Annotated in this window: 97 protein-coding genes, 4 tRNA genes and 4 pseudogenes (2 of these 105 only partly in view); 60 read left to right on the forward strand and 45 right to left on the reverse strand. The window is 71.3% G+C overall.

The features are described 5' to 3' along the window. From SY2F82_RS04115 to SY2F82_RS04125, 3 genes are all read right to left on the reverse strand, one after another. On the reverse strand, positions 1 to 743 hold the 5' portion of the coding sequence (locus SY2F82_RS04115) for a vanadium-dependent haloperoxidase (RefSeq protein WP_200417518.1). 535 nt of this gene lie to the left of the window's left edge; the window shows 743 of its 1,278 coding nt (coding positions 1-743); the start codon lies at positions 741 to 743; the stop codon falls past the left edge of the window. Between the two features lie 534 nt (positions 744 to 1,277). After that, complete coding sequence (locus tag SY2F82_RS04120) at positions 1,278 to 1,859, reverse strand: alpha/beta hydrolase (protein WP_200417519.1); 582 nt, start codon at positions 1,857 to 1,859, stop codon at positions 1,278 to 1,280. Positions 1,860 to 1,885: 26 nt separating this feature from the next. After that, entirely contained in the window at positions 1,886 to 2,254 is a 369-nt protein-coding gene (locus SY2F82_RS04125) for an ATP-binding protein (protein WP_200417520.1), read from the reverse strand. Positions 2,255 to 2,422: 168 nt separating this feature from the next. Here SY2F82_RS04125 and SY2F82_RS38655 point away from each other — a divergent pair, with 168 nt between their 5' ends. From SY2F82_RS38655 to SY2F82_RS04135, 3 genes are all read left to right on the forward strand, one after another. Next, on the forward strand, positions 2,423 to 2,560 hold the full coding sequence (locus tag SY2F82_RS38655) for a hypothetical protein (RefSeq protein WP_236041106.1): 138 nt from the start codon (positions 2,423 to 2,425) through the stop codon (positions 2,558 to 2,560). Between the two features lie 121 nt (positions 2,561 to 2,681). Further along, positions 2,682 to 2,972: a Scr1 family TA system antitoxin-like transcriptional regulator gene (locus SY2F82_RS38660; protein WP_236041108.1), complete on the forward strand. Its 291-nt coding sequence runs from the start codon at positions 2,682 to 2,684 to the stop codon at positions 2,970 to 2,972. After that, the gene (locus SY2F82_RS04135; RefSeq protein ID WP_200417521.1) at positions 2,969 to 3,181 is read left to right on the forward strand and encodes a DUF397 domain-containing protein; all 213 of its coding nucleotides are present in this window, start codon (positions 2,969 to 2,971) and stop codon (positions 3,179 to 3,181) included. The genes SY2F82_RS38660 and SY2F82_RS04135 overlap by 4 nt, the downstream gene beginning before the upstream one ends. Here SY2F82_RS04135 and SY2F82_RS04140 read toward each other — a convergent pair. Next, positions 3,085 to 3,729, reverse strand: coding sequence for a GNAT family N-acetyltransferase (locus SY2F82_RS04140; protein ID WP_200417522.1), 645 nt, complete (start codon positions 3,727 to 3,729; stop codon positions 3,085 to 3,087). The genes SY2F82_RS04135 and SY2F82_RS04140 overlap by 97 nt on opposite strands. Positions 3,730 to 3,880: 151 nt before the next feature. Here SY2F82_RS04140 and SY2F82_RS04145 point away from each other — a divergent pair, with 151 nt between their 5' ends. The 3 genes and pseudogenes from SY2F82_RS04145 to SY2F82_RS04150 form a co-directional block, all read left to right on the forward strand. After that, on the forward strand, positions 3,881 to 4,345 hold the full coding sequence (locus tag SY2F82_RS04145) for a hypothetical protein (RefSeq protein ID WP_236041110.1): 465 nt from the start codon (positions 3,881 to 3,883) through the stop codon (positions 4,343 to 4,345). 8 nt (positions 4,346 to 4,353) lie between these two features. Continuing rightward, positions 4,354 to 5,061, forward strand: a pseudogene (locus SY2F82_RS38665) (caspase domain-containing protein); the annotation flags it as partial. A gap of 135 nt (positions 5,062 to 5,196) precedes the next feature. Then, positions 5,197 to 6,048, forward strand: a pseudogene (locus SY2F82_RS04150) (DnaJ C-terminal domain-containing protein); the annotation flags it as partial. A gap of 37 nt (positions 6,049 to 6,085) precedes the next feature. Here SY2F82_RS04150 and aroA read toward each other — a convergent pair. Continuing rightward, a complete protein-coding gene (gene aroA / locus SY2F82_RS04155; protein WP_200417523.1) occupies positions 6,086 to 7,330 on the reverse strand; it encodes a 3-phosphoshikimate 1-carboxyvinyltransferase in 1,245 nt (414 codons plus the stop codon). A gap of 4 nt (positions 7,331 to 7,334) precedes the next feature. Beyond that, positions 7,335 to 8,288, reverse strand: coding sequence for an EamA family transporter (locus tag SY2F82_RS04160; protein WP_200417524.1), 954 nt, complete (start codon positions 8,286 to 8,288; stop codon positions 7,335 to 7,337). Positions 8,289 to 8,376: 88 nt separating this feature from the next. Here SY2F82_RS04160 and SY2F82_RS04165 point away from each other — a divergent pair, with 88 nt between their 5' ends. The 3 genes from SY2F82_RS04165 to SY2F82_RS04175 all read left to right on the forward strand — a co-directional run bounded on the left by SY2F82_RS04165 (position 8,377) and on the right by SY2F82_RS04175 (position 12,148). Then, positions 8,377 to 9,294 (forward strand): LysR family transcriptional regulator, encoded by a 918-nt coding sequence (locus SY2F82_RS04165; RefSeq protein WP_200417525.1) that lies wholly within the window; start codon positions 8,377 to 8,379, stop codon positions 9,292 to 9,294. A 316-nt stretch (positions 9,295 to 9,610) separates the two neighbouring features. Beyond that, complete coding sequence (locus SY2F82_RS04170; RefSeq protein WP_200417526.1) at positions 9,611 to 11,437, forward strand: glycoside hydrolase family 3 protein; 1,827 nt, start codon at positions 9,611 to 9,613, stop codon at positions 11,435 to 11,437. 114 nt (positions 11,438 to 11,551) lie between these two features. After that, positions 11,552 to 12,148 carry a hypothetical protein gene (locus SY2F82_RS04175; RefSeq protein WP_200417527.1) on the forward strand — a complete coding sequence of 199 codons (597 nt, stop codon included), beginning with the start codon at positions 11,552 to 11,554 and terminating at the stop codon, positions 12,146 to 12,148. Between the two features lie 13 nt (positions 12,149 to 12,161). Here SY2F82_RS04175 and SY2F82_RS04180 read toward each other — a convergent pair whose 3' ends face one another. The 3 genes from SY2F82_RS04180 to SY2F82_RS04190 form a co-directional block, all read right to left on the reverse strand. Continuing rightward, a complete protein-coding gene (locus tag SY2F82_RS04180; RefSeq protein ID WP_200417528.1) occupies positions 12,162 to 12,548 on the reverse strand; it encodes a hypothetical protein in 387 nt (128 codons plus the stop codon). A gap of 147 nt (positions 12,549 to 12,695) precedes the next feature. Next, entirely contained in the window at positions 12,696 to 16,472 is a 3,777-nt protein-coding gene (locus SY2F82_RS04185) for an ABC transporter ATP-binding protein (RefSeq protein WP_374707118.1), read from the reverse strand. 111 nt (positions 16,473 to 16,583) lie between these two features. Further along, positions 16,584 to 17,447 (reverse strand): serine hydrolase, encoded by an 864-nt coding sequence (locus SY2F82_RS04190; protein WP_236041118.1) that lies wholly within the window; start codon positions 17,445 to 17,447, stop codon positions 16,584 to 16,586. A 328-nt stretch (positions 17,448 to 17,775) separates the two neighbouring features. Here SY2F82_RS04190 and SY2F82_RS04195 point away from each other — a divergent pair, with 328 nt between their 5' ends. Then, a complete protein-coding gene (locus SY2F82_RS04195) occupies positions 17,776 to 20,022 on the forward strand; it encodes a glycosyltransferase family 39 protein (RefSeq protein ID WP_236041120.1) in 2,247 nt (748 codons plus the stop codon). Here the strand turns inward: SY2F82_RS04195 and SY2F82_RS04200 are convergent. The 3 genes from SY2F82_RS04200 to SY2F82_RS04210 all read right to left on the reverse strand — a co-directional run bounded on the left by SY2F82_RS04200 (position 20,015) and on the right by SY2F82_RS04210 (position 24,271). Then, complete coding sequence (locus tag SY2F82_RS04200) at positions 20,015 to 21,700, reverse strand: thiamine pyrophosphate-binding protein (protein ID WP_200417532.1); 1,686 nt, start codon at positions 21,698 to 21,700, stop codon at positions 20,015 to 20,017. The genes SY2F82_RS04195 and SY2F82_RS04200 overlap by 8 nt on opposite strands. Next, a complete protein-coding gene (gene speB, locus SY2F82_RS04205; protein ID WP_200417533.1) occupies positions 21,697 to 22,704 on the reverse strand; it encodes an agmatinase in 1,008 nt (335 codons plus the stop codon). The genes SY2F82_RS04200 and speB overlap by 4 nt, the downstream gene beginning before the upstream one ends. Positions 22,705 to 22,810: 106 nt before the next feature. Beyond that, entirely contained in the window at positions 22,811 to 24,271 is a 1,461-nt protein-coding gene (locus tag SY2F82_RS04210; protein WP_200417534.1) for a sodium:solute symporter, read from the reverse strand. Between the two features lie 199 nt (positions 24,272 to 24,470). Between SY2F82_RS04210 and SY2F82_RS04215 the strand changes: the two genes are divergently transcribed. Then, entirely contained in the window at positions 24,471 to 26,057 is a 1,587-nt protein-coding gene (locus SY2F82_RS04215; protein ID WP_374707119.1) for a helix-turn-helix domain-containing protein, read from the forward strand. Between the two features lie 447 nt (positions 26,058 to 26,504). Then, a complete protein-coding gene (locus SY2F82_RS04220; RefSeq protein WP_200417536.1) occupies positions 26,505 to 27,299 on the forward strand; it encodes a phosphatase in 795 nt (264 codons plus the stop codon). Between the two features lie 5 nt (positions 27,300 to 27,304). On the opposite strand, the gene tesB is transcribed toward SY2F82_RS04220, so the two are convergent. The 3 genes from tesB to SY2F82_RS04235 all read right to left on the reverse strand — a co-directional run bounded on the left by tesB (position 27,305) and on the right by SY2F82_RS04235 (position 30,108). Next, positions 27,305 to 28,171, reverse strand: coding sequence for an acyl-CoA thioesterase II (tesB, locus tag SY2F82_RS04225; RefSeq protein ID WP_200417537.1), 867 nt, complete (start codon positions 28,169 to 28,171; stop codon positions 27,305 to 27,307). A 35-nt stretch (positions 28,172 to 28,206) separates the two neighbouring features. Continuing rightward, positions 28,207 to 29,364 (reverse strand): acyl-CoA dehydrogenase family protein, encoded by a 1,158-nt coding sequence (locus tag SY2F82_RS04230; protein ID WP_200417801.1) that lies wholly within the window; start codon positions 29,362 to 29,364, stop codon positions 28,207 to 28,209. Between the two features lie 135 nt (positions 29,365 to 29,499). Next, positions 29,500 to 30,108 (reverse strand): TetR/AcrR family transcriptional regulator, encoded by a 609-nt coding sequence (locus SY2F82_RS04235; protein WP_200417538.1) that lies wholly within the window; start codon positions 30,106 to 30,108, stop codon positions 29,500 to 29,502. 86 nt (positions 30,109 to 30,194) lie between these two features. Between SY2F82_RS04235 and SY2F82_RS04240 the strand changes: the two genes are divergently transcribed. The 4 genes from SY2F82_RS04240 to SY2F82_RS04255 are packed head-to-tail and all read left to right on the forward strand — an operon-like array spanning position 30,195 to position 35,881. Next, the gene (locus SY2F82_RS04240) at positions 30,195 to 31,811 is read left to right on the forward strand and encodes a carboxyl transferase domain-containing protein (protein ID WP_200417539.1); all 1,617 of its coding nucleotides are present in this window, start codon (positions 30,195 to 30,197) and stop codon (positions 31,809 to 31,811) included. A gap of 16 nt (positions 31,812 to 31,827) precedes the next feature. Further along, entirely contained in the window at positions 31,828 to 33,780 is a 1,953-nt protein-coding gene (locus SY2F82_RS04245) for an acetyl-CoA carboxylase biotin carboxylase subunit (protein WP_200417540.1), read from the forward strand. Then, complete coding sequence (locus SY2F82_RS04250; RefSeq protein ID WP_200417541.1) at positions 33,777 to 34,715, forward strand: hydroxymethylglutaryl-CoA lyase; 939 nt, start codon at positions 33,777 to 33,779, stop codon at positions 34,713 to 34,715. The genes SY2F82_RS04245 and SY2F82_RS04250 overlap by 4 nt, the downstream gene beginning before the upstream one ends. Before the next feature lie 5 nt (positions 34,716 to 34,720). Beyond that, positions 34,721 to 35,881 carry an acyl-CoA dehydrogenase family protein gene (locus SY2F82_RS04255; RefSeq protein ID WP_200417542.1) on the forward strand — a complete coding sequence of 387 codons (1,161 nt, stop codon included), beginning with the start codon at positions 34,721 to 34,723 and terminating at the stop codon, positions 35,879 to 35,881. 68 nt (positions 35,882 to 35,949) lie between these two features. On the opposite strand, the gene SY2F82_RS04260 is transcribed toward SY2F82_RS04255, so the two are convergent. Then, the gene (locus tag SY2F82_RS04260; protein ID WP_200417543.1) at positions 35,950 to 38,019 is read right to left on the reverse strand and encodes a glycerophosphodiester phosphodiesterase family protein; all 2,070 of its coding nucleotides are present in this window, start codon (positions 38,017 to 38,019) and stop codon (positions 35,950 to 35,952) included. Positions 38,020 to 38,506: 487 nt separating this feature from the next. Between SY2F82_RS04260 and SY2F82_RS04265 the strand changes: the two genes are divergently transcribed. The 7 genes from SY2F82_RS04265 to SY2F82_RS04295 all read left to right on the forward strand — a co-directional run bounded on the left by SY2F82_RS04265 (position 38,507) and on the right by SY2F82_RS04295 (position 46,615). Beyond that, positions 38,507 to 39,556, forward strand: a complete 1,050-nt coding sequence (locus SY2F82_RS04265) for an ABC transporter substrate-binding protein (RefSeq protein WP_200417544.1) — start codon at positions 38,507 to 38,509, stop codon at positions 39,554 to 39,556. 43 nt (positions 39,557 to 39,599) lie between these two features. Further along, complete coding sequence (locus SY2F82_RS04270; RefSeq protein ID WP_200417545.1) at positions 39,600 to 40,445, forward strand: siderophore-interacting protein; 846 nt, start codon at positions 39,600 to 39,602, stop codon at positions 40,443 to 40,445. 120 nt (positions 40,446 to 40,565) lie between these two features. Next, entirely contained in the window at positions 40,566 to 42,032 is a 1,467-nt protein-coding gene (gene desA, locus SY2F82_RS04275) for a lysine decarboxylase DesA (protein ID WP_200417546.1), read from the forward strand. Further along, positions 42,016 to 43,299 (forward strand): lysine N(6)-hydroxylase/L-ornithine N(5)-oxygenase family protein, encoded by a 1,284-nt coding sequence (locus tag SY2F82_RS04280; RefSeq protein ID WP_200417547.1) that lies wholly within the window; start codon positions 42,016 to 42,018, stop codon positions 43,297 to 43,299. Before desA ends, SY2F82_RS04280 begins: the two co-directional genes overlap by 17 nt. Beyond that, on the forward strand, positions 43,296 to 43,838 hold the full coding sequence (locus SY2F82_RS04285; RefSeq protein WP_200417548.1) for a GNAT family N-acetyltransferase: 543 nt from the start codon (positions 43,296 to 43,298) through the stop codon (positions 43,836 to 43,838). The genes SY2F82_RS04280 and SY2F82_RS04285 overlap by 4 nt, the downstream gene beginning before the upstream one ends. Then, positions 43,835 to 45,607, forward strand: a complete 1,773-nt coding sequence (locus SY2F82_RS04290) for an IucA/IucC family siderophore biosynthesis protein (protein WP_200417549.1) — start codon at positions 43,835 to 43,837, stop codon at positions 45,605 to 45,607. The genes SY2F82_RS04285 and SY2F82_RS04290 overlap by 4 nt, the downstream gene beginning before the upstream one ends. A 129-nt stretch (positions 45,608 to 45,736) precedes the next feature. Next, positions 45,737 to 46,615 (forward strand): DUF4429 domain-containing protein, encoded by an 879-nt coding sequence (locus SY2F82_RS04295; protein ID WP_200417550.1) that lies wholly within the window; start codon positions 45,737 to 45,739, stop codon positions 46,613 to 46,615. Positions 46,616 to 46,638: 23 nt separating this feature from the next. Here SY2F82_RS04295 and SY2F82_RS04300 read toward each other — a convergent pair whose 3' ends face one another. Next, on the reverse strand, positions 46,639 to 48,204 hold the full coding sequence (locus SY2F82_RS04300; RefSeq protein ID WP_200417802.1) for a metallophosphoesterase family protein: 1,566 nt from the start codon (positions 48,202 to 48,204) through the stop codon (positions 46,639 to 46,641). A gap of 165 nt (positions 48,205 to 48,369) precedes the next feature. Between SY2F82_RS04300 and SY2F82_RS04305 the strand changes: the two genes are divergently transcribed. Further along, positions 48,370 to 48,627: a hypothetical protein gene (locus tag SY2F82_RS04305; protein WP_200417551.1), complete on the forward strand. Its 258-nt coding sequence runs from the start codon at positions 48,370 to 48,372 to the stop codon at positions 48,625 to 48,627. Positions 48,628 to 48,702: 75 nt separating this feature from the next. Further along, positions 48,703 to 50,520, forward strand: coding sequence for a glutamine--fructose-6-phosphate transaminase (isomerizing) (gene glmS, locus SY2F82_RS04310; RefSeq protein ID WP_200417552.1), 1,818 nt, complete (start codon positions 48,703 to 48,705; stop codon positions 50,518 to 50,520). A gap of 235 nt (positions 50,521 to 50,755) precedes the next feature. Here glmS and SY2F82_RS04315 read toward each other — a convergent pair whose 3' ends face one another. Together SY2F82_RS04315 and SY2F82_RS04320 are read right to left on the reverse strand one after the other, a co-directional pair. Then, a complete protein-coding gene (locus SY2F82_RS04315; protein WP_200417553.1) occupies positions 50,756 to 51,322 on the reverse strand; it encodes a GPR1/FUN34/YaaH family transporter in 567 nt (188 codons plus the stop codon). A gap of 328 nt (positions 51,323 to 51,650) precedes the next feature. Beyond that, on the reverse strand, positions 51,651 to 52,178 hold the full coding sequence (locus SY2F82_RS04320; RefSeq protein ID WP_200417554.1) for a universal stress protein: 528 nt from the start codon (positions 52,176 to 52,178) through the stop codon (positions 51,651 to 51,653). Between the two features lie 315 nt (positions 52,179 to 52,493). On the opposite strand from SY2F82_RS04320, the gene SY2F82_RS04325 reads away from it, so the two are divergent. From SY2F82_RS04325 to SY2F82_RS04340, 4 genes are all read left to right on the forward strand, one after another. After that, a complete protein-coding gene (locus tag SY2F82_RS04325) occupies positions 52,494 to 52,850 on the forward strand; it encodes a hypothetical protein (protein WP_374707120.1) in 357 nt (118 codons plus the stop codon). Between the two features lie 377 nt (positions 52,851 to 53,227). After that, the gene (locus tag SY2F82_RS04330; RefSeq protein WP_200417555.1) at positions 53,228 to 54,463 is read left to right on the forward strand and encodes a helix-turn-helix domain-containing protein; all 1,236 of its coding nucleotides are present in this window, start codon (positions 53,228 to 53,230) and stop codon (positions 54,461 to 54,463) included. Positions 54,464 to 54,627: 164 nt separating this feature from the next. Beyond that, on the forward strand, positions 54,628 to 55,230 hold the full coding sequence (gene orn / locus SY2F82_RS04335; RefSeq protein ID WP_103838668.1) for an oligoribonuclease: 603 nt from the start codon (positions 54,628 to 54,630) through the stop codon (positions 55,228 to 55,230). A 127-nt stretch (positions 55,231 to 55,357) separates the two neighbouring features. Continuing rightward, positions 55,358 to 55,430: transfer RNA gene (locus tag SY2F82_RS04340), tRNA-His, on the forward strand. A 66-nt stretch (positions 55,431 to 55,496) separates the two neighbouring features. Here the strand turns inward: SY2F82_RS04340 and SY2F82_RS04345 are convergent. From SY2F82_RS04345 to SY2F82_RS04355, 3 genes and pseudogenes are all read right to left on the reverse strand, one after another. Next, the gene (locus tag SY2F82_RS04345; RefSeq protein ID WP_200417556.1) at positions 55,497 to 56,612 is read right to left on the reverse strand and encodes a DUF4037 domain-containing protein; all 1,116 of its coding nucleotides are present in this window, start codon (positions 56,610 to 56,612) and stop codon (positions 55,497 to 55,499) included. Positions 56,613 to 56,708: 96 nt separating this feature from the next. After that, positions 56,709 to 56,888: pseudogene (locus SY2F82_RS04350) on the reverse strand (hypothetical protein); the annotation flags it as partial. Positions 56,889 to 56,977: 89 nt separating this feature from the next. Continuing rightward, positions 56,978 to 57,619 (reverse strand): NADPH-dependent F420 reductase, encoded by a 642-nt coding sequence (locus SY2F82_RS04355; RefSeq protein ID WP_200417557.1) that lies wholly within the window; start codon positions 57,617 to 57,619, stop codon positions 56,978 to 56,980. Positions 57,620 to 57,698: 79 nt separating this feature from the next. On the opposite strand from SY2F82_RS04355, the gene SY2F82_RS04360 reads away from it, so the two are divergent. Next, positions 57,699 to 58,139: a helix-turn-helix domain-containing protein gene (locus SY2F82_RS04360; RefSeq protein ID WP_200417558.1), complete on the forward strand. Its 441-nt coding sequence runs from the start codon at positions 57,699 to 57,701 to the stop codon at positions 58,137 to 58,139. Positions 58,140 to 58,164: 25 nt separating this feature from the next. Then, positions 58,165 to 58,665 (forward strand): GNAT family N-acetyltransferase, encoded by a 501-nt coding sequence (locus SY2F82_RS04365; protein ID WP_236041122.1) that lies wholly within the window; start codon positions 58,165 to 58,167, stop codon positions 58,663 to 58,665. 48 nt (positions 58,666 to 58,713) lie between these two features. Here the strand turns inward: SY2F82_RS04365 and SY2F82_RS04370 are convergent, their stop codons facing one another. After that, on the reverse strand, positions 58,714 to 59,769 hold the full coding sequence (locus tag SY2F82_RS04370; RefSeq protein WP_200417559.1) for a LacI family DNA-binding transcriptional regulator: 1,056 nt from the start codon (positions 59,767 to 59,769) through the stop codon (positions 58,714 to 58,716). Between the two features lie 346 nt (positions 59,770 to 60,115). Here SY2F82_RS04370 and SY2F82_RS04375 point away from each other — a divergent pair, with 346 nt between their 5' ends. The 5 genes from SY2F82_RS04375 to SY2F82_RS04395 all read left to right on the forward strand — a co-directional run bounded on the left by SY2F82_RS04375 (position 60,116) and on the right by SY2F82_RS04395 (position 65,649). Continuing rightward, positions 60,116 to 61,477 (forward strand): ABC transporter substrate-binding protein, encoded by a 1,362-nt coding sequence (locus SY2F82_RS04375; RefSeq protein WP_200417560.1) that lies wholly within the window; start codon positions 60,116 to 60,118, stop codon positions 61,475 to 61,477. A 5-nt stretch (positions 61,478 to 61,482) separates the two neighbouring features. Beyond that, positions 61,483 to 62,493 (forward strand): carbohydrate ABC transporter permease, encoded by a 1,011-nt coding sequence (locus tag SY2F82_RS04380; RefSeq protein ID WP_200417561.1) that lies wholly within the window; start codon positions 61,483 to 61,485, stop codon positions 62,491 to 62,493. Positions 62,494 to 62,504: 11 nt separating this feature from the next. Continuing rightward, a complete protein-coding gene (locus SY2F82_RS04385; protein ID WP_200417562.1) occupies positions 62,505 to 63,407 on the forward strand; it encodes a carbohydrate ABC transporter permease in 903 nt (300 codons plus the stop codon). A gap of 151 nt (positions 63,408 to 63,558) precedes the next feature. Further along, a complete protein-coding gene (locus SY2F82_RS04390; protein WP_200417563.1) occupies positions 63,559 to 64,992 on the forward strand; it encodes a GH1 family beta-glucosidase in 1,434 nt (477 codons plus the stop codon). A gap of 129 nt (positions 64,993 to 65,121) precedes the next feature. Next, complete coding sequence (locus SY2F82_RS04395; RefSeq protein ID WP_236041124.1) at positions 65,122 to 65,649, forward strand: STM3941 family protein; 528 nt, start codon at positions 65,122 to 65,124, stop codon at positions 65,647 to 65,649. An 18-nt stretch (positions 65,650 to 65,667) separates the two neighbouring features. Here SY2F82_RS04395 and SY2F82_RS04400 read toward each other — a convergent pair whose 3' ends face one another. The 3 genes from SY2F82_RS04400 to SY2F82_RS04410 form a co-directional block, all read right to left on the reverse strand. Continuing rightward, positions 65,668 to 67,131, reverse strand: a complete 1,464-nt coding sequence (locus SY2F82_RS04400) for a cellulose binding domain-containing protein (protein WP_200417564.1) — start codon at positions 67,129 to 67,131, stop codon at positions 65,668 to 65,670. Positions 67,132 to 67,242: 111 nt separating this feature from the next. Continuing rightward, positions 67,243 to 68,640, reverse strand: a complete 1,398-nt coding sequence (locus SY2F82_RS04405; protein ID WP_200417565.1) for a HAMP domain-containing sensor histidine kinase — start codon at positions 68,638 to 68,640, stop codon at positions 67,243 to 67,245. Beyond that, a complete protein-coding gene (locus SY2F82_RS04410; RefSeq protein ID WP_200417566.1) occupies positions 68,637 to 69,341 on the reverse strand; it encodes a response regulator transcription factor in 705 nt (234 codons plus the stop codon). Before SY2F82_RS04410 ends, SY2F82_RS04405 begins: the two co-directional genes overlap by 4 nt. A 131-nt stretch (positions 69,342 to 69,472) precedes the next feature. Here SY2F82_RS04410 and SY2F82_RS04415 point away from each other — a divergent pair, with 131 nt between their 5' ends. From SY2F82_RS04415 to SY2F82_RS04425, 3 genes and pseudogenes are all read left to right on the forward strand, one after another. Beyond that, positions 69,473 to 69,985 (forward strand): hypothetical protein, encoded by a 513-nt coding sequence (locus SY2F82_RS04415; protein WP_200417567.1) that lies wholly within the window; start codon positions 69,473 to 69,475, stop codon positions 69,983 to 69,985. A 75-nt stretch (positions 69,986 to 70,060) separates the two neighbouring features. Then, positions 70,061 to 70,573: a DinB family protein gene (locus SY2F82_RS04420; protein WP_200417568.1), complete on the forward strand. Its 513-nt coding sequence runs from the start codon at positions 70,061 to 70,063 to the stop codon at positions 70,571 to 70,573. 85 nt (positions 70,574 to 70,658) lie between these two features. Continuing rightward, positions 70,659 to 71,090: pseudogene (locus SY2F82_RS04425) on the forward strand (transposase); the annotation flags it as partial. A 28-nt stretch (positions 71,091 to 71,118) separates the two neighbouring features. Here the strand turns inward: SY2F82_RS04425 and SY2F82_RS04430 are convergent. Further along, entirely contained in the window at positions 71,119 to 71,985 is an 867-nt protein-coding gene (locus tag SY2F82_RS04430; RefSeq protein WP_200417569.1) for a spermidine synthase, read from the reverse strand. Between the two features lie 163 nt (positions 71,986 to 72,148). After that, positions 72,149 to 72,529, reverse strand: a complete 381-nt coding sequence (locus SY2F82_RS04435) for a hypothetical protein (protein ID WP_200417807.1) — start codon at positions 72,527 to 72,529, stop codon at positions 72,149 to 72,151. 353 nt (positions 72,530 to 72,882) lie between these two features. Here SY2F82_RS04435 and SY2F82_RS04440 point away from each other — a divergent pair, with 353 nt between their 5' ends. Beyond that, positions 72,883 to 74,346: a hypothetical protein gene (locus SY2F82_RS04440; RefSeq protein WP_200417570.1), complete on the forward strand. Its 1,464-nt coding sequence runs from the start codon at positions 72,883 to 72,885 to the stop codon at positions 74,344 to 74,346. A gap of 66 nt (positions 74,347 to 74,412) precedes the next feature. Here SY2F82_RS04440 and SY2F82_RS04445 read toward each other — a convergent pair whose 3' ends face one another. Then, complete coding sequence (locus SY2F82_RS04445) at positions 74,413 to 75,006, reverse strand: histidine phosphatase family protein (RefSeq protein ID WP_200417571.1); 594 nt, start codon at positions 75,004 to 75,006, stop codon at positions 74,413 to 74,415. Between the two features lie 194 nt (positions 75,007 to 75,200). Between SY2F82_RS04445 and SY2F82_RS04450 the strand changes: the two genes are divergently transcribed. From SY2F82_RS04450 to SY2F82_RS04480, 7 genes are all read left to right on the forward strand, one after another. After that, a complete protein-coding gene (locus SY2F82_RS04450; RefSeq protein WP_200417572.1) occupies positions 75,201 to 76,154 on the forward strand; it encodes a phosphatase PAP2 family protein in 954 nt (317 codons plus the stop codon). Beyond that, positions 76,105 to 77,235 (forward strand): hypothetical protein, encoded by a 1,131-nt coding sequence (locus tag SY2F82_RS04455; RefSeq protein WP_200417808.1) that lies wholly within the window; start codon positions 76,105 to 76,107, stop codon positions 77,233 to 77,235. Before SY2F82_RS04450 ends, SY2F82_RS04455 begins: the two co-directional genes overlap by 50 nt. Further along, a complete protein-coding gene (locus SY2F82_RS04460) occupies positions 77,226 to 78,818 on the forward strand; it encodes a hypothetical protein (RefSeq protein ID WP_200417573.1) in 1,593 nt (530 codons plus the stop codon). Before SY2F82_RS04455 ends, SY2F82_RS04460 begins: the two co-directional genes overlap by 10 nt. Further along, on the forward strand, positions 78,815 to 80,167 hold the full coding sequence (locus SY2F82_RS04465) for an AAA domain-containing protein (protein ID WP_236041128.1): 1,353 nt from the start codon (positions 78,815 to 78,817) through the stop codon (positions 80,165 to 80,167). Before SY2F82_RS04460 ends, SY2F82_RS04465 begins: the two co-directional genes overlap by 4 nt. 119 nt (positions 80,168 to 80,286) lie before the next feature. Beyond that, positions 80,287 to 80,652 carry a hypothetical protein gene (locus tag SY2F82_RS04470; protein WP_200417574.1) on the forward strand — a complete coding sequence of 122 codons (366 nt, stop codon included), beginning with the start codon at positions 80,287 to 80,289 and terminating at the stop codon, positions 80,650 to 80,652. 145 nt (positions 80,653 to 80,797) lie between these two features. Continuing rightward, positions 80,798 to 81,406, forward strand: a complete 609-nt coding sequence (locus tag SY2F82_RS04475) for a bifunctional DNA primase/polymerase (protein ID WP_200417575.1) — start codon at positions 80,798 to 80,800, stop codon at positions 81,404 to 81,406. Continuing rightward, positions 81,397 to 81,470, forward strand: a tRNA-Lys gene (locus SY2F82_RS04480). Before SY2F82_RS04475 ends, SY2F82_RS04480 begins: the two co-directional genes overlap by 10 nt. Positions 81,471 to 82,136: 666 nt before the next feature. On the opposite strand, the gene SY2F82_RS04485 is transcribed toward SY2F82_RS04480, so the two are convergent. Then, complete coding sequence (locus SY2F82_RS04485) at positions 82,137 to 83,474, reverse strand: M6 family metalloprotease domain-containing protein (protein WP_200417810.1); 1,338 nt, start codon at positions 83,472 to 83,474, stop codon at positions 82,137 to 82,139. A gap of 464 nt (positions 83,475 to 83,938) precedes the next feature. On the opposite strand from SY2F82_RS04485, the gene SY2F82_RS04490 reads away from it, so the two are divergent. Continuing rightward, positions 83,939 to 85,906: a bifunctional diguanylate cyclase/phosphodiesterase gene (locus SY2F82_RS04490; protein ID WP_200417576.1), complete on the forward strand. Its 1,968-nt coding sequence runs from the start codon at positions 83,939 to 83,941 to the stop codon at positions 85,904 to 85,906. Positions 85,907 to 86,006: 100 nt separating this feature from the next. Here SY2F82_RS04490 and SY2F82_RS04495 read toward each other — a convergent pair whose 3' ends face one another. Beyond that, entirely contained in the window at positions 86,007 to 87,092 is a 1,086-nt protein-coding gene (locus SY2F82_RS04495) for an LLM class flavin-dependent oxidoreductase (RefSeq protein ID WP_200417577.1), read from the reverse strand. Positions 87,093 to 87,296: 204 nt separating this feature from the next. Further along, positions 87,297 to 88,028, reverse strand: a complete 732-nt coding sequence (locus SY2F82_RS04500) for a decarboxylase (protein ID WP_200417578.1) — start codon at positions 88,026 to 88,028, stop codon at positions 87,297 to 87,299. Positions 88,029 to 88,260: 232 nt separating this feature from the next. On the opposite strand from SY2F82_RS04500, the gene SY2F82_RS04505 reads away from it, so the two are divergent. The 7 genes from SY2F82_RS04505 (at position 88,261) to SY2F82_RS04535 (ending at position 93,548) form a co-directional block, all read left to right on the forward strand. Continuing rightward, entirely contained in the window at positions 88,261 to 89,220 is a 960-nt protein-coding gene (locus SY2F82_RS04505) for a D-2-hydroxyacid dehydrogenase (RefSeq protein WP_200417579.1), read from the forward strand. Between the two features lie 136 nt (positions 89,221 to 89,356). Next, positions 89,357 to 90,274: an ectoine/hydroxyectoine ABC transporter substrate-binding protein EhuB gene (ehuB, locus tag SY2F82_RS04510; protein ID WP_200417580.1), complete on the forward strand. Its 918-nt coding sequence runs from the start codon at positions 89,357 to 89,359 to the stop codon at positions 90,272 to 90,274. Beyond that, entirely contained in the window at positions 90,271 to 90,975 is a 705-nt protein-coding gene (gene ehuC, locus SY2F82_RS04515) for an ectoine/hydroxyectoine ABC transporter permease subunit EhuC (protein ID WP_200417581.1), read from the forward strand. The genes ehuB and ehuC overlap by 4 nt, the downstream gene beginning before the upstream one ends. Further along, positions 90,972 to 91,622: an ectoine/hydroxyectoine ABC transporter permease subunit EhuD gene (gene ehuD, locus SY2F82_RS04520; RefSeq protein ID WP_200417582.1), complete on the forward strand. Its 651-nt coding sequence runs from the start codon at positions 90,972 to 90,974 to the stop codon at positions 91,620 to 91,622. The genes ehuC and ehuD overlap by 4 nt, the downstream gene beginning before the upstream one ends. 10 nt (positions 91,623 to 91,632) lie before the next feature. Further along, positions 91,633 to 92,409: an amino acid ABC transporter ATP-binding protein gene (locus SY2F82_RS04525; RefSeq protein WP_200417583.1), complete on the forward strand. Its 777-nt coding sequence runs from the start codon at positions 91,633 to 91,635 to the stop codon at positions 92,407 to 92,409. A gap of 204 nt (positions 92,410 to 92,613) precedes the next feature. Next, complete coding sequence (locus tag SY2F82_RS04530) at positions 92,614 to 93,372, forward strand: IclR family transcriptional regulator (RefSeq protein WP_200417584.1); 759 nt, start codon at positions 92,614 to 92,616, stop codon at positions 93,370 to 93,372. 99 nt (positions 93,373 to 93,471) lie between these two features. Next, a tRNA-Lys gene (locus SY2F82_RS04535) sits at positions 93,472 to 93,548 on the forward strand. A 109-nt stretch (positions 93,549 to 93,657) separates the two neighbouring features. Here SY2F82_RS04535 and SY2F82_RS04540 read toward each other — a convergent pair. The 4 genes from SY2F82_RS04540 to SY2F82_RS04555 all read right to left on the reverse strand — a co-directional run bounded on the left by SY2F82_RS04540 (position 93,658) and on the right by SY2F82_RS04555 (position 97,516). Further along, positions 93,658 to 94,107 carry a DUF3592 domain-containing protein gene (locus SY2F82_RS04540; RefSeq protein WP_200417585.1) on the reverse strand — a complete coding sequence of 150 codons (450 nt, stop codon included), beginning with the start codon at positions 94,105 to 94,107 and terminating at the stop codon, positions 93,658 to 93,660. 129 nt (positions 94,108 to 94,236) lie between these two features. Continuing rightward, positions 94,237 to 94,848, reverse strand: coding sequence for a lytic polysaccharide monooxygenase (locus tag SY2F82_RS04545; protein ID WP_200417586.1), 612 nt, complete (start codon positions 94,846 to 94,848; stop codon positions 94,237 to 94,239). Between the two features lie 269 nt (positions 94,849 to 95,117). Then, positions 95,118 to 96,263, reverse strand: a complete 1,146-nt coding sequence (locus tag SY2F82_RS04550; RefSeq protein ID WP_200417587.1) for an SPFH domain-containing protein — start codon at positions 96,261 to 96,263, stop codon at positions 95,118 to 95,120. A gap of 17 nt (positions 96,264 to 96,280) precedes the next feature. After that, on the reverse strand, positions 96,281 to 97,516 hold the full coding sequence (locus tag SY2F82_RS04555; protein WP_200417588.1) for a peptidoglycan-binding protein: 1,236 nt from the start codon (positions 97,514 to 97,516) through the stop codon (positions 96,281 to 96,283). A gap of 247 nt (positions 97,517 to 97,763) precedes the next feature. Here SY2F82_RS04555 and SY2F82_RS04560 point away from each other — a divergent pair. From SY2F82_RS04560 to SY2F82_RS04570, 3 genes are all read left to right on the forward strand, one after another. Next, positions 97,764 to 97,837, forward strand: a tRNA-Lys gene (locus tag SY2F82_RS04560). A 689-nt stretch (positions 97,838 to 98,526) separates the two neighbouring features. Next, on the forward strand, positions 98,527 to 100,479 hold the full coding sequence (locus tag SY2F82_RS04565; protein WP_200417589.1) for a glycosyltransferase family 2 protein: 1,953 nt from the start codon (positions 98,527 to 98,529) through the stop codon (positions 100,477 to 100,479). After that, positions 100,476 to 102,413: a galactose oxidase-like domain-containing protein gene (locus SY2F82_RS04570; RefSeq protein ID WP_200417590.1), complete on the forward strand. Its 1,938-nt coding sequence runs from the start codon at positions 100,476 to 100,478 to the stop codon at positions 102,411 to 102,413. Before SY2F82_RS04565 ends, SY2F82_RS04570 begins: the two co-directional genes overlap by 4 nt. A 99-nt stretch (positions 102,414 to 102,512) precedes the next feature. Here SY2F82_RS04570 and SY2F82_RS04575 read toward each other — a convergent pair whose 3' ends face one another. The 3 genes from SY2F82_RS04575 to SY2F82_RS04585 are packed head-to-tail and all read right to left on the reverse strand — an operon-like array spanning position 102,513 to position 104,982. Then, entirely contained in the window at positions 102,513 to 103,535 is a 1,023-nt protein-coding gene (locus SY2F82_RS04575) for a glycoside hydrolase family 6 protein (RefSeq protein WP_200417591.1), read from the reverse strand. Between the two features lie 55 nt (positions 103,536 to 103,590). Further along, positions 103,591 to 104,256, reverse strand: coding sequence for a class F sortase (locus SY2F82_RS04580; RefSeq protein WP_200417592.1), 666 nt, complete (start codon positions 104,254 to 104,256; stop codon positions 103,591 to 103,593). A 3-nt stretch (positions 104,257 to 104,259) separates the two neighbouring features. Further along, complete coding sequence (locus SY2F82_RS04585) at positions 104,260 to 104,982, reverse strand: hypothetical protein (RefSeq protein ID WP_200417593.1); 723 nt, start codon at positions 104,980 to 104,982, stop codon at positions 104,260 to 104,262. A gap of 227 nt (positions 104,983 to 105,209) precedes the next feature. Here SY2F82_RS04585 and SY2F82_RS04590 point away from each other — a divergent pair, with 227 nt between their 5' ends. Then, entirely contained in the window at positions 105,210 to 106,946 is a 1,737-nt protein-coding gene (locus tag SY2F82_RS04590) for an APC family permease (protein WP_200417594.1), read from the forward strand. Here SY2F82_RS04590 and SY2F82_RS04595 read toward each other — a convergent pair. The 6 genes from SY2F82_RS04595 to SY2F82_RS04620 form a co-directional block, all read right to left on the reverse strand. Beyond that, complete coding sequence (locus SY2F82_RS04595; protein ID WP_200417595.1) at positions 106,935 to 108,647, reverse strand: hypothetical protein; 1,713 nt, start codon at positions 108,645 to 108,647, stop codon at positions 106,935 to 106,937. The genes SY2F82_RS04590 and SY2F82_RS04595 overlap by 12 nt on opposite strands. Next, a complete protein-coding gene (locus SY2F82_RS04600) occupies positions 108,644 to 109,684 on the reverse strand; it encodes a caspase family protein (RefSeq protein ID WP_200417596.1) in 1,041 nt (346 codons plus the stop codon). Before SY2F82_RS04600 ends, SY2F82_RS04595 begins: the two co-directional genes overlap by 4 nt. Position 109,685: 1 nt before the next feature. Continuing rightward, a complete protein-coding gene (locus SY2F82_RS04605; RefSeq protein ID WP_200417597.1) occupies positions 109,686 to 110,048 on the reverse strand; it encodes a hypothetical protein in 363 nt (120 codons plus the stop codon). A 218-nt stretch (positions 110,049 to 110,266) separates the two neighbouring features. After that, positions 110,267 to 111,046, reverse strand: a complete 780-nt coding sequence (locus SY2F82_RS04610; protein ID WP_200417598.1) for an HAD-IIA family hydrolase — start codon at positions 111,044 to 111,046, stop codon at positions 110,267 to 110,269. An 81-nt stretch (positions 111,047 to 111,127) separates the two neighbouring features. Continuing rightward, complete coding sequence (locus tag SY2F82_RS04615) at positions 111,128 to 112,036, reverse strand: hypothetical protein (RefSeq protein ID WP_200417599.1); 909 nt, start codon at positions 112,034 to 112,036, stop codon at positions 111,128 to 111,130. Positions 112,037 to 112,437: 401 nt separating this feature from the next. Beyond that, positions 112,438 to 113,577: an ROK family transcriptional regulator gene (locus SY2F82_RS04620; protein WP_200417600.1), complete on the reverse strand. Its 1,140-nt coding sequence runs from the start codon at positions 113,575 to 113,577 to the stop codon at positions 112,438 to 112,440. Between the two features lie 56 nt (positions 113,578 to 113,633). Between SY2F82_RS04620 and SY2F82_RS04625 the strand changes: the two genes are divergently transcribed. Next, positions 113,634 to 113,872, forward strand: partial view of a Gfo/Idh/MocA family oxidoreductase gene (locus SY2F82_RS04625; RefSeq protein ID WP_200417601.1) — the start only. Its footprint extends 847 nt past the window's final position; 239 of the gene's 1,086 nt are visible here — the first part of the coding sequence; the start codon lies at positions 113,634 to 113,636; its stop codon lies beyond the right edge, outside the window.

The following is a 113,872-nucleotide window of genomic DNA, read 5'->3' on the forward strand; positions in this document are numbered from 1 at the left end:
TCGGGGGTGCGGGTGCGACTCGTCTTGCTCCCCAGAGCCTTGACCTCGTTCAAGGCGGTGGCGTACGCGGCGCTGCTCACGGCCGGGGGTGCCGGCGGGCGGAACTGGCTTCCGGTGGCCAGCATGAACGGCTTGACCGAGCCCCAGTTGGTGAACACCGGTGCGGGGAAATCGGGAGGTGTGGACCGGTAGTCACCGGCTTTGCTGCCGGGCCTGAACAGCGGCGGTTTGACCGAGGACCCGTCATGGGACCGCAGGCTGATCAGCCGGCGGGCGACCTCGGCTCCCACGCGCGTGCCTGCCTGCTTGCCGGCGCCGTCGGGGATCGCGGACAGCCGGCTTTTCAGCCGCTGGTCCAGGCCTGTGCGCTTGGCCGGATAGAGGGCGACCAGCACATCGTGGGCCGCCTGGTCCGCTGCCGCATCCGCACGGGCGCCTCGCGGAGCCGACACCGAGGACACGTAGGCGGGGCCGGTCCGGGTGATCGAGACCACCGCGTCGTACTCGGCGGCCTGGAGGATCGCGAAGCTGCGCGTGGGGTGGACGGTGGACGGTTGAGCCTTCGGATCGCTCAGGATGGTGATCAGTTCGCGGTTCCACTCGACGACCGGCGTCCCGGAGGCTGAGGCAGCTGTGCGCAGGGGCTGCGCGTGAGTGGCCGTGGATCCGAAGGCAGGACTGGTGAGTCCGGCTGCCAGCGCAGTCCCGGTCAGCACGGCGAGTGTCTTCCGTATTCCACCCATGTGGTGTGACTCCTTGTCGCTGGAGGGGGCTGCGGCAACCGGGGGGTCATACACGTCGCCCACGTGGTCCACCGCGGACCACAGGGGCAGCGGACACGACGGATCGGTCGGGCAGCCCGCAGCGCATGCTGCGAAGAAGGACGGGCGGGTTCACTGGAGGACCGCGACCGGACAACCGGCGTATCGGCCCATGACGGGCAGGGGCGTCACCCGGACGACTTTTCCGGCGGGCGGACCGGGCGCGCCTGGTCCAACCTGATCTCCTCTTCGGTCAGCGGGTCGCTGGCCAGCTACAGCCTGCTGACACCCGATCGGCGCCGCAATCCGTACGCGGCCACTCGGGTGGTCGATACGCCCTTGGCGAGCCGTCCCCGGGAACCGGTCCCTGCCGGCTCCGGAAACACCGTGCTCCCGTCCGGCCCGTTCTCGTGGTCCCGTTCCCCTGGCCCGGTGCGGAGCCCTCTTGTCCGTGGCCGGTTCTGCCTGCTCACGGTGGTGTGGGTGGCGCGGGCACCCCGGAGCTGCGCGACCGGACTACGCCGGACGCGCCGTGAACCGTACGGCCCCGTCCAGGCACCACTCCAGTACGGCGGGCCAGGAGCCGTAGCCGGCGTCCAGGTCGAGGTGGGCGGCGCCGGGGACGATCTCGACCGGGACGCCGAGGGGATCCCCGAAGACCGTCTTCGCGCCCTCCGGGCAGTACGGGTCGTCGTCGCCCGCGACGAGAAGGGTGGGCGCGGGCGGCGCCAGACCGTCGAGCTGCGGCGGTACGAAGGCGGCGACCTCCGGGTACCGGGCGAGGACGGAGGCGGACGGCGGGGCCACGAGCAGCACCCGGTCCACCTCCAGGCCCTTCACCCCGCGCGCGACCGCGTGCAGCCACAGCACGCTGGACAGGCTGTGGGCGACGACGACGCGTTCGGCCCCGTCGGGCAGGTCGCCGAGGTGGCGGGCCAGCTCCGCGAGCCACACCTCCAGATCCGGGTCGTCGGGGTCGGGCAACTGCGGATAGGTGACGTGGTGGCCGAGTTCGGCGAGCCGGTCGGCGAGCCAGTGCTGCCAGTGGTCCTTCGGGCGATGGTTCTGCCAGCCGTGGAGGATGAGGTAGGCGCTCATGGGCCGATGCTATGAACACGCTGCGGTCAGACGACGACGCGGGCCCACACCGTCTTCCCCACGCACCGTTCCCTGACCTCCCACGTCTCCGCCAGCGCGGCCACCAGCAGCAGGCCCCGGCCCGAGGTCGCCTCCGGATCCGGGGCCGACAGGACCGGCCTGCGCGGGGAGGCGTCGGACACCTCCACGTCCACGGTCTTCTCGCCGTCGTACGTCATCGCCACCGCGAAGTGGCGCCCGGGGACGCGGCCGTGGCGGATCGCGTTCGTCGCCGGCTCGGAGACGACGAGTTCGACCACGTCCCGCGCGTCGGCCGACACCGCCCAGGAGCGCAGCAGGCAGCGGGCGCCGCGGCGGGCCTCGACAACGTTGCGCGGGGTCGGCGCGAACCTCATCCTCCAGGTGCGGAGTTGTGGAGATACGCCATCACTTTCTGTACTCATGGAGATACTGTCGGCCATGGAAGTCGCCGCCACCAGGGACGGAGCGTCGACGGTCGCGCACGGCAACCGGTGCGGTGCGCGCGTTGAGTCGTGTGGAGCCATGTAGAGGGGGTGGCTGCGATGGGGCAGCTCAGGAAGAACTCGGCGTCGCCCGCCGCGCAGTACTTCGCGGAGGTGCTGCGGACGCTGCGGGTGCAGGCCGGGTTGTCGCAGAACGACCTGGGCAACCTGATGGCGTACTCGGGGGGGCGGCGGTGAGCGCGGTGGAGACCGGCGCGAAACCGGCGACGGACGAGTTCATCGCGGCGGCGGAGAAGGCGTTGGATGCCGGGGGGCTGGTTGCTCCGCGCTACGGCTGGAGATCGGCGGCCCGGACGTCATGCGTGCGCAATACCAGTACCTGCTCGCCTGCGCGAAGCGCCCCAACGTGGTGGTGCAGGTCATGCCGTTGAAGCAGGGTGGGCATGCGGGCCTGCAAGGACCCATGAAACTGAGCGAGACCCCTGAGCAGACCACGCTCGGGTACATGGAAGGCAACGGGCACAGCACTCTGGTCTCCAAGCCGGAAGACGTCGGGGTGCTGGCCCGCCGCTATGCGATGATCAGGAGTCAGGCGCTCCGACCGGAGGAAACCGCCGTCCTGATCGAGCAGTTGGCAGGTGAGCTATGACCGACCTGGCGTGGTTCAAGAGCAGCTACAGCGACTCCAGCGGCGGTGATTGTCTGGAGGTCGCCTCTACCGACTCCATACACATCCGCGACTCCAAGACCCCGCAACTCCCTTACCTCACCGTCTCCCCGGCCGCCTGGACCCGCTTCCTCACCTTCGCCTCCAGCAGCGACCGGCACTCGGGCCACTCCTCCGCCGTGATCGAGTAGATCGCGGAGTCCCGGAGCCGGTCCTCCTCGCCCGGTGCCCAGGAGCGGGACCAGTTGCGCAGGACGCCCTCGAAGCGGGCGCCGACGCTCTGGATCGCCGCGCGGGAGCGGTTGTTGCGGGCGTCGGTCTTCAGGTCGACGCGGGACACGCCCCACTCCTCGAACGCGTGGCGGAACAGCAGGAGTTTGGACTCCGCGTTGACCCCCGTGCCCTGCGCGGAGCGGGCCAGCCAGGTGAAACCGACCTCGATGGCGTCGAGGCGGTCGTCCGCGCGCCAGGAACGCGGGTCCCAGAACGCCGTGGCACCGACCGCCCGCCCCGTCGCGAGGGAGATCTGCGCGTACGGGGCGAGCCGACCCGCCGCCGCGCGGCCGAGTTGGGCGTCGATGTAGGCCCCGACCTCGTCCGCCCCCGGAACCCACGTGAACGCGTACGTGTCCCGGTCCTCTTCCGCCGCCACGGCCAGGTCGGCCGCGTGCCGGTGCTCCAGCGGTTCCAGGCGCACGAGCGCACCCTCCAGGACGGGCCCGTTCAAGATGAATGTCACGGACGGAGTCTCGCCCACCCGCTGGATGCAGTCGAGCGGATTCGCTGCTTGTGGCTCCCCGACCCGACCCGTAGGCGCGTGGCCCCAACCGGCCCGTTCGGCCGGGGCGTTCGCCCATACACTGGAGGCCGCTGTTGAACAGGGGGACGACATGGCGGCAGCCAGTACTGTGCATCTGGTGGTGTCCGGTGAGGTCGACGTGGACCAGGAGGAACTCGACGAGCTCACCACGCAGTTGAGACGACGGCTGCTCGAACTGGACGTGGATGACGTACGGCTGGGACGCTCCGGTGAAGTCGCGCCCGAGGGCGCCAAGCCCGGCGAGGTCATCGCGGTCGGCGCTCTCGCCGTCAGTCTCGCACCCGCCGTCCTCCGGCCCGTGTTGCGGCTGGTGGAGACCTGGATGCAGAACCGGCCCGTGCGCACGGTCAAGGTCGACATCGACGGCCGCACGATCGAGCTCGGCCACGCCTCGGCGGAGCAGCAAGAACGGCTCGTCGACGCGTTTCTCGAGGACTTCCGCACGCGGACTCCGGCCGAGGGTGGCCCGCCCGTACCGGACGCAGCGGCGGGAGTCGCGGGTGGTACCGGAGAGCCGCCCGCCGTTCAGGAGTAGGCCGCACCATGACCGACTTCCCCCTCGGCACGGGCCGCAGGGACGCTCTCCTCATCGCGACCGGAAGATACGACGACCGAACGCTCAGCACACTGCGCTCCCCCGGCCAGGACTGCGCGGGCCTCGCAGACGTACTCGCCGACCCCGGCATCGGCGGCTTCCGCACGGAGCAGGTGAGGGATGCCCGGGCCCACGAAGTGATGCGTGCGGTGGAGCGCTTCTTCCGCGACCGCAGCCGCGACGACCTGCTCCTGCTCCACCTCTCCTGCCACGGCATCAAGGACGACGACGGAAACCTGTACTTCGCCGCGCGCGACACGGACCGCGACCTGCCGGCTTCCACGGCGATTTCGGCCGGCTTCCTGCGCGACCGCATGGAACGCTGTCGGGCCCGCACCATCGTCGTCCTGCTCGACTGCTGCTACAGCGGGGCCTTCCTGCCCGGCGCGAAGGGTGACGACCAGGTCCACGTCCGCGAGGAGCTCAGCGGCCACGGCAGAGCCATCCTGACGGCGACCAGCCGGACCGAGTACGCCTGGGAGGGGGAGCGTGTCGAGTCCAAGGTGCCGCAGCCCTCACGGTTCACGGGCGCGCTGATCGAGGGGCTGGCCACGGGAGCGGCAGACCAGAACCGAGACGGCCGGATCACGGTCACCGAGCTGTACGACTACGTGTACGAGTCCCTGCACCGCGCCGGGGTGAAACAGCGGCCTCGGATGTGGGCGGACCTGGAATACCAGGTGACCATCGCGCGGGCGGTCGGCGAGCGGGGACGTGTGCGGGACGCCGAGGTCCCGCCCGTACGGGAGTCCCACGTCCCCCCTCGGCCCGAGACGCCGCCCTGGGAGGCGGCCGGGTCGGAAGGCCAGACCTTCGGGGACATCATGGACGCGTTCTTCGGAGCGCCGAAGAAAGGCACCCGCACAGGGAGTGCGGATACCGGCGAAGGGGAACGGCATACGGTTCCCGAGCCGGAAACGGCGCCCGAGGCCGGAGCTGGTACCGGTCGGCAGCCGGAGGAGCACTACCCCCGGTCGCGTACCCGCCACGGCCAGGACGCGTTGATCCGCATCGAAATCGACCTGGAGGAGGCCGCGTTCGGCACGACGAAGGACATACTGGTCGACACCGCGATCGTGTGCCCGACCTGTACGGGTTCCGGTACGGCGGAGGGTACCCGGCCCCAGTTGTGCGACGCCTGTGATGGACGCGGCCAGACGACGAAGACCCGACGGACCTTTCTCGGCCAGACCGTCACGTCGGAGCCTTGCCGCAAGTGCCAGGGCTACGGCACGCTCCTGCCCCATCCCTGCCCCGAATGCGCCGGCGACGGCCGTGTCCGCTCCCGCCGTACGCTCACCGTCAAGATTCCGGCGGGCGTCGACAACGGCACCCGGATCCAACTCGCCGGGGAAGGGGAGGTGGGCCCCGGCGGCGGTCAGGCAGGCGACCTGTACATCGAAATCGTGGAACGACCCCACCCGGTCTTCCAACGGAAGGGCGACGACCTGCACCGCACGCTGACGGTTCCGCGCGCCTTGGCCACGACGGGCGGCACTCTCCCGGTGGAGACACTGGACGGTCCCCAGACCATCCGTGTCCCTCGGGGTATCCGTAACGGCCAGTTCCTGCGCCTGGCCGACTTCGGCGTGGTCCATCTCAGAGGCGGCGGCCGGGGCGACCTTCTCGCACGCGTCGACATACGCGACTGAACCGGAATCCGGATCCGGGCGGTACACGCTACCTGCGCCGAGGTGGCAACCCCGCCCGCAGCTCCGCGAACACCTCGTGGAAGTCCGGGAAAGTCTTCCGCACGCACCCGGGGTCGTCGAACGAAATACCCGGTACCCGAAGGCCCGTCACCGCGAAGGACATCGCGATGCGGTGGTCCCCGTACGTCTTGATGTCCGTGCCCACCGGCGCCCCCGGCGCGATCTCGATCCAGTCCGGGCCCGTGGCCACCCCCACTCCCAGCCGCCGCAGGTTCTCCGCGCAGGCCTCCAGGCGGTCGCACTCCTTCACCCGGGTGTTCGCGACGTCCTCGATACGGACCGGACCGGAGGCGAACGGGGCGATCGCCGCGAGGGTCGGCATCGTGTCGGAGATGTCCCGCATGGTGACCGTCAGGCCCCTGGACTCGCCCGTCCCGCGCACCGTCGTACGGTCCGCGGCCACCTCCACCTCCGCCCCCATCCGCCGCAGCACGTCCACGAACCCCAGGTCTCCCTGGAGCGCGCCCGACCCCAGACCCGGCACCGTCACCTCGCCGCCCGTCACGGCCGCAGCCGCGAAGAAGTAGCTGGCGGTGGAGGCGTCCGGCTCGATCGCGTACGTCGTGGCGCGGTAGCCCCCGGGCGGGACGACGAACACGTCCCCCTCGCGCCGCACCTCCGCCCCGAACGCCCGCATCATCGCGACCGTGATGTCGACGTACGGCGCCGACACCAGGTCCGTCACCGTGATGCGCAGGCCCTGACGTGTGAGCGGGCCGAGGAGGAGCAGGGCCGTGAGGTACTGGGAGGACTGGCCGGCGTCCAGCACCACGTCGCCGCCCGCCACCCCGGCCGCCTCGACCGTCAGCGGGTGGTGGCCCTCCGCCTCCTCGTGCCGCAGCCGTACGCCCAGGTCGCGCAGGGCCCGGGTCAGGGGGCCGAGGGGGCGGCGCCGCATCTGCGGCGAGGCGTCGAAACGGTAGGTGCCGTGGCCCGTGGCGGCCAGGACCGGCAGGAAGCGGGCCGTGGTCGCGCCGTCCCGGCAGTACACGTCCGCCTCCGTGGCGGCGGGACCCTGCGGGCGGCCGTCCACGTGCCAGGCCTCGGGGGTCTGTCCGACGCGGTAGCCGAGGGCGCGCAGGCCCTCGGCGAAGCCCTCGGTGTCGTCCGACCGCAGCGGCCGTACGAGCGTGGTGACTCCGTCGGCCGCGGCGGCCAGGAAGAGCGCGCGGGCGGTGATGGACTTGGAACCGGGGAGCTCGACTACGGGCATGGGCTCATGCTGGCCCGGTGATCGGCTCGCGTGCCGGAACGTCCGCCGACTGGACCTCCTCCGAACGGCCACCCACCGAACGGCCACCCTCCGAACGGACCCTCTTCGCCGGGGCCAGGGACGTCAGCGCCACCCCGCCCACCAGCAGTGCCGCCGCGCCCCAGCGCAGCGGGCTGATCGGTTCGCCCAGGAACAGGGCCGCGGACGACATGCCGAAGACCGGGACCAGGAGGGAGAACGGGGCGACCGTGGACGCCGGGTGACGGCGCAGCAGCCAGCCCCAGGCGCCGAAGCCGAAGACGGTGGTGATCCAGGCGACATAGAGGACGATGCCGGCGCCCTGCCAGTCGAGGGCGCGCAGCGCGGCGAGGTCACGGGACCGGCCCTCCGTGAGGAGGGACAGGCAGAGCAGGGGCAGCACCGGCACCGTGCTCACCCACACCATGAAGTTCAGGGGGTCCGGCGGGGACGCCTTGCGGGTGAGGACGTTGGACAGGCCCCAGCAGGCCGCCGCCACTATGACCAGGGCGAAAGCGCCGAGCGGTCCGGCCGTTCCCTCGTCGACGGCGGCGAGGGCGACGCCGCCGAGGGCCACCGCCATGCCCAGCGCCCTCAGGCGCGTGGGGCGTTCGCCGAGGAGCGCGAAGGCCATGAGCGCCGTGAACACGGCCTGGATCTGGAGGACCAGGGAGGACAGGCCGGCGGGCATCCCGGCGGCCATGCCGAGGAACAGCAGTCCGAACTTCGCCACGCCCAGCACCAGGCCCACCGCCACGATCCACTTCCACGCCACCTTGGGGCGGCCCACGAGGAAGACGGCGGGGACGGCCGCGACCAGGAAGCGCAGGGCCGAGAACAGCAGCGGGGGGAAGTGGCCGAGGCCGAGTTCGATGACGGTGAAGTTGACGCCCCAGACGGCGGCGACGAGGACGGCGAGAGACAGGTGTGCGGGTCGCATGCGTCGAGCATCACGTCCAGCAACCGTGAAGCACCAGCGCTGATTGCTGCATGGTTGGATGAAGCATCTCTAACCCCAGGGGGCCGTCTTGCTCGATCTTCAGCGCCTGCGCGCCCTGCACGCCGTCTCCGTCCACGGCACGGTCGGCGCCGCGGCCACCGCGCTCGGCTACACCCCGTCCGCCGTCTCCCAGCAGATCGCCAAGCTGGAGCGGGAGACCAGGACCGTCCTCCTCGAACGGGAGGGGCGCGGCGTGAGGCTCACCGACGAGGCGCTGCAACTGGCCGCCACCGCCCAGGAGTTGATGGCGATCGTGGAGCGCGCCGAGACCGAGCTGGAGGAGCGGCGGGGGCTGCCCGCCGGGCGGCTGACGGTGGCGGCGTTCGCGTCGGCCGCGCGGGGGCTGATGCCGGGGGTGCTCGCGGATCTGGCGCGCCGGCATCCCGCCCTGGACACCCGGCTGACCGAGGTGGACCCGCATCTGTCCGTCGACCTGGTGGCCAAGGGCGTGGTGGACGTCGCCGTGGCGCACGACTGGGACATCGCGCCGCTGCCCGCCCCGGAGGGGGTCGAACAGGCGGTCATCGGGGACGACCTGTGCGATCTGCTCGTACCCGCCGGCCACCGTTTCGCCGGGCGGACGGCGGTGCGCCGCGAGGAGCTGGGTGGTGAACGGTGGATCTGCCAGCCACCGGGCCGGGTCTGCCACGAGTGGCTGGTGCGGACGCTGCGCGCGGCCGGGCACGAGCCCGAGGTGGTCCACCAGGCCGACGAGAACCCGACCCTGGTCGCCCTGGTCGCCGCCGGACTCGGTATCGCCCTGATCCCGCGGCTGGGCCGGGGCCCGCTGCCCGAGGGGGTCGTCGAGGTGCCCCTGGACCCCATGCCCGTACGGCATCTGTACGCGCTGTGGCGCAGGGGTGCGGCCCGGCGGCCGGCGATCGCCGAGACCGTGCGCACCCTCCAGCACCACTGGCCCACCGTGTCGGCGCACAGGCCCCGTTGACCACCCCCGTACCGACTTCCGGCGTCCGGCCGTTTCCGGGGAACCCGACCCGGTGCGCCTTCGTCCCATGGGCAGGTTGCCGGATGAGTCTCCGCGCTGCGGTGTCGGCCCTCGCTGCTGGCTGCGATCGCTGACCACCCTCTCCGCCGCACGCGGCCGGCAGCACGCCGCCGTCGGCGCGCCCCCCTCCAACAGCGCCGATGGCGGCCCCTCATGTGCGGTACTTCATGTGCGGCGCCTTGACCGGCAGAAACTTCCCGGATATTGGTGACTCCTCGGAAGTTTCCTTCAGCGTCCTCCTCCGGAAGGAGCGCACGTGCACGACTCCGGCACGGGAAGCACCGCACAGCCCTCCAGACGCACGGTCCTCGCCGCCACCGCAGGCCTGGCGGCGGCCCTCTCCCTCACCCCGGGCGCCGCTCATGCCGCCGGGTACGACGACGAACGGCTCAAGGGCCTGATCTCCCGCATGTCGCTTGAGGAGAAGGTCGGCCAGCTCTTCGTGATGCGGGTCTACGGCCACTCGGCGACCGCCCCAGACCAGGCCGACATCGACGCCAACCTCAAGGAGATCGGCGTCCGTACGGCCGCCGAGCTGATCGCCAGGTACCGCGTCGGCGGCATCATCTACTTCACCTGGGCGCACAACACCCGCGGTCCCCGGCAGATCGCCGAACTTTCCAACGGCATCCAGAAGGCGTCGCTCGACCAGCCCCGCGGACTGCCCGTGCTCATCGCCACCGACCAGGAGCACGGGATCGTCGCCCGCGTGGGCAGGCCCGCGACCCTGTTCCCGGGCGCGATGGCGATCGGAGCCGGTGGCTCCCGGGCCGACGCGCAGACCCTGGGCCGGATCGCCGGGGCCGAGCTGCGCGCCCTCGGCATCCGCCAGGACTACTCCCCCGACGCGGACGTGAACGTCAACCCGGCCAACCCGGTCATCGGCGTACGGTCCTTCGGTGCCGACCCGGAGGCGGTGGCGGACCTGGTCGCGGCGGAGGTCAGGGGTTATCAGTCCTCCCGCGTCGCGGCGACCGCCAAGCACTTCCCGGGCCACGGCGACACCGCCGTCGACAGCCACTACGGCTTCCCGGTCATCACGCACAGCCGCGAGCTGTGGGAGAGGCTGGACGCGGTGCCGTTCCGGGCGGCGGTCCGGACCGGGATCGACGCCGTCATGACCGCGCACATCATGGTTCCCGCGCTCGACGACTCGGGCGACCCCGCGACGCTCTCCCGTCCCATCGTCACCGGCATCCTGCGCGAGGAGCTCGGCTACGACGGGGTCGTGGTGACCGACTCGCTCGGCATGGAGGGCGTACGACAGAAGTACGGCGACGACCGTGTGCCCGTGCTCGCCCTCAAGGCAGGGGTCGACCAGCTGCTCAACCCGCCGAACCTCGACCTCGCCTGGAACGCGGTCCTGGACGCGGTGCGGGGCGGCGAGCTGACCGAGGCCCGGCTGGACGAGTCGCTGCTGCGCATCCTGCGTCTGAAGGCGAAGCTGGGGCTGCTGGACCAGCCGTACGTGACCGAGGCCGGCGTCGAGCGGACCGTCGGCACCCCGGAACATCTGCGCACCGCCGACCGCATCGCGGACCGCACGACCACACTGCTGGTCAACAGGGAGCGTCTGCTGCCGCTCTCGCGCCGAACCCGCCCCCGGCTGCTGGTGGCCGGCGCGGACCCGGCGTCCCCGACCGGCACCGACGGACCGCCCACGACCGTCCTGGCCAACGCCCTGACCGAGCTGGGCTTCACGGCGACCGCGCTGTCCTCCGGCACCGCCCCCTCGTCGGCGACGATCGCGAAGGCGGTGACGGCGGCGGGGGACGCGGACGCGGTGGTCGTGGCCACGTACAACGTGAACGCGGCCAGTCCCCAGCGAACGCTCGTGAACCGGTTGGCCGCCACCGGGAAACCGGTGATCGCCCTCGCCGTCCGGAATCCGTACGACGTCGCCCACCTCCCGGACGTGGACGCCTTCCTGGCGTCGTACTCCTGGACGGACGTCGAACTGCGCGCCGCGGCACGGGTGATCGCGGGCCGGGTGAGGCCGCGCGGGAAGCTGCCGGTGCCGGTGCAACGGGCGGACGATCCGGCGCAGGTGCTGTACCCGATCGGGTACGGGCTGTCGTACTAGCCGTACGCCGGGAACCGGGCACCCCGCCCCCAAATGTCGCAAAGCGCCCGAGACGTCTGGCGTGGGCCGTGGCCGCGGGTCACGCTGGACGGGGGTGGACGGGGGGGGATGGCGATGCGAGGGACGCGAGCGTTGCCGGGTGCGCTGCTGGCCGCTGCGCTGGCGGTGGGCGGGCTCTCCGGGTGCCAGACGGTGTCGGGGGCGGCGAGGGACCGGCCGAGCGGGCGTGCCACGTCGGCGGCGCCGTCCGGGTTCGGCGCCGAGTTCCTCGCCGTGGACGAGTGCAGTTCCTTCGGCACGACGAGCTTCACGGAAGTGCCGTGCACGAGCGAACGGGCCGCCGCCCGGGTGGTCGCCCGCCACGACGGCGATCCGGCGCAGGGCCCCGCATGCCCCGCGACCACGGACTTCGTGCTGCACATCAGCCCCTCGGGGGTGGTGCGGCGCGGCTATGCGTGCATGCGGAACCTGGAGCCGCCGCACCCGGGCGACCCCGGCGGCGGGGGCGGCCCGCGCACGATCGTCGGGGACTGCGTGTACGGCGCGGGCAAGGGCGAGGTCCGGGAGACGGCCTGCGACGGCAGGGGCGGGCGCACGCCCGAGTACAGGGTGACGTCGGCGGTCGAGCGCCGCTCGCAGTGCCCGCCGTCCACGGCCCTCTACGTCCAGCTGGGCGGCAGCAGGCCGGTGGGGTGCGCCCTGCGGCTGTGAGCGCGGGGGCGCGTCAGCAGAGGGTCCATCCGGAGCTGACCGATCCCGACCCGACGGAGCCGCGGATCCATACGCACCGGTGGCCGGCGTGCACGGTGACGGGCCCGGCGTGGTGCGTGTACTGCCCGATGTCGACCGCGGGACGGCTGCCGCGCGCCTGCACGCTCACCGACATGGTCGTCCTGCCGGAGACCCGCTTGGCGAAGGTCACCGCGCACACGTAGCCGTCGCGCTTGTAGACCTGGACGGAGCCGGTGGAGAACGAGAGCGTACGAACGTTGCGTCCCGAGCAGTAGCCGGCCGCCTCCGCGTGTCCCGGGCTCGCCAGTGCGAGCAGCCCGGACGCCGTCAGTACGGTCATGCCGAGCGCCAGGCGCCGGCGTATCGCACTCTTGTCCACCTTTATGGTCCCTCCCCGCGACGATAAGCGTACTGCTGTACGGACGCATGGCGTACGGCAGATGGTTGCATCGCGGTGGTGCACACAGGCACACATTTTCGAACGTTTGGGGCAACCTCCGCAGAATTTCCTGAATTCGACGGGGCGTCAGGCCGTGGAGCCCACCGGCTCCTCCTGCCCCGGTTCCGGCGCCCCCACGAACGTCCGCCACAGCTCGGCGTACCGGCCGCCGCGGCGCAGCAGCTCCTCGTGGGTGCCGTCCTCCGCGATGCGGCCGTGGTCCATCACCACCACCCGGTCGGCGCGGGCCGCCGTGGTCAGGCGGTGCGCCACGACCAGGGTGGTACGGCGGCCGGCGAGGCGGTCCGTGGCCTGGTTGACCTGGGCCTCGGTGGCCAGGTCGAGTGCGGCGGTCGCCTCGTCGAGCAGCAGGACGTCGGGGTCCACCAGCTCAGCGCGGGCCAGCGCGATCAACTGCCGCTGTCCGGCGGACAGGTTGCGGCCGCGCTCGGCCACCTCGTGCAGATAGCCGCCCTCGAGGCGGGCGATCATGTCGTGCGCGCCGACCGCCCGGGCCGCGGCCTCCACCTCGGCGTCGGTGGCGTCCGGACGCCCGTACGCGATGGCGTCCCGGACGGTCCCCTGGAACAGGTACGCCTCCTGCGGGACCACGCCGAGCCGGTGCCGGTACGAGGTCAGGTCCAGCGAGCGCAGATCGGTGCCGTCGACCAGCACCCGGCCGCGCGTGGGGTCGTAGAACCGGGCGACGAGCTTGACCAGGGTCGACTTGCCCGCGCCGGTCTCGCCGACGAACGCGACGGTCTGCCCGGCCGGGATCGTCAGGTCCACGCCGGTCAGCGCCTCCTCGTCGTCGCCGTAGGCGAAGTGGACGCCCTCGAAGGCGATGTCGCCGCGCAGCGACAGCACCTGAAGCGGCTCCACGGCGGCCTTCGTGGTGGTGGGCTCCTGGAGGAGTTCCTGGATGCGGCCCAGCGACACCGTGGCCTGCTGGTAGCCGTCGAAGACCTGGGAGAGCTGCTGCACCGGCGCGAAGAACAGGTCGATGTACAGCAGGTACGCGACCAGGGCACCCGTCGTCAGCGTCCCGGCCTCCACCCGGTGGGCGCCGGAGATCATCACGGACGCCGCGGCCACCGAGGACAGCAGCTGCACGAACGGGAAGTAGACGGAGATCAGCCACTGGCCGCGGATGCGCGCGCGGCGGTAGGAGTCACTGCCCTCGGCGAACCGCCGCCCGCCGTCCCGCTCGCGCCGGAACGCCTGCAGGATCCGCAGCCCGGACACCGACTCCTGGAGGTCCGCGTTGACCGCCGAGACCCGCTCGCGGGCGAGTTCGTACGCCTTCACGCTGGCCCGGCGGAAGAAGACGGTCGCCACGATCAGCGGCGGCAGCGTGGCGAACACGACCAGGGCGAGCTGTACGTCGATCACCAGCAGCGCGGCCATGATGCCGAAGAAGGTGACGACGGAGACGAAGGCCGTCACCAGCCCCGTCTGCAGGAACGTCGACAGCGCGTCGACGTCCGTCGTCATCCGCGTCATGATCCGCCCGGTCAGCTCCCGCTCGTAGTAGTCGAGCCCGAGTCGCTGGAGCTGGGCGAAGATCTTCAGCCGCAGGGAGTACAGGACGCGTTCGCCGGTGCGTCCGGTCATCCGGGTCTCCCCGACCTGCGCCGCCCACTGGATCAGGACGGTGCCCAGCGCCAGCAGCGACGCGGACCACACCGCGCCGACGGCCATCCGGGACACGCCCTGGTCGATGCCGTGCCGGATCAGGATCGGCAGCAGCAGCCCCATGCCCGCGTCCACGGCGACGAGGGCGAGGCTGACGAGCAGGGGCAGCCCGAAGCCGCGCAGCAGCCGGGTGAGGCCGTAGGACTCCTCCGGCCGGACGGCGCGTGCCTCGTCGACGCCCGGGGTGTCGGTGGCCGGGGGCAGCTTCTCGACCTGGGCGAGCAGCTCCGGGGTCGCCGGGGTCCCGGCGAGGGCGTGGTCCTTGGGCCGGCGGTCGCCGGTCCACAGTCGCGGGGTGACGCCGCGCTCGGCGTCGAACTCGGCGTCCAGCTCGTCCCGGACGCTCGTGTCCTCCTCGGGCACGGCCGGCTGGGCGTGGCCCGGGGAGACACCGCCCAGTTCGTCGGGGTCGGTGAGGAGGCGGCGGTAGAGGGCGGAGCGCTCCTGCAGCTCCTCGTGGGTGCCGATGTCGGCGAGACGGCCGCCGTCGAGGACCGCGATGCGGTCGGCGAGGTTGAGGGTGGAGCGGCGGTGGGCGATCAGCAGGGTTGTGCGGCCCTCCATGACCTGCTTCAGGGCCTCGTGGATCTCGTGCTCGACGCGGGCGTCCACCGCCGAGGTCGCGTCGTCGAGGACCAGCAGCCGGGGGTCGGTGAGGATGGCGCGGGCGAGCGCGATGCGCTGGCGCTGGCCGCCGGAGAGGGTCAGGCCGTGCTCACCGACCTTGGTGCCGTAGCCGTCGGGCAGCTCGGCGATGAAACGGTCCGCCTGGGCGGCGCGCGCGGCCCGCTCGATCTCCTCGTCGGTGGCGTCGGGGCGGCCGTAGGCGATGTTGTTGCGGACGGTGTCCGAGAAGAGGAAGGAGTCCTCGGGGACCAGCCCGATCGCGGCGCGCAGGGACGTCAGGGTCAGCTCCCGCACGTCGTGGCCGCCGACGAGGACGGCACCGTGCGTGACGTCGTAGAAGCGCGGCAGCAGCAGCGAGACGGTGGACTTGCCGGAACCGGAGGAGCCGACGACGGCGAGGGTCTCGCCGGGGCGGATCTCGAAGGAGAGCCCGTCGAGGACCGGGCGCCCGTCCTCGTACGCGAAGGAGACGTCGTCGAACTCGACGGTCGCGGGGGCGTCGGCGGGCAGTTCCTTGGTGCCGTCCTTCAGCGACGGCTCGGTGTCGATCAGCTCCAGGACCCGCTCGGCGCCCGCACGGGCCTGCTGGCCGACGGTGAGGACCACGGCGAGCATGCGGACCGGGCCGACGAGCTGCGCCAGGTAGGAGGAGAACGCGACGAACGTGCCGAGCGTGATGTGCCCGCGCACCGCGAGCCAGCCGCCGAGCGCCAGCATGGCGACCTGACCGAGGGCGGGCACGGCCTGGAGGGCTGGGGTGTACTTGGCGTTCAGCCGGATGGTCCGCAGGCGTCCCGCGAACAGCCGGCGCCCGACCTCGCGGAGCTTGCCGGTCTCCTGCTCCTCCTGCCCGAAGCCCTTCACCACGCGAACGCCGCTGACGGCGCCGTCGACCACGGTCGCCACGGCGGCGGCCTGGGCCTGGGCGTACCAGGTCGCCGGGTGCAGCCGGGACCGGCTGCGCTTGGCGATGAACCCCAGGGCGGGCGCGACGGCCAGGGCGACCAGGGTCAGCGGCAGCGACAGCCAGGCCATGACCATCAGGGAGACCAGGAAGAGCAGGACGTTGCCGATGGTCATCGGGAGCATGAAGAGCAGGCCCTGGATCAGCTGGAGGTCGCTGGTGGCACGGCCGACCACCTGGCCGGTGGACAGCTCGTCCTGGCGGCGCCCGTCCAGCCGGGTGATCGTCCCGTACATGTCCGTCCGCAGGTCGTGCTGGACGTCCAGGGCGAGCCGGCCGCCGTAGTAGCGGCGGATGTAGGTGAGGGCGTAGACGAGGACGGCCGTGCCGATCAGGGCGCCGGCCCAGGGGGCCATGGGCCTGCTGTGGTTGCCGATGACGTCGTCGATGATCACCTTGGTGATCAGCGGCACCAGGGCGGTGAGCGCCATGCCGGCGAGGGAGGAGCCCAGGGCGAGGACGACGTCCTTGGGGTACCGCCAGGCGTACCCCGCGAGTCGCCTCGCCCAGCCGCGATGCTCCCCCTCGTGCTCTGCCACGCCGATGCCCTCCTTCAGACCTGGTCTACCGGAAGGCATCAACGCCGTCAGCAGCGGATTTCATCCCTCCGCAATGTTCGGACTCGTACCGGCGGGTAGGAGAGCCGCGTCGTCCGGACCGGAGTCGTGATCACCGGGAGTTCGGCCGTGTCAGCTCGCGGGGGCCGCCGGGTAGGCCTCCTGCGGCGTGCTCGTGGGCACGAACGTGCTGGTGGTGGACGTCGTCGGCACCAGGTCCCTGTGGATGACCCTCGCCACGTTCTGGATGGTGGTGACGCCGTAGTTCATCGTGCTGTTGTCCCAGGTCAGCACGGTGATCATGTAGTCGTGGCCGCGGCCGTTGAACGTGCCGACGCTGTGCACCCGCCAGCCGTGCGTGGAGCGCTGCAGCCAGCCGTTCTTGACGTGCACGGCCACGCCGGAGGGCGCCCCCGCCGGAGTGCCCCAGCGCTGTGAGGAGATGACGTTCGCCATCAGCTTCAGCTCGTACGCGCGGGAGTTGTCACTCAGCACAGAGTTCTTCGCGGTGAGGAGCTTGAGCAGCTTCTGCTCGTCCTGCACGGTGATCTGGGTCAGGCCCCAGTAGCCGTTCGCGCCCGGCTTGGTCTGGGTCATGCCGGCGGCGGCGAGGAAGCCCTTGATCTTCGTCAGGCCCAGCTGCTTCCACAGCGTGCTGGTGGCGTTGTTGTCCGACTTGGTGATCATGGCCGTGGCGAGGCTGGTCTCACGGCTCGTCAGGTAGCGGTTGTGGTTCTTCGCGTCCCACAGAAGGGTGGCGAGCACCGTGACCTTCACCACGCTGGCCGAGTCGTAGGCGGACGTGCCGCGCAGCGAGCAGGTGGTGTTGGTGGAGCGGTCGTACAGGCCGACCGCGACGGTGCCCGTGCGGCCGGCGAGGGCCGAGGTGATGTCCTTCTGCAGCTTGGCGGCCAGACCCGCCTTGCCCGAGGTGCAGCTGACGGTGGGCGTGGCGGCCACAGCGGGCGTGGCGGCCGCCACGAACGGTACGAGCATGCCGACGCCGAGTCCGGCCGCGAGGACCCGAGCTCTGTTAAATGTGCGGAAATTGCCGGATATCCGGTGAGTCATAGAGGTTGACCATCCTCTTACATGGACAAGAGCGCGCCGCCGGCGCGCTCGTGCCCTATTGACTCACGGGAATGTCCGAAAGTTGTAGGCGAGTTCGCTCACATAGTCGTTCGCAGGCCGATTCACGCCCGCAATCACGGCACCCCTGTGAGGAACCTCTCACTTGCCGTCCGCTTACCGGGATCTCATCATCCACAGCCCACGCCCAGGCTGACCACAGTCCGTACCCATGGCGTCCCCGCATGGTGCACCGGTGACCTCTGCCACGCATCCTCGCTCCGAAGTCCCCGGCCGCCCCTCGGTCCCCGGTTCACCGGCCGCCGGGCCGCCCCACGGCCCGTCCCCCGACAGCGGCACCGCGCCGCGCTGGTCGTTGCCGGCGTTGCTCGGCATCCTGGCGCTGGCCGCGGTGCTGTACTCCTGGAACCTGTCCGGATCGAGTCTGAACAGCTTCTACAGCGCGGCCGTACTGAGCGGCACCCAGAGCTGGAAGGCGTGGTTCTTCGGCTCGTTGGACGCGGGCAACTTCCTCACCGTCGACAAACCGCCCTTCGCGCTGATGGTCATGGGACTGTCCTGCCGCGTGTTCGGCTTCGGCACCTGGCAGATGATGGCGCCGATGATCCTCGCCGCGCTGGCGACCATCTGGATCCTGCACTCCTCAGTGAAGCGGGTGTGGGGCCACGGCACGGCGGCCCTCGCGGCGCTGGTGCTGGCGCTGACGCCCATCACGGTCGCCATCAACCGCGACAACAACCCGGACACGCTGCTGGTCCTGCTGATGGTCGGCGCGGCGGCGCTCGCGCTGCGCGCGGTGACCAACGGCCGGCTGCTGCCGCTGCTCGGCTCGGCGCTGTGCTTCGGACTCGCCTTCAACACGAAGATGCTCCAGGGCTACATCGCCCTGCCCGCCGTCTTCCTGGTCTACCTGTACGCCACGCGGCTGCCCGTGATGAAGCGGCTGGTGAACCTGCTGATCGCGGCCGTGGTCCTGGCCGTCTCCAGCGTCTGGTGGGCGGCGGCCGTGTCGCTGGTGCCGGCCTCCGAGCGGCCGTACATCGGCGGCTCGACGGACGGCACCGCCTGGAACCTGATCATGGGCTACAACGGCCTCGGCCGCGTCTTCGGCGGCGAGGGCAACGGCGGGGGCGGCGGCGGAGGCGGCGACTTCTCCGGCAGCGCGGGCATCGGCCGCATGTTCAACGACATCCTGGGCGGCCAGATCTCCTGGCTGATCCCCTTCGCGGCCATCGCCTGCGTCGGCGGCCTGATCCTTTGCGGCCGCGCCCCGCGCACCGACCTGACGCGGGCCGCGCTGCTGCTGTGGGGCGGCTGGACGGCGCTGCACTACCTGACCTTCGCCATGGCCGAGGGCACCATGCACCCGTACTACACGACCGCGCTCGCCCCAGGTATCGCGGCCCTGTGCGGGGGCGGCGGCACGATGCTGCTGCGTGCGTTCCGCGCCGACAAGCGCTGGGCGTGGGTGCTTCCGGCGGGACTGGCCGTGACGGCCGTCTGGGCGATCGAGCTGCTGCACCGGGCCTCCGGTTGGAACACCTGGCTGTGGCCGGCCATCGGTGCGGTCATGGCGGCGGCGGTCGTCGGCCTGTTCGTCTTCCGCTCGGGCGACCGCGTCCGGCTTCTCGCGGCCTCCGTCGCCGCGGCGGTCGTCGCGGCGCTCGCGGGCCCGGCGGCGTACGCCTGGTCCGTGCCGTCCCGTTCGAGCGGCGGCGGCATGGGCGGTACGAACCCGACCGCCGGTCCCTCCACCGGCGGCGGCTTCGGCGGTGGGCCGGGCGGCAACCGCGGCGGCAACGGCGGCCCCGGCAACGGCGGGATGCCGGGCGGCACCCGGCAGGGCTCGGGCCAGAACGCCGAGGCCGGCGGCGCCCCGGGCGGCGGCGCCCCGGGCGGCGGCGCCCCGGGCGGCGGCGCACCCGGCGGCGGCTTCCCCGGTGGCCAACAGGGCGCCGGCAACGCCGAGATGGGCGAGACGCCCCCGAACGGCACCGGCGGCGAGCCCGGCACCCAGGAGGGTACGACCGGCAACGACCGTGCGCGCGGGGGGTTCGGCGGCGGCCCCGGCGGCATGGGCGGGGCGAGCAGCGAGCTCATCGCCTACCTGAAGAAGCACCGGGACGGGGCTCAGTGGCTGCTCGCGGTCTCCAACTCGCAGGGTGCGGCGCAGATCGAGTTGAGCAGCGGCGTGCCGGTCATCTCCATGTGGGGCTTCACCGGCACCGATCGGGCGATGACCGTGGCGAAGCTGGAGGAGCTGGTGAAGAAGGGCGAACTCCACTACATCCAGCTCGGCGGCGGCATGGGGGGCGGCCCGGGCGGCGGCAACAACAGCCTCAGCTCCGAGGTGACGTCCTGGGTCCGGAAGCACGGCACGGCGGTGAAGGAGAGCGCCTACAGCAGGACCACGACGGCGAACTCCTCGTCGGGGACCAGCCAGTCGACGCTGTACCGCCTGGACCCGTCCGACGTCAGCTGAGGTGCGTCGGCGCGAACATCCGCAGCAGCGCCGGCAGGACGACCACCGAAGGCCCTGGTTCCGCCAGGGCCTTCGCCAGGTCGGCCTCCAGTGTCTCGGGGGTCGTGCGCACGCCCGGGACGCCGAAGGACTCCGCCAGGGCCACGTAGTCGGGGCGGGTCAGTTCCGTCGCCGTGGCCTGGCCGAAGGCGTCCGTCATGTACTCGCGCAGGATGCCGTAGCCGCCGTCGTCGACGATCAGCCAGGTGACGTCGAGGCCGTACTGCCGCGCCGTCGCCAGTTCGGCGATGGAGTACAGGGCGCCGCCGTCGCCGGACACCGCCAGGACGGGGCGCGTGGGGTCCGCCGCCGCCGCGCCGAGGGCCGCCGGGAAGCCGTAGCCGAGCCCGCCCGCTCCCTGCGCGGAGTGCATGGTGTTGGGAGCCTTCGCGTCGAAGGCCGACCAGGCCCAGTAGGCCAGGATCGTCATGTCCCAGAAGGACGGGGAGTCGGCGGGCAGGGCGCGGCGCACCGACGCCAGCACCTCCTGCTCCAGGGTCAGATCCTGGGACGCGATCCGCTCGGCCACCCTCGCGAGCAGCGCCCGTACACGCTCCGGAGCCCCCTCGTCCTCCCGGGCCTCCACGGTCTCCAGCAGCGCCTGCAACGCCAGGCGGGCGTCCGCGTGGATGCCGAGGGCCGGGTGGTTGGACTCCAGCTTGCCGAGGTCCGCCTCGATCTGGATCACCCGGCCGCGCGGCTGGAACGTGTGGTAGTTCGAGGAGAGTTCGCCCAGGCCGGAGCCGACCACGAGCAGGACGTCCGCGTCCTCGAGGAAGTCCGTGGTGTGGCGGTCCTCCAGCCAGGACTGGAGGGACAGCGGGTGCCCCCAGGGGAAGGCGCCCTTGCCGCCGAAGGTGGTGACGACGGGGGCGTTCAGCTTCTCGGCGAGCGCCAGCAGCTTTCCGGACGCGTCCGCCCTGACCACTCCCCCGCCCGCGATGATCGCCGGGCGGTCGGCGCCCGACAGCAGATGCGCGGCCACCGCGGTCAGTTCGGGGCGCGGCGGCAGCTCGTCCGGGGTCGCGTCCACCGCCGTCACCACCGGCAGCCGTGTCTCGGCGAGCAGCACGTCCTGCGGGATCTCCACCCACACCGGGCCGTGCGGCACCGTCAGTGCCGACTTCCATGCCTGCGCGATCGCCGACGGGATCTGCGACTGCGTGCGGACCGTGTGGACCGACTTGACCACGCCGCGGAACGAGGCCGCCTGGTCGGGGAGTTCGTGCAGATAGCCGTGGCGGCCGCCGCCCAGGCCCGCGGTCGGGACCTGGCTGCTGATGGCCAGCACGGGCGCCGACGCCGCCGCGGCCTCCTGGAGCGCCGCCAGGGACGTCAGCGCACCGGGGCCGGTGGAGAGCAGCAGGGGTGCCGCCTCACCCGTGATCCGGCCGTACGCGTCCGCCGCGAACCCGGCGTTGTTCTCCACCCGCAGCCCGACGTACCGGAGGTCGGAGCGGCGCAGCGCGTCGAACATGCCGAGCGCGTGCTGGCCGGGCAGGCCGAAAACCGTCGTCGCGCCCAGCCCGGCCAGGGTCTCCACGACCAGGTCTCCGCCGGTGCGGCCGGGGGGAGGGTTGAGTGCGGCCTCCGTCTGTGCGGTCGTGGGACGGAGGACCAGGTCGTGGTCGTGCGTCACTTGCTCTCGGTCTCCTCACCGGTGCGGGCCGCCGCGATCTGGCGGGTCATGATCGTCGTCAGTTCGTACGCCGTGTGGGACGCGGCCACGGACGTGATCTCCGCGTGGTCGTAGGCGGGCGCCACCTCGACGACGTCCGCCGAGACCAGGTTGCAGGACGCGAGGCCCCGGAGGATCTCGAGGAGTTCGCGGGAGGTCATGCCGCCCGCCTCCGGGGTGCCGGTGCCGGGGGCGTGCGCCGGGTCCAGGCAGTCGATGTCGATGGAGATGTACAGCGGGCGGTCGCCGATGCGCTGGCGCAGCTGGTCGGCGACCTCGTCGGCGCCGCGCCGGTAGATGTCGGCGGAGGTGACGATGCCGAAGCCCATCTTCTCGTCGTCGGTCAGGTCCTGCTTGCCGTAGAGCGGGCCGCGGGTGCCGACGTGGGAGAGCGCGGAGGTGTCGAGGATGCCCTCCTCGACGGCGCGGCGGAACGGGGTGCCGTGCGTGTACTCCGCGCCGAAGTAGGTGTCCCAGGTGTCGAGGTGGGCGTCGAAGTGAAGCAGCGCGACCGGGCCGTGCTTCTTCGCCACCGAGCGGAGCAGCGGCAGTGCGATGGTGTGGTCGCCGCCGAGGGTCATCAGGCGGGCGCCGGTGCCGAGCAGTTCGTCGGCGGCGGCCTCGACGGTCTCCACCGCCTCGTGGATGTTGAACGGGTTCACGGCGATGTCGCCACCGTCCGCGACCTGGGCGAGCGCGAAGGGGGAGGCGTCCTGCGCCGGGTTGTACGGGCGCAGCAGGCGGGACGCCTCACGGATCGCGTTGCCGCCGAAGCGGGCGCCCGGGCGGTAGGAGACGCCCGAGTCGAACGGCACGCCGACCACGGCGACGTCCGCGGTGCCGACCTCGTCGAGGCGGGGCAGCCGGGCGAAGGTCGCGGGGCCCGCGTACCGCGGGATGCGGGACGAGTCGACGGGGCCGCGGGGCCGGCTGCCGCCTGCTGCGGGGTTCTCGGTGCTGCTCATCGTCGGACTCCTCCAGGAAATGCGTGTTTCTTCCAGTGTCGCGGAGCCCTCCGACGGGCCCCGCACGGCCCGGCCGCCCCCTGGCGGCCGGGCCGAAGCAACAGGGTCAGGCGCCCACCGCCGCGGGCTCCTCCGTGCTCGCCGCGCCGCGCCCGGCGAGCCGCTCCCGCCACGCGGCCAGGACGGCCTCGTCGGTCGGCCTGGTCACCAGCGACACGACGACGTAGGCGGCGAGCGAGGCCGCCAGACCGTAGTAGACGGGCTCGTTGGCGAGGATGCCGTAGGACGCCATGAGGCCGATGACGGCGAGACCGCCGACCACCACCGAGGCGAGCGCGCCCTGGACCGTGCCGCGCCTCCACAGCAGGCCGCCCAGGATCGGGACCAGCAGACCGCCGACGAGCAGGTTGTACGCGACGGTCAGCGCCTCGACCACGTTGTTCAGCGCGATGGCCGTGCCGATCACCGCCACCCCCATGATCAGGATGAAGGCGCGGTTGCCCTTCACCTCGTCGTGCGCCCCCTCGTCGCGGCGCACGACACCGCGCAGCCGCGACCAGATGTCGTTGTTGGCGACGGTCGCACACGCGATGAGGGCACCGGAAGAGGTCGACATCACCGCGGCGAGGGCGGCGGCGAGCACCAACCCCCTTATTCCGACGGGGAGTTCCTGCTTCACGATGGTCGCGAACGCGTCGTCAGGGCTGCCCAGCTTGGGGAACAGCACCTTGGCGGCGGTGCCGATGACGGCGCCGGCGAGCGCGTAGGCCAGACAGTAGGTGCCGGCGACCGTGCCGCCCCACTTGGCGGTCGTGTCGCTGCGCGCGGTGAACACGCGCTGCCAGATGTCCTGCCCGATCAGCATGCCGAACGTGTAGATCAGGACGTAGGTGAAGATCGTCTCGCCGCCGATGCCCAGCGGGTCGAAGTACGAGGTCGGCAGCTTGGCCTTCATCTCGCTGAAGCCGCCCGCCTTGACGACCGCGATGGGCAGCAGGAGCAGCAGCACGCCGATCGTCTTGACGACGAACTGCACCATGTCCGTCAGCGTGATGGACCACATGCCGCCGAGCGTGGAGTACGCGACGACGATGGAGCCGCCGAGGATGATCGCGAGCGTCCGGTTCATGTCGAAGAGGACGTCGAAGATGGTGGCGTAGGCGATGGTCGAGGTGACCGCGAGCATCAGGGTGTACGCCCACATGACCACGCCCGAGATCACGCCGGCCCGGCCGCCGTATCTGAGGTCGAGCATCTCGGAGACGGTGTAGACCTTCAGACGGGCGATGCGGGCGGAGAAGAAGACCGAGAGGGCGAGCAGGCCGAGGCCGATGGTGAACACCATCCAGGCGCCCGAGAGCCCGTACTGGTAGCCGAGGCCGACACCGCCGATGGTGGACGCGCCGCCGAGCACGATCGCGGCCATGGTGCCGGAGTACATGGCGGGCCCGAGGCGGCGCCCGGCCACCAGGAACTCGCTCTTGGAGCGGGCGCGGCGCATGCCCCACCAGCCCATGGCCAGCATGCCGGCCAGATAGACGACGATCACTGTGTAGTCGACGGCCATGTGGGCCCTCCTTCGCGCACTTCCCGGTGGCGTGTCGTGCAGATGGATCTCGGGGACGCGGTCGGCCGCTCGGCTCGACCGGGGACGGCAGGGGCTCGCGGGGACATCCGCCCGTACCCGCGGCTGCCGGTCTGGACTGACATTAGGTGGCCGGAAAGCGACTGCGAAGTGTACGTTTCATCCATCCGAACCGCACGGGATGGAGGAACCGTCCACCATGCCGGACACACCCCCGGCGCCGGCGGTACCGCCGACCCCACCGGTACCGCTCTCCGCCCTGCTGGCCCGCGAGGACCTGGCCCTGCGGCAGATCGCCGGGCCCCGGGGCGCCGACACGGCGATCCACTGGGCGCACACCTCCGAGATGGCGGACCCCTACCCGTACCTGCTGGGCGGCGAGCTGCTGCTGACGGCGGGCGTGCACGTCCCGGAGGCGGCGGGCTCAGGCGGGGGTGCCCCCGGGTCATGGGGGTCCCCCCGCTCGGGCGAAGCCGAGAGTGGCGGAGAAGCCGAGAGCTTGGGGGACTATTTCGACGACTACGTCTCCCGGATCGTGGCGGCGGGCGGCGCGGCGCTCGGTTTCGGCCTCGCGCCGGTGCACGACACGGTGCCGCGGGCGCTGGTGGCGGCGTGCGACCACCACGGGCTGCCGCTGCTCGAGGTCCCGCCGCAGACGACGTTCTCGGGCGTGGCCCGCGCGGTCTGGCAGCTGATGGCCCAGGCACGGCTGGCGGAACTGCGCCGCGTCACGGAGGCCCAGCAGAGCCTGGCCGCGGCGGCGTCCCGCCCGGACCCGGTGCCGTCGGTGCTGCGGCAGCTGGCACAGCGGGTCGGCGGCCGGGCGGTGCTGTACGGACCGGACGGCGCGGAACTGGCGGGGGCGGGGCGTGCGCCCGAGGAGGCTGCCCGGGCGCTGGGCGAGCTGGCGGGAGTGGTCCGCCCGGCCGGCCCCGCGGGTCCGACCCCCGCCTCCGCCACCGACACGGTCGCCGGGACCCATCTCGCCGCCTACGCCCTCGGCACCGGGCAGGGCTTCGTGCTCGGGGTGGCGGCACCGCGGCGGGACCCCGGCGACCACACCATCGCCTCGGTCGCGGCGGTACTCCTCACGCTCCTCACCGGGGAGCACCAGAGCGGGGCGGGCGCGGCCCGCTCCTCGGCGCTCGTACGGCTGCTGCTGGGCGCCCCGCCGGAGGCGGTCGCCCCCCTGCTCGGCGGGGACCGGTGGGTGGTGGTCCACGCCCGTCCCACCCGGGACGGACCGGCGCCGGACGCCGTGGCCGCGTCCGCGCTCGGGGCCGCGCTCGGATCCACGCTGGTCGATCTCGGGGACGGGTTCGTACGGGTCCTGGTCCCGGCCGACCGCGAACCGGCCCCGCACCCCGGCTGGACCCTGGGCCTCAGCGCCCCTGCCGCCCCCCGCGACTGGGCCGCCGCCGACACCCAGGCCGCCCGCGCCCTGGCCCGCGCCCGCGCGACCCGCACCGCGCTGGTGAGGCACGGAGAGCGCACGGGCCTGGCGGACCTGGTCCCGCCCGCAGAGGCCGAGCGGCACGCCCGCACGCTGCTGGCACCGCTGGCCCAGGGCACCGCCCTCACCGAGACACTGCGCACCTGGCTCTCCCTGCACGGCAGTTGGGACCGCACGGCGGTCGCCCTGTCGGTCCACCGCAACACGGTCCGGCAACGGATCGCGCGGTGCGCGGCACTGCTGGGGGTGGACCTGGACGACGCGGACGTACGGATGGAGCTGTGGTTCGCGCTGAAGCAGGGGCCGGCGGACTGACGGGGGGCAAACCCCGACAGCGGCTGACGCGGCACGGCCCCCGCCCGACGGCCACGTCCCCGTGGCGCCACGCCCGGCACCACGGCTGACGCGGCACCAGCCCCCTGCGCCGGCACGCCCCCGGCTCAACGCCGCCACCGCCCGGCGCCGGCCGGTCGGCCGTCGTCCCGGCACGGCCCCCGCACGCCCCTGCCGCCGCCGCGTCGGCGCAGCCCCGGACGCCACGCCCCGTCGGCACCCACGCACGCGCGCCGACAGGAACCGGACGCCGCCCCCTGCGCACCCGCACCCGACCGACCACGGCCCGCCCCGTAGGGCACTGCTCACCCGCCGAGACGAGCGGGTGGGCGGGCCGGCACCCGAGGGCCACCCCGGCAGGGAGTGACGCACGTCCCACGGAACGAAACACCGGCGGCCCGAGCGGAGCGCCCCGGCAGAATGGTGGGCATGCCGATACCCGGGATCCCCAGCCGTGCCGAGCTCCTCGTCCACCTCGTCCGGACCCGCATCGCGGGCGAGGTCGCCACGCCCCGCGAGAACAACCTCTCCCACTACCGCAAGCTGGCGAACGGCGACCGGAACTTCTGGTTCGGTCTGGAGCTCGGCGACCGCTGGAAGGACGAACAGGACGTCCTCGCGGTCATGGCGGAGCGCTGCGGCGTCAGCGACGACCCCGAGTACCGCTACGGCCAGGACACGATCGACCCGGAACTGACGGTCGACGCGCTGGAACGGCTCGCGGCCCGCCTGCGCAAGGCCGCCGACGGCGGGCAGCGCGTGCTGTTCGCCACCGGTCACCCCGGCGGGCTTCTCGACGTGCACCGCGCCACCGCCGCCGCCCTGCGCGCCGCCGGCTGCGAGATCGTCGTGATCCCGGACGGGTTGCGGACGGACGAGGGGTACGTGATGCAGTTCGCGGACGTGGCCGTCCTGGAGCACGGCGCCACCCTGTGGCACACGCACTCGGGTGAGCCGATGCGGGCGATCCTGAAGGGCCTGGAGGGCGAGGGACGCCCCCTGCCGGACCTGGTCGTCGCCGACCACGGCTGGGCGGGCTGCGCGGGACAGCTCGGCATCGACTCCGTCGGGTACGCCGACTGCAACGACCCGGCGCTCTTCATCGCCGAGGCCGAGGGCACCGTCCAGGTGACGGTCCCCCTCGACGACCACGTCACGAGCCCCCGCCACTACGACCCGCTGACGGCGTACCTGCTGCACGCGGCGGGCCTGACGGAGGACTGAGCGGGTCAGCGGGGGACGCGGACCACGCCCTCCTGGATCACCGTGATCGCCAGCCGCCCGTCCTGCGTGTAGATGCGGGCCTGGCCGAGCCCGCGCCCGCCGGACGCCGACGGCGACTCCTGGTCGTACAGCAGCCATTCGTCGGCCCGGAACGGCCGGTGGAACCACATGGCGTGGTCCAGCGAGGCCCCGACGACGTCACCGACGGCCCAGCCGCCGCGCCCGTGCGCGAGCAGCACCGAGTCGAGGAGCGTCATGTCGGAGACGTAGGTGGCGAGGACGACATGCAGCAGGGGGTCGTCGTCGAGCTTGCCGTTGGTGCGGAACCACACCTGGGAGTGCGGCTCGCGCGGCTCCCCGAACCTGCCGTACGGCGGCTCGTCGACGTACCGCAGGTCGACGGCCTCGCGGGCCTCCAGGAACCGTTCCACGACCTCGGGGGCGAGGTGGTCGTAGCCGCGCAGCCGCTCGTGGGAGGTGGGCAGTGTGGCCGGGTCGGGCGCGGACGGCATCGGCGCCTGGTGCTCCAGGCCCTCCTCGTACGTCTGGAACGACGCGGAGAGGTGGAAGATCGGCTGCCCGTGCTGGACCGCGACCACCCGACGGGTGGTGAAGGAGCGGCCGTCACGGATGCGGTCGACGCTGTAGACGATGGGCGCGCCGGGGTCGCCGGGGCGCAGGAAGTACGCGTGCAGGGAGTGCGCGTGCCGTTCCTCGGGGACCGTGCGCCCCGCGGCGACCAGTGCCTGGGCCGCGACCTGCCCGCCGAAGACGCGCGGAACCACGGCGGACCGGGACTGGCCACGGAAGATGTCCCGCTCGATCCGCTCGAGGTCGAGCAGATCGAGCAGGGACTGAAGTGCCTGACTCATGGCGTCAGTTGTATCCGGCACTTTTTTCCGTGACCTTACAGACCCATGTCCTTGGCGATGATCGTCTTCATGATCTCGCTGGTGCCGCCGTAGATGCGGTTGACACGGTTGTCGGCGTACAGACGGGCGATCGGGTACTCGTTCATGTAGCCGTAGCCGCCGTGCAGCTGGAGGCAGCGGTCGATGACGCGGTGGGCGACCTCGGTGCAGAACAGCTTGGCGGAGGCGGCCTCGGCAGGGGTCAGCTCTCCGGCGTCCAGGGCTTCCAGCGCGCGGTCGGCGACGGCCTCCGCCGCGTCCACCTCGGCCTGGCAGGCGGCCAGCTCGAACTTGGTGTTCTGGAAGTGGGCGACCGGCTTGCCGAAGACGGTGCGCTCCTGCACGTACTGCTTGGCGAACCGGACGGCGGCCTTGGCCTGCGCGTAGGCGCCGAAGGCGATGCCCCAGCGCTCGGAGGCCAGGTTGTGCCCGAGGTAGTAGAAGCCCTTGTTCTCCTCGCCGAGCAGGTCCTCGACCGGCACCTTGACGTCGACGAAGGCCAGCTCGGCGGTGTCGGAGGTCTTCAGGCCCAGCTTGTCCAGCTTGCGGCCGACGGAGTAACCCTCGGACTTGGTGTCCACGGCGAACAGGGATATGCCGAAGCGGCGGTCGTCCTCGCGCGGGGCGGCGGTGCGGGCGCAGACGATGACGCGGTCGGCGTGGACGCCGCCGGTGATGAACGTCTTGGCGCCGTTGAGGACGTAGTGCGTGCCGTCCTCGGAGAGCTTGGCGGTGGTCTTCATGCCCGCGAGGTCCGAGCCGGTGCCCGGCTCGGTCATCGCGATGGCCCACATCTCCTCGCCGGTGACGAACTTCGGCAGGTAGCGCTTCTTCTGCTCGTCGGTGGCGAGCATCTTGATGTACGGCAGGGCGAGCAGGACGTGCACCCCGGAGCCGCCGAACTGCACGCCGGCCCGCGCGGTCTCCTCGTAGAGGACGGCCTCGAACTTGTGGGTGTCCAGCCCGGCGCCGCCGAACTCCTCGGGCACGCTGATGCCGAAGATGCCCAGATCGCCGAGCTTGTAGTAGAAGTCGCGCGGCGCCTGGCCCGCGGCGAACCACTCGTCGTACACCGGTACGACCTCGGCCTCGATGAAGGCGCGCAGGGTCTCCCGGAACGCCTCGTGGTCCTCGTTGAACACAGTACGGCGCACCGCCGCCACCTCCAGCTGGATACTTCCGGCCATATCTAAGCGCTTGCTCAGACATCACCGTACCGGCGAGTACGGACGGCAGTCCAGAGGCCCCCAGCCGTAACGCTCGTCACGCTTGCGGAGCAGGACCCCGGCTCATTCCCCGCCCGCCGCCGCGAACGCCCCCCGCGCCATCCGGTGCAGCAGCTCCGCCGTCGTCCCCCGCCCCGGCAGCGAGCCCGGCCGCCCCAGGTGCGGGGTCGAGTTGAGCAGGCCGAAGACCGAGTGCACCGCCGAGCGGGCGGCCGGCTCCGCCAGACCCGGGTACACCTCCCGCAGCACCTCCACCCACAGCTCCACGTACTGCCGCTGGAGCTGGCGCACGAGCTTGCGGTCGCTGTCCCGGAGGCGGTCCAGCTCGCGGTCGTGCAGGGTGATCAGGGGACGGTCGTCGAGCGCGAAGTCGATGTGCCCCTCGATCAGCGAGTCGAGGACCGCCTCCGGGTTCCGCCCGCCGGGACCTCCGTCGGCCTCGGCGACCCGCCGCCTGGCCCCGGTCAGCAGCTGCCCGCTGATCCCCACGAGCAGCTCGGCGAGCATCGCGTCCTTGCCCGCGAAGTGCCGGTACAGACCGGGTCCGCTGATGCCGACCGCGGCCCCTATCTCGTCGACTCCGACGCCGTGGAAGCCGCGTTCGGCGAACAGCCGCGCGGCCTCCTTGAGGATCTGCTCGCGACGGGTGGGGGCGTCGGTTCTCGTGGCCATGAAAACAATTCTAGACAGGGAGGTTAGCGGTCGTTAACCTGAAGGAAATGCGTTAACGCTCATTAACAAGGTGAGGGGACCGCAGGATGCACGAGGCACCGGAGCTGACGAGCGCGGCAGACCCCGCGTCGGAGGCCTGGCGGGCCAACGAGGCGGCGCACCGCGCGCTGGTGGAGGAGTTGCACGCCAAGCTGGCCGCGGCCCGGCTGGGCGGCGGCGAGAAGGCCCGCGCGCGCCACACCGCGCGCGGCAAGCTGCTGCCGCGCGACCGCGTGGACACCCTGCTGGACCCGGGCTCGCCCTTCCTGGAGCTGGCCCCGCTGGCCGCCGAGGGGATGTACGACGGGCAGGCGCCGGCCGCCGGGGTGATCGCCGGGATCGGGCGGGTCAGCGGCCGCGAGTGCGTGATCGTCGCCAACGACGCCACCGTCAAGGGCGGCACGTACTACCCGATGACGGTGAAGAAGCACCTGAGGGCGCAGGAGGTGGCGCTCGACAACCGCCTGCCGTGCGTCTACCTCGTCGACTCCGGCGGCGCCTTCCTCCCCATGCAGGACGAGGTCTTCCCCGACCGCGAGCACTTCGGGCGGATCTTCTACAACCAGGCGCGGATGTCCGGCGCCGGCATCCCGCAGATCGCGGCTGTCCTCGGCTCCTGCACGGCGGGCGGGGCGTATGTCCCGGCGATGAGCGACGAAGCCGTGATCGTGCGCAACCAGGGCACGATCTTCCTGGGCGGACCACCCCTGGTGAAGGCGGCCACGGGCGAGGTCGTCACCGCCGAGGAACTCGGCGGCGGCGAGGTCCACGCACGTGTGTCCGGCGTGACGGACCACCTGGCGCAGGACGACGCGCACGCACTGCGGATCGTGCGGAACATCGTCGCCACGCTTCCCGCGCGCGGGACGCTGCCCTGGGAGGTCGTCCCGTCGGTCGAGCCGAAGGTGGATCCGTACGGGCTGTACGGGGCGGTGCCGGTCGACTCCCGCACCCCCTACGACGTCCGCGAGGTCATCGCGCGCGTGGTGGACGGCTCCCGCTTCGCCGAGTTCAAGGCGGAGTTCGGGCAGACCCTCGTCACGGGCTTCGCCCGGATCCACGGCCACCCGGTGGGGATCGTCGCCAACAACGGCATCCTGTTCTCCGAGTCCGCCCAGAAGGGCGCCCACTTCATCGAGCTGTGCGACCAGCGCGGCATCCCGCTGGTGTTCCTGCAGAACATCTCGGGCTTCATGGTGGGCCGCGACTACGAGGCGGGCGGCATCGCCAAGCACGGCGCCAAGATGGTCACGGCGGTCGCCTGCACGCGCGTACCGAAGCTCACGGTGGTGGTCGGCGGCTCGTTCGGCGCGGGCAACTACTCGATGTGCGGACGGGCCTATTCACCGCGCTTCCTGTGGATGTGGCCGAACGCCAAGATCTCGGTGATGGGCGGCGAGCAGGCCGCCTCGGTCCTCGCCACCGTCAAGCGCGACCAGTTGGAGGCCCGCGGGGAGTCCTGGGCGGCGGAGGAAGAGGAGGCCTTCAAGGCCCCGATCCGCGACCAGTACGAGCGCCAGGGCAACGCCTACTACGCCACGGCCCGTCTGTGGGACGACGGCGTGATCGACCCGCTGGAGACCCGCCAGGTGCTGGGCCTGGCCCTGACCGCGTGCGCCAACGCGCCCCTGGGTGAACCCCAGTTCGGCGTCTTCCGGATGTGAGGGGGGCTTGACGACCATGTTCGAGACAGTGCTTGTGGCCAACCGGGGCGAGATCGCCGTCCGCGTCATCCGCACGCTGCGGTCGATGGGCGTGCGCTCGGTGGCCGTCTTCTCCGACGCCGACGCCGACGCCCGGCACGTCCGGGAGGCCGACACGGCGGTACGGATCGGACCGGCGCCTGCGGCCGAGAGCTATCTGTCCGTGGAGCGCCTGCTTCAGGCCGCCGCCCGGACCGGAGCCCAGGCGGTGCACCCCGGGTACGGCTTCCTCGCGGAGAACGCGGCGTTCGCGCGTGCGTGCGCCGAGGCGGGGCTGGTGTTCATCGGGCCGCCCGCCGAGGCGATCGCGCTCATGGGCGACAAGATCCGGGCCAAGGAGACGGTGCGTGCGGCCGGAGTGCCGGTCGTACCGGGGTCGAACGGCAGCGGGCTGACGGACGCGGAGCTGGCCGAGGCCGCCCGCGAGATCGGCATGCCGGTGCTGCTCAAGCCCAGCGCGGGCGGCGGCGGCAAGGGCATGCGGCTGGTGCGGGACGCGTCCGCGCTGGCCGACGAGATCGCCGCCGCCCGCCGCGAGGCCCGCGCCGCCTTCGGCGACGACACGCTCCTGGTCGAACGGTGGATCGACCGCCCCCGCCACATCGAGATCCAGGTCCTGGCGGACGCCCACGGGAACGTGGTGCACCTGGGCGAGCGCGAGTGCTCCCTCCAGCGTCGCCACCAGAAGATCATCGAGGAGGCGCCGAGCGTGCTCCTCGACGAGGCCACGCGCGCGGCGATGGGCGAGGCGGCGGTCCAGGCGGCCCGCTCCTGCGGCTACGAGGGCGCGGGCACGGTGGAGTTCATCGTGCCGGGCGGCGACCCCGCCTCGTACTACTTCATGGAGATGAACACCCGCCTGCAGGTGGAGCACCCGGTCACCGAGCTCGTCACGGGACTGGACCTGGTGGAGTGGCAACTGCGGGTGGCGGCGGGCGAGCACCTGTCCTTCAAGCAGGACGACATCACCCTCACGGGGCACGCGATCGAGGCCCGTGTCTGCGCCGAGGACCCCGCACGGGGCTTCCTCCCGTCGGGCGGCACAGTGCTCAGGCTGCACGAGCCGCAGGGCGACGGGGTCCGGACCGACTCGGGCCTGTCCGAGGGCACGGAGGTGGGCAGCCTCTACGACCCGATGCTGTCGAAGGTCATCGCCTACGGCCCGGACCGTGCGACCGCACTGCGCAAGCTCCGCGCGGCCCTCGCGCAGACGGTCACCCTGGGCGTGCAGACCAACGCCGGTTTCCTGCGCCGACTGCTGGCCCATCCGGCGGTCGTGGCGGGCGAGTTGGACACGGGTCTGGTGGAGCGCGAGGTCGACGCGCTGGTCCCCACGGAGGTGCCGGACGAGGTCTACGAGGCCGCCGCGGCGGTACGCCTCGACGCGCTGACGCCCCGCGGCGACGGCTGGATCGACCCGTTCTCCGTGCCGAGCGGCTGGCGGCTCGGGGGCGAACCCAAGCCGGTCTCCTTCCCGCTGCGCGTGCACGAGCCGGTGGAGTACACGCCCCGCGGCACCCACACGGTCGCCGAGGACCACGTGTCCGTCGTCCTGGACGGCGTACGCCACACCTTCCACCGCGCCCGCGACTGGCTGGGCCGCGACGGCGACGCCTGGCACGTGCGCGACCACGACCCGGTCGCCGCATCCCTCACCGGCGCCGCCCGCTCCGGCACCGACTCGCTGACCGCGCCCATGCCCGGCACGGTGACGGTGGTCAAGGTGGCCGTCGGCGACGAGGTGACGGCCGGGCAGAGCCTGCTGGTGGTGGAGGCGATGAAGATGGAGCACGTCATCTCCGCCCCGCACGCCGGGACCGTCACCGAACTGGACGTCGCCCCCGGCACCACGGTCGCCATGGACCAGGTGCTGGCCGTGATCGCGGCGCATGAGGAAGGCCCCGAGGACGACACGGAGGCGGAGCGATGACCGTTCGTGAACTGCCCATGGTCGTACCGGTGCAGGGCCTCCCCGCCCGGGTGAGGATCCACGAGGTGGGCCCGCGCGACGGCCTGCAGAACGAGAAGCGCACGGTACCGACGGAGGTGAAGGCGGACTTCATCCGCCGTCTCGCGGACGCGGGCCTGACGACGATCGAGGCGACGAGCTTCGTGCACCCGAAGTGGGTGCCGCAGCTCGCCGACGCGGAGGAGCTGTTCCCGCTGGTCGGCCAACTGCCCGTCGAGCTCCCGGTCCTCGTCCCGAACGAACGCGGCCTGGACCGCGCCCTCGCGCTGGGCGCCCGAAGTATCGCCGTCTTCGCCAGCGCCACCGAGTCCTTCGCGAAGGCCAACCTCAACCGCACGGTGGACGAGGCCCTGGCGATGTTCGAACCGGTGGTCGCGCGCGCGAAGGCGCAGAAGGTACACGTCCGCGGCTATCTGTCGATGTGCTTCGGGGACCCCTGGGAGGGCGCGGTCCCCGTCCACCAGGTGGTCCGCGTCTGCCGGGCGCTCATGGACATGGGCTGCGACGAGCTCAGCCTGGGCGACACGATCGGGGTGGCGACCCCGGGTCATGTCCAGGCCCTCCTCTCCCAGCTGAACGAGGAGGACGTGCCGACCAGCGCGATCGGCGTGCACTTCCACGACACCTACGGCCAGGCGCTCGCCAACACGCTGGCGGCGCTCCAGCACGGCGTGACGACCGTCGACGCCTCCGCGGGCGGCCTCGGTGGCTGCCCCTACGCCAAGTCCGCCACCGGCAACCTCGCCACCGAAGACCTCGTCTGGATGCTCCAGGGCCTCGGCGTCGACACCGGGGTCGACCTCGGCCGGCTCACCGCCACAAGCGTGTGGATGGCCGCGCACCTGGACCGGCCGAGCCCCTCCCGCACCGTCCGAGCCCTCTCCCACAAGGAGTGACCCCCATGGACCACCACCTCTCCCCCGAGCTGGAGGAACTCCGGCGCACGGTCGAGGAGTTCGCGCACGACGTCGTGGCGCCCAAGATCGGCGACTTCTACGAGCGGCACGAGTTCCCGTACGAGATCGTCCGCGAGATGGGCCGTATGGGCCTGTTCGGGCTGCCGTTCCCGGAGGAGTACGGCGGCATGGGCGGCGACTACCTGGCGCTGGGCGTCGCGCTGGAGGAACTGGCCCGAGTGGACTCCTCGGTCGCCATCACGCTGGAGGCGGGGGTCTCCCTCGGCGCGATGCCGATCTACCGCTTCGGCACACAGGCCCAGAAGCAGCAGTGGCTGCCGCGGCTGTGCTCGGGCGAGATCCTGGGCGCGTTCGGCCTGACGGAGCCGGAGGCCGGCTCGGACGCGGGCGGGACCCGTACGACGGCCCGCCTGGACGCGTCGACGAACGAGTGGGTGATCAACGGCACCAAGTGCTTCATCACCAACTCGGGTACGGACATCACGGGCCTGGTCACCGTCACGGCGGTCACGGACCGCACGGAGGACGGCCGCCCGAAGATCTCCTCGATCATCGTCCCGTCCGGCACGCCCGGGTTCACGGTCGCTGCCCCCTACTCGAAGGTCGGTTGGAACGCCTCCGACACCCGGGAGCTGTCCTTCGCGGACGTCCGTGTACCCGCGGAGAACCTCCTGGGCGAGGAAGGCCGGGGCTACGCCCAGTTCCTGCGCATCCTGGACGAGGGCCGTATCGCGATCGCGGCCCTGGCGACGGGCCTGGCACAGGGCTGTGTGGACGAGTCGGTGAAGTACGCGAAGGAACGTCACGCCTTCGGGCGCCCGATCGGCGCCAACCAGGCGATCCAGTTCAAGATCGCCGACATGGAGATGAAGGCCCACACGGCCCGTCTGGCCTGGCGTGACGCCGCGTCCCGCCTGGTTTCCGGCGAACCCTTCAAGAAGGAGGCGGCCCTGGCGAAGCTCCACTCCTCCACGGTCGCGGTGGACAACGCCCGCGACGCCACCCAGATCCACGGCGGCTACGGCTTCATGAACGAGTACCCGGTGGCCCGTATGTGGCGCGACTCCAAGATCCTGGAGATCGGGGAGGGCACGAGCGAGGTACAGCGGATGCTGATCGCCCGGGAGCTGGGGCTGGCGGGCTGAGCCGCCTGCGGGGAAGCCCGGCCGTGAAGACCGGGGCGCCGTATCCAGCGATACGGCGCCCCCTGCCGTCACCTCGTGGCGCAGTTGTCTTTACGCCACTGGACGAAGTCGCCCACCCGGTTGGTGATGACACCGTCGACGCCCCAGGACGTGGCGGTCTTCCACTTGGTGTCGGTGTCGACCGTCCAGACGAACACCTTGACGCCTGCCGCGTGGAGCTCCGCCAAAGCGGTGGGCCTGGCCGCGAGACCGTTGAAGTTCACCGCATACGTGTCAAGTGAGAACGAGCGGGCCGTGGCCACCGGGTCCGCGTCGAGTGCGTCCCGGAGCAGCGCGACCTTGATCCCGTACGGGGAGGTCTTCGCCTGCCGCACGATGTTCTCGTCGAAGGACTGCACAACGGTGCGCTCGGTCATTCCGGCTTCGGACACCAGCCTGAGGGCGTGGTCGACGGCTGCCGGTGTCTGCGGCCCCTTCAGTTCCAGCAGAAGCCGAGTGGACCTCGCCTTCACCGAGGACAGCAGTTCCTCCAGGGTGGGAACGTGCCCTCCGCCCTTCACCGTCAGCTTGGAGATCTCTTCGGCGGTGAGCTCGTCGACGCGCCCGGTCCCGTCGGTCGTCCTGTCCACGGTGTCGTCGTGCATGATGACCGGCTGGCCGTCCTTGGTGAACTGCACGTCGGTCTCGACCCAGTCAGCGCCTCGGTCGGCTGCCGCGTCCATGGAGGCGATCGTGTTCTCGGGTGCGATCTGCGGCGCGCCACGGTGCCCGAGGCCATCGGTACGGGAGCAGTCGGCTGCCGAGGTGTCGTCGGAGAGGAAGACGTCGTCGATGGTGCCGGGGACGTACTCCTGGAAGGCGCCCTTGTAGAGCACCCGGCCGATCTGCAGCCCGCCCAGGGCACGCCAGGGCGTGGTGAAGGACGCGGCCGCCTGAGGCTTCCCGTTCACGAACAACTGGATCTTCTTGGCCGACGCGTCATACACGCCCTCCAGATGTGTCCAGACCCCGACCTGCGCCGCGGTCGAACTCACCGACCGGACGATCCCCGTGTCGTCGGTGTCCTTGACGTGCCGGTTGAACACCCACCGGTCGTACCACTTGGAGTAGTACAGCTGGAACCCACTGGCCCGCGAACCGGCCTGCGACAGGAACGTGTGATTGGCGTTCTTGTCGTCCAACTTCACCCACGCCGACACCGAGAACGACTTCGTGGTGTCCACCACCGGCCCCGCCGTGGCCGCGTACGCCGACGACCCGTTCAACTTCAACCCGGTCCCGGCCTTGCCCGCCACACCGAGCTGAGCGCCGCCCCCCGCCACCGTCGCGACGGGTCCGGCACCCATGCCCCCGCTGACACGGGCGCTTCCCGCGCCCTCGTCCAGCCGGAACGACGCGAGCTCCTGCAGGCGGGCCGGCAGCCCACCACGCCCGATCGCCTCGACCTCCGTCTGCGTGGCAACCGACTGCACGAGCCGCACATCGTCGACGGTCCCGGTGAAGTACTCCTGGAAGGCGCCCTTGTAGCGCACCCGGCCGATCTGCAGACCGCCGGAGGCACGCCAGGGCGTGGTGAAGGTGGCCGCCGTCTGGGGCTTGCCGTTGACAAACAGCTGGATCTTCTTGGCCGACGCGTCGTACACCCCGGTGAGATGTGTCCAGACCCCGACCTGCGCCGCACTGGAACTCATCGACCGGACGATCCCCGTGTCGTCGGTGTCCTTGACGTGCCGGTTGAACACCCACCGGTCGTACCACTTGGAGTAGTACAGCTGGAACCCACTGGCCCGCGAACCGGCCTGCGACAGGAACGTGTGGTTGGCGTTCTTGTCGTCCAGCTTCACCCACGCCGACACCGAGAACGACTTCGTGGTGTCCACCACCGGCCCCGCCGTGGCCGCGTACGCCGACGACCCGTTCAACTTCAACCCGGTCCCGGCCTTGCCCGCCACACCGAGCTGAGCGCCACCCCCCGCCACCGTCGCGACGAACTCCTTGGGCGCACCGCCCAGCACACGCCGCGTCCCGGTGCCCTCGTCCAGGCCGAAGGAGGCCTTGGCCGTGAAGGCGGCGGTCTGCAGAGGGAGGTTCTGCTCAGCAGGCGACAACGTGGACGGGGCGTTCACTCTCCCCGTCACACTGATCACCACCAATGCGCCGATCAGCGTCAAGGGCAGCGTACGTGCACTACGCGACTTCAAATCCGAGTCCTCACCGATTCGGAGACCAGGCACACGGGGGCTGGGCTCCGGTCGGCAGACTTCCCCCCGTGCAATCTTCCTCAACGAGCAGCAGGCCGCCCAAGGCAGGGTTCGGGGGCTTGCCGCACGGGTGCGGATCGCGTCCGTCCAAACCGATCAGGCGAGCAGGCACCCGGGTCACGCCCTTCACCCGACGGCTTGACGTGACCAACTGAAGGATCTTGACCCGGAGTCTACGACTTTCACAGACACTTCACAGCCAACTTCGAAGCAGGCCGTGGCTGATTCCGTCGCCCCGGCCGCCACGGTGGTGGTCGTCCGGAAAGAGGAGGAGGCCCTGACCAGGCCCCCTGGACACTATGTGAGGTTAGGCTAACCTAATATCGCCTTGCCCGGCCCGACCGCACGAAAGCAGACCACACCCATGTCCAAAGCCCCCGCCACCCGTCTCACCCGCCGCGGCATCCTCACCGCCGGCGGCGCCCTCGGCCTCGGTGCCGTGCTCGCGGCCTGCGGGGACGAGAAGGCGAAAAGCGGCGGCTCGGGCAGCGGCGCCCCCGCCGGCAAGTCCGGTCCCTGGTCGTTCAAGGACGACCGCGGGCAGACCGCCGAGGCCGACAAGGTGCCGTCGAACATCGTCGCGTTCGTCGGTGTCGCCGCCGCACTGCACGACTACGGCGTCGATGTGAAGGGCGTCTTCGGCCCGACCAAGACCAAGGACGGCAAGGCCGACGTCCAGGCCGGCGACCTCGACGTCGACAAGGTCACCGTCCTCGGCAACGAATGGGGCCAGTTCAACCTCGAGAAGTACGCGGCCCTCGCCCCCGACCTCCTCGTCACCACCATGTTCGACGGCGCCGGGACGCTCTGGTACGTGCCCGAGGAGTCCAAGAAGAAGATCCTCGCCGTGGGCGCCCCGAGCGTGGGGATCTCCGTCTACGACCGCCAGATGCCCGAGCCCCTGCAGCGCATGCTGGAACTCGCCAAGTCGCTCGGCGCGGACACCGCCTCCGCGAAGACCGCCCAGGCGAAGAAGCGGTTCGAGGACGCCGCCGCCCGGCTGCGCGCCGCCGCCAAGGCCAAGCCCGACATCAAGGTGCTGGCGGGCTCCGCGAGCCAGGACGTCTTCTACGTCTCCGGAACCAACCTCTCGATCGACCTTGAGTACTTCAAGGCCCTCGGCGTGAACTTCGTCGAGCCGCCCGCCTCCGCGCTGAAGGCGAGCGGAGGCTGGTTCGAGAACCTCAGCTGGGAGAACGTCGACAGGTACAAGGCCGACGTCATCATGATGGACAACCGCACCTCGGCCATCCAGCCCGCCGACATCACCGAGGCGACCTGGAAGAAGCTCCCCGCGGTCAAGGCGGGCCAGGCCATCGCCCGCAACCCCGAGCCCATCCTGTCGTACGACAAGTGCGCCCCGCTGCTCGAGGACCTCGCCAAGGCGATCGAGACGGCCAAGAAGGTCAGCTGACCCTCTCCCCCGCCCCCTACCTGACGATGGCTCAGGAGTACTCATGACGACGGCCGTAGCCGCCCCGTTCCGTTTCTTCTCCCTTCAGGTCGTACGGACGAGGCGGCTCGGCCCGTCCCTCGTCCGGGTCACCTTCGCCGGAGACGACCTGAACGCCTTCCGCTCCGACGGACGCGACCAGAGCCTGTCCCTGTTCCTGCCGCATCCCGGGCAGCCGGAGCCCGTCATCCCCCTGCACCTCGGCGACGACTGGTGGCACGGCTGGCGTGAACTCCCCGACGACGTACGGGCTGTGATGCGCTCGTACACGCTGCGCGCCCTGCGCCGCGACCCCGACGAGATCGACATCGACTTCGTGCTGCACGGCATCGAGCCGGCCGCCACGGCACCCGCCGGTCCCGCCTCCCGCTGGGCCTCCCGGGCCACCCCCGGCGACCGGGTCGTCCTCCTCGGCCCGGCCGTCGAGGACAACCGCGCGATCCGTTTCCGTCCGCCCGAGGACACCGACCTGGTGGTGATCTGGGCCGACGAGACCGCCGTACCCGCCGCCTCCGCGATCCTCGAGTCGCTGCCCCCGGGCACGCGCGCCCAGGTCTGGCTGGAGGTCGGGCAGGCCGGGGACATCCAGGACCTGGCGACTCGGGCGGACGCCCGGATCACCTGGCTCGTACGCGACGGCGAGAGGCCCCCCATGACTCTCGCCGCGCTGCGGGACGCCGAACTCCCGCCCGCGAAGGCCCCGTACGTGTGGATCGCGGGCGAGGCCGGCCGGGTGAAGGAGCTGCGGCGGCACTTCGTCGGCGAGCGCGGTGTCGACCGGCGGCGTGTCACCTTCGTCGGCTACTGGCGGCACGGGCTGAGCGAGGAGCAGGTGCGCGAGCAGCAGTGACGGCGGTCACCACGGGGCGGAGTTTCCCTTGATCGAACTTAGGTTAGGCTAACCTAAGTTTCGAGAGGACGACTTCGCCCCTCTGCTGTCCCGCCCGGACTCCCCCACCGGAGGACCCACATGCGCTCGCACCTGCTCAATGACCTCACCGCGGAGCACTACCGCCGCTCCGTGACCGAAGGAGTGGAGCGGGTGGCCGACCGACTCGCCACCACCGACCGTCCGTTCACCGGCGCCACGGTCGACGCCCTCGCCCCCCGCATCGACGGGATCGACCTGGACCGCCCGCTGCACGACACCACCGCGGCCCTGGACGAGCTGGAGGAGCTCTACCTCCGCGACGCGGTCTACTTCCACCACCCCCGCTACCTCGCCCACCTCAACTGCCCGGTCGTCATCCCGGCCGTGCTCGGCGAGGCCGTCCTGTCCGCCGTCAACTCCTCCCTCGACACCTGGGACCAGTCGGCGGGCGGCACCCTGATCGAGCGCAGGCTCATCGACTGGACCGCCGAGCGGATCGGCCTCGGCCCGGCCGCCGACGGCGTGTTCACCTCCGGCGGCACCCAGTCCAACCTCCAGGCGCTGCTGCTGGCCCGTGAAGAGGCCAAGCCGTGGCGGGCAGGATGGGAAGCATCGGACACGCTCGCCAGGCTGCGCATCCTCACCTCCGAGGTCAGCCACTTCAGCGTCAGGAAGTCCGCGAAACTCCTCGGCCTCGGCCCCGAGTCCGTCGTCGCCGTCCCCGTCGGCCACGACCGGCGCATGCAGACCGTCGCCCTCGCCCACGAGCTGGAGCGCTGCACCCGGGACGGTCTGATCCCGATGGCCGTCGTCGCCACCGCCGGCACCACCGACTTCGGCTCCATCGACCCGCTGCCCGAGATCGCCGGGCTGTGCGCCCAGTACGGCACCTGGATGCACGTGGACGCGGCCTACGGCTGCGGACTGCTGGTCTCGCCCCGCCGCCGCGGCCTCCTCGACGGCATCGAACGCGCCGACTCGGTCACCGTCGACTACCACAAGTCCTTCTTCCAGCCGGTGAGTTCGTCGGCCGTCCTGGTCCGCGACGCCGCCACGCTGCGGCACGCCACCTACCACGCGGAGTACCTCAACCCGCGCAGCGCGGTGCGGGAGCGCATCCCCAACCAGGTCGACAAGTCCCTGCAGACCACCCGCCGCTTCGACGCCCTCAAGCTGTGGATGACGCTGCGCGTGATGGGCGCCGACGGCATCGGACAGCTCTTCGACGAGGTCTGCGACCTGGCGGCCGAGGGCTGGAAGCTGCTCGCCGCCGACCCGCGCTACGACGTCGTCGTCGAACCGCAGCTGTCCACGCTCGTCTTCCGCTACATCCCCTCCGCCGTCACCGACCCGGCCGGCATCGACCGCGCCAACCTGTACGCCCGCAAGGCCCTCTTCGCCTCCGGTGACGCGGTCGTCGCGGGCACCAAGGTCGCGGGCCGCCACTACCTGAAGTTCACCCTGCTCAACCCCGAGACCACGGTGGACGACATCGCCGCCGTCCTCGATCTGATCGCCGGCCACGCCGAGCAGTACCTGGGAGAGTCCCTTGACCGCGCGTCCTGAAGCCACCGGGAAGACGTACGACTTCGTGGGGATCGGGCTCGGCCCCTTCAACCTCGGCCTCGCCTGCCTCACCGAGCCGATCGACGGCCTCGACGGTGTCTTCCTGGAGGCGAAGCCCACCTTCGAGTGGCACTCGGGGATGTTCCTGGAGGGCAGCCACCTCCAGACCCCGTTCCTCTCGGACCTGGTCACCCTGGCCGACCCGACCTCCCCGTACTCCTTCCTCAACTACCTGAAGGAGCGGGGCAGGCTGTACTCGTTCTACATCCGCGAGAACTTCTACCCCCTGCGCGTCGAGTACGACGACTACTGCCGCTGGGCCGCCGGGAAACTCGCCGGCGTCCGCTTCAACACGACGGTCACCGAGGTGACGTACGCGGACCAGGACGAGGTGTACGTCGTACGGACGCAGGACGGGGACACCTACCGCGCCCGTCATCTGGTCCTCGGCACCGGCACCCCTCCCCACATCCCGGAGCCCTGCCGCGGTCTGGGCGGCGACGTCATCCACAACTCCCGCTATCTGGAGCACAGGCACCGGCTCCAGACCAAGGAGTCGATCACCCTGGTCGGCAGCGGCCAGTCCGCCGCGGAGATCTACCGCGACCTGCTCGGAGAGATCGACGTCCACGGCTACCGGCTGAACTGGGTGACCCGCTCCCCGCGCTTCTTCCCCCTCGAGTACACCAAGCTCACGCTGGAGATGACCTCCCCCGAGTACATCGACTACTTCCACGCGCTGCCCGAGCGGACCCGCTACCGCCTCACGGAGCAGCAGAAGGGCCTGTTCAAGGGCATCGACAGCGATCTGATCGACGAGATCTTCGACCTGCTGTACCAGAAGAACCTCGACGGCCCGGTCCCGACCCGCCTGCTCACCAACTCGACGCTGACGAGGGCCGCCTACGAGGACGGCACCTACACCCTCACCTTCCGCCAGGAGGAGCAGGAGAAGGACTACGAGCTGCGCTCCCAGGGCCTGATCCTCGCCACCGGATACAAGTACGTCGAACCCGAGTTCCTGGGGCCCGTCCGCGACCGTCTGCGCTACGACCGGCACGGCAACTTCGACGTGGCCCGCAACTACGCGATCGACGTCACCGGCCGGGGCGTGTTCCTGCAGAACGCCGGCGTCCACACCCACTCGATCACCTCACCCGACCTGGGGATGGGCGCCTACCGGAACGCGTACATCATCCGGGAGCTGCTCGGCAGCGAGTACTACCCCGTCGAGAAGACCATCGCCTTCCAGGAGTTCGCGGTATGAGCACCGTCGACATCGGCACCTTCACCCTCCGCCCCGTCGACCCGCGCCGGGACGCCGAACTGCTGCACGCCTGGGTCACGCACCCCAAGGCGGCCTTCTGGATGATGCAGGACGCCACGGTCGGCGACGTGGAGCACGCCTACCGGGAGATCGCGGCCGACGAGCACCACCACGCGCTCCTCGGGCTGCACGACGGCGCGCCCGCCTTCCTGATGGAGAGGTACGACCCGGCCCACCGTGAGCTGGTCGGGCTGTACGAGCCGGAACCGGGCGACGTCGGCATGCACTTCCTGGTGGCGCCGACCGACACGCCCGTGCACGGGTTCACCCGGGCCGTCATCACCGCCGTGATGCGGCACCTGTTCGAGGACTCCGCCACCCGGCGGGTCGTCGTCGAGCCCGATGTGCGCAACACGGCCGTGCACGCCCTCAATGAGGCGGTCGGGTTCGTGCCCGAACGAGAGATCGAAAAGCCGGAGAAGAAGGCCCTGTTGAGTTTCTGCACCCGTGAGCGGTTCGAGAAGGCGGTGGCGGCATGACCCTCGCCGACGCCGTGGCCCATCTGTCCCCCGAGCGCTGGGAGAAGGCGGGCCGCCTCCTGATCCGCAAGGCGCTCGCCGAGTTCGCCCATGAGCGGCTGATCACCCCCGAGCGGGAGGAGGACGGCCGGTACCTCGTCCGCAGCGACGACGGGCTCACCCGCTACCGCTTCACGGCCACCCTGCACGCCCTCGACCACTGGCAGGTCGACGGGGACTCGATCACCCGTCACCGCGACGGAGACGAACTCCCGCTCGCCGCGCTCGACTTCTTCATCGAGTTCAGGCGGTCGCTGGGCCTGAGCGACGACATCCTGCCCGTCTATCTGGAGGAGATCTCCTCCACCGTCGCCGGCATCTGCTACAAGCTCGCCAAGCCGCAGATCCCGTCGGCGGAGCTGGCCCGCTCCGGTTTCCAGGCGATCGAGACCGGGATGACGGAGGGCCACCCCTGCTTCGTCGCCAACAACGGGCGACTCGGCTTCGGCATCCACGAGTACCTGTCGTACGCGCCCGAGGCCGCGAGCCCGGTGCGGCTGGTGTGGCTGGCGGCGCACCGCTCGCGGGCGGCGTTCACGGCGGGGGCCGGTCTCGAGTACGAGTCGTTCGTCCGGCAGGAGCTGGGCGCCGGGACCGTCGAGCGGTTCCACGGCGTCCTGCGCGACCAGGGCCTGGACCCGGCCGACTACCTCCTCATACCCGTCCACCCCTGGCAGTGGTGGAACAAGCTCAGCGTCACCTTCGCCGCCGAGGTCGCCCGCCGGAACCTGGTGTGCCTCGGCGAGGGCGACGACGAGTACCTGGCGCAGCAGTCCATACGGACCTTCTTCAACACCTCGCACCCGGAGAAGCACTACGTCAAGACGGCCCTGTCCGTGCTCAACATGGGTTTCATGCGGGGGCTGTCGGCCGCGTACATGGAGGCCACCCCGGCGATCAACGACTGGCTGGCACAGCTGATCGAGAACGACCCGGTGCTGAAGTCGACGGGCCTGACGATCATCCGGGAGCGCGCGGCCGTCGGCTACCGCCACCTGGAGTACGAGGCCGCCACCGACCGCTACTCCCCGTACCGGAAGATGCTCGCGGCGCTGTGGCGGGAGAGCCCGGTGTCCTCGCTCCAGGACGGCGAGACACTGGCCACCATGGCGTCCCTCGCCCATGTCGACCACGAGGGCGCGTCCTTCGCGGGGGCGCTGATCGAGCGCTCGGGGCTCCCGCCGAAGGAGTGGCTGCGGCACTATCTGCGGGCCTACCTCACCCCGCTGCTGCACAGTTTCTACGCCTACGACCTGGTGTTCATGCCGCACGGCGAGAACGTCGTCCTCGTCCTGAAGGACGGCGTCGTACAGCGCGCGATCTTCAAGGACATAGCGGAGGAGATCGCGGTCATGGACCCGGAGGCGGTGCTGCCGCCGGAGGTGGCGCGGATCCGCGTGGAGGTCCCGGAGGACAAGAAGCTCCTGTCGGTCTTCACGGACGTCTTCGACTGCTTCCTCCGCTTCGTCGCGGCGCACCTCGCCACCGAGGGCATCCTCGAGGAAGAGGACTTCTGGCGGACGGTCGCGGAGGTCGCCCACGAGTACCAGGACGCGAACCCGCAGCTCGCCGAGAGGTTCCGCCAGTACGACCTGTTCGCCCCGGAGTTCGCCCTGTCGTGTCTCAACCGGCTGCAACTGCGGAACAACAAGCAGATGGTGGACCTGGCGGACCCGTCGGGGGCGCTGCAACTGGCCGGGACCCTCAGGAACCCGATCGCGGGCCTGTAGTCCGCGGTCGCAGACGGCGGGCACCCCGGTGTACGGTCCACCGGGGTGCCCGTCACGCTTCGGCTGCCGAGCTCCGGACCCGATGGGTACAGACCACTCCCTCGCGGACGGGGTGGAACAATCCCCGGCATGGCGGAAATCATCCAGAAGGACGGTACGTGGAGTTTCGACGGTGACGCCTTACGGCTGACCCCGGGTCGCGACAAGAGCGTCGGGCTGTTCCGTCGCACGTTGGGTGAACTGACCGTTCCGCTTGAGGCGTTGGCGGGGATCTCGTTCGAGCAGGGGAAGAAGGCCGGACGGCTCAGGCTGAGGCTGCGCGACGGCGCCTGTCCCCTGCTGCAGGCGACCGGCCGCAGGCTGAGGGACTCCGACGACCCGTACCAGCTGACCGTCGAGTCCGACCGCTACGGCGTCGCCGAGTACGTGGCGGACGAGGTGCGGGACGCGCTGATGTCGGCACAGGTGCCCACCGAGCCGGTCGACCGCTATCTGCTGCCCGGCCCTTCCGTCCCGCTGTCCGTGTCGGCCGGGGACGGCACGGCGAGCTTCGACGGCGAGCGGGTACGCCTGGAGTGGAACTGGAAGACGGAGGACGCGAAGCAGGCCGCGGGCGCGCGCACCCTGCCGGTCGCCGACATCACCGCCGTGGAGTGGCAGCCGGCGGCCGGTCTGGAGAACGGTTGCCTCCGCTTCACCGTGCGCGGGGCCGCGACCAAGGCACCGCCGAAGTACGACCCCAACTCGGTCGAGCTGTGGGGCTTCAGGAAGGACGCGCTGATGGCGCTCGTCGCGGCGGCCGTCCAGGCCCGGCTGCCGCACCCGGCGACGCCCGTGGACGCCGTACCTCTGCTGAAGGAGCTGTCCGCGCCCGCGCGGGGTGCCGCGGAGAACGAGCACGACGCCCTGTTGCGACGGCTGCGGGAGCTGGGCGAGCTGCACCGCGAAGGGGTGCTCACCGACGAGGAGTTCGCGATGGCGAAACAGGCGGTCCTCAAAAGGATGTGAGGACCGCCTGCCGTGAGGATCGGCTACTTGGCCCGGCGTGCCACCGTGAAGTGGTCGATGCGGTCACCGGTCTCGGCGATGCCCGAGACCTTCAGCTTGGCGTAGTGGCCGCGCGGCGCGGGCTCGACGTCCACGCGCAGGAACGAGTAGTTGAGGTAGCGCACCCGGGACCAGGCGACGGTCTCGTTGACCTTGCCGTCCTTGGTGTTGATGAAGGAGGCGACGGAGTCGACCTCGTTCAGGTGCCCCTCGTAGGAGTCCGGCGCGGTGAACGCGTACAGGCTGCGGCCGGCCGCGCCCGCCGTCACGTAGACGACGCCCTCGGTCTCGGGGTAGGCCGTCTCGCCGATCGGCAGCTTCTTGGCGACCTTGTCGCCCTTGATGACGTCGGTGCGCTCGTACTGGTGGTTGTGGCCGTTGATGACCAGGTCCACCGTGTACTTCTCGAACAGCGGCACCCACTCCTGTCGCACGCCCCCCTCCGAGGCGTGCGCCGTGGAGGTGCAGTACGCGCAGTGGTGGAAGAACACGATGATGAAGTCGACGTCCTTCGAAGCGCGGTACTTCTTCAGCTGCGCCTCGAACCAGGTGGTCTGGGTGCCGCCGGAGATGCCGAGGTTGGCCGGGATCTCGAAGGAGACGTCGTTCGGGTCCAGCGAGATGATCGCCGTGTTGCCGTAGACGAAGGAGTAGACGCCCGGCAGGTTCTTCTTGTCCGGCCCGTTGTCGGGGAGCGTGAAGCGGGCTTCCTCGCCGCCGTAGCCGTTGGGCGAGTACCAGGCCTCCATGTCGTGGTTGCCGTAGGAGACCATCCACGGCACGGACTTGGCGACCGACTCGGTCTGGGCGAGGAACTGGTCCCACACCCGCGAGTCGAAGCCGGTGTCGGCGGTCTTGCCGGCGCCGGACGGGTCGGCGTAGGCGATGTCGCCGGCGTGCAGGTGGAAGACCGGGTCCTGGCCGAGGATCAGACTGTCGTTGGCCAGGCCGTGGTAGCTGACGCCCTGGTCGCCGAAGGCCGTGAAGGTGAACGGCTCCTTGTGCGCGGGCGCGGTGGTGAAGGTGCCGAGGGTGCCCAACAGATGGCGCTCGGCCGGGTCGAAGCCCTCGTGGCCGACGCCGTAGTAGTACGTCCTGCCGGGGCGCAGGTGGGTCAGCTTGGCGTGCAGGTAGTACTGGGTGTGGTTGCCGCTCGCGCCGACGCCCGCCGGGGTGTGGAGGGTGCGGACCTCGGCGGGGATCCTGCGGGACAGGTCCCAGGGATGGGCGCCGATCCGGATGAACGGGTTCTTCACGGCGACCGGGACCTGCCAGGAGACGGTGATCTCGGTGCGCGGGTCGTTGCCGAAGGCGAGGTGGCGGCCGAAGGGGGCGACGAGGGCGCCGTCGACGCTCTCGACGGCGGGGGCGGTGCTCTGGGTCGGAACGGCGGCCTGGGCGGTGGCACCCGGTACGAATGCGCCACCCGCGACGGCGCCCAGGGTGACGGCTCCGCCTCTGATCATCGTGCGCCGGGAGAATCTCGCGCGCAGGTACTCGTGCTGCTCCGCCATGCTCATGCGGGCCGCGAGCTTCTCCGGTACTCCCATACGAGGTATGTCCATGTGGCCAGAACTTCCTCCACATAATCAACGTGGCGCAGGACACAGGATGGACAGCCGTCGAACGGGACCCCATAAGAACTTCAACAGGCATCTGCCCGAAATCGGGCATGATTCTTGCGATTCCGGCGCTCATACCTCAGGATCTACCGGGTGCACGACGAACTTGTTGATCACCTGACGCGGACGACGCCCCTGAGCCGGGGCGAGGCGCTGCGTGTGGTCCAGGACGTGCTCGCCTACTTCGACGAGACGACCGAGGAGTTCGTCCGTCGCCGCCACCGCGAACTCCAGGCCCACGGACTGGTGAACGCGTCGATCTTCGAACGGATCGATGCGGACCTGAAGTATCGCGCGGTGGCACCGCCCGAGCTCACGCTCCGGCAACTGCGGCGCATCGTCTACGGCTGAGTCCACGACTTCGAGGACTGAGCCACCGGATGACCGCCCCATCCAGACGGGGTCAAAAGGGACTTAAGGAAACATATGTGCGGAATCGTCGGATACATCGGTAAGCGCGATGTGGCCCCGCTCCTGCTGGAGGGTCTGCAGCGGCTGGAGTACCGCGGCTACGACTCGGCGGGCATCGTCATCACCTCGCCGAAGTCGGCGGGCCTGAGGATGGTCAAGGCCAAGGGCCGGGTCCGCGACCTGGAGGCCAAGGTCCCCGCGCGCTTCAAGGGCACCACCGGCATCGCCCACACCCGCTGGGCCACCCACGGCGCCCCCTCCGACGTCAACGCGCACCCGCACCTGTCGGCCGACAACAAGGTCGCCGTCGTCCACAACGGCATCATCGACAACGCCGCCGAGCTGAGGAAGAAGCTGGAGGCGGACGGCGTCGAGTTCCTCTCCGAGACCGACACCGAGGTCCTCACCCACCTCATCGCCCGCTCCCAGGCCGAGTCGCTGGAGGAGAAGGTCCGCCAGGCGCTGCGGCTGGTGGAGGGCACGTACGGCATCGCCGTGATGCACGCCGACTTCCCGGACCGGATCGTGGTGGCCCGCAACGGCTCCCCCGTCGTGCTCGGCATCGGCGAGAAGGAGATGTTCGTCGCCTCCGACGTCGCCGCCCTCGTCGCCCACACCCGCCAGATAGTGACGCTGGACGACGGCGAGATGGCGACGCTGAAGGCCGACGACTTCCGCACCTACACCACCGAGGGCACCCGTACGACGGCCGAGCCGACCACCGTGGAGTGGGAGGCCGAGTCGTACGACATGGGCGGCCACGACACCTACATGCACAAGGAGATCCACGAGCAGGCCGACGCCGTGGACCGAGTGCTGCGCGGCCGCATCGACGACCGGTTCTCCACCGTGCACCTGGGCGGCCTGAACCTGGACGCCCGCGAGGCGCGGCAGATCCGCCGCGTGAAGATCCTCGGCTGCGGCACCTCGTACCACGCGGGCATGATCGGTGCCCAGATGATCGAGGAGCTGGCCCGCATCCCGGCCGACGCCGAGCCGGCGTCGGAGTTCCGCTACCGCAACGCCGTCGTGGACCCCGACACGCTGTACGTGGCGGTGTCGCAGTCCGGTGAGACCTACGACGTGCTGGCGGCCGTGCAGGAGCTCAGGCGCAAGGGCGCACGGGTCTTCGGCGTCGTCAACGTGGTCGGCTCGGCGATCGCACGGGAGTCGGACGCCGGGATCTACGTCCACGCGGGGCCCGAGGTGTGCGTGGTGTCCACCAAGTGCTTCACGAACACGACGGTGGCGTTCGCGCTGCTGGCACTGCACCTGGGCCGCACCCGCGACCTGTCCGTCCGCGACGGCAAGCGGATCATCGAGGGCCTGCGGAAGCTGCCCGAGCAGATCTCCGAGATCCTGAAGCAGGAGGAGGAGATCAAGAAGCTGGCGGAGGAGTTCGCGGACGCCCGTTCGATGCTGTTCATCGGGCGCGTGCGCGGCTACCCGGTGGCCCGTGAGGCCTCGCTGAAGCTGAAGGAGGTCTCCTACATCCACGCCGAGGCCTACCCGGCCTCCGAGCTGAAGCACGGTCCGCTGGCGCTGATCGAGCCGGCCCTGCCGACGGTCGCGATCGTGCCGGACGACGACCTGCTGGAGAAGAACCGCGCGGCCATGGAGGAGATCAAGGCCCGCAGCGGCAAGATCCTCGCGGTGGCGCACCAGGAGCAGGAGAAGGCCGACCACACCATCGTGGTGCCGAAGAACGAGGACGAGCTGGACCCGATCCTGATGGGCATTCCGCTGCAACTCCTCGCCTACCACACGGCGTTGGCGCTGGGCCGGGACATCGACAAGCCGCGGAACCTGGCGAAGTCCGTGACGGTGGAGTAGTCGCGACCGACTCCCTGCCGGCCGGCTCCCCGTCGGCCGGCTCGCCGTCGACCGGCTGCCCGTCGGCCAACCACCTGGGGGCCGACCGCCTCTAGCCAGGCCGGACCTGAGCGTCAGCAACCCCCTGTGTGCCACCACCACAGGGGGTTGCTCTTTCAGGGGCCGGGGCCGCCCTCCCCCAAGTTCTCGACTTCGCTCGAACAGGGGGGACCCCCATCCCGGCCCGGTCGCTGCCTCAGCCGGCGGCCGTCACTCCCCGGCCGGCAGCGCGTCGCGGAAGGGTGGTGGGCCAGTGGGCGAGGGCCGCGGTCGCCGCGTACCAGGCCACCGCTCCCGCCGCCACGGCGAACCAGCCGCCGGCCTTGCCGAGCGCGTCGTTGCCGGCGAGGCGGCCGATGGCGAGCAGCAGCAGCGAGAGGAAGAACAGCCCGTAGGTGCCCTGGTCGAGCAGGCCGCCGGACGCTCCGAGCGCCAGGCTCAGGGTGACCAGGGCGAACAGCAGGAGGAAGAGTCCGGCGGCGTGGTCGGACATCTGGTTGCCGGCCGTGACGGCCCAGGTGAACCACAGGGCGCCGAGCGCCGAGAAGGCGGTGCCCGTGGCGGTGTCACGGTCGCGGAAGGCGAGCAGGCCGACGAGGAACAGGGCCACGCCGCCTACATAGTGGGCCAGTGACACGGCGTCGGCCGTCGTCACGCCGTCGATGACCTTGGTGGATCCGAGCCCGAAGGCCAGCAGCGTGACGCCGAGCGCCAGCCGGCCGACGATGGTGGTGGTGCCTCCCGCAGAGACGTCGTTGTCCACGGCGGGCTCCCTTCTTGTCCTGCGTGTACGGTGCGCGGTGACCGATATATGCCCTTCACAAGGGCACAAACACCTCCGCGCGCAAAGAATTCCAGGGGAAACGGAAAGGGAGTTCGCGCTACCCACGGCGCATCTCACCTGGGCCAACGGGGAGTTGCGGAATCACAACGGTGGAGGTGCGAGCCGGGGGCGCGCGGTGGCTGTAAATCGCGCCCCGCAAGGGGGCGCGGTTGAACGGCGCGCGCAACCACGCGCGCCCCGCAGTCGTCGCATACAACCCGCCCGGGTACCCCGGTGGTCGAACCAGGGGCCCGCGCGGAGCGACAACTCAGGGAATGACGATCACCGGGCGCTGGGCGCGCTTGGCGAGACGGCCGGCGACCGAGCCGAAGATGCGGCCGACGATGCCGTGCGTGGAGCCGACCACGATCGCGTCCGCCTCGTACTCCCGGCCCACCTCTTCGAGTTCGTGGCAGATGTCGCCGCCGCGCTCGACCAGGATCCAGGGGACGTCCGCGAGATGATCCGCGCAGGCCAGCTCCAGACCCAGGACCTCCGTACGGTGGTCCGGTACGTCCACGAAGACCGGCGGCTCGCAGCCCGCCCACACCGTGGTGGGCAGCCGGTTGGCGACGTGGACGATGATCAGGCCCGAACCCGAGCGGTACGCCATGCCGATCGCGTACGCGAGGGCGCGCTCACTGGAGGTGGAGCCGTCGAAGCCGACGACAACGCCGTGCTTGAACGCGGGATCGCACGAAGGGCGTGCCTCTTCCGCCGCCAGGGGATCGGTCGCCGTCGGGTCGGCGACCGGCCGCTTGCGGTCCGCGGGTTCGGAGAATTCGTGACCGGCCATGGCTGTCTCGGCGATGTGATCCTTTGTCGGGGACGACGGTGTGCGGCGGAGCTGTGTCCGGGAATCGTCTTCCCGTCCCCATACCCCCAAGGGTACGGCGGCACGCCTCCTTAGCCCAGATCCCGCACAGGCTGCACGGGGTTCCAGGGAGCATGCACGAGGGAACGCCCGTAACGCAATGGTTGCTGCCCCGTACAGGCGGTTTGCACGGCCTTCCCTCACACACCGGAGCGGACCGCGGACCACGGACGCGGCAGTGACCGACCGGCCGGGTCCGCGTTGAATCCGGTGACCCACCCCCGGAGGGAGCACGCCGTGCCCGGACCCCGCCCCCCCGCGCAGAGGCGCACCGTGCCCGGACCCCGCACCGCCGCGCAGAAGCGCCCCGCGCCCGACACCGTGAGCGATGTGACCCGCTGGGCGGGCTTCTGCTGCGGCGTGGTCCCCGTCGTCCTCGTCTGGTGCGGCACCTCGCTCGCCGGCGCCATCAGCACCGCCCTCGGTCTGGGGGCCGTCACCCTCGCGTGCGGCACGCTGCTCCGGCAGTCGCAGCGGGGTGCCGCACGCCTGCGGGCCGAGGAGATCGCCCCGCACCGAGGACGCCACAGCCGGACCGGAACGGGGGCGCACAGAGGCGGACGTCACAGTGGTGGAAACACTCCGGTCGACTGACCGGTTTCCGCGCACGCGCCCGTATCTTTTCAGCCAACTTCTCAATCTCGTGCATCACACCGGGGAACGGCCCCCCACCCCCCGTTCCACCTGCGCTGAAAGGGTCCCGAAGGGCGCGCGCACCCTACGGGGATTGGCCACCGGGACGAGGCGCACTTCCCTGCACGCTCCACGAGTGCAACCCTTCGTGATCGAATGCTTCACGCCAAGTTGCCATGTCGACAATGTGCCGGATGGTGAACTGGTCACGCCGGCACCGCGCGACACAGTAGATTCGATCATGACTGTCTACGGCGGGGGACTCGTGCAGGACCGAGGGGAAACGTGCAGGAGCGACACAACCGAGGAGCCGCGACCACCGAGGGGGGCTTAGCAGGATGAGCCATGACTCAACTGCCGCGCCGGACGCCGCGGCCCGGAAGCTGTCCGGGCGACGCCGCAAGGAGATCGTCGCGGTGCTGCTGTTCAGCGGCGGCCCCATCTTCGAGAGTTCCATTCCGCTTTCGGTGTTCGGGATTGACCGCCAGGACGCCGGAGTGCCGCGCTACCGCCTGCTGGTGGCGGCCGGCGAGGAAGGCCCGCTGCGGACCACAGGGGGCCTGGAACTGACCGCACCATACGGGCTGGAGGCGATCTCGCGGGCGGGCACCGTCGTGGTGCCGGCCTGGCGGTCGATCACCTCTCCACCACCGGGGGAGGCGCTCGAGGCGCTGCGCCGGGCGCACGAGGAGGGCGCCCGCATCGTGGGGCTGTGCACCGGCGCCTTCGTGCTGGCCGCCGCAGGGCTGCTGGACGGGCGGCCGGCCACCACGCACTGGATGTACGCACCGACGCTGGCCAAGCGCTATCCGTCGGTGCACGTCGACCCGCGCGAGCTGTTCGTGGACGACGGGGACGTCCTGACGTCGGCCGGTACGGCGGCCGGCATCGACCTGTGCCTCCACATCGTGCGCACGGACCACGGCAACGAGGCGGCGGGCGCGCTCGCCCGGCGCCTGGTGGTCCCGCCGCGCCGCAGCGGAGGCCAGGAGCGCTATCTCGACCGGTCTTTACCCGAGGAGATCGGCGCCGACCCGCTCGCGGAGGTCGTCGCCTGGGCGCTGGAACACCTCCACGAACAGTTCGACGTGGAGACGCTGGCGGCGCGCGCGTACATGAGCCGGCGGACCTTCGACCGGCGCTTCCGCTCGCTCACCGGCAGCGCGCCGCTGCAGTGGCTGATCACCCAGCGGGTGCTGCAGGCGCAGCGGCTGCTCGAGACCTCCGACTACTCGGTCGACGAGGTCGCCGGGCGCTGCGGCTTCCGCTCGCCGGTCGCGCTGCGCGGCCACTTCCGGCGCCAGCTCGGCTCGTCGCCCGCCGCCTACCGGGCCGCGTACCGGGCGCGCCGCCCGCAGAGCGACCGGCAGGCGGACGCCGAGAGCGCCGGCGGCCCGCCCGCGCCACAGGCCGCGCCCGAGTCCGCCCAGCTCCCGATGCAGACCCGCCGGACGGCTGCGACGAACGGGATCGGACCCTCGGCGCCCCTGTCCACGGACCACCCGGGCAAGCACGTGCCCGAGCTGTACGCCGCGGGCCGCCCGAGCGTGCCGGGGCAGCGCAGCGCGCCGTAGCACCACCGCCGTGCCGGCGCACCGGCGTGCGCCGGCCCACCGGCGAGGACGGGCGGGACCGGAGGTCGTAGGACCCCCGGTCCCGCCCGTCGCCGTATCCGCCCGTGCACAGGTCACATGCACGGGCGGTCCGCATGCCACGCCCGGGCCATAAGGTGGGACACATGAACGATCGCATGGTGTGGATCGACTGCGAGATGACCGGCCTCTCGCTGTCCGACGACGCGCTCATCGAGGTGGCAGCGCTGGTCACCGACTCCGAGCTGAACGTACTCGGCGAGGGGGTGGACATCGTGATCCGGCCGCCGGACGCGGCACTGGAGACGATGCCGGAGGTGGTGCGTCAGATGCACACCGCCTCGGGACTGCTCGACGAGCTGGCGGCCGGCACGACGCTCGCCGACGCCGAGGAGCAGGTCCTGACCTACGTACGGGAGTGGGTCAAGGAACCGGGCAAGGCCCCCCTGTGCGGCAACTCCGTCGGCACGGACCGCGGCTTCCTTTCCCGCGACATGCCGACGCTGGAGGACTACCTGCACTACCGGATCGTGGACGTCAGCTCGATCAAGGAGCTGGCCCGGCGCTGGTACCCGCGGGCCTACTTCAACAGTCCGGAGAAGAACGGCAACCACCGGGCGCTGGCCGACATCCGCGAGTCGATCGCGGAGCTGCGCTACTACCGGGAGGCGATCTTCGTACCGCAGCCGGGCCCCGACTCCGACACGGCGCGCGCGATCGCGGCCAAGCACGTGCTGCCCGCTCGGTAGCGGCCCGGCGGGGCCCGACGGGGCGCCACGCCCGACGCACGGGGAAACGCTGGCGCGAGCACCCCTTCGGACCCTGTACACTTTTTCTCGGCCGGTGGGGGAAACCACTGCGAAAACACCGGTCATGGTGGGTGTAGCTCAGCTGGTAGAGCACCTGGTTGTGGTCCAGGATGTCGCGGGTTCGAGTCCCGTCACTCACCCTTCGTAGTCAGCCGGTGGCCTGTGGGAGCAGGTCACCGGCTGAACTGCTTTTCAGGCTCCTCCTTTCAATATGGCTCTTCTTCGAGGGCGCCCGTCGCCGCCTGAAGGACACGGTGCCGGCTGAGCAGGTCGGTGCTGTCGGCCCACTGGTCCACGCCTCCGACCAGGGGCAGACCGCGAAGATCGGGGTCCGTGACCGTGCGGGCCAGGGCCTGTGCGAAGCGCTCGGCGCGCAGGACGAGGAACGGGCGTGCGTGGTAGGGGCGGGGCCTCGGATCCACCGGGGTGGTCAGTCCGGAGGCGTTCTGCAGGGAAGCGACCGCTTCGTACGCGTCGCACAGGTGCCCTTCCCGGGTCGGGTGGTCCGTCGCCGCCAGCGCACCGCGCAGCGACGGAGTGAGCGACGCGGCCACCGGCAGCCGGCCGAACGCGCTGCCGAGCCATTTGCCGTAGGGGGCGTACCGGCGCTCCAGCAGCAGGCACAGCCGCATCAGGTCCCGTACGAGGCGGGCGGCCGTGACGGCGGAGCCGACGTCGTCGCCGACCTCCGCGCAGCGTCCCACGAACGCCTCTTCCCGCGAGATGCGCTGCCACTGGCACGCCAGCAGGTACCGCCACACCTGCTCCGGGTACCAGGCCAGCCGCCGCCGCGCGGCGGTGAGGGTGCCGAGCCCGTCGTGGAACACCGCGCCGCCGGTGGTCTCGGCGAGCCGCTGCTGGGGCATCGCCAGCCATGCGCGCACGCTCGGCTCCGGGCCGGCCGCGCGCAGCCCGAGCCGCTCTGCCAGCCAGCCTTCGACGTCGTGCACGTCGACACGGTGGTTGACCGGCCCGTCGGTCGGCCGCATGCGTCCGACCGGGTCCAGCGGGTCGTCGCTCTCCTGGAAGTGGGTGGGCCAGCCGCGCAGCTGCTTCGGCAGCCGTTCGGCCAGCAGGCGGCGGATGTCGTCGCCGTGCCGGGCCCGGTCCCCGGCCGTGAGGAAGAGCTCCAACCGGGGTCCCCACTCGTGATCCGCCGAGCGGGGTGTGTCAAAACCCAGTACCTCGGAACCGCTGCCGATCCGCGCCGCCGCGTACCGGAGTCCCGGGAAGGCCTCGCGGAGGAGCGGCCCCACGGCCTCCTCGTACAGGATCGCGGACAGCTTCAGGCCGGGCATGAACCGGGCTTCGGAGGTCGCCATGGCCTCACTGTGCTGGGCCCGCCGCCGCCGGGGCCACCGGTTATCCGCGAGGGAGCGCCACCGGAGGCTGCGTCACAGGCCCGGTCGGACGCACCGTCAGGCGTTCAGCTCCGTCCTGTCGCCCATCACCACGACCGGGTGCTGCCTCGGATCGAGGGTGCGCAGCAGGTACCGCATCGCCGACTCGGACACGCTCACGCACGCCGATGTGCCGCTGCCGTGGTCCATGTGCAGCCAGATGTCGCCGCCCTTCGGCCGGCCCAGGGGCCGGGTCGGGGCACGCCCCCACCGCAACTGCCCGTACCGCACCGCGTTTTCGCCCGTCCCGTGGTCGCAGTCCGTCCGGGGCCGGTGGGCACGGCCTCTCACACGACCCCCGAGTACTCCAACAGCGGCGCGATCGCCTGGGCGTCCGCCCCCTGGCCCACCCACAGTCCGATGAGGAAGGCCGCTGTCGCCTCCAGCAGGGCCGCCCGCTCCAGCCCTCCGCCGTCCAGCGGCCGGCAGCCGAGGTCGTGCACCAGGCGGCGTACCGTCTCCAGGGCCGAGGCGTCGTCGCCGCACAGCGGAACCGCCAGGGGACGGCCGTCGAAGACGGGCGGGGTCAGCCGCCACACGCTCTCATGGCACAGGTTGAACGCCTTGACCACGTGTGCGCCGGGGGCGGCTGCGGCGATGCGCTCGGCGGCCGAGGGACCGCCCCCGGTCTCCAGGAGGAAGCCCGGGCCGACCGGGTTGGTGCAGTCGATCAGCGTCCGGCCCGCCAGGGTGTCGGACAGGCCGGACACCACGTCGGCGGCCACCGCGTACGGCACCGCCAGCAGCACCGCGTCCTCACCGTGCTCGACAACGTCGCGCAGGCTTCCCGCCCGTCCGCCGATCCTTCCGGCCAGGGCTGCCGAGCGGCCCCTGTCCCGCCCGCCCACCAGTACGTCGTGGCCGACCCGTGCCCACTGGCCGCCCAGGGCGTCCGCCATGGCGCCGGTGCCGGCGATCCCGATCCTCATCGTCCCCACTCCCCGTGTCGTTGGTCCTGTTCCCGTATTCGGAACGACAGTAGGAAGCTGTTCGGGCACCATTCGGTAAGTGACCGTCGACCAGGGCTTCATCGCCGACTGCCGCGCCCGGCTCGCCTTCGACCTGCTGGCCAACACCTGGAACCCCGTGGTGATCTGGGCGCTGCGCGAGGGCCCCGAGCGCCCCGGCCGGCTGCGCGAGCGGATCGGCGGCATCAGTCCCAAGGTGCTCACCGAGACCCTGCGCCGACTGGAGTTCAACGGGCTGGTCGAGCGCCGCGCCCGCCCGGGCGCCCCACCCCGCGTCGACTACGGGCTCACGGAACTGGGGCGGAGCCTGCTGCCGCCGATCGAGGCGTTCGGCGCCTGGGCGTTCGAGCACGGCGACGAGGTGATGGCGGCGCAGGAGCGCGGGGAACCGGTGACGGCCCCCCGCGACGTGCGCCGCGGCCGGCCGGCCGCGGCCCGCACGCACGGGCCGGCCCTCACGCCCGGCCGCCCCGTCGAGTGAAAAGACGCAGAGAGGGCCCCACCGAGTGCTCAGCCCCGAACCGATCCGCACCGCCCGCCTGGACCTGCTGCCCCTGCGCGTCGACCACGCCGAGGAGATGGCCGAGACCCTGGCCGACCCGCGGCTGCACACGTACACCGGCGGCGTGCCGCACTCCCCGGCCGCCCTGCGCGCACGCTACGAACGGCTGGTCTCCGGCTCCCCCGACCCGGCCGTCTCCTGGTGCAACTGGGTGCTGTTCCAGCGCGGGGAGTCCCGTCTCGTGGGCACGGTGCAGGCTACGGTCACCGACCGCGCCACGGAGATCGCGTGGGTCGTCGGAACGCCTTGGCAGGGCCAGGGGCTGGCCACGGAGGCGGCCCGGGGACTGGTCGACTGGCTCGGGCAGCAGCACGTCACCACGGTCGTCGCGCACATCCACCCGGCCCACCGGGCCTCGCAGTCCGTGGCGGCGGCGACCGGGCTGGCACCGACGGACCGGCGCCAGGACGGAGAGGTCAGGTGGGAGCTGTCGCTGCCGGGCTGACACGCACGCCGCGCAGGGGCGCGCGCGTGGCCGCCCGCTACGGGCGCGTCAGGACGAGTCCCGCGCCACCAGTTCCGTGGGCAGCACGACCTGCCTCCGGTCCAGGGTCCGGGAGGCCACCGGGCGGCGGTCCGCTATCTCGTCCAGGAGCAGGCCGATCATCGCCCGGCCCATCTCCTCGATCGGCTGGCGCACGCTCGTCAGCGGCGGGTCCATGTGGCGGGCGATCGCCGAGTCGTCGTACCCCACGAGCGCCACGTCGTCCGGGATGCGGCGCCCCGCCTCCCGCAGCACCTGGCGCGCGCCCGCCGCCATCACGTCCGACTCCGCGAACACCGCGTCCAGGTCCGGGCGGCGGGCCAGCAGTTCCGTCATGGCGCGCCGGCCGCCCTCCTCGGTGAAGTCACCGGGCAGGATCAGGGCCTCGTCCACCGCACGGCCCGCCTCCCTGAGCGCGTCCCGGTAGCCTTCGATGCGCCGCTGGGCGCCGTAGACGTCGAGGCGGCCGGTGATCGTGGCGATGCGGGCGCGGCCGCGGGCGATCAGGTGCTCCACCGCCGAGCGACCGCCGCCGTAGTTGTCCGAGTCCACCGACGGCAGGGTCTCCGAGGCCGAGCGGGGACCGCTGATCACCGCCGGGATCTCCAGCTGGGCGAGCAGGTCGGGCAGCGGGTCGTCCGCGTGGACGGAGACCAGCAGGACGCCGTCCACCCGGTGCGCCGCCAGGTACTGCGCCAGCCTGCGCCGCTCCCGGTCGTTGCCCGCGAAGATCAGCAGCAGCTGCATCTCGGTGTCCGACAGCGCGGCCCCGACTCCCGTCACCATGTCCGAGAAGTACGGCTCCGCGAAGAACCGCGTCTCCGGCTCGGGGACGACGAGCGCGATCGCGTCCGTGCGGTTCGCGGCCAGCGCCCGGGCCGCGGTGTTCGGCACGTATCCCAGCTCCGCGACCGCCGCCTCGACGGCCGCGCGCGTCGCGTCGCTCACCCGGGGCGAGCCGTTGATCACCCGGGAGACCGTGCCGCGGCCCACGCCGGCCCGTGCGGCGACCTCCTCAAGTGTCGGCCGCCGGCCACTCCGGCCCCGCGTTCCGTGGCCTGTCATGGTCGCCTCCCGTCGCACCGCGCGTCGCGCGCCTGGCCTGGAATGTAACAGTCCCGTGCGGCTCCGCGACCGCCGCTGGCCATGGCCGCCCGGGCCCCGCGCCCGGGGGCGGCCCTTCACGGCGTTCAGTTAACGTCCCGATAACTGAACGCGTCCGGCACCGTCAGCTCCCTTGACACCCCCGCCCGGACCCACGACTCTTCAACACATCACTTGTGGGAGCGCTCCCACAGTACCTGCCCCATACACATCCCGCACGTTCCCCGCCCGAGCCGCAGCGAGAAGACACGGGCCCAGCACAGAAGTTGGCCGGGGGGTCGGCACGTCAGGGCAACTGGAGGACGACATGCGAGCACGTACCCTCCCCCACTCTCGACTTCGCTCGAGCGGGGGGACCCCCATCAGCCGCAAGGCGATAGCCCTCACAGCCGTCGCAGTGCTGGGCGCCGGGCTGCTGGCCGGCTGTGCCGACGACGGCGGAGACAAGTCCGGCTCGTCGCCGGACGGCGGTGGCAGCGGAAAGACCACGATCAGCCTCGGCCTCTTCGGCACCTTCGGCTTCAAGGAGGCAGGCCTCTACGCCGAGTACGAGAAGCTCCACCCCAACATCAAGATCACCGAGAACGTCACCGAGCGGAACGAGAACTACTACCCGGCGCTCGTCAACCACCTCACCACCGGCAGCGGTCTGCAGGACATCCAGGGCGTCGAAGTCGGCAACATAGCCGAGGTCGTCAGCACCCAGGCGGCCAAGCTCACGGACCTCTCCAAGGTTTCGGGCGTGAACAAGAGCGACTTCCTCGACTGGAAGTGGGCGCAGGCCACCACCAAGGACGGTCAGACGATCGGCCTCGGCACCGACGTCGGCCCGATGGCGGTCTGCTACCGCAAGGACCTCTTCCAGGCGGCCGGTCTGCCCACCGACCGCACCGAGGTCGGCAAGCTGTGGTCCGGCGACTGGAGCAAGCTCGTCAGCGTCGGCGAGCGGTACCAGAAGAAGGCGCCGCAGGGCACCACCTTCTGGGACTCCCCCGGCGGTCTGCTGAACGCCGTCCTCAGCAGTGAGAAGGAGAAGTTCTACGACTCCTCCGGCAAGGTCATCTACAAGACGAACCCCGCCGTCAAGGCCGCCTTCGACCTGACCGCGGACGCCGCCAAGAAGGGCCTGATCGGCGCGCAGACGCAGTTCCAGCCGACCTGGGACCAGACGATCGCCAACGTGAAGTTCGCCGCGATGGCCTGCCCGCCGTGGATGCTCGGCTACATCAAGGGCAAGTCGAAGCCGGACGCCAAGGGCAAGTGGGACGTGGCCGTCGCGCCCAGGTCCGGCAACTGGGGCGGTTCCTTCCTGACCGTGCCGAAGAACGGCAAGCACGTGAAGGAGGCCCAGGAGCTGGCCGCCTGGCTGACCGCGCCCGCGCAGCAGGCCAAGCTGTTCAGCGTCCAGGGCAGCTTCCCGAGCGCGCAGGCGGCGTACAGCTCCCCCGAGGTCACCGGCGCCAAGAACGAGATGACCGGTGACGCCCCGATCGGCACGATCTTCGCCGAGGCCGCCAAGTCCAGCCCGGTCCAGGTCATCGGCCCGAAGGACCAGATCATCCAGCAGGGTCTGACCGACAACGGCGTCATCCTCGTGACGAAGGGCAAGTCGGCCGAGGAGGCCTGGAACACGGCCACGAAGACCATCGACAACAACCTGGAGAAGTGACCGGCATGGCCACCCGGCACGACACCGCCGCGCCCCCCGCGAAGGAGGGGGGCGCGGCCCCGGGCCGCCCGCCCGCGGTACCCACGGAGGCGGAGCAGCGGCGCCGCGCACGACTCTCCCGGCGCTGGCAGCGGGATCTCCGCTGGAGCCCCTACGCGTTCGTCTCGCCCTTCTTCCTGCTCTTCATCGCCTTCGGCCTGTTCCCGCTGGTCTACACGGCCTGGGCCTCGCTGCACACGGTGGAGCTGACGGCGCCCACCGACATGGAGTGGGCGGGGCTGCGCAACTACACCCGGATCTTCGACGACGACTTCTTCTGGAACGCGGCGAAGAACACCCTGACCATCGGGATCATCTCGACCGTCCCGCAGCTTCTGATGGCGATGGGCCTGGCCCACATCCTCAACTACAAGCTGCGCGCCTCGACCTTCTACCGGGTCGTGATGCTCGCGCCGTACGCGACCTCGATCGCGGCCGCCTCACTGGTGTTCGTGCTGCTCTTCGGGCGCGATTACGGCATGATCAACTGGGCGCTGCACTTCGTCGGGATCGACGCCATCGACTGGCAGAACGAGAAGTGGCCCTCGCAGATAGCCGTCTCGTCCATCGTCATCTGGCGCTGGACTGGCTACAACGCGCTGATCTACCTGGCGGCGATGCAGGCCATCCCCCAGGACCTGTACGAGTCGGCGGCCCTGGACGGTGCCAACCGCTGGCAGCAGTTCTTCCATGTCACGCTGCCCCAGTTGCGGCCGACGATCCTGTTCACGGTCGTCGTGTCGACGATCGGCGCCAGCCAGGTCTTCGGCGAACCGCTGCTGTTCGACGCGAACAAGGGTGCGTCGGGCGGCGCCGAGCACCAGTTCCAGACGCTGGGTCTGTACCTGTACGAGCAGGGCTGGGTGAACCAGCACCTGGGCCGGGCCTCCGCCATCGCCTGGACGATGTTCCTGATCCTCATCGTGATCGGGATCGTCAACTACGTCATCTCGCGCCGGTTGCGCGCCAGCAGTTAGGAGAACCGGCCGTGACGACGACCCTGACGAAGCCCGAGGAGAAGACCCGGGAGCCCCAACGCGTACGCCGGCCCAAGGCCGCGCGCGCCGGCGGGCAGCTCCACGCCGGTCCCGTGGCGTACGCCATCCTGATCCTCTTCAGCATCGGCTCGCTGCTCCCGCTGGTGTGGACGGCGATCGCCGCCTCCCGCAACAACAACCGGCTCGCGCAGACGCCCCCGCCCTTCTGGTTCGGGTCGAACCTGTTCAACAACCTGGAGATCGCCTGGAACGACGCCAATCTGGGCAAGGCGTTCTTCAACACCACGTTCGTGGCAGGCGTCTCGGCGGCGACGATCGTCTTCCTGTCGACGATCGCCGGGTTCGCCTTCGCCAAACTGCGCTTCAAGGGCAAGGGCGCCCTGATGCTGATCGTCATCGGCACGATGATGGTCCCGCCGCAGCTGAGCGTGATCCCGCTGTACATGATGGTCGCCAAGCTGGACTGGACCGACCAGCTTCAGGCAGTGATCCTGCCGTCGCTGGTGAGCGCGTTCGGGGTGTTCTTCATGCGGCAGTACCTGATCCAGGCGCTGCCGGACGAGATCATCGAGGCCGCCCGCATGGACGGCGCGAGCAGCTGGCGCGTGGTCTGGCACGTGGTGTTCCCGGCGGCCCGCCCCGCGATGGCCGTCCTGGGCATGCTGATGTTCGTGCAGACGTGGAACGACTTCCTGTGGCCGTTCCTGGTCCTGACCCAGAACGGCAACCCGACCGTGCAGGTCGCGGTCGCGGGTCTGGGCCGCGGCTACACCCCCGACCAGTCGCTGATCATGGCGGGCGCGCTGCTCGGCACGCTGCCGCTGCTGCTGGTGTTCGCGATCTTCGGCAAGCAGATCGTGGGCGGCATCATGCAGGGCGCGGTCAAGGGCTGAGGCCCACCCGCGGTGGCCGCCCACCCGCCGCGGTCGCCCACCCGCCGTACGGGGGCCGGATCACCGCCGCTCCGGCCCCTTCCCTCCCCCTCCTCTCTCCTCCCCATCCCCCAACTCATCGGTCTTCCCGACCTCTTATGGGAGCGCTTCCATGTCTGAGTCCGCACAGTCGGCATCCCCGGTGACCTTTCCTCCCGCCTTCCTCTGGGGCGCCGCGACCTCCGCGTACCAGATCGAGGGGGCGGTGCGGGAGGACGGCCGCACCCCCTCCATCTGGGACACCTTCAGCCATACGCCGGGCAGGACGGCCGACGGCGAGACCGGTGACATCGCCGTCGACCACTACCACCGCTACCGCGAGGACGTGGCGCTGATGGCCGGGCTGGGCCTGAACGCGTACCGCTTCTCGATCTCCTGGTCGCGCGTGCAGCCCACCGGCCGGGGCCCCGCGGTCCAGCGGGGCCTGGACTTCTACCGCCGACTGGTGGACGAACTCCTCGCGCACGGCATCCGGCCGGCGATCACCCTCTACCACTGGGACCTCCCGCAGGAGCTGGAGGACGCGGGCGGCTGGCCGGAGCGGGACACGGCGTACCGGTTCGCCGAGTACGCGCGGATCGTGGGCGAGGCCCTCGGCGACCGCGTGGAGCAGTGGATCACCCTGAACGAGCCATGGTGCAGCGCGTTCCTGGGCTACGGCTCCGGGGTGCACGCCCCGGGTCGTACGGACGCGGCGGCGTCGCTGCGCGCGGCACACCATCTGAACCTGGCCCACGGCCTCGGCGCCTCGGCCCTGCGATCCGTGATGCCGACCCGCAACGCGGTGGCGGTCAGCCTCAACTCCTCCGTCGTGCGCACGGTCTCCCAGGACCCCGCGGACCTGGCGGCGGGCCGGAAGATCGACGACCTGGCCAACGGGGTCTTCCACGGCCCGATGCTGCACGGCGCGTACCCGGAGACCCTGCTCACGGCCACGTCGTCGGTCACGGACTGGTCGTACGTGCGCGACGGCGACCTGGACTCGATCCACCAGCCGCTGGACGCGCTGGGTCTGAACTACTACACGCCGACGCTGGTCTCGGCGGCCGAGGAGCAGGTGAGCGGCCCGCGTCCGGACGGTCACGGCGTCAGCGCCCACTCGCCCTGGCCGGGCGCGGACGACGTGGCCTTCCACCAGACCCCGGGCGAGCGCACCGAGATGGGCTGGACGATCGACCCGACCGGGCTGCACGAGCTGATCATGCGCTACACGCGGGAAGCGCCCGGCCTGCCGCTGTACGTGACGGAGAACGGCGCGGCCTACGACGACAAGCCGGACCCTGACGGCCGCGTCCACGACCCGGAGCGGATCGCCTACCTGCACGGGCACCTGTCGGCGGTGCGCCGGGCCATCACGGACGGCGCGGACGTGCGGGGCTACTTCCTGTGGTCCCTGATGGACAACTTCGAGTGGGCGTACGGCTACGAGAAGCGCTTCGGGGCGGTGTACGTGGACTACACGACCCTGGAGCGGACCCCGAAGTCCAGCGCGCACTGGTACGGCCGGGCGGCGCGGACCGGGGAGCTGCCGCCGCTGGAGGGCTGACCGGCGGGGGACAGGGGTTCGGGGCGCGGCACAGGAGGGAGGTGCCGCGCCCCGGTGGTTCGCCGAGCCGCCCGAAGCCTGTCGCAAGGGGGCTCCGCCGCGTGGCCCACTCCCCTAGGGTTTGGTCGCGTGACCACCGAAGCCGCGGGCAGAGCGGCAACCACCTACCCGTCCTCGCTGCGTCGGACCTCACTCGTGGCCTTCGGCTCGCTGGCGTTCGTGGCTCTGGGCGTCTGGCTGCTGATCGACCATGCCACGCTCAAAGGCGTCCTCGCGGGCGCGGCCGCCGTGCCGTTCTTCGGCCTGTGCGCCTGCGTGGCGATCGGGCGCCTTCTGCGACGTCGGCCCGAACTGGTGCTGACCGGCGAGGGCCTGAGACATGTGATGCTGGGCTCGATCCGCTGGACGGAGATCGCGGAGGTCACCGTCCGCGAGATCAAGGTCCGCTCCACCTCTCAGCGCGTGATCGAACTGGCGCTCAATGATCCGGACGCCTACCTGGCGCGGGCACCGCGTACGGCCCGGATCGCAGGCAAGGCCAACCTGCGTTTCGGTTACAGCCCGGCGACCATCTCGGCGACCACGCTCCCCGTGGACCTCGACGAGGTGGTGGCGGCCATGCGCCGCCACCACCCGGAGTTGAGGATCAGGCGGTAGCACCCTGGAGAACAGGCGCTAGTTGTAGGTGCCGAACGCCTTCGAGAAGGCGAACCTGTCCTGGGTGATGGAGCTGCACGTCGGGTCCGCCGTCGGCTTGGGGCCGCCGTCGCACTGCTTGTCCCGTGCGGCCGACCACATCGACAGCCAGCCGATGCCCTTGGACTTGGCGAAGGTCACCAGTTGGGTGGCGTCGTCGACCTTGAAGACCTCGGAGGAGACGTCGTTGACGCCGATCATCGGGGTGACCGCGACCGTCTTCCAGGCCGCGCTGTCGGTCAGGCCCAGCACGCTCTTGATCTGCGCCTGCGTGGCGGTCGCCGCCTGCTCGGCGTAGGTGCCCATGTCGCCGCTGTAGGCGGGGCCGTAGTCCATCGCCATGATGTTGACGGTGGAGATCTTCACGCCGTTGGACTTGGCGTCGGCGAGGAGGTTCACCCCGTCCTGGGTCAGGCCCTCCGGCATGACCGGCAGCGTGAACGACACATCGAGGCCGGGGTGTTGCTGCTGCAGCTTGGCGATGGCCTGGGCGCGGCGGGTGTTCGCGGCCGTGTTCGGCAGCGCGCCGCCCTCGACGTCGAAGTCGACCTTGGTGAGTTTGTAGGCGTCCACGGCCTTCCCGTACGCCGCCGCCAGCGCGTCCGCCGAGGAGCAGGTCGTGGCCAGTTCGGAGCCGGAGGCGCCGCCGAAGGAGACCCGGACGTCGCCGCCCTTGGCGCGCAGGGCGCCGATCTGCGCGGCCACCGCGTCGTTGCCGAGGTCGGAGACGCCGCCCCACTTGGGGGTGCAGCCGCCGCCGTCGGTCACGAACGCCAGGTTGTAGTTCTTCACACCGGTCGCGTCGGCTGCGGCGACCAGGTCGAAGGCCGGGTAGAGGGACGTGTCGACGTACGGGGAGAAGCCGGCGTTCGTGGTGGATCCGGTGCCGGTGCCGCCGCCGGTGGTCTGCGTGGCGGTGGGCGACGGAGCGGCGGTCGAAGGCGGGGTCGGCGCCGGGGACGGGGACTGGGTCGGGGACTGGGTCGGGCGGCCGCTCGGCTGCGGGGGCGTGCCGTCGTCGGCGGAACACTTCGCGCCGTCGATGACACAGCCCGTCGGGTCCCCGGAGCCGCTCACGACGAAGCCGACGGTCACCGACTCGCCCGCCGCGAGGCCGTCCTTGTCCCAGGACGGCGGCTTCACGGTGACGTGCTGTCCGCTCACCGTCGACGTGCCGTCCCACAGCGAGCTGAGCTTCGCACCCGAGGGAAGGTCGAACTGGAGCGACCAGTCGGCCTTGGCCTGGCCGCTGTCGTTCGTGATCACGTACTGCGCGGTGTAGCCCGTCGACCAGGTGCTGGTCTTCGTGTACGCCGCGCCGACGCCGGCGGCGTGCGCGGTGCCGGTGACCACCAGGGCGCCACCGCCGACCACGACGGCGGCGACCGTGCCGCCGATCGCCTTGTTTCTGCCGCTGATCCCGCGCCGGTGCGCCTTGCTCATCGCGTGCCTGCCTTCGCTGGTACGGAGGGGTGTGGATGCGGCAGCACGCTAGCGAGCCGGTAGGGGGCAAACCGCCTGATCCGGGCGGGCGTTGAGGATCTTAGGGTGCGCTTAAGGAAGGGATCGGGGGCGGTTAAAGGTAGAGACCAATATGCGGCGGCGTCTGCGGCGTACGCGGTGGCCTCGCCGTGCCGGGGCCCGCCCGTCCAGCTGGAACCAGATCCGCACCTCCGTGCCGCCCAGCACCGAGGAGCCGATCCGTACGTCGCCGCCGGTCGACTCGGCGAGCCGGCGCACGATGTCCAGGCCGAGGCCCGTCGAGCCGTCACTGCCCGAGCCGCGACCGCGGGCCATCGCCGCCTGCGGGTCGGGTATGCCGGGCCCGGCGTCGGACACCAGCACGATCACCGCGTCCTCGGCGTTGTGCACGTCGACCGCGAACGCCGTGCCCTCCGGGGTGTGCCGGAAGACGTTCCCGAGCAGGGCGTCCAGCGCGGCGGCGAGGTCGGACCGGGCGACGGGTATGCGGACCGGACGGTCGGCCCCGGCCACCCGCCACTTGCGGCCCTCGTCCTCGGCGAGCGCCGACCAGAACTCCATCCGCTCGCGCACCACCTCCGCCGCGTCGCACCCGGCGCCCGGTCCGGCCGCCGCGGTCTGCGGCTTGGCCTCGCGGGCCGTACGGATGATCGTGTCCACCTCGCGCTCCAGCTGCGCCACCGCCTGACGGGTCTGCTCGGCGGCCGGCCCGTCGCCGAGCGAGGCCGCGTTCAGCCGCAGGACGGTCAGCGGCGTCCGCAGGCGGTGGGACAGGTCGGCCGCCAGTTCCCGCTCGTTCGCGAGGAGTTGTACGACCTGGTCGGCCATCGAGTTGAACGCGACCGCCGCCGCGCGCAGTTCGGCCGGCCCGTCCTCCGGGACGCGCGCCCCGAGCTGTCCCTCCCCCAGGTCGTGCGCGCCCTCGGCCAGCCGCCGCGCGGGCCGCACCATCCGTACGCCGAGCCGGTCGGCGACCGCCACCGAGCCGATGATCAGCGTGACGCCGACCGCGGCGAGCACCGCCCAGGCCGTGCCGACGCCGTGCGTCACCTCGGACTCGGGCACGTAGACCTCGATCACGGCGATCGCCCCGGAGCTGAGCGCGGTGGGCTGGAGCAGCGTGGAGCCGCCGGGGACCTCGGTGGTGGAGGCACGTCCGAGCCGACGGGTGGCCGCGATGTCCTCGGCGTCGGCGCGACGGCGGCCGATGTCGACCGCTTTCGTGCCGTCCCCCGCGGGGATGTGCACTGCTATCCCGTCGTCGGAGCCCGCCGAGGCGACGACCCGCTCCAACTGGTCCCGGTCGGTGGTGATGGACAGCGCGGGCGCGATCGCGGCGGCCTGCCGCTCGGCGCCGGCGAAGGCCCGGTCGCGTGCCATCTCCTTGACGACCAGCCCGAGCGGGACCGCGAAGGCGACCACCACCATCGCGGTCACCGCCAGACACACCTTGACCAGGGCCCACCTCATGACAGTGGCTCCGTCTCCGGCGGCTCCAGCTTCACGCCGACCCCCCGCAGGGTGTGCAGATAGCGCGGCCTGGCGGCCGTCTCGCCCAACTTCCTCCTGAGCCAGGAGAGATGGACGTCGATGGTCTGGTCGTCGCCGTACGACTGTCGCCAGACCTCCGCGAGCAGCTCCCTGCGCGGTACGACGACGCCGGGCCGTCCGGCGAGGAAGGCCAGCAGATCGAACTCACGGCGTGTCAGGTCCAGGGGCACGCCGTCCAGTTCGGCGTGGCGGCGCAACGGGTCGATGGCGAGGCCGCCGACCCTGATGACGGTCGGGGGCCCGGCGTCGGCGGCGGCCGTGCGGACGCGGCGCAGCACCGCCGCGATCCGAGCCGAGAGGTGCTCGACCGAGAACGGCTTGGTCAGATAGTCGTCCGCGCCCGCGTTGAGCAGGCGGACGATCTCCGTCTCGTCGTCGCGTGCCGTGGCGATGATGACCGGGACGTCCGTGATGCCGCGCAGCATCTTCAGCGCCTCGGAGCCGTCCAGGTCGGGCAGCCCGAGGTCGAGGATGACGACGTCGAAGGGGACGTGCGCGACCTCGCGCAACGCCTCCAGCGCGGTGCCGACGCTGCGCACGGTGTGTCCGGCCTCCGTCAGATGCCTGATGAGCGCCGAGCGTACGAACTGGTCGTCCTCGACCACGAGCACACTTGCCATGGGCGGCACCGTACGCCATGCGGGCCGGGCCGTTCGGGGGCTGTGGACAACTCCCCACGCCGCAACCGGAGAAACGGAACTGTGTGCGACCCGTGAGACACCCCTGGGGCTGGTGAGGCAGTATGGCCGGGATGTTGAGAGGTCTCCTGCACGTATTGGCGTGGACGCTGGCCACCGGAGCGGCGGCCACGCTGTCGTGGTGGGGTGTCCACACGGTGCTGGCGGGCACCGCGTACGACCCGCCGCGCGCCCTGCCCGTCCCCACGGGCGGCGCGACGACGCAGCAGTCGAGGCCGCCGGCTCCCTCGACGCGGCAGCCGGCCCCGTCGAAAAGCCCGTCGCCGACGCCCAGCACGACGAGCCCGCTGCCGACGCCCTCAAGGTCCCGGGCCACCAAGCCCAGCCCGTCCACCACCGCCTCCGGCCAGGTCAAGAGCTACGACACCGCCGGCGGTCGCGTGGTCTTCGACCTCGGCAGCGCCTCGGCGACGCTCGTGTCGGCCACCCCCGGCACCGGCTGGTCGATGCAGGTCTGGAAGACGGAGACCTGGATCCGGGTGGAGTTCGTGTCCGGTGCCGACCGGGTGTCGGTGTTCTGCACCTGGCACGACGGCCCGCCCCATGTGGAGATCGGGAACTACTAGTGCCGCATCAGGCAACGTTCGCCCTGTCGGAGGCCCTGCCTGTCGACGGCTTCGGCCGCTGGCGATGATCGACCGATGAGCGCCATCGAACGCCCTTTGCCGCCCCTGAACGCCGACGAGCGCACCACGCTCGAAAGCTGGCTTGACTTTCACCGCGCCACCCTCGCCATGAAGTGCGAGGGCCTGGACGACGGGCAGGCCGCCGTCGCGTCCGTGCCACCGTCCGGCTTCACATTGACCGGCCTCGTCCAGCACATGGCAGAGGTGGAGCGGAACTGGTTCCGCCGAGTGTTCGCCGGAGAACAGGCCCCGCCCATCTACGACCCGCAGGCCGACCCGTCTGCCCCCGACGGCGGCTTCGAACTGGCCGAGGGCGCCACACTGCACGACGCCCTCGCCACCTGGCAGGCGGAGATCGCCCGCGCCCGCGAGCTCTGCGCCGACCGTGCTCTGACCGACGCAGGCCGCTTCATGGAGCAGGACGTCAACCTCCGCTGGATCTACGTCCACATGATCGAGGAGTACGCCCGCCACAACGGCCACGCCGACCTGGTCCGGGAGCGCATCGACGGCACCACTGGCGTATGACGCCGGATCAGGTCGCCCCCGCCCTAATGTGAGTGACGCGCCGCCGGGTTCCGTGCCGGGCGGCGCGTCGTGCCAGGGTGCCCAGGTGGCTGAACGTGTGCGCGTGCGCGAGATCGATGACGACGAGGGGCAGAGGCTGCTGCGGATCATCCGCAGAGGCACCGGGTCGGTGGTGACCTGGCGCCGGGCTCAAATGGTGCTGCTATCCGCGCAGCGCATGGACGTGGTGAAGATCGCCGAGGTCACGTTCACCAGCGCCGACCGGGTCCGCGATGTGATCCACAACTTCAACGCCGATGGCTTCGCCTCGCTGTACCCGAAGTACAAGGGCGGCCGTCCAAAGACCTTCACCCTCCCGGAACGCCGCGAGATCAAGAAGACCGCCAAGTCCAAGCCGGCTGAGCACGTCCTGCCGTTCTCGACCTGGAGCCTGGCCAAGCCGGCCGACTTCCTGGTCGCCGAGGGGGTGGTCGACGACATCAGCCACGAGGGCCTTCGGGTCCTGCTCCGCGAGGAGGTCCCTCGGGGTCGGCGGGTCGGCCTGTTCAGCGGAAGATCGACGGCGGGGGCGCCGGGGACGCCACCGCCGCCGCGTCCGTGACGGCCGCCGCGCCGCCCGTGAAGTCGATCAGCGCCTTGCCGTGCTCCACGCGCGCCGGGTGCGGGTCCGAGGCGGCCCGGCGGGTCAGTTCGGCGACCGGGAGCGGGCGGGCGCAGGCGGCCAGGACCGCGTTGCCGAAGCGCTTGCCGCGCAGGACGGCCGGATCGGCGATCAGTGCGAGCTCGGGGAAGACGGCCGCCGCCGTCGAGATCTGGCCGCGCAGGTGGGTGAGCGGAGGGCCGTCGGCGAGGTTGGCCGCGTACACACCGCCGTCGTTCAGCGCCCGGCGGACCTCGGTGAGGAACTCGACCGACGTCAGGTGCGCCGGGGTGCGCGCCCCGCTGAACACGTCCACGATGACCAGGTCCGCCCAGCCGTCCGGCACCTTGGCGAGCCCTTCCCGGGCGTCCGTGGAGCGCACCCGGATCCGTGCGTTCGGGTCCAACGGCAGGGCCCGGCGAACGAGTTGGACGAGTGCCGCGTCACGTTCCACGATCTGCTGGGTGGAGCGGGGGCGGGTCGCGGCGGTGTAGCGGGCGAGGGTGAACGCGCCGCCGCCGAGGTGGACGGCGTGCACGGGACGGCCGGGCGGGGCGGCCAGGTCGATGACGTGGCCGAGCCGGCGCTGGTACTCGAACGACAGGTGCCGCGGGTCGTCGAGGTCGACATGCGACTGCGGGGCGCCGTCGATGAGGAGGGTCCAGGCGCGCGCCCGGTCCCGGTCGGGTATCAGCTGGGCGAGTCCACCGTCGACCGCCTCGACGACGGCCTCGGCTCCCTGCCCGCGCCGTGCATTCCGTGACCTGCCCACCCGGCCATTATCGGGGGCGGCGCGGAGGGCGGCTCACCGAGGAGGGGGCCCGCCCGGCAACCCGTTCGGCTCTCCGGTCCTCGCCCGGCCGGGCGGCGTTCGATCCGAGGTGGGGGCGGAGGCTCAGCGACGGTTGCCGGGCGGTCCCGGCCCGGCGAGGCGCTCATCGGCAGTTGTCGGCGGCCTCGATCATGCGGGCGGCCTCCCCGAGGGCCGCGCGCAGGACCGCCGGGTCCGTGGCCGGTTCCGCCTCGCCGGGCGGAAGGAGCCAGCCCGTGCCCTCGACCGGGGGCAGCGGGGCGACCAGGCTCATGCCGCGCCCGTCGGTCTTCGTGCACGTGCTGCCGGGCACGTCCCACGCGTCCGCCGTGCCGGGCGGTACCAGGAAGCCGAGGGTGTCGCAGTCGTCGTCGTGCAGGACGGGCCCGACGCAGTCGCCCGCGCCGCGGCGGAGGATGTCGACCGCCTCGAGACCCTGCCGGGCGGGCACGGTCACGAGGTCGGGGGACTTGTGCGGCGGTGCGGCGCACTCGGGGGCCGGCACGGCCTGGACGGCCTGCGGCCGTGTACGGAACTCGGTGCTGTGCGGGGTCTGCGTCCCGGCATCCACAACGGAACCCTCCTCGACGGTGAGTTGGGTCGGGAGTTCGGGCGGCTCCCGGTCCACAGGGTTCAACGCTCGGGGGCGTCAACGGCAACGGCGCAACACTGCCGCAAAGGATGGCAGTTCATGGCAGATCTCGCATGAGATATCCGGTTTGTAGCCAAACCTCGCATGACCACACCTGCGAGGAAGGTACGTTCTTGCACCGCCGGACGCAGGGAACCAACTGGCACCACGCGGACAAGCCACCCCAATCCGGCATGGTTCGACGGTTCGCACGAGAGGGCCCGACCATGACCTCGTCCCAGACCCCCCGGCCGCCACGGCCGAATCTCGCCTTCCGGCAGCTGCGCGGATCACGCTCGCCGGGCGAGTTCGCCGCGGCGGTACGGCGTGCCGCACGCGAGATCGGCGAGCGGGTCAGCTGTGACGCGCGGTACATCGGACGTGTCGAGGCGGGCGAGATCCGTTGTCCCAACTACGCCTACGAACGGGTGTTCCTGCACATGTTCCCCGGGCGCACGCTCGCGGACCTGGGGTTCGCGCCCCGCTCTGCGGTGCGCGGCCGAGGGGCGCGCAGTGCCGACGAGGCGCCCCCCGCACACACCAACCGCCGTCCGTATGCCTCCGATGAGCACCGGAAGGCATACGAGACGTATCACCCATCAGACACCTACGAGTCGCACGAGTCGTACGGCACGCACGCGTACGACGCACAGAACCACGAGGAGAGCGACGTGCAGCGTCGCGCATTCATGACCGGCGGCACCGTGACGGTGGCCGCCGCCTCCCTGGGCCCCTTCGGGCTCACCCTCGGCGGCCCCGCAGCGGCCGCCGAACGCCCCGTCCACCGTGCGGGCTCGTCCGAGGCGAGCGCGCTGGAGGAGGCCGTACGCAAGATCCGCCTGCTCGACGACCGGCACGGCGCGGACGGCCTGTACCGACGCGCGGCGGCCCCGCTGCGAGCCGCGTACGCGCTGCTCGACGCGGGCACGACCCGGCAGACGGTCGCCGACCGGCTGTACTCGGGCGCGGGTGAACTGGCCATCTCGGTGGGATGGCTGGCGCACGACTCCGGGCGTTACGACGACGCCCGCTCGCACTACGCGGAGGCGCTGGCGACGGCCCGGATGTCCGGGGACCCGGGCCTCGAGGCACACGCGTTCTGCAACACGGCGTTCCTGGCGCGCGACGCGGGCCGGCCGCGGGAGGCCGTACGGGCGGCGCAGGCGGCCCAGCGTGTCGCGCGCCCGCTCGGCTCGCACCGGCTGATGTCGCTGCTCGCCCTCAGGGAGGCGGGCGGCTGGGCGGGACTCGCGGACCGGGCGGGCTGCGAACAGGCGCTCGCACGGGCGCAGGCGCTCTTCGAACGGGGGCCGTCGGACTCGGACCCCGAGTGGATGACCTTCTACGGCGAGGCCGAACTGGAGGGCCTGGAGGCGCAGTGCTGGTCCATGCTGGGCGACTGGGCGCGGGCCGCCCGGCACGCACGGCGCGCGGCGCAGCTCCAGGATCCGCACTTCACCCGGAACATCGCCCTGTACACGGCCGAACTGGCCGACGACCTGGCCCGCGGGGGTCGTCCCGACGAGGCGGCGCAGGCCGGTCACCGCGTGCTGGATCTCCTGGACCAGGTCCAGTCCTCCCGCGTCCTGACGATGCTGGCGGGCACGGCGAGGGTACTGCTGCCGCACCGGCGGGCGTCGGGGGTGTCGGCGTTCCTGGACCGGCATGCGTCGCTGCCGCGCAGTGCGTGAGCCGCTCGGGGCCGCCGGGGTCGCCCGGGTGTCGGTTCCGCGACCCGGCGGTACGAAGGGCCGCGGCTACGCCAAGTGCCCCACGTCGTTCCACGACTCGATCGCCGGCTCGCCGTAAGCCCACCCGAGCACGGACAGCGACGTGGGGTTGAGCCTGATCCGCGCCGCGAACTCCAGCGGCAGCCCGAGCCACCGCGCCCCGATGGACCGCAGGATGTGCCCGTGTGCGAACACCAGCACGTCCCGGTCCTCCGACCGCGCCCAGGCCACGACCTCGTCCGCGCGCCCGGAGACCTCCGCCAGGGTCTCCCCGCCGGGCACGCCGTCGCGCCAGATGAACCAGCCCGGCCGGATCTCCTGGATCTCGGCCGGCGTCATCCCCTCGTACGCCCCGTAATCCCACTCCATGAGCGTGTCCCAGACGCTCGCCCGCTCGCCGAAGCCGGCGAGTTCGCAGGTCTCACGCGCGCGTGCCAGCGGACTGGTGCGCACCTCGACCCCGGGCAGCCCGTCGAACGGCGCCCGGTGCAGCCGCTCCCCGAGCAGCTTGGCGCCCCGCCGTCCCTCCTCCAGCAGCGGCACATCGGTCCTGCCGGTGTGCTTGCCGGACAGCGACCATTCCGTCTGTCCGTGCCGGGCCAGCAGGATGCGCGGTGCCATGAGAGGCCTTTCCGGGAGAAGCGAACAAGGACGTCACTCCATCATCGCCCACCCCTTCCCGGGGCAACCCGGGGGGCGATCTCTGCGTCTTTGAGGGCCGGGGCGCCCCACGAAGGCGGACGCCCGCACCGTAAGGTGGCACGACCGGAACGCCGGGAACCGCGACCAGGAGCAGAAGGGGGAGGGCGAATCGGATGCCGCAGGCCGAGACACCAGGCATCGGGGTGGGCCCGCTGACCCGGCTGCGCTGGTGGACGGAACTGCCCCTGATCCTGGTGGTGTACGCCTGCTACTCCGCGGGCCGGCTGCTCGCGCGGGGCGACGTCGACGGCGCCGTCGACCACGGTCTGGCGATACTGCGCCTGGAGAAGCTGCTCCACATCAACGCCGAGCATCCGCTGAACCGTCTCCTCACCCGCGAGGCGTGGCTCGGCATACCCGCCGACTTCTGGTACGCGTCGCTGCACTACCTGGTCACTCCCTCGATCCTGGTGTGGATCTTCAGGCGCCGCGCGGAGCACTACCGGGCGGCTCGCACGTGGCTGATGACGTCCACGTTCATCGGTCTGATCGGCTTCTCCTTGATGCCCACCTGCCCGCCGCGCCTGCTCTCCGCGGGCCACGGGTTCGTCGACACGATGGCGCAGTACAGCTCCTACGGCTGGTGGGGCAGCGAGGCGAGCGCGCCGCGGGGCCTGGGCGGCATGACGAACCAGTACGCGGCGATGCCGAGCCTGCACGTCGGCTGGGCGCTGTGGTGCGGGGTGTTGCTGTGGCGGCACGGCCGCTCGCGCTGGGCCAGGGTCGCGGCGGTCGTGTACCCGCTCGGGACCACGTTCGTCGTGATGGGCACCGCGAACCACTACCTCCTCGACGCGGTCGCCGGGGTCGCCGTCATGGGCGTCGGATTCCTGCTGAGCCGACCGGTGATGCGGGCCGCGGACGCGGTCCGGACCCGTCTGCGGGCGCGGTTCGCACCGGTCGCGGAGCCCTCGTCCGTCGCAGGTTCCCCAATTGTCAGTGCCGGATGCCAGACTTCGGCGGGTGAGCGAATTCCCCGACAGCCCCTCTCCCGCCCCGGGCCGGGAGCCGGGCCGGGTGCCGCTCCCGCGGACGCGGGGGACGGCGCTGCGGCAGCGGCTCGCTGAGCTGCGCGGGCCGTCCGTACAACCCAGGGCGCTGGACGCGCGCGCCCTCGCCGCGCTCGCCGCGAACCCCGGGTGCCGGCGGCGCGCGCTGCTGGACGGCGCCGGGGTGGACAAGGGGGCGCTGGCGGGCGCGCTGGGCGCGCCGTCGGCGTTCGGCCAGTCGCAGTTCGCCTTCATGCGGGGCAACGCGTTCGAGGCCCGGGTCAAGGCGGACGGCGGTGCGGAGCTGCTGCGTCTGGTGCGCGAGAAGCTGGACCCGGCCGCCGACGCCCCGGAGGGCGCACTCGTTCCGGACCTGACCGCGACCGGCCCGGAGGGGCGCGCGGCGCGTACGGCGCTGGCGTTGCGCGAGGCCACCGAGGCGCGCGGGTGGGCGCTGCTCGACCACCCCATGCTCGCCCTCGACGTGGCGGGATCGCCCGCGTTCCTGGAGCCGGACGCGGTGGTGGTGCACCCGGACGGCAGCTGGACGGTCGTGGAGATCAAGTCCTTCCCGCTGCTCGACGGTTCGGCGGACCCGGCGAAGGTGGGGGCGGCCGCGCGGCAGTCCGCGGTGTACGTGCTGGCGCTGGAGGAGGTCGCGGAGCGCCTCACCCCCGCACCCGTCGTACGCCACCGGATCCTGCTGGTGTGCCCGAAGGACTTCTCGAACCTGCCCACCGCGTCGCCCGTGGACGTCCGCAAGCAGCGCGCGGTCACCCGGCGCCAGCTGGCCCGTCTCACCCGCATCGAGGAGATCGCCGACGCCCTGCCCGAGGGCACGTGCTTCGCGCCGGACCTTCCGCAGGAGGAGCTTCAGGCCGCGGTGGAGTCGGTCCCGGCGACGTACGCGCCGGAGTGCCTGGCCGCCTGCGAGCTGGCCTTCCACTGCCGTGACCGCGCCCGGGAGCAGGGCGCCGTGGCGGCCCTGGGCCGGTCGCTGCGGGCCGAGCTGGGCGGGCTGACCACGGTGGACGACATCCTGGCCGCCGCCCACGGCACGGCCGGGGACCCGGACGACCCGGCGGTGGCGGCCCTGCGCCGGGCGGCGCGGCTGCGGGCGGAGGCGCTCGCCGGACGGGAGGGCGCCGTATGTCGCTGATCACCACCCTCGCCCGCCTGGAGGCCGTACGGACCGGCCGCGCCCAGCCCGCCGCCACCGTCCGGCACCGTCACCTGTCCGAGCGGCCCCTCGTCTTCGTCCCGCTCGTCACCGCGGGCGAGGCCGGGGCACCGCTCGGCGCGCTCGTCGGCACCGACCGGGACGACCCCCGGCTGCTCGTGGTACCGCAGCCCCGCGACCGCGACCTGAGGTTCGCGTTCCTCGCCGAACTCGCCGATGTCCTCCTGCCCTACATCGACGCACACGCCGACACCGTGGAGCCCGCCGAGCGCACCGAGACCGACCCGGAGACCGGCAAGCGCGTCAAGGTGGAGGTCGAGCTGTGCGCCGACGCGCCGCAGCTGGTCGTGCCGAGCCGGGCGGGCATCGACTTCGTACGGCTGCTGGGCCGCTCCATGCGGTTCCGCCGCACCGCCGAGCAGGACCCGGAGACCCCACACCCGGCGCCCCCGCGCGTGCCGCTCCTCGGCCGCTGGCTCACGCACTTCGGCGAGCGTGCCCGCGTCCCCGGCTCGTCCCTGCTGCTCGCGCTCACCGATCTGCTCGGGCGGCACTGGGCGACCGGGCAGTCGAACCTGGAGGACCAGCACCTGGGCGCGCTGCTCGCCTGGATCGACCCGCCCGAGGGCACCTCGGGCGCGGACGCCGCGCTCCGCGCCGAGCTGGCCCGGGACGCGGACGGCCAGCTGCTGTGCCCGCCGGCCGGGCCGGCCACCGACCCGGCGTTCGACAACAAGCTGCTCGCCCCCGCGATCGAGCGCTACGACCGCGCCCGCACCCGGCTCGCCGCCGCCGAGGACGGCGTGGAGGCCGACGACCGCTTCGCTGAACTCACCGCCGCCGAGCGGGAGATCCGCGCCCTGGTGGAGAGCCGTACCCGGCCGACCTGGGACGCGGTGTGGCAGGGGCTGGACCTGCTGCGCGCGCTGCCGGAGGGCGCGCATGTCGAGGACCGCTGGACTCGCGACCGGTGGTCGTTCACCGGGCACCGGGACCGGGTGGCCGCCGGGGAGCCACCGCAGCCACGCCACGACGACGCGGTCACCGCGGCGAACAAGCTCGCCACGCGCGAGCGCGAACAGGCCCGCCTGGACGCCCAGGAGGCACTCGACGACCCGCTCGTCATGGCCGGACGACGGCTCGCCGGGGAGGCGTTCGCGGGCGAGGTCACGGAGGTCGTGATGGCGTACAGCGAGGGCAAGCGCCCCAGCCCGCGCCCGCTGGTGACCGTACGGACCGAGGACCGGCCGCACCTCGGGGAGCGCACGAAGGTGTACCGGTCGCTCGGCGGGAAGCCGCAGGCGGCGGAGTTCGTGGGCCACGAGGGGGACGGCCTGCTGGTCCTGCGCATCGTCGACAAGATGGGCCGCGGCAAGGAGCCGGAGGCCGGGTCGGTCCCCGAGAAGGGGGACCACGTGTGCTTCACGCTCTTCGAACACGAGCAGCGCGGCGGGGCCAAGCTGCCCGACCCGGAGGACACCCCGTGGACGCACGGCGGACCGCCGGGTGAGGGCGAGGCCGTACCGCATCCGGACCCGGTGACCGAGGAGGACGTGCTGTGACCGTGTTCGCCCCGCCGGGCAGGGACTTCGACCCGGGGGCCGCGGCCGCCCGGGCCACCGAGGCGATCCTGAGCGACACGCTGCACGGCGCGCACCGAGGTGTCGTGGTCGACTCGCCGCCGGGCGCCGGGAAGTCGACGCTGGTCGTCCGCGCCGCGCTGGAACTCGCCTCCGCCGGACGGCCGTTGATGGTGATCGCGCAGACGAACGCGCAGGTCGACGACCTGGTGCTGCGGCTGGCCGAGAAGGAACCGGGACTCCCCGTCGGGCGGCTGCACAGCAGTGACCCGGACCCGTACGACAAGGCGCTCGACGACCTGCCGAACGTGCGCAAGTCGGCCAAGGCGGGCGACCTGGCGGGCCTGGACGTGGTGATCTCGACCGCCGCCAAGTGGGCCCACGTCAAGGACGTCGAGCCGTGGCGGCACGCGATCGTGGACGAGGCGTACCAGATGCGCTCGGACGCGCTGCTGGCGGTGGCGGGCCTGTTCGAGCGCGCGCTGTTCGTCGGCGACCCAGGGCAGCTGGACCCGTTCGCGATCGTCGGCGCGGAGCAGTGGGCGGGGCTGTCGTACGACCCGTCGGCATCCGCCGTGACCACCCTGCTGGCCCATAACCCGGAGCTGCCGCAGCACCGGCTGCCGGTGTCGTGGCGGCTGCCGGCGTCGGCGGCGCCCCTGGTGTCGCAGGCCTTCTACCCGTACACGCCGTTCCGCAGCGGTACGGACCACGGGGACCGGCGGCTGACCTTCGCGATCGCGTCGGACGGCTCGGGCCCCGACCGGGTGATCGACGAGGCCGCCGAGTCCGGCTGGGGGCTTCTGGAGCTGCCCGCCCGGCACACCCCGCGGACGGACCCGGAGGCGGTGCGGGCGGTCGCCACGGTCGTACGGCGCCTCCTCGACCGGGGCGGGGCGGCGGTGTCGGAGCGGGCGGAGGAGCCGGCACCGCTGACCGCGGACCGGATCGCCGTCGGCACCGCGCACCGGGACCAGGCGGCGGCGGTGCGCTCCGCGCTGGCGGACCTCGGGGTACCGGACGTCACGGTGGACACGGCCAACCGACTGCAGGGCCGGGAGTTCGATGTGACGGTGGTGCTGCATCCCCTGTCGGGCCGCCCGGACGCGACGGCGTTCCACCTGGAGACCGGCCGCCTGTGCGTGCTGGCGTCCCGGCACCGGCACGCGTGCATCGTGGTGTGCCGCGCGGGGGTGACGGAACTCCTGGACGACCATCCGTCGACGGAGCCGGTGCAGCTGGGCGTGACGGTGAAGTTTCCGGACGGCTGGGAGGCGAATCACGCGGTGCTGGCGCATCTGGCCGAACACCGGGTGGCGTGGCGCCCGTGACCGACCCGGGCCGGGACGGCGCCCCCGCTCACATCGCGGCGCCCTTGCGTCGGCGCGCGACAATGGACGGTGGCCCACCCGAACCGGGCGCCACCCGAACCGTACGAGGAGGACAAGACATGGCGGAGCCCACGCCGCGTCGGAACGAGCCGCGGCTACGCCCCGCGCCCTTGCTCTTCGAGCCCGCGGAGGCGGCCTCCGACCCGGAACACTTCTTCGACCTGGAGTCGATCGACGACCCACGGGCGCTGCTGGCGCGCGCCACGGAGCTGACGCAGGCGTTTCGCGCGGCCACGGACCGGGCGGTGGAGTACCAGGCGATCGCCGCGGCCCAGCTCGCCGACCCGCGCCGTTTCGACCGGCTGACGCCGGCGGCGATCGCCGAGCAGGCGGAGTGGACCGAGGACTACGCGAAGAAGATGGTGGAGTTCGGGCGGGACCTGCTCCGCGGGGTCGACTCGAACGGACCGGAAAACCTGGGCTGACCATCCCGGCGCCTCGCAGCGCCGATGCCATCGAATGATCATGCGGCATATGCCCGGCCGCACCTTACTCCCTCTCGCACCCTTCTGTCCCCGTTTTCCGCAACCCTCGGAGACCGACCGCTCACGCCCGGTAGATCTGGTTCCCATGAGCAGTCGAACGCCGTCCATAGAAGCCTGTCGCGACGTCTGCGGTGTCACCTCCGAGGGCGCCGCCTGGCTCGCCTCGGCGGGAACGAATCCGCGCAGCACCCTCGCCCTCTGGGCGGACCGCCCCACCGCCCCGGTGGTCCTGCCGTGCGGCACCGCGTTCGACGTCGTCAACACCCCCGCGATCTTCGGACGGCGGATGCTCGACCGGCTCTGGGACGAGGGTCCCGGCTCCGGGCCCGTAGCCGTCCACAGGGGCCGCACCCTGCTGTTCACGGCGCCCGGCACGGCACGGCGACTACCGGCGCTGCTCGACTGGGAGGAGTGGGGCGGCCGTACGCCCAAGATCCCGCCACTGCTGTGCCACGGGACCGGCGACGCGGTGACGGTGCCCGCCATCCACCCGGCCGACCCCGCCGCCACCAGGCTCGACTCCCGCTGGCTGGTCGCTCCCGACACCCGTCGGCCCTGGCTGCCCGGGCCGGAGATCATCCTCTGGGCAGCCGTCCGAGCCGCCCGCGCGGCGGCCTCCGCCCCCGTACGCATATCGATTTTTCCTCCCGCCGACCAGGATGCTAAGGTCTACGACGTCAGCAGGCGCCGCTAGCTCAGTTGGTTAGAGCAGCTGACTCTTAATCAGCGGGTCCGGGGTTCGAGTCCCTGGCGGCGCACGATGGCGATGGCGAGGCGTGTTCGCGGAAAGCGCGAACCGTCTCGCCATCGTCGTTTTCTGCGCGGCTTCGCCGCGCGTCGTGGGGGCTTCGCCACCCACACCCCCCTCCAGGTCGGCTGCCGTCGCCGCCCGGCGCGCCCGGCACCCAACCGGCACACGCCCCGCCCCGCCCGCGCGGCGAAGTGCAGCACATCTGCGTTTTCTGTTGCACTCCGGGGAGAGACACACCCCGCCGACCGCAACGACCTCCGCGCCCCCACCAGCCACACACCACCACCCACCCACCGCCTGCACGCCGCTGAACCCACCCGGCGTGCAGGCGAGGCGCGACCGCGCCCCGAACCCCGGACCCCGAACCCCTGACCCCGAGTACAGCGCAGCCCCCGCGCAGGTCGACCGGCCTGGGCACCCGTTCCTCCGGGCCGCTCGCTCGCTTCCCCCCCGTGCTGGAGCGGGACTAGTCAAGGGTGGCCCGAAGGGCCATCGGCGCAGCCGACGCGGAACGCAACGCAGCGGAGTGCAGCGGAGTGCAGCGCCCTTGACTCGGCCCGCGGAAGCACGACCCTGACAAAGAAGCGAGCGGCCCAACAGCCCCTTCACCCACCCCCTCAACCACACTCACCCCCGTACCCCCTCACCCCCTGACCCTCTCCCCCTCACCCCCTCACCCCTTCGTGATCCGCACAGTCCACCCCCCAGAAGCCGTCCTCCCCTCCACCTCCACCCGCACCCCTTCCCCCGGCACCGTGAAGGTCTCGCCCTCCCGGACCGGAGCGTCCGCCAGGGGCGGGTACACCGACGTGCCGGCGCAGGCCGAGCTGTGCGGGTGGCCGTCCAGGACCTCCACCGGCCCGCCCCCGGACTCCGTCTCGCCGCGCACCCGGTAGACGAGGACGCCCTGGGTGCAGGCCGCGCTGTCGTTGCCCACCGCCCCGCGCGCCTCGATGGCCAGTACACTGTCGGGCCCCGTCCGCACCACCGCCAGCTTGGTGCCGTGCCCCGACCCGAACGCCTCCACCCCTCGCGCCAGCGCACCCGCCGCCCCCGCGCTCACCGGTACCTGCGGCACCCCGGTCGGCCCCGCAGCCACCGGCTCCAGCGTCAGCCGCGTGCTGCCCGGAGCCCGTACGCACACCACCTGGCTCTCGTCCAGCCACCCCAGCTTCCACTTGTGCCAGGCGAAGAGATCCGGGGCCAGTCCGAACTGGCTGCCCATGAGGTCCCAGTCGCCGACGTAGGTGTCCCAGTCCCCCTTGCCGTCGGTCGGACGGTGGTACAGATCAGGCAGGTCGAACACATGCCCTGTCTCATGGGCGAGGACGAGCTGGTCCGGCGGGTGCTTCTCGAAGACCGTGACCACCCGGCGGATGTCCCTGCCGTCGGCCCGGAGCGGGCTGTCCAGGTTCACCACCTTCGTGGCGTCCGAGTCGACGCCGGGCGCGTCCGGGTCGGCCATGAGGTACACGATGTCGTACCGGGAGAAGTCGACGTCCTTGTCGGCCGCGGCGAGCGCGTCGCGCAGATAGATGGCCCGGCTCTCGATGCTCCAGTCGCGCCGTATGGCGTAGGAGGTGGACGGGTGCGGCATCCGGATCCAGTGGTCCACCGGGTGGGGGCGCAGCGTGAACCGGCCATAGGACGCGCGTTCGAAGAAGCGGCTGGTGTCCGGGAAATAGTCACCGGTCAGCTCGGCCGGCGTGGTCGCCGGTGTCGCGTCCGGGAAGGACAGGAAGACGAGGACCGCGTCCAGCGCGCGGGTGGGGCGCGTGTAGGCGGCGTTCCAGGTGTCGACGCCCTCGGAGTGGTGCGCCCGGCTGCGGGCGATCTGGCAGGCCGCGGCCAGGGGTTCGACCAGCGCCGGGCCCGTCACGAGCGAGGTCGCGACCAGCGCGGTCATCGACGTGGCAAGGGCCGTGCTGCTGCGCAGGACGGGCGACGCGCCCCGGGCGAGCCCCTTCAGGGTCTCGCGGGTGAGCCCCGTGAGGGGGAGCGGACGCGGCACGTCGACCTCCGGGTGCGGTTCTCGGAACTCCACCCCCAGCCTGGTCGTATTTGTATTACTACGCCCTGTTTGTCTGCCCCGGAAGGGTGAGAGGCCATCAGCCAGGGGATGAGCCAGGAGGGATCCGCGACGGCCGCGGGAGGGGCAGTGCGGAGCGGGAGCGCACGACGGCGCACGAGCGCCAAGGGGGCGGCCGACGTGCGCCGACGCCCCCAATACTCACGGAACGTCACAGCCATGGGCGGCCTGATGGGCCGGGGTCCGGCACGGGCAGAAACGATCTGTCAGAACACGTGCTCGCCGCGGGACACTGGACATCGGCTGGAAGGCCTCTGGGCCAGCCTCTATGATCGGCACACTTTCCTGCACGAACACGGCTTGTACGGCCGCCCACCTTGCGGCCGTCGACCCCGACGAGACCCAAGAGATCCGTACGAAGAACGAGTGCACTGCGGGAGCGAGCGGTGAGCGGAACGTCCGATGGGCCGGCGCCCGCGGCAGACCTCGTCGGCCCGGCCATCACAGAGAGTTACGACACCACGTCATCCGGTACGTCCCAGCCAGCACCCCTTTCCGACGACCCACCCCTCACCTCCGAAGACCGACTCCTGAACCCGCCCGTCGACGCGCCCCTCACGCCGTCCGTCGATGCACCACCCCTCACCCCGGCCGCCGACACGCCACCCTTCACCCCGGCCACCGGGCCCCAACCGGTCTCGTTCGGCGCCGCGTTCACCGCCGCGCCGCTCGCCATGGCGGTCGTCGACCGGGAGGGCCTGGTCGTCACCGCCAACGGGACGATGGGCTCACTGCTCGGGACCGGCGCGGAAGCGCTGGTGGGCAAGGTCGCCGCCGACCTGCTGGACCTGTCCTCGGACGCCCGTACCTGGCACGCCTACCGCGAGGTACTGCGCGGACGCCAGGCCAAGCTTCGCTGCACGCGCCGCGTCAAACACCCCGACGGACACTCCCTGTGGGTCCAGGTGACCGTCACCCCGCTGCCCGAGGCCGAGAAGGCGGTCCTCCTCTCCGTCGCCGACATCAGCGCCCGCCGTGAACTCCAGGCCCGGCTGCGGCACTTGCAGATGCACGACCCGGTGACCCGGCTGCCCAACCGGACGCTGTTCTTCGAACGCCTGTCGGCGGCGCTGGAGGCGGATTCGTACGAGGAGAGCGGCACCGGCCGGATCGGGCTGTGCTACCTGGACCTCGACGGCTTCAAGGCGGTCAACGACACCCTCGGCCACCGCGTCGGCGACCGGCTGCTCGCGGCCGTCGCGGAGCGTCTGACCCACTGCGCGGACGAGGCGGGCCACGGGCGGCCCACCACTCCCCTGGTGGCGCGACTGGGCGGCGACGAGTTCGCGCTCCTTGTCGAGGACTCCACGGGCACCGAGCAACTGGCCGAACTGGCCGAGTCGGTCCTCAAGGCGATCCAGGAGCCGTTCGACCTGTCCGGGCAGCGGCTGTCGGTGTCGGCGTCCATCGGCGTCGTGGAGCGGCACGCGGCCGGCACGAGCGCGACCGGTCTGATGCAGGCGGCCGACACGACGTTGTACTGGGCGAAGGCAGACGGCAAGGCCCGCTGGACGCTGTTCGATCCGGAACGCAACGCCCACCGGATGACCCGTCAGGCGCTGTCCTCGGGGCTGCGGCCGGCCATCGAACGGGGTGAATTCGCTCTGGAGTACCAGCCGTTGGTCGGTATGGAGGACGGACGGGTGCGCGGGGTGGAGGCGCTGGTGCGCTGGCATCACCCCCAGTTCGGCACCTTGACGCCGAATCGGTTCATCGGACTGGCGGAGGAGGACGGCTCGATCGTCCAGCTCGGGCGCTGGGCGCTGAAGACGGCCTGCCGGCAGGCGCGCCACTGGCAACTGGAACGCCCGGACGAGCCGCCGCTCTTCGTCAGCGTGAACGTGGCGGTGCGTCAGGTCTGGGACTCGGACCTGGTGGCGGACGTGGCGGAGACCCTGACGGAGACCGGACTCGCCCCGCATCTGCTCCAGTTGGAGCTGACCGAGTCCGCGGTCATGGGTTCGGCCGGCCGTCCGCTCCAGGCGCTCCAGGCGCTCAGCGAGATGGGGGTGCGCATCGCGATCGACGACTTCGGCACCGGATACTCCAACCTCGCCTACCTCAGCCGGCTGCCGGTGTCCGTGCTGAAGCTGGACGGGTCGTTCGTCCGGGGTTTCCAGTACGAGGGCACGGACGCGCATCCGAACCCGGCCGACGAGGTCATCGTGGAGGCCATGATCCAGCTCGCCCACCGGCTGGGCCTGACGGTCACCGCGGAGTGCGTGGAAACCTCGGCCCAGGCCACCCGCCTGCGCCGCATCGGCTGCGACACCGGGCAGGGGTGGCTGTACTCGCGCCCGGTGCCGCCGGACCGGATCTCGGAACTGGTCGATGGAGAAGGGTGCCGCAAGTGAGCCCGTCCGGCATGTGAGGACGGGGCCGTTCAGGCCGAAGGGCCGTCCGGGGGCCGCAGCCCCCAGGGACGGCGCGACGGCGCCCCAGGCACCGGGAACGTCAAGCCGCCGCGGGCAACCCGTACGCGTCCGCGATCAGTTCGTACGACCGCAGGCGTACCTCGCCGCTGTGGGCGTTGGACGTGAGCATCAACTCGTCGGCGCCTGTGCGCTTGTGGAGGTCGTCCAGGCCGGAGCGGACCTCGTCCGCAGTCCCGTGGACGACGTTGGAGTTCCAGGACCCGATGAACTCCTCCTCCATGGGGCTGAACTCGTGCGCCTCGGCCTCCTCCGGCGTGGGGACGAGGCCGGGGCGGCCCATGCGCAGCCGGAGCATGTTCAGGGCGGCGGCCCGGACCTGGCGGCGGGCCTCCTTCTCGTCGTCGGTGGCGAGCGCGGAGACGCCGATGAGGGCGTACGGCGCGTCGAGGACCTCGGACGGGCGGAAGGAGTCGCGGTACAGGTCGAGCGCCGGGATGGTGTTCTGCGCCGAGAAGTGGTGGGCGAAGGCGAACGGCAGGCCGAGCATGCCGGCCAGGCGGGCGCTGAACCCGGAGGAGCCGAGCAACCAGACCGGCGGCCGGTGCGGGGACTGCACGCCGCCCGGCGAAGTGGCCTGGACGGGGCCCGGGACGGCGTGGATACGGGCGTAGGGGTGGCCGTCCGGGAAGTCGTCGTCGAGGAACCGGGTCAGCTCGGCGAGCTGTTGCGGGAAGTCGTCGGCGCCCTCGTTCAGCTGGTCGGTGCGGCGCAGCGCTGCGGCCGTGGCGCCGTCCGTGCCGGGGGCGCGGCCGAGGCCCAGGTCGATACGGCCGGGGGCCATGGCCTCCAGCGTGCCGAACTGCTCGGCGATGACCAGCGGGGCGTGGTTGGGCAGCATGACGCCGCCCGAGCCGAGCCGGATGCGGTCGGTGTGGGCGGCCAGGTGGGCGAGGATCACCGCGGGCGAGGAGGAGGCCACGCCCGGCATGGAATGATGCTCGGCGACCCAGTACCGGTGGAAGCCGCGGGCCTCCGCGAGCCGGGAGAGGGCGACGCTGGTGCGCAGGGCGTCGGTGGCGGTGGTGCCCGCGCCGACGGTGACCAGGTCCAGTACGGACAGGGGGACGGGGGCGGTGCCCTGTGCCGTGCCTCGGATCTCGTCCACTGCTGTGCCTCCTGCGTGAGCGTCGCGTCTCTCACTCGCCTAACAGGAGACGGTCTCCGGTTATTCCCGACGCCCCCGGAGATCCCGGCGCCGGAGACCACCACCCGGAGACGACCACCCGGAGACCACCACTCGGAGACCACCACCCCGGATAACCAGACTCCGAGACCCCGGCCCCGCACAACCCCGCGCCCGACAGTCCCCCTACACCTGCACCACCGGCTCCCTGGTGAACAGCGTCCCCAGGCTCGGCGCGTTCACCCGGCGGTCCACCAGGCGCAGCGCCTCCCACACCGTGACCTGGTTCGCCGTGAGGACGGGTTTGGCCAGGCCCTTCTCCAGGGCCTTGAGGTGCGCGGCCGTGTGGAGGGCGGTGTCCGGGATCAGGACCGCGTCCGCGTCGGCGTGGTCGCCCGCGCGAGCCAGCGCCAGGACCTCATCGGCGCCCCAGGTGGCCACCTGCGCCGCCGCTCCGGCGTCGGCGCCGTGGACCGCGACCACCTCCGCGCCGGCCGCCCGCAGGAAGGAGGCGAACTCCTGCGCCACGTCGTCCGGGTACGTCGCCGCGACGGCCAGCCGCCGCGCCCCGATCTCCCGCGCGGCGTGCACGAAGCCGAACGCCGTGGACGACGCCGGCATCCCGGCGGTGCGTGCGAGGGTGCGCACCTGCTCGTGGGCGCCCTCCCAGCCGTGCAGGAAGCTGCCGCTGGTGCACGCCCACACCACCGCCTCGGCGCCCGCGAGCCGCAGCTCCTGAGCACTCGAGGCGAGCCGCTGCGGCGAGCCCATCTCCCGGAGCAGATCGGCGCGGTGCGCGTCCTCGCCGACGTCGGTGTGCACGAGATCCACCCGGATGTCGCCGGCCAGCAACTGCTCGATGCGCGGATAGTCGTCCTCGGCGAAGTGGCCCGGGTAGAGGAATCCGAGTGCGGTCATGCCCAACCTTCCTGTTCGTCCGGCGGTACGGGTCCCCGGTGTGCCGCCGCGTCGAGCAGAGCCTGCCGGTGACCCATGGCGCGGGTACCCAGGTGAGGCGGAGCCGTCCCCCTCATCACCTGGTCGGTCGTGTTGACGGCACCGTGCCGGGGTGCGACCGTGGTCGATCCGCGCACGTCGGACGCCCCGTCGGCCGCTTTCGGCCGCCGCCGAACTCGAGGAACGGTTCCGCATGACGGCTTCCACGCCCGGCCCGACCGTGCTCGTCCTGGACGGGGACCCGCTCCTCCGGCTCGGCCGGCTCACCGGCCGGGCGCGGATCGAGCACGCGGACGCCGCGACGCTCGCCGCGCGGCTGCCGTACGCGGATGTGCTGCTGGTGTGGGACGGCGCCTCACGGGCGGTGCGCGACGCCTGGCCGGGCCAGGGGCCGCGCCCGCGTTGGGTGCACATCGCGAGTGCGGGAGTCGATCATGTGCTGTGTCCGGAACTCGCCGCGTCCGGCACGGTGGTGACGAACGCGCGCGGCGTCTTCGAGCGGCCGGTCGCCGAGTACGTGGCCGCGCTCGTCCTCGCCCTGGCCAAGGACCTGCCGCGCACCTGGGAGCTGCAACGGGAGCGGGAGTGGCGGCACCGGGAGGCGCTGCGGGTGGCGGGCACGCGCGCGTGCGTGGTCGGTTCCGGACCGATCGGGCGGACGATCGCCCGTACGCTCAAGGCGCTCGAGGTGACCACGTCGATCGTGGGCCGGGTCCCGCGCACCGGAATCCACGGCCCGGCCGACCTGGACCGGCTGATGGCCCGGGCCGACTGGGTGATCGCGGCGGCGCCGCTGACCGAGCAGACGTACGGCATGTTCGACGCCCGCCGCTTCGGCGTCATGCAGCCGTCCGCCCGGTTCATCAACGTGGGGCGCGGGCGGCTCGTCGTGGAGGAGGCGCTGGCCGAGGCGCTGAGGAAGCGGTGGATCGCGGGCGCGGCCCTCGATGTCTTCCGGCAGGAACCGCTCGGCCCGGACAGCCCCTTGTGGCGGGTGCCGGACCTGCTGGTGTCCCCGCACATGAGCGGGGACACGGTCGGCTGTCAGGACGAGCTCGGGGCGCAGTTCCTGGCGTTGTACGAACGCTGGGCCGCGGGTGAACCGCTGCTGAACGTGGTGGACAAGAATCGGGGATATGTTCCCGGCCACTGAGCCGCCTTCCGGCCGCCGTCGCCGCTGGTCAGCGCCCCGGCCAAGCGAAACGGCGGCCTCCGGTTCGGGCCGCCGAGGACGATCGGGGCCGGAACTGGCCTGAATACATCGCACGGTCCCGGGTAGCTGCGCGCCCATGGCTCCCCCACGGACGAATGCACGGACGTACGACCCGGGGCGACCCGGAACCACCCGCCGGTCGCTGCTCGCCGGTGTCGCCGCGTTCGGCGCACTGGGCGCGGCCGGCTGCAGCCGTGTCGCGGCGGCGTCGAGCACGCCCGGCGGCGACCTGCTCAGCCGGCTCAGGACCCAGGGCGTCGTCCGCCTCGGCATCGCCGGCGAGATCCCCTTCGGCTACATCGACAAGAACGGCCGTCTCACCGGCGAGGCCCCCGAGCTGGCGAGGGTCGTCTTCAAACGGCTCGGCGTCGACCGGGTGCAGCCCGTGCCGACCGAGTTCGGCTCACTGATCCCCGGTCTGAACTCCCAGCAGTTCGACGTGGTCGCCGCTGGCATGTACGTCACGCCGGAACGCTGTCAGCAGGTCATCTTCGCCGACCCCGACTACCAGGTGCTCGACGCGTTCGTCGTGCGCAAGGGCAATCCCAAGGGTCTGCACGACTACAGGGACGTCGTCGCGAAGAAGGCGAAACTGGCCACCGGCACCGGAAACGCGCAGATCCAGCACGCCGTCGAGGCCGGTTACAAGGAGAGCGAGCTGCTGCTCGTCACCGACCAGGTCGCCGGGCTCAACGCCGTGGAGGCCGGTCGCGTCGACGCGTTCGCAGGGACCGCGCTGACGGTCCGTGAGGTCGTCAAGAAGTCGAGCAAGGCCGAGGCGACCCAGCCCTTCGCAGCCCTGGTGAAGGGAAAACCGCACGTCGACGGCGGTGGCTTCGCGTTCCGGCCCACCGAGACCCGACTGCGGGACGCCTTCAACGCCGAGTTGAGGAAGATGAAGGCGAGCGGCGAACTCTTCCGGATCCTGCGCCCGTTCGGCTTCACCAAGGCCGAGATGACCGACATGACCGCGAAGGAGCTCTGCCGCGGATGACCTCGGGACTGTGGGAACTCGTACTGAAGGGCGTCTGGACCACGATCCAGCTGCTGGTGCTCGGCGCCCTGCTCGCGACGGCCGTCTCCTTCGCCGTCGGCATCGCGCGCACCCATCGCAGACGGATCGTCCGCTTCCTCGCCGGCCTCTACACCGAGGTGTTCCGCGGCACCTCCGCCCTGATCATGATCTTCTGGGTGTTCTTCGTGCTGCCGCTCGCCTTCGGCTGGCAGCTGGTGCCGATGTGGGCGGGCACCCTCGCGTTGGGTCTGACGTACGGGGCGTACGGGGCGGAGATCGTGCGCGGCGCCCTGAACTCCGTGGACCCGGCGCAGCGTGAGGGCGGGATCGCGCTGAGCTTCACCCCGTGGCAGCGGATGCGGAAGATCCTGCTGCCGCAGGCGGTGCCCGAGATGATCCCGCCGTTCTCGAACCTGCTGGTCGAACTGCTCAAGGGCACCGCACTGGTGTCGATCATGGGCATGGACGACCTGGCGTTCAGCGGCAACCTGGTGCGGCTCGCACTTCAGGAGAGCGCGCAGATCTACGCCTACGTCCTGCTCATCTACTTCGTGATCGCCTTCCTGCTCACCCGGCTGATGCGGGGCCTCGAGCGCCGTCTGAAGGCCGGCCTCGGCAAGGCGTCGCGGCCCCGGCCCCGGGTCGCCGTGCGGCAGCCGGTCGGAGGTGGTGTCCGATGACCTGGGACTGGGGCGCCGTCCGCGCCTTCATGCCGCACTTCTTCGACGGTCTGCTCGTCACCCTGGAAGCGCTGGCCCTCGGCTCGCTGATCTCGTTCGCGGTCGGTCTGGTGTGGGCGCTGCTGATGCGCACACCGACCCGGTGGGTGCGCTGGCCGGTGGGCGTCGTGACGGAGTTCATCCGCGACACCCCGCTGCTGGTGCAGCTGTTCTTCCTCTTCTACGTGCTGCCCGAGTGGGGTCTGACCTTCTCGGCGCTGACCACCGGTGTCGTGGCGATCGGCCTGCACTACTCGACGTACACCATGCAGGTCTACCGGGCCGGTATCGACGCCGTGCCCGCCGGCCAGTGGGAGGCGGCCACCGCGCTGAGCCTGCCGACGCGGCGCACCTGGACGGCGGTGATCCTGCCGCAGGCGATCCGCCGGGTCGTGCCGGCGCTCGGCAACTACGTGATCGCGATGCTGAAGGACACGCCGATGCTGATGGCGATCACCGTCCTCGACATGCTCGGCCAGGCGCGGCTCTTCTCCCAGCAGCACTTCCAGTTCACCGAGCCGCTCACCGTGATCGGTGTGGCCTTCGTCCTGATCTCCTACCCCGCCTCCCTCCTCCTGCGAGCACTGGAGCGACGCCTTGTCCGCTGACACCCCCCTGATGAAGCAACCCGACGCCCATGCCGACCCGCAGGCGGCCTCCGGCGAGCTGATCCGCCTGGAGAAGGTCACCAAACGGTTTGGTGACCACACGGTTCTCGACCGGCTCGACTTCTCCGTCGACGCGGGCCGGCACGTGACGCTGATCGGCCCGTCCGGCTCCGGGAAGACCACGATCCTGCGGCTGCTGATGACCTTGACCAAGCCCGACGAGGGCACGATCACGGTCGGCGGACAGCGCCTGTACCCGGCGCCCGAGAAACAGGTCCGGGAGATCCGCAAGAACATAGGGATGGTCTTCCAGCAGTTCAATCTGTTCCCGAACATGAAGGTGCTGCGGAACATCACCGAGGCCCCGGTGACCGTGCTCGGCCTGTCGAAGGACGAGGCGGAGGAGCGGGCACGCGAGCTGCTCGACCTGGTCGGGCTGAGCGAACACCTCGACAAGTACCCGAGCCAGCTCTCCGGCGGCCAGCAGCAGCGCGTGGCGATCGCCCGCGCCCTCGCGATGCGCCCGCAGGTGCTGCTGCTGGACGAGGTGACGTCCGCGCTGGACCCGGAGCTGGTCGCCGGGGTCCTCGACGTGCTCCGTGACATCGCTCGCAGCACGGACATCACGATGCTCTGCGTGACCCACGAGATGAGCTTCGCTCGGGACATCTCCGACCGGGTGCTGATGTTTGATTCCGGCCACGTCATCGAGGCCGCTCCCCCGGACAAGATCTTCAGCGAGCCCGAGCACACACGCACGCGGGAATTCCTCAGCGCAGTGCTGTGACTACAGGAAGTGAAGGCGGCGGCCCTCTCCAGGTCCTGGCGCACGGGACATGACCTCGGCATATGCCAGAGTGGCGCGTTCCTGCTGAGCGGGCCGAAGCCGCCGCAAAGTTCCGCAACACCCGCTCCCCGATGCGCGTTTGAGCCGTATCGTGGAGGCAGCCCAGCTGTCCCGAGGATGGCCCAAAAAGCGCAGGGGGAGACCGTGGCGCTGACCCATGAGCCGACCGCCCCGTACCACTCGGCCCAGGACGCCCTGCGTGTCCTCGAGAGCGTGGCGCGGCACTCCACCGGCGTCACCGACGCCGAGCTGGCCCGCCACACGGGTCTCGGCACCCAGCGGCTGACCTCGCTCCTGCGGATGCTGCGCCGGGAGGGGTACGTCGAGCAGACGATCGACGGCGCGTACGTCACCGGGGCCGCCCTCAGCCGGCTCGGCTCCACCCAGGGCCATGAGCAGGCGCTGCGCGAGCAGCTCCAGCGCACACTGGACCGGCTGCGCGACTCGGTGGGTGCCGCCGTCTACATCAGCCGCTACATCGACGGCGAGGTACGGGTCACCCAGTGCGCCGCGAGCGCGCTGGCGCCCGCGGTGCACGAGTGGGTGGACTTCCGCTCCGCGGCGCACGCCAGCGCGGTCGGCAAGAGCCTTCTCGGCCAGCTCGACGTGAACGGCCGCCGGGACCACCTCGCCCGGTACAAGATGGCCCGGCTGACCTCGCGGACGATCACCAGCGAGAAGGTCCTGCTCTCCCGCCTGGACGCCCACCCGCCGACGGTGCCGGTGCTCGACCTGCAGGAATACGCGGTGGGCACCGTCTGCGCGGCCGTCCCGATCACCGCGGGCTCCTCGGTCGGCTGCCTGGCCCTGTCGCTGCCGGTCCAGCACGCCCACCGGCTGCGGCAGGCGGCGGAACGGCTGAACAGGAGCGCGGCCCCGGTGGTCCTGTCCCTCACGATCTGAGCGATCCGGGATCGCCCACGGGGGTGGTCACGAGCACCCCCGTGGACCAGGTAGTATTTCTTTTGTCGCCGGGAGCGAAAGCCGAAAGCGACGGAGTCTGCGCCGCTAGCTCAGTTGGTTAGAGCAGCTGACTCTTAATCAGCGGGTCCGGGGTTCGAGTCCCTGGCGGCGCACCATGAGGGGCTCCTCGCGAAAGCGAGGAGCCCCTTTTGCGCTGGCCCGGTGTGTGAAGGCCACGGGGCCCCGGCGGTCCCAGGCGGCCGCGTCATCGCGCCGACCGGACCGTCAGCTGTGGAGGTCCACGGCGATCATGGCCATGACGCCGACACAGAACACGACGACCCCGCAGAGGAAACCCAGGATGCCGGCGGTGGCCACCGCCTGCCTGCCCCGCCTCGGGGAGCGCGCGGTCGCCACGACGCCCGTGCGGCCCTCGGCGTAGTGGACGGTGACGATGTCGCCCTCGACCGTCGTACCCGGGCCGCCCTCCTCCTCGAACCGGACGCCGACGCCGTCCCGCGTCGTGAACTCGTAGACGTGGTGCAGCGTGGTGCGGACAGAGGTGTCGTTCCGGCCGCCATGGACGGTCGTGTACGCCTTGAGGCAGCGCCCCTCGGCCGTCAGCCCGCTGTTCCACGCGCTTCTGATCTGCAGCCAGCGGTACACCACCCGGTACCCCAGGTAGCCGGCCACGGCCATGATCAGTACGGGTACGACGTAGAGCATCGCGTCCATGGGTTCCCCCCGAGGTCACAGGTCTGGTTCCGCACACCGGCGTGTCGCCGCCGGTGTGCGGAACCTACCCGTGGGGGGTGGTGGATTGGCTCAAGAAAGCCTCAGAGCTCGGGAGGTGAGGACCCGGGCTCAGAAGGTGACGTCGGCGCAGGAGTAGAACGCGTTGCCCGTGTCCGCGATCGTCCACACGCCGAGGATCACGTGGTGGCCGCTCAGCCCGGTCGGCAGGGTGCCGGTGTGGGTGAGCGTGGACGGCGGGCGCTGACCGTTGTACGGGACCGTCAGGAAGGGAGTGAGGTTGAGGTCCGCGCGGGTCAGGGCGTGGTTCTGGTTCCAGCCCGGTTTGGTGACGTAGTACCGGAAGTCGGTCGTGGCGTGCGAGGCGGTGAACTGCCAGCGGAAGGTGTAGCTCTGCCCGCCGGTCACCTTCGTCGTGGGCCAGGGCGCGCCCGAGGGCGTCCTCGGCTGGTCGAGCGCGCCGAAGTTGGTGTGGTTCGCCGAGCAGATCCGGCCGTCGCCGGGGCCGGCGGCCGGGAAACCCTTGGGGCCCTCGACGCTCTGCGGTTCCCACTGGATGTCGCCGCAGCCGGTGACGATGCCGCCGTTCGCGGCGCACATCTTCTGCCTGCTGAGGGGCTGGTCGGTGTAGCCGTGGGCGCTGGCGCCGCCGGTGGAGAGCACGAAGGCTCCCGCGGTCGCGAGGCCCAGCACGGCGGCGTACAACCTGGTCCTGGTGCGCATGCTGCCGCTCCTTGTGAACGTGGGGGAGTTCAGTGAGCCTTGCAGGTCTAGACCAAGCCCCCAGATTATTGCCGCCTGTTGAACATGTCCATACCAATCACCCATCGCACACGCCGATCGCGGGGCTCTGGGGGTTCCCGCCGCCCGCGGTCGTGCGCCTGTCGTGACCGACGCCCGACGCGGCCAGGCGCCCGACGTGGGTCGGCGCCCGACGTGGCCGGCAGGCGCCGCCTCCCCTGGGCGGCGCACACCTCAGCCCGTCGCCCGCCTCACCTCCCGTCGCCCGCCCGTCCCGTGCAGAACGCCACCGTCAGGTCCCGCACCAGCGCCTTGCGTTCGTAGCCGTCGAGTTCCACCAGGCCGCGCGCGGTCAGCCGGGTCACCGTCTCCTCCACCGAGTCCAGGACCGAGCCGATCACCGCGTCCCGGTGCTCCGCGTCGAACGCGTCGATACGGCGACGCTGCATGCGGGCGGCGACCTCGGGGGCGTACTCGATCCGGGTCGGCCGGGCCGAGAACACCTCCAGGCCGACCGCCGCCGCGTCCCCCGCGACCAGCCGGGTCAGCGTGTCGCCGACCGCCTCGACATTGCGCAGGCTCACCACGTCCGCCACGGCCGGCAGGTCGGCCGGCACCTGCGGCAGCACCCGTGCGAGCGCCGACTCGACGCACTCCCGCAGATAGGTCTCGTGGTCGTCGATGCCGAACACGGCGCGCGCGGTGTCCCTGACCTGCCAGGTCACCAGCACCACCACGCGCAGCGCGACCCCGTTGGCGTCGACGGCGGGGATCGGCTCGCTGCGCCAGTGGCGCAGCCGTACGTCGACCCGGCGGCACAGCACCAGCGGATTGACCCACATCAGGCCGGTGCGGCGCACCGTGCCCCGGTAGCGCCCGAACAGCGACAGTGCCCAGGCGCGCCCGGTGTCCCCGCGGCTGAGCCCGCCGAAGCCGAAGAGGAGGAGCGCGCCCGCGACGGCGTACGCGACCCACTGCGCGAGCCCGAGCCTCGTGCCCGAGACCGGCGGAAGGTCCAGCGCACGCACCATGGCCGGCGGCAGGACGCCCGCCCACCACGAGACGGCCACACAACCGGCCGTACCAGCGATCCCGGCCAGCAGGCCCGCCGCCCAGGGCAGCACCCGCGCGGGCCGTTCGATCAGTTCGGGGTCCACCATCGGCACCTGCCGCCTGGGGACGGCGGGCACCTGGACCCGCGGTTGCTCACCGGTGCCGAGCCGCCGTCGCACGACGGTCGGGGCGAGCGGCAGCGGCTCGGTGTCGGATCCTTTCCGGAACAGCAGGTGCACCGGGATCTCGGTCGTCGACTCGCTGTGGATGACCCGGCCGGGCCGCGCGTCGGCACCCTCCGGCTCCTCCTCCTGCTCCGGGGTCGGTGATGTCGTCGTAGTCATTCGTGCCTCCACACACGTCAGGAGAAGAGCCGTCGCCAGGTCTCCGGCCCCGGGAAGCCGTCGGCTTCACGGCCGTTCCAGCCCTGGGCACGCTGGAAGGCCTCCACGTTGCGCCGGTCGGCCTCGCTCCAGCGCGCGTCGGGACCGCCGGTGTAATGCGCGTCGAACCCCTTTTCGACCAACTTCCGGCCCAGCAGGGTGACGTACGGGTTGTGCGCGCCCGGCCGGAACACGTCCCGGCCCGGGTAGCCGTGCGCCGCCGGCGCGCGGACGCTGCGCAGTTCGGGCGCGCCGGCGCCGACTCGGCCGAGGGACCGGGCGGGAGTCGTCACCACCGGGCGTTTGCCGCCCGTCCCCGACACCGGGTGCGCCGAGTCGTCGGGCCCGGGGACACCGGGGACACCGGGGACGCCGGTAACGCCGGGAACACCGGGAACGCCGGAGACGCCGGGCACTCCGGGAACGGTGGACCCGGGAACCGGCGCCTCCTTGCCCTGGGTGCTCTCCTTGGTCTCGATGATGTTCTTGTAGCGGTAGGGCACATAGCGGCTGGAATTCGACCAGTACGCGTACGGGGTGACCTTCCGGCGAGCGCCCGGCGGGGTCTCCTCGTAGGCGATGTAGGCCGTGTGCTTGTAGTCCGACCAGCCGCCGAAGATGACGACGTGCGAGCCCTTCTCCGGATTGTCGGGGTTGTGGAAGAGGAGAATGTCACCCGGCTGAAGCTGCTCCTTGGTGATGCGCACGCCGAACTTGTCGAGACTGCCCGTCCATTCGTTCGAGCCGAGGTTCCAAGCCATCGAGACGAAGCCGGAGCAGTCCTGCCGGTAACCGTCGGACCAGTAGTCGTCCATGCTGTAGGGGACCCCGGCGGCGATCCACTTCTTGGCCCGGTTGATGATGTCGGCGCGGGTCGTCGCGGCCGCAGCCGTCAGATTCGGACCGCCGGCCGGGCCGTGCAGCGGCGCGGCCTTCCCCTGCGGGCTGTCCGGAGGCTGGTCGCTCGCGGGTTCGGACGGTGCCGGCGGTGCCGGTGAGGCGAGCGGCGTGCGGGTGACCGCTACAGCGGGTGCCGCCTGGACCATGCCCAGCGCCGTGCCCGCGACGGCGGCCAGCGTGAGGGCCGTGCGGGCCGTCGGGCGGCGGATCCCCTCGACGGCGGAGGAAGGGGGGATGACGCGGCGCCGGCGCACACAGCCGGGGCAGTCGCAGTCAGTCGTGGGTTCGAATTCCTCGAATACCGGTGTCTCCATGCGACGTCCCTCACACTCCCTGCCCGCATTCGGGGGAATCTGTGCCGTTAGTCGTCTTAGTCCTCTTTTCTGCACATCCGTCAGTTACCCATGCGCACAGGGAAAGCGCAGGGCGACGGGCCGAATGATGTAAGCGAAGTCATTCGCACGGGTACCGGCCCCTCCGGACGGCGGCCCCCTCGCCCCCTCGCACCCGGGGCGGTCAGGAGCACCCTCCCGCGTCGGGTAAAGTTCTCCAGGTCAGCAGGCGCCGCTAGCTCAGTTGGTTAGAGCAGCTGACTCTTAATCAGCGGGTCCGGGGTTCGAGTCCCTGGCGGCGCACGATGGCGATGGCGAGGCGTGTTCGCGGAAAGCGCGAACCGTCTCGCCATCGTCGTTTTCTGCGCGACTTCGCCCCGCGTCGTGGGGGCTTCGCCACCCGCACCCCCCTCCAGGTCCGCCGCAGGGACCGCCTGGCATGTACAGCACCCCAATACAGGACGGTCCACCGTCCGTCTGTCCGGCGTGCACGACACTCCCCCCCACCCGCCGCAGCCGCACCCTCCGTCCCACACGCGCACCCCCGCCGCGGTTTCACCGCACCGCATCGTCCGGCCGGGGCGGAGCCGGTGTCGCCGTAAGAGACCACTTCCTCAACATCCATGCACGACTGGCAGCAACCGCCCCACAAGGCATCAAGAAACGACCCATTGAGTCGGTATGACCGGTAAACACCGCGTTTCGCATCTTGCGATCAAGCCGGACGCCATAGAACCCTGGGCTCCAAGGGACTGCCGATGCATGGCAGTTGGGGGTAGGGACCGGTTGCCGGACGCGGGGATGGGGCCCCGCAGAAACGGACGCCAAGGGGGACGTTATGCAACCGGAAGGTCGCTGTTCGTGTCGATATGGTGTAGATGACGCGATGACGCCGACCTGTCACTGATTCGTCCGCCAAGGTCGAGGGGGACCAAAAGCGGGCGAAAGCCAGCAAAAACACACACGCATCTGTGCGTGCGGGGGGATGACTCATGACGTCGACGCCGACGGGCGCCCGGCAGGACTTCGACCCGTCAGAGACGACCCGGCTCAGGGTGGTGTCGCACCGAGCGGGCCACACCGGCACCATCCACCGGATCAAACGGACACTGCCCAGATACGACTACGAGCACTACAGCCGGCTGGCGGGTCCCCTCACCGAACCGGACCCGACCAAGCCGTACAAGGTCCAGTACCGCTCGCTGCTCTCCCAGGAGCCGCACCGCATCCGCGCCGCCCTCATGCTGGGCGCGGCTCCGCTGCTGTCGCTGATCCTGCTCGCCTGGCTGTTACAGCCCGAACACTGGACCGAACGCGACTACCCCGCCTACGACTTCCTGCCGGCCCTCGACATCGTGATGCTCGTCTCGATCGGCCTGATCGAGTTCTTCCGGTGCATGAACGTACTGTCGAACGCGCACGCCACCCTGGTCGCCCGCGACCCGGTCCCGGTGGTGCCCGCGACCGGCAGCAGAGTCGCGTTCATCACCACCTACGTGCCCGGCAAGGAACCGCTGTCGATGGTGACGAAGACCCTGGAGGCCGCCGTCCGGCTGCGCCACCGGGGCCTTCTGCATGTCTGGCTTCTCGACGAGGGCGACGACCCCGAGGTGAAGCGGGTCTGCGAGCGCCTGGGTGTGCACCACTTCACCCGCAAGGGTGTCGAGAAGTGGAACCGGCCCGCGGGACCGCACCGCGCGAAGACCAAGCACGGCAACTACAACGCCTGGCTGGAGGCGCACGGCGACGACTACGACTACTTCGCCTCTGTCGACACCGACCATGTGCCACTGCCCAACTACCTCGAGCGGATGCTCGGTTACTTCCGCGACCCGGACGTCGGCTTCGTCATCGGTCCGCAGGTCTACGGCAACTACGACACCTTCGTCACCAAGGCCGCCGAGTCGCAGCAGTTCCTCTTCCACGCGCTGATCCAGCGCGCCGGCAACCGCTACGGCGCGCCCATGTTCGTCGGCACGTCCAACGCCGTGCGGATCAGCGCCCTGAAGCAGATCGGCGGCCTGTACGACTCGATCACCGAGGACATGGCGACCGGGTTCGAGATGCACCGCCACCGGAACCCGGCCACCGGCAGGAAGTGGAAGTCGGTCTACACGCCGGACGTGCTCGCGGTCGGCGAGGGCCCGGCCGCCTGGACGGACTTCTTCACCCAGCAGCTGCGCTGGTCGCGGGGCACGTACGAGACGATCCTCAAGCAGTACTGGAAGGGCTTCTTCTCGATGCCGCCCGGCAAGCTCTTCAACTACACCATGATGATCATCTTCTACCCGATGTCGGCCCTCAACTGGATCCTGGCGGCGCTGAGTTGCGCCCTTTTCCTGGGCCTGGGCGCCTCGGGTGTGAACATCGACCCGACGGTCTGGCTGATGCTGTACGGCAACGCGTCGGCCCTCCAGATCGGCCTGTACATCTGGAACCGCCGGCACAACGTCTCCCCGCACGAGCCGGAGGGCTCCGGCGGTGTGGCGGGCATGGTGATGTCGGCGCTGTCCGCGCCGGTCTACGCCCGTTCGCTCATGGACGCGGTGCTGCGCCGCAAGAGCAGGTTCGTGGTGACCCCCAAGGGCGATTCGGCCAGCCCCGACACCTTGTTCGGGACGTTCCGGATCCACCTGTTCTTCATCCTGGTCTTCGGCGGCTCGATCGTCGCCGGTCTCCTCCTCGGCCACTCCCACCCCGCGATGATCACCTGGGCCTCGCTGGCCCTGCTGATCACGGCCTCACCGATCGTCGCCTGGCGCTGGACCCTGCTGCAGACGAAGAACAAGCCGGCCGCAGCGGACGAGCCGCAGGACACCGCGGTGAAACCGCACCAGCCCACCGGGACGCACACACCGGGGCAGCACACACCGGGGCAGCGGCCCGCGTTGGCCGGACATGACGACCAGACCATGCAGATCGCTCTTGGGGGACGCAAGAAATGAATGACCAGGCCGGCCGCCGTCGCGCTCGACGGCTGGCGCTCGGCACGGCCGTGGTCCTCGCGCTGGGCGGAATGAACGGCCCGTGGCTGTACCGCTTCGGGACGGCGCAGTACCACGACTACGTCATCAACAAGCCCGAGTACAAGGCGGAGAACGGGCACTGGCAGATCGTCGAGTTCCCCAAGGAGTACCGCCAGGACACCATCCACGCGGTGCTGCTGCACACCGGCAAGGTGCTGATGATCGCCGGGTCGGGCAACAACCAGGAGAACTTCGACAGGAAGCAGTTCGACACCCGGATCTGGGACCCGGTCAAGGGGACCATCAAGAAGGTGCCCACGCCGAACGACCTGTTCTGCACGGGCCACACCCAGCTCGCGGACGGCAAGATCCTGATCGCGGGCGGCACCAAGCGGTACGAGAAGCTGAAGGGCGACGTCACCAAGGCCGGCGGCCTGATGATCGTCCACAACGAGAACCCGGACAAGCCGATCACCCTGCCCGCGGGCACCAGATTCAAGGGCAGGGAGAACGGCAGGACCTTCGTGTCCAAGGACCCGGTGCTCGTACCGCGCGCGACGAAGGTGTTCGACAAGAAGACCGGGAAGTTCCTGCGCAACGACCCCGGTCTCGGCCGTATCTACGTCGAGGCGGAACGGAGCGGGGCGAAGTACGAGACCGGCACCCAGGACAACTACCGCATCCAGGGCCTGACCGGCGTCGACGCGCGCAACACCTACGGCATCGCGCAGAAACTGGCCCTCGACAAGAAGGACTTCCAGGGGATCCGGGACGCGTACGAGTTCGACCCGGTCGCGGAGAAGTACATCAAGGTCGACCCGATGAACGAGGCCCGCTGGTACCCGACGCTCACCACGCTGAGCGACGGGAAGATCCTCAGCGTCTCCGGGCTCGACGACATCGGGCAGCTCGTCCCCGGCAAGAACGAGGTCTTCGACCCGAAGACGAAGAAGTGGGCGTACACCCCGAAGATCCGTCAGTTCCCGACCTACCCCGCGCTGTTCCTGATGCAGAACGGCAAGATCTTCTACTCGGGTTCGAACGCGGGCTACGGACCGGCCGACGTGGGCCGCGACCCCGGCATCTGGGACGTCGACACCAACAAGTTCACCAAGCTGCCCGGGCTCAGCGACCCGAACATGATGGAGACGTCCGGCACGGTGCTGCTGCCGCCCGCGCAGGACGAGAAGTACCTGGTGATCGGCGGCGGCGGGGTCGGCGAGTCCAAGCTGTCCAGCAAGAGGACACGGCTGATCGACCTGAAGGACGACGACCCGAGATTCGTCGACGGCCCGTCCCTGGAGAAGGGCACGCGCTACCCGCAGTCCTCCGTCCTGCCCGACGACACGGTGCTCGTCTCGGGCGGCTCGGAGGACTACCGCGGCCGCAGCGACTCCGACATCCTCCAGGCGCGGATCTACCATCCGGACAGCAACACCTTCCAGCGGGTCGCCGACCCGCTGGTGGGCCGCAACTACCACTCGGGCTCGATCCTGCTGCCCGACGGGCGGGTGATGTTCTTCGGTTCGGACTCGCTGTACGGGGACAAGGCGAACACCAAGCCCGGCAAGTTCGAGCAGCGGGTCGAGATCTACACGCCGCCGTACCTGTACCGGGACGGTCGCCCGTCGCTGTCGGGCGGGCCGCAGACCATCGCGCCGGGCACCTCGGGAACGTTCACCTCGCAGCACGCGTCGGCGATCCGGAAGGTGCGGCTGATCCGGCCGAGTGCGTCGACGCACGTCACGGACGTGGACCAGCGGTCGATCGCCCTCGACTTCAAGACGTCCGGGGACAGGATCACGGTGACCGTCCCGAAGAACCGGAACCTTGTCCTTCCTGGCTGGTACATGCTGTTCGCCGACGACGACCAGGGCACGCCGTCGGTGGCGCAGTGGGTGAAGGTGCCGTAGTCCGTATGCAGATGGGGGCGCCCTCCACCATGGAGGGCGCCCCCACTGTCGCGGCGGGCACTCCTGACCGGCGCCGCTGGCCGGCGCCACCAGCGGACGCTACTTGCTGGCCGCGGCGAGCTTCAGTGCGTAGTCGGCCCACCACTGCCCGGCCTTCGGGCCGCCCTTGCAGGTGCCGTCCGACTCTCCCGGGCGTTTCACCCACAGATAGGCGTCCACCAGCGGATCCGCCGTCTTCGTCGTCGGGGGTTCGCCCAGGGCCCGGTCCGGCGGGTTGCACCAGCGCTGCTGCGGGTCGCCGTCCGTGTAGGGGCCGTTGCCGTTGCGGCTGGTGTCGACCACGAAGTGCTTGCCGCCGACCTTCGCCGACAGCTGCTTGCCGTAGGCGATCGAGTCCTCGGTCGAGTAGAAGTTGGAGACGTTCACCGCGAAGCCGTCCGCCTGGCCGACGCCCGCCTGCCTCAGCGGCTGGAAGATCTCGTCGGGGTGCTGCCAGCCCGCGTTGCCGGCGTCCAGGTAGACCTTCGTGTTCCTCAGCGCCTTCAGCTCGGTGATCGCGCCCTTGAGCAGGTCGTAGCGCTCCTCGTGGAACTGGTCCGGTGTGCACCCGTCCACCATGTGCAGGACGGCGTCCGGCTCGAGGACCACGGTGGTGTGCCGGTCCCCGATGCCCCGGGCCACGCCGTCGATCCACGCCCGGTAGGCGTTGCCGTCGGCCGCGCCGCCCTGCGAGAACTGGCCGCAGTCGCGGTGCGGGATGTTGTAGAGGACCAGGATCGCCGTACGGTCCGCCTTCTCGGCGGCCTCGGTGAAGCCCCGCGCCTCCGCCTCCGGGTTCTCCGGGCCGATCCACTCCCCCGTCGGCTGCTCGGCGATCTTCCTGATCTGGTCCGCCTCGGCCGACCTCCCGGCCTTCTCGTACGCGGTGACCTGCCGTGCCGCGTTCCCGTCCGGGTTGACCCAGAACGGGTCCGACGCCTTCGGCTGCTGGGTGATCCTGCCCCCCGAGCCGCCCCTCTCGTCCTCGCCCCCGCCCCCTGAGGAACACCCGGCCAGCAGTAACGCGGCTCCCACCGCGGCCACCGCGGCGACGCGTGCCCCCGCACCCCTCGTCCCGTACATCCAACTCCCCCTTGGCTGTACCGCGTTCCGCACCAATCGTGACATACCCGCCGTGTCACGGTGAGCCACTCGTGAGGTATGCCGACACGACCACGTTGGCCGAGTAGGTGTCGCTCGCCTTGTCGTAGGTGCCGCCGCAGGTGATCAGCCGCAGCTCGGCCCGGCCCGGTTCGCGCGGCCCGTACGCCTGCCGGGCGTCGAAGTGGTCACGGGAGAGAACCTCGACGCTCTCCACGGTGAACCCGGCGACTTTGCCGTCGTCACGGACCACCCGCACCACGGCACCCGGCCGGAGGGTGCCGATCCGGTAGAAGACGGCGGGCTTGCTCCGGGTGTCGACGTGCCCGACGAACAGCGCGGTCCCGGCGGCCCCCGGGGTCACCCCGCCCTGGTACCACGCGACCACCCCGGGCTCGTCGAACGGCGGCGGTTCGACGCCACCCTGCGCGTCCAGGCCGCGCGCCACCACCGGTGCCTGCACGTCCAGCTCGGGGATGTCGACGCGCAACGGCAGGGCCTGCTTCAACGGCGTAGCGGCAGGCGGAAGGTGTGCCGTCGGGGGGCGCCCGACGGCGGCCATGTCGCCGGTCGTCGGCGCGGAGATCCCCGGGCGTACGTCGGTGACCTCACGGCCCCACATCCACAGCCCGAGCAGCAGGATCACCCAGGCGACGCCCATCAGCAGGCGCCCGGTACCGCAGGAACGTTCATGCCCGGACATGGCTCACTCCGTGCCACGGCCCCGGCGGGCACCGCGCGCGACGACCACGACGCCGGCGACACCCGCGAGGACCAGCCCGATCACCGCGTGCCGCAGACCGGGCACGGCGACCCGGGGGTCGTCGGAGGAGGCGCCCGCCGTACCGCCGCCGCCCGCGTGCACCGGCGCGACCGGCGATGAGGGGAAGGACGGGGAGGAGGGGGACGAGGGGGAGGACGGCGATGAGGGGCGGGAGAGCGGGGAGGGGGCGGACGGCGAGGTCGTGGGGGCGGGGGAGGTCGTACCGATGGCGGTGTACGGCGTGGGGGTGTAAAGCGGGGTGGCGGGCGCGGACGCCGCGAGGCCGTCCGGCGCGACCGCGGCGGAGGGCGTCGCGTTGTCCGGCGCGGACGCCGTCGGGCCGGCCACGGTGAGCGCGTCCCTGATCTCCCGGCCGTCGCAGTCGACCGTCACCTGGTACCGGCCCGGCGACACGGCCGAGCGGACCCGGGTGTCGCCGGACAGCGTGCCGTCGCCCCCGACCAGCCGTGCCTGAGCCACGAACGCGTCCGACTCCGCGGTGCCGGTCGTGCCGGGGCAGCCCCGTACCGCCAGTCGGACATCGCTGCCGGGCGCGGGGAACGCGGGGGTCAGGACGACGGCCCGCGCGTCCGCCGCGTACGCCGCGGGCATGAGGGCGCCCGCGACGACGGCACCCGCACAGAGGGTGAGCCGTAGTGAACCCATCGTGTACCTCCCGATACCAGGAGACTCCCCCGACGGGCACTCCGGCGCATCCGGACGGGACCCTCGGCTACTCCGTTCGAGGAGCCGGTCCGCGCCGTACGACCCCGCACCCGACCCATCGGGTCATTGCGTGAATGTTCATGCCAACCATCTCATCTCACCGGTCCGGACCTGTAACCTGGCGCGACGGAGAGTGATGACGGGCGAAGACTGCGCGAGGGGGGCGTATGGGTCTCGGGGTACTGCCGCGCGGCAGGAGACAGCCGCAGACCACCGAGGACGAGCTGCGGCGACTGTCGGTCTTCGACCTCATCGGTCTTGCGGCCGGTGGCATGATCGGCTCCGGCTGGCTGCTCGGCGCGGTCGACAAGCGCACCATGGGCCTGGCCGCCGTCTGGGCCTGGGCGATCGGCGGCATCGTGATGCTGGTGCTCGGCGCCGTGATGGTCGAGCTCGGAACCGCCGCCCCCAAGACCGGCGGGCTGATCTTCCTGCCGTTACAGAGCAGCGGTGCGCTGGTGGCCACGGTCGTGGCGGCCGGACTGTGGATCTTCTACGCGCTCAACGCGGCGAGTGAGGCCGTCGCGATGACCGAGGCGCTCGCCTCCCAGGCCCCCGCGCTCACGAGCGGCTCCAGGCCGGGGCTCGCCGGTTGGGGCCTGGCCTGCGCGACGGTCTTCCTGGTGCTGATCACCGCCGCGAACCTGCTCGCCCCGCGGATCTTCGTCAAGGTCAACCTCGCGCTGACGCTGTGGAAGGTGCTGATTCCCCTCCTGGTCGTCGCGCTGATGCTCAGCTCCGGATTCCATGCCGAAAACCTGTCGAGTCATCAGCCCCAGCAGGACAGTGAACTCGGCACCGCGCTGCCCATGGTGGTCAGCGGCAGCGTGCTCTTCGCCTACCTCGGCTTCCAGGGACCACTGGACTTCGCCGGAAACATCAAACGGGGCGGAGTCGGTGAGGCGGCACGGCTGCGCCGGGCGGTCTACGGGACCATCGCCGGGTCGATCGTCCTGTACCTCGCCGTCCAGATCGCCTTCATAGGCCACCTGCACCAGCTTCCGTCCAGGCTCGACGCCCCGGACGCCGTGCGGGCCACCGCGAACCTGCTCGCCTGGGCAGGACCTCTGTTCGTGATCAACGCCGTTCTCTCCCCGCTCGGCTCGGGTCTGGTCTTCGCGCACGCGCTCACCCGCGAGGTCGCCGCACTCAGCAGGGCCCATCTGACGCACCGCGGGCTGCAGACCGCCCAGAGCACGTTCATCACGGTGCGCGGCCGACGGTACGAGGCCTACTGGAAAGTACTGCTGGTGGACTTCGCCATCGGCTGGTTCGTACTCATGGCGTTCCACGGACGCTGGACCACGCTCACCGCGGTGATAAGCATCCTGGCGCTGGTCGTCTACGCCATCCCCGCCGTCGCGCTGGTGGCGCTGCGCCCTCACCTTCCGGCCTGCTCCCGGAGCCGGAACCTGCTCCGCGGAGTCCTGGCACGCACCGCTTTCCTCGCTGTCGCGCTGGTCCTGTACCGGGCGGGCATGCAGCACCTGTCGTACAGCATGGTGGCTCTCCTGGGCGGCAGCGTCCTGCTGTTGCTGCTTCCGCTGCTGGCCCGCTGGAATCTGCCGGTCATCGGGCGGGTGCTGCGCTCGTACGACGCCAAGGAGCATGTGACGCTGTTCCGGCGGTGGCGCAAGGACCCGACGGTCGCGGCGGTGGGGCTGCTGCTCGGCTACCTGGCCATGGTGACGCTGCTGACCTTCCTGGATCACGAAGGGTTCTTCGACGGCGGGAAGACCTGGATGGGGCTTGTCGCCGTGGGGCTGGTGGCCGCGGTGACCTTCGAAGGACTGGTGCGTCTGTCACGGCGTCACATGGAGGAGCATCCGCCCGCTCTGCCCGTCCCCGCGACGAGCGCATCCGTCTCGGAGCCGCCCGGGTCACAGCCCCGGTCACCGCAGTGAGCGGCTGATCTCCTCGGCCTCCGCGCCACAGCCCCTGCGGCGCAGTTCGCTGATCGCCCTGTTGCGGCGGTTGGCGTCGGACCAGCGGCCCACCGTCGCCGCGAGCAGGGAGCGCCACAGCGTCTCGTCCGCCACGCTTCTGTGCAGCCGCTCGACGACCACGGCCACGTCCTCGGGTGCGACCCGCTGCTCGTTCTCCAGGTAACGTTCCAGCAGATCCGTGCTGTCGCCGGTCAGCCCCGCATGCCACAGACAGCCGGCGATGTCGGCGACCGCCGTTGCCCATACCCTGTGCTTCACATCGGGACGGGAGGGATCGGCCAGTTCCCTGCGGGCCACGAAGGCGGCGTCCGCGTCGCCCATGTCGTGCAGCGCCTTGATGTAGTCGACGAACAGGTCGACGGCGTTGTCCTGGGCTTCGAGAGTGCGGGCCGTGACCCGCTCGGCGATCTTCTGCGCCACACGCGGACGGTCCCGTCGCGGTCGCCGTTCGACCCGGTGCAGCAGGACGGCGAGGTCGGTCCCGGACCGGCCGTCGATGTGCTCCGCCGCGACGAGCCGCAGCAGGCGGTTGCACTCCGGGGCGGCCCTGCGGTTGCGCAGGACATGGGCCAGGTCGTCGATGTCCTCGAGCGATCGCGGTCCCTCCGACCGCGCGGTGCCCATGGTCACGACGTCCGCGAGCAGTTCCCTGGTGGTCCTCGCGAGGATGGGGGAGCCCTGCCAGGCCTTCACGATGGCGGCCAGCCGCCACACGTCACGGTGCGATGCGGCATGCCTGCGCACCGCGGCGCACTGCTCGGCGGACCGCTCGGAGGGTCGCTCGGACAACTGGCCGCAGAGTTCGACGAGCACATCCGGCTCCCACCGGCAGCCGACGTGCTCGGCGAGGGTGGCGGCGCCCGCCGGACTGCCGGCGAGCAGCCGGGCGACGAGCTGAACGGTCTCGGACGCGCGTCGCGGAGAGCGCAGCTCCCGGTCGAGCCACTCCTCCAGGATCCGCTCCGAGGGGCTGAGCTCGTACAAGGCGCCGACGAGGTCGTCGAGCTCCTTCGCCGGGCCGGTGTCCGGTGTCTGCTGCGCGCCGTTCTCGTTGATGGCGGCGAGGGTCAGGTGGAGCAGATCCGCGGCCTCCGGGAGACAGTCCTGGTCCCGCAAGGCGATGTAGAGCAGGGCTTTGTCGAGGTTTCTCCGGCCTGAACTGCTGTGCGCGAAGGCCCTCAGTGTCCTGTCCACCAGCTCGCGGTGTGCGCGGCATTCCCTGACGAACACCGCGACGTCCAGGACGGTCCGCTGGCGGGCGATGTCGCGGATGATGTCCTCTGTCTTCGGTGTGTCCCCGGAGCCCTCGGCCCGTTCCGCCTCCCACTGCCCGATGGTCAGCTTCGCGGTCTCCTCGACGCTCCGGCACAGGGCCGCGGTCGCCAGCACGTTGACGGCGTCGCGGTACTTGAAGCCGTTCGCCCCCGCGGACTTGATCAGGTCGGCGATCTCACGTCGGGTCGCGAAGGCGTGCAGTGCCCGGATGGCGTTCGCGGGCTGAGGCTTGTCGCCGTTGATGGTTTCGGGCGGATCGCCCTCCCGGATGGCCTGCATCGTGCTGATGAACTCTTCGACGTCGCAATCCGTCACCCATTCCCAGGGATCCGGTTCCTCGTCGAATCCGTCCGCGCCATGCTCGGCCGACTGACCGTCGTTCATTGACGCAGTGCCCGCTCCACCTTGTTCCAGTACCGGGCGAACTCAGTGGGGGCGAACCTGTCGCGGGCCTGCTTGTCGATGTGGTGCGCGATGCGCCGGCCCGCCGTGTCCGATTCCTTGTACAGCAAGGCGACCACGTCTCCGGCCGTGCGCGGATCCTCCAGCAGCTCGCCGACGCCGGAGTTGCTGTCCCGCAGCAGCGTCTTGACCCACATCTCGGGCCCGACCGGGGTCTGTGGACGCGGCTCGCGCAGCGCCGGGTCCATCCGGTTGGTGAAGAGGGCGCGGCCCTCCCGGGCGTCGTTGAGCAGCATCCTCGGCTCGTCGTGTTGGGAACGGCACTGGGCCATGTCCTTCTTGACGGCCTCACACAGCAGGCCGAGAGTCAGCTCCTTGCTGAAGTCCGTGGTGCCCGTCTGAATGACGTTCAGCAGGTGCCCGCTGAACGGTGTGCACTGCGCCAGTTCCTCGGGCAGCTCGGGACAGCCCTGCGCATCCGCATGGGGATTCGTCTTCACGGCGGTCAGTACACAGGTGCCCGCCTTCAGTGTGCTGAGTATCCCGGGAAGGGCCGCGGCGTCGTCGCCCGAGCCGGTGTCTCCCAGGTGGGACAGCAGATTGGAGTAGCAGCAGTCGGCGATCAGGACCTTCAGACTCGCCCTGCAATTGCGTATCACGCGATAGACGTACCAACTCGACAGCCACGTCCACGGCTTGTGCTTGTACGAGGAGGCGACCGAGAAATGCACCTGGTCGCCGGGGACGTCGCCCCAGTGGGCACCGTGGCCGACATAGATGACCAGGAAGGTGTCACCCGGCCCTGTCCGGTTCGCCTCCTCCTCCAGCGCCGCCATGACGCCGTCTGCCGTCCTGACCTCGTCGTCATGCAGCACCCGGCAGTTGTCCTCGCCCCACATCGGGTCCGCGGCCAGGACCTTGCCGTACATGCGCGCGCTCTCACGGATCCAGCTGTAGCCGGGGATCTTGGAATCCTCGGCGTAGTCCCAAGGGCCGATCACCACCGCGCGGGACGCCATCTCAGTCGTCCGATCCGTTTGCGGGTGATCCGCCTGCGTCCGGGGCGTCGTCCGTGTCCGGTGCGTCCGTGTCCGGCACGGCTTCCGTCCTGATCTCCGTGTCCGGCGGATCGAGCCTCTCGTCGCGCCAGCGCTCGGCGAGGCGTTTCACGGCCCCCACCGCGTACTCCACGGACATCTCCGCGCTCTTGGCGAGCACGGCCGTCAGCAGGATCTCGGCGACGCCACCGGTGAGGACCTCACCCTGGTCGACCTCTTCCAGGTGCCAGGGCAGATCGGTGGCACCTTCCAGTTCAGCGAGCATTCGACCGGGACCGTCGAGCCCCATCGGCCCCTTGACGGTCACCAAGATCCTCGTCGCCACGACCGCGCCCCCACTTCGAGGTCGACCCTGCTGCAAGTCTGCAAGTCGATGAAAGTATCCCCGCCGGCGTCAGGGCGTCAACGCACTTACAGGACAACGTAGACGGCGCTTTTCCGCGTACCGGCCACGGCGGCGCCGGCCCGACGACGCCGGGCCGGCCCGGCGTCGTCGGGCCGGCGTCGTCGGGCCGGAGGCCGGAGTCGGGCCCGGGCCCGGCCTCAGACGCGGTCGACGAGGTCCGCGATCGAGTTCACGACATGGGACGGGCGGAACGGGTAGCGGTCGATGTCCTCGGGCGTGGTCAGCCCGGTGAGCACCAGGAACGTCTGCATACCGGCCTCGATGCCGGCCAGCACGTCGGTGTCCATCCGGTCGCCGATCATCGCGCTGGTCTCGGAGTGCGCCCCGATCGTGTTCAGGCCCGTCCGCATCATCAGCGGGTTCGGCTTGCCCGCGAAGTACGGCTTCTTGCCGCTCGCCTTGGTGATCAGTGCGGCGACCGCTCCGGTGGCGGGCAGCGGGCCCTCGGCGGACGGGCCGGTCTCGTCGGGGTTGGTGCAGATGAACCGGGCGCCGCCCTTGATCAGCCGGACCGCCCTGGTCATCGCCTCGAAGGAGTAGGTGCGGGTCTCGCCGAGGACCACGTAGTCGGGCTCGTGGTCGGTCAGGATGTAGCCGATGTCGTGCAGCGCCGTGGTCAGGCCGGCCTCGCCGATGACGTACGCGGTCCCGCCGGGCCGCTGGTCGTCCAGGAACTTGGCGGTGGCCAGGGCCGAGGTCCAGATGTTGTCCACCGGCACGTCCAGACCCATGCGTCGCAGCCGGGCGTGCAGGTCGCGCGGGGTGTAGATCGAGTTGTTGGTGAGCACGAGGAAGGGCTTGCCGGACTCGCGCAGCTTCTTCAGGAAGGCGTCGGCACCGGGGATCGGAACACCTTCGTGGATGAGCACGCCGTCCATGTCGGTGAGCCATGACTCGATGGGCTTGCGCTCTGCCATGTTGCGATCTCCTGCCGTACGCAAGGGGAACCGGGGACTCCGGGGACGCCGGAAGACGGTGCGCCCGGGGCCCCAGCGTAATCAGGGCCGGTCGGCCTCCTTCTCGCCGGGCACGGCGTGCCGCGCGCGGGCCCGGCGGTGCCACCGGTACAGGAGCAGGGGCAGGCCCGCGGCGAGCAGGCCGCCCGCCGTCAGGAGCAGTCCGCCGGCCATCGTGCCGAGGCCGCGCGGCGCGCGGGGGCCGGTGTCGGCGAGCGCCTCGGCGGCCGGACTGCGGCGGGGGGCGGACGAGGAGGACGTGGATTCCGGTTTCGTCCGGGCGCCGGCCTCGATGGAGAACCGGTAGTCGTCCGACTGGCCGACCCAGTCTCCGTTGTCGCCGTGCCGCCGCACGATCGCGGCGGTCGCGACGACCTCGTCCTGCGGGGTTCCGGAGGCGAACGCGAGCCGCACCGTCACACTGAGGGTCCGGCCCGGGGGCACGGTGAAGCCGGGGAAGCCGTCGTCGAAGGGGCCGACCAGTTCCTGCTCGTCGGTGCGTTCGAACGTGACGGGGTGTGGGTGGTCGCCCTCGAAGAATTCCAGTTCGGCCTGGGTGGCCGTCAGCGCGCGGCGGGTGTCGACGAGGACGAGTACCGGGTGGATGTTGCCGCAGGTCTGGGAGGAGGTGTTCTTCAGGTCGATGTACCAGGTGTGGGCGGCACCGCCGGCCGCGTAGGTCCGGGGCCCGCCGCGGATGCGGGCGGTGAGGGGGAAGGTGTGCTGGTCCCGCCCGGAGCAGGTGGGCCCCGGGTCGACGGGGAGCGCTGCGGCGGGTGCCTGGAGGAGCAGCATGGCGGCGGCGAGGGCGCAGGGCAGGAGCACGGCCAGGGGGGCGCGGAGGGCCAGTCGGGCCAGTCCGGCCCGCCAGGGCGAGCGGGGCCCGTGGGGCCGGCGGGAGAGCGGCCGGGAGTGCTCTCCGGAGCGCCGAAGCGGTCGAGAGTGTCGCATGAAGATATGACCGGACAGGCGAGCTGACCCCAGGGCGCGCCACGCCCTCCGCGCCGGAGCCGACGGCCCAAGTCCCCCCGATCAGCGCAGTCGCCGGGCCTGCGGACGGGCGCCTGGGGTCAACCTTCCACGCGCCGGAAGACCCGCACTCACCGCCCGAACACCCGGGCTACCCTTCCGCCCGCCCGAACACCCGGGCTAGCCTTCCGCCCGCCCGAACACCCGGGCTACCCTTCCGCCCGCCCGAACGCCGGGATCACCCCACCGCCCGTCCGAACAGGGTCCACCCCTGCACCGGCCGAACACCCGGGCTACCCCACCGCCCGCCCGAACGCCCGCGCTCACCCCACCGCCCGCCCGAACGCCCGGGCTCACCCCTCCGCCCGCCCGAACGCCCGGGCTCACCCCTCCGCCCGCCCGAACAAGGGCGCGAGCAGCAGCTGGGCCGCGCCCTCCGCCACGCCGCGCGCTTCTCCGGGAGCGATGGCCACCGGTACGCCCGCGGTCGCGCCCTCGCGCAGGGCGCGTGCGTCGAGGACGGCGCCCACTCCCCGGAGGAAGGGCTCCGGGTGCGCGGCGACGGTACGGCCACCGAGCAGGACCAGGTCGATGTCGAGCAGTCCGGCCAGGTTCGCGGCGCCCACGCCGAGGACGCGTGCCGCCTCGGGCACGTCGCCGCGCGCGACGGCGGCGAGGCAGAGCGCCTCCAGGCAGCCCCGGTCCCCGCACCCGCACGGCGGCCCGTCGAGCTGGATCACCTGGTGCCCGAACTCCCCCGCCCCGGTCCGCGCGCCCCGGTGCACGGCGCCGCCGATCACCAGCCCGGCACCGAGTCCGGTCCCGAGGTGCAGATAGGCGAACGACGCGTCCGTCGTCTCGGCCGCCCCGCCGAGGGCGAGCCCGAGCGCGGCGGCGTTGGTGTCCTTGTCGACGACCACGGGCATCGCCAGCCGCCGGGCCAGCGCCTCCCGCAACGGGAACCCGTCCCACTCGGGGAACCCGGTGACCCGGTGCAGCACACCGTGCCGGTGGTCGAGCGGGCCGGGCAGAGCGACCCCGACGCCGAGCACGACCACGTCGCCCACCAGTCCCTCGACCTCGCGGGCCGCCTCCTCGACCACGGCCTCCGCCCCCGCGCCCAGGTCCAGCGGTACCTGCCGCTCCGCGACCACCGCTCCGGTGAGGTCGCACAGCACGGCCCGCAGCTCGTCCCGGTCCAGATGCAGCCCCACGGCGTGCCCGGCGCCCGGCACCAGCCGCAGCACCGTACGCGGCTTGCCGCCGGTCGAGGCTCGGCGGCCCGCCTCCGCCACGAACCCGTCCGCCCGCAGCCGGGCGATGATCTTGCTGACGGCCTGCGGGGTCAGCCCGGTCCGCTCCGCGAGCTCGAGCCGGCTGATCCCGGGCTCCCCGGCCGCCCTCAGCAGATCCAGTACCAAGGCCGTGTTGTGGCTGCGCAGGGCGAGCAGGTTCACCCCGCTCGCCACAGCCCCTGCGCCGTGCCTGCCGTCTCCGCCCCGTCCCGCGTACGTCCTGTTCACGCCCCCATTGTCCCTGGCGCTTGCACTTTGGCAACAGTGTTGCGAAAGTGGGGCGCATGACTGGCACAGCCCCTGGTACTGACACCCCCCTCCGCGTGGGCCTGGTCGGCTACGGCCTCGCGGGCTCCGTCTTCCACGCCCCGCTGATCGCCGCCACCGAGGGCCTGGTCCTCGACACGGTCGTCACCTCGAACCCGGAGCGGCAGCAGCAGGCCCGCGCCGCGTTCCCGGACGTGCGCGTCGCCGCCACCACCGACGAGCTGTGGCCGCGCGCCGGCGAACTGGACCTGATCGT

It is taken from the genome of Streptomyces sp. Y2F8-2, from assembly GCF_014905555.1.
GTDB classification, from domain to species: domain Bacteria; phylum Actinomycetota; class Actinomycetes; order Streptomycetales; family Streptomycetaceae; genus Streptomyces; species Streptomyces cynarae.

Excerpts from the sequence above, each read along its gene's own strand:
- SY2F82_RS04120 (WP_200417519.1), bottom strand. The coding sequence starts at position 1,859 with ATGAGCGCCTACCTCATCCTCCACGGCTGGCAGAACCATCGCCCGAAG.
- SY2F82_RS04125 (WP_200417520.1), bottom strand. The coding sequence starts at position 2,254 with ATGAGGTTCGCGCCGACCCCGCGCAACGTTGTCGAGGCCCGCCGCGGC.
- SY2F82_RS38655 (WP_236041106.1), top strand. The coding sequence starts at position 2,423 with ATGGGGCAGCTCAGGAAGAACTCGGCGTCGCCCGCCGCGCAGTACTTC.
- SY2F82_RS38660 (WP_236041108.1), top strand. The coding sequence starts at position 2,682 with ATGCGTGCGCAATACCAGTACCTGCTCGCCTGCGCGAAGCGCCCCAAC.
- SY2F82_RS04135 (WP_200417521.1), top strand. The coding sequence starts at position 2,969 with ATGACCGACCTGGCGTGGTTCAAGAGCAGCTACAGCGACTCCAGCGGC.
- SY2F82_RS04145 (WP_236041110.1), top strand. The coding sequence starts at position 3,881 with ATGGCGGCAGCCAGTACTGTGCATCTGGTGGTGTCCGGTGAGGTCGAC.
- aroA (WP_200417523.1), bottom strand. The coding sequence starts at position 7,330 with ATGCCCGTAGTCGAGCTCCCCGGTTCCAAGTCCATCACCGCCCGCGCG.
- SY2F82_RS04160 (WP_200417524.1), bottom strand. The coding sequence starts at position 8,288 with ATGCGACCCGCACACCTGTCTCTCGCCGTCCTCGTCGCCGCCGTCTGG.
- SY2F82_RS04175 (WP_200417527.1), top strand. The coding sequence starts at position 11,552 with ATGCGAGGGACGCGAGCGTTGCCGGGTGCGCTGCTGGCCGCTGCGCTG.
- SY2F82_RS04185 (WP_374707118.1), bottom strand. The coding sequence starts at position 16,472 with ATGCCTTCCGGTAGACCAGGTCTGAAGGAGGGCATCGGCGTGGCAGAG.
- SY2F82_RS04190 (WP_236041118.1), bottom strand. The coding sequence starts at position 17,447 with ATGCTCGTACCGTTCGTGGCGGCCGCCACGCCCGCTGTGGCCGCCACG.
- speB (WP_200417533.1), bottom strand. The coding sequence starts at position 22,704 with ATGAGCAGCACCGAGAACCCCGCAGCAGGCGGCAGCCGGCCCCGCGGC.
- SY2F82_RS04210 (WP_200417534.1), bottom strand. The coding sequence starts at position 24,271 with ATGGCCGTCGACTACACAGTGATCGTCGTCTATCTGGCCGGCATGCTG.
- SY2F82_RS04215 (WP_374707119.1), top strand. The coding sequence starts at position 24,471 with ATGGAGGAACCGTCCACCATGCCGGACACACCCCCGGCGCCGGCGGTA.
- SY2F82_RS04220 (WP_200417536.1), top strand. The coding sequence starts at position 26,505 with ATGCCGATACCCGGGATCCCCAGCCGTGCCGAGCTCCTCGTCCACCTC.
- tesB (WP_200417537.1), bottom strand. The coding sequence starts at position 28,171 with ATGAGTCAGGCACTTCAGTCCCTGCTCGATCTGCTCGACCTCGAGCGG.
- SY2F82_RS04235 (WP_200417538.1), bottom strand. The coding sequence starts at position 30,108 with ATGGCCACGAGAACCGACGCCCCCACCCGTCGCGAGCAGATCCTCAAG.
- SY2F82_RS04240 (WP_200417539.1), top strand. The coding sequence starts at position 30,195 with ATGCACGAGGCACCGGAGCTGACGAGCGCGGCAGACCCCGCGTCGGAG.
- SY2F82_RS04245 (WP_200417540.1), top strand. The coding sequence starts at position 31,828 with ATGTTCGAGACAGTGCTTGTGGCCAACCGGGGCGAGATCGCCGTCCGC.
- SY2F82_RS04250 (WP_200417541.1), top strand. The coding sequence starts at position 33,777 with ATGACCGTTCGTGAACTGCCCATGGTCGTACCGGTGCAGGGCCTCCCC.
- SY2F82_RS04255 (WP_200417542.1), top strand. The coding sequence starts at position 34,721 with ATGGACCACCACCTCTCCCCCGAGCTGGAGGAACTCCGGCGCACGGTC.
- SY2F82_RS04265 (WP_200417544.1), top strand. The coding sequence starts at position 38,507 with ATGTCCAAAGCCCCCGCCACCCGTCTCACCCGCCGCGGCATCCTCACC.
- SY2F82_RS04270 (WP_200417545.1), top strand. The coding sequence starts at position 39,600 with ATGACGACGGCCGTAGCCGCCCCGTTCCGTTTCTTCTCCCTTCAGGTC.
- desA (WP_200417546.1), top strand. The coding sequence starts at position 40,566 with ATGCGCTCGCACCTGCTCAATGACCTCACCGCGGAGCACTACCGCCGC.
- SY2F82_RS04285 (WP_200417548.1), top strand. The coding sequence starts at position 43,296 with ATGAGCACCGTCGACATCGGCACCTTCACCCTCCGCCCCGTCGACCCG.
- SY2F82_RS04290 (WP_200417549.1), top strand. The coding sequence starts at position 43,835 with ATGACCCTCGCCGACGCCGTGGCCCATCTGTCCCCCGAGCGCTGGGAG.
- SY2F82_RS04295 (WP_200417550.1), top strand. The coding sequence starts at position 45,737 with ATGGCGGAAATCATCCAGAAGGACGGTACGTGGAGTTTCGACGGTGAC.
- SY2F82_RS04300 (WP_200417802.1), bottom strand. The coding sequence starts at position 48,204 with ATGGGAGTACCGGAGAAGCTCGCGGCCCGCATGAGCATGGCGGAGCAG.
- glmS (WP_200417552.1), top strand. The coding sequence starts at position 48,703 with ATGTGCGGAATCGTCGGATACATCGGTAAGCGCGATGTGGCCCCGCTC.
- SY2F82_RS04320 (WP_200417554.1), bottom strand. The coding sequence starts at position 52,178 with ATGGCCGGTCACGAATTCTCCGAACCCGCGGACCGCAAGCGGCCGGTC.
- SY2F82_RS04330 (WP_200417555.1), top strand. The coding sequence starts at position 53,228 with ATGAGCCATGACTCAACTGCCGCGCCGGACGCCGCGGCCCGGAAGCTG.
- orn (WP_103838668.1), top strand. The coding sequence starts at position 54,628 with ATGAACGATCGCATGGTGTGGATCGACTGCGAGATGACCGGCCTCTCG.
- SY2F82_RS04345 (WP_200417556.1), bottom strand. The coding sequence starts at position 56,612 with ATGGCGACCTCCGAAGCCCGGTTCATGCCCGGCCTGAAGCTGTCCGCG.
- SY2F82_RS04355 (WP_200417557.1), bottom strand. The coding sequence starts at position 57,619 with ATGAGGATCGGGATCGCCGGCACCGGCGCCATGGCGGACGCCCTGGGC.
- SY2F82_RS04370 (WP_200417559.1), bottom strand. The coding sequence starts at position 59,769 with ATGACAGGCCACGGAACGCGGGGCCGGAGTGGCCGGCGGCCGACACTT.
- SY2F82_RS04375 (WP_200417560.1), top strand. The coding sequence starts at position 60,116 with ATGCGAGCACGTACCCTCCCCCACTCTCGACTTCGCTCGAGCGGGGGG.
- SY2F82_RS04380 (WP_200417561.1), top strand. The coding sequence starts at position 61,483 with ATGGCCACCCGGCACGACACCGCCGCGCCCCCCGCGAAGGAGGGGGGC.
- SY2F82_RS04390 (WP_200417563.1), top strand. The coding sequence starts at position 63,559 with ATGTCTGAGTCCGCACAGTCGGCATCCCCGGTGACCTTTCCTCCCGCC.
- SY2F82_RS04400 (WP_200417564.1), bottom strand. The coding sequence starts at position 67,131 with ATGAGCAAGGCGCACCGGCGCGGGATCAGCGGCAGAAACAAGGCGATC.
- SY2F82_RS04405 (WP_200417565.1), bottom strand. The coding sequence starts at position 68,640 with ATGAGGTGGGCCCTGGTCAAGGTGTGTCTGGCGGTGACCGCGATGGTG.
- SY2F82_RS04410 (WP_200417566.1), bottom strand. The coding sequence starts at position 69,341 with ATGGCAAGTGTGCTCGTGGTCGAGGACGACCAGTTCGTACGCTCGGCG.
- SY2F82_RS04415 (WP_200417567.1), top strand. The coding sequence starts at position 69,473 with ATGTTGAGAGGTCTCCTGCACGTATTGGCGTGGACGCTGGCCACCGGA.
- SY2F82_RS04420 (WP_200417568.1), top strand. The coding sequence starts at position 70,061 with ATGAGCGCCATCGAACGCCCTTTGCCGCCCCTGAACGCCGACGAGCGC.
- SY2F82_RS04440 (WP_200417570.1), top strand. The coding sequence starts at position 72,883 with ATGACCTCGTCCCAGACCCCCCGGCCGCCACGGCCGAATCTCGCCTTC.
- SY2F82_RS04445 (WP_200417571.1), bottom strand. The coding sequence starts at position 75,006 with ATGGCACCGCGCATCCTGCTGGCCCGGCACGGACAGACGGAATGGTCG.
- SY2F82_RS04450 (WP_200417572.1), top strand. The coding sequence starts at position 75,201 with ATGCCGCAGGCCGAGACACCAGGCATCGGGGTGGGCCCGCTGACCCGG.
- SY2F82_RS04460 (WP_200417573.1), top strand. The coding sequence starts at position 77,226 with ATGTCGCTGATCACCACCCTCGCCCGCCTGGAGGCCGTACGGACCGGC.
- SY2F82_RS04470 (WP_200417574.1), top strand. The coding sequence starts at position 80,287 with ATGGCGGAGCCCACGCCGCGTCGGAACGAGCCGCGGCTACGCCCCGCG.
- SY2F82_RS04475 (WP_200417575.1), top strand. The coding sequence starts at position 80,798 with ATGAGCAGTCGAACGCCGTCCATAGAAGCCTGTCGCGACGTCTGCGGT.
- SY2F82_RS04500 (WP_200417578.1), bottom strand. The coding sequence starts at position 88,028 with ATGACCGCACTCGGATTCCTCTACCCGGGCCACTTCGCCGAGGACGAC.
- SY2F82_RS04505 (WP_200417579.1), top strand. The coding sequence starts at position 88,261 with ATGACGGCTTCCACGCCCGGCCCGACCGTGCTCGTCCTGGACGGGGAC.
- ehuB (WP_200417580.1), top strand. The coding sequence starts at position 89,357 with ATGGCTCCCCCACGGACGAATGCACGGACGTACGACCCGGGGCGACCC.
- ehuC (WP_200417581.1), top strand. The coding sequence starts at position 90,271 with ATGACCTCGGGACTGTGGGAACTCGTACTGAAGGGCGTCTGGACCACG.
- ehuD (WP_200417582.1), top strand. The coding sequence starts at position 90,972 with ATGACCTGGGACTGGGGCGCCGTCCGCGCCTTCATGCCGCACTTCTTC.
- SY2F82_RS04525 (WP_200417583.1), top strand. The coding sequence starts at position 91,633 with ATGAAGCAACCCGACGCCCATGCCGACCCGCAGGCGGCCTCCGGCGAG.
- SY2F82_RS04540 (WP_200417585.1), bottom strand. The coding sequence starts at position 94,107 with ATGGACGCGATGCTCTACGTCGTACCCGTACTGATCATGGCCGTGGCC.
- SY2F82_RS04545 (WP_200417586.1), bottom strand. The coding sequence starts at position 94,848 with ATGCGCACCAGGACCAGGTTGTACGCCGCCGTGCTGGGCCTCGCGACC.
- SY2F82_RS04550 (WP_200417587.1), bottom strand. The coding sequence starts at position 96,263 with ATGACTACGACGACATCACCGACCCCGGAGCAGGAGGAGGAGCCGGAG.
- SY2F82_RS04555 (WP_200417588.1), bottom strand. The coding sequence starts at position 97,516 with ATGGAGACACCGGTATTCGAGGAATTCGAACCCACGACTGACTGCGAC.
- SY2F82_RS04565 (WP_200417589.1), top strand. The coding sequence starts at position 98,527 with ATGACGTCGACGCCGACGGGCGCCCGGCAGGACTTCGACCCGTCAGAG.
- SY2F82_RS04570 (WP_200417590.1), top strand. The coding sequence starts at position 100,476 with ATGAATGACCAGGCCGGCCGCCGTCGCGCTCGACGGCTGGCGCTCGGC.
- SY2F82_RS04575 (WP_200417591.1), bottom strand. The coding sequence starts at position 103,535 with ATGTACGGGACGAGGGGTGCGGGGGCACGCGTCGCCGCGGTGGCCGCG.
- SY2F82_RS04580 (WP_200417592.1), bottom strand. The coding sequence starts at position 104,256 with ATGTCCGGGCATGAACGTTCCTGCGGTACCGGGCGCCTGCTGATGGGC.
- SY2F82_RS04585 (WP_200417593.1), bottom strand. The coding sequence starts at position 104,982 with ATGGGTTCACTACGGCTCACCCTCTGTGCGGGTGCCGTCGTCGCGGGC.
- SY2F82_RS04590 (WP_200417594.1), top strand. The coding sequence starts at position 105,210 with ATGGGTCTCGGGGTACTGCCGCGCGGCAGGAGACAGCCGCAGACCACC.
- SY2F82_RS04595 (WP_200417595.1), bottom strand. The coding sequence starts at position 108,647 with ATGAACGACGGTCAGTCGGCCGAGCATGGCGCGGACGGATTCGACGAG.
- SY2F82_RS04600 (WP_200417596.1), bottom strand. The coding sequence starts at position 109,684 with ATGGCGTCCCGCGCGGTGGTGATCGGCCCTTGGGACTACGCCGAGGAT.
- SY2F82_RS04610 (WP_200417598.1), bottom strand. The coding sequence starts at position 111,046 with ATGGCAGAGCGCAAGCCCATCGAGTCATGGCTCACCGACATGGACGGC.
- SY2F82_RS04615 (WP_200417599.1), bottom strand. The coding sequence starts at position 112,036 with ATGCGACACTCTCGACCGCTTCGGCGCTCCGGAGAGCACTCCCGGCCG.